Raw genomic sequence first — 112,697 nt, 5'->3', positions numbered from 1 at the left:
GGCATCGTCGTCAGCAGCGCGATGCCCTATGTTTGTCGTCGACTCAGATATCGCGGCAATCCAATCTCCCGCCTGCGGCCGGCGGTGCTGCAAACTACTCCCGGAGGAATTTCGACGTGCGCATCAAGATCTTCATGCTGGTCACGGCTGTCGTTTTGCTCTGTTGTTCGGGTGTGGCCACGGCCGCGCCCAAGACCTACTGCGAGGAGTTGAAAGGCACCGATACCGGCCAGGCGTGCCAGATTCAAATGTCCGACCCGGCCTACAACATCAACATCAGCCTGCCCAGTTACTACCCCGACCAGAAGTCGCTGGAAAATTACATCGCCCAGACGCGCGACAAGTTCCTCAGCGCGGCCACATCGTCCACTCCACGCGAAGCCCCCTACGAATTGAATATCACCTCGGCCACATACCAGTCCGCGATACCGCCGCGTGGTACGCAGGCCGTGGTGCTCAAGGTCTACCAGAACGCCGGCGGCACGCACCCAACGACCACGTACAAGGCCTTCGATTGGGACCAGGCCTATCGCAAGCCAATCACCTATGACACGCTGTGGCAGGCTGACACCGATCCGCTGCCAGTCGTCTTCCCCATTGTGCAAGGTGAACTGAGCAAGCAGACCGGACAACAGGTATCGATAGCGCCGAATGCCGGCTTGGACCCGGTGAATTATCAGAACTTCGCAGTCACGAACGACGGGGTGATTTTCTTCTTCAACCCGGGGGAGTTGCTGCCCGAAGCAGCCGGCCCAACCCAGGTATTGGTCCCACGTTCCGCGATCGACTCGATGCTGGCCTAGACTCGCGAGGACCGCGCGGTGGTCACTGCGCGGATTTGGGGCGGCGGAAGTGAGTGTTCGGTGCGCCCACTGCGGTGACTCACCTGCAGCGCCGGCATCGACAGGCCGGGAGCTCAAGAATCGTCGCTAGAGAATCTATGGTGCGTTAGAGGATTCCCTGCTAGACAGCCTTGGTGCGGTGGTCGGCCCGCGGACGAGAGGATATGCGATCCACAAGCTGGGTTTCTGCAGCGTCGTCATGCTCGGGATCAACTCGATAATCGGCGCCGGTATCTTCCTAACTCCAGGTGAGGTGATCGGGCTCGCAGGACCCTTCGCGCCGATGGCCTATGTTTTAGCTGGCATTTTCGCGGGTGTCGTGGCGATCGTCTTCGCGACGGCGGCAAGGTACGTCAGAACAAACGGTGCCTCCTACGCCTACACAACGGCCGCATTTGGGCGCCGGATCGGCATCTATGTCGGTGTCACCCACGCCATTACCGCGTCCATCGCTTGGGGGGTGTTGGCTTCTTTTTTCGTCTCGACGCTGTTGCGAGTGGCCTTCCCCGACAAGGCCTGGGCCGACGCCGAGCAACTGTTCAGTGTGAAGACGCTGACGTTTCTCGGCTTTATCGGCGTGCTGTTGGCCATCAACCTCTTCGGCAACCGGGCGATCAAGTGGGCCAACGGAACGTCAACGGTAGGCAAGGCATTCGCGCTCTCGGCATTCATTGTCGGCGGGCTGTGGATCATCACCACCCAGCACGTGAACAACTACGCAACGGCGTGGTCGGCATACAGCGCGACCCCGTACTCGTTGCTTGGCGTCGCCGAAATTGGCAAGGGCACGTTCTCGAGTATGGCGCTGGCCACGATTGTCGCGTTGTACGCATTCACCGGTTTCGAATCGATCGCGAACGCCGCCGAAGAAATGGACGCGCCGGACCGGAACCTGCCGAGAGCTATACCGATCGCGATCTTCTCGGTTGGCGCGATCTACTTGCTCACCCTAACGGTAGCGATGCTGCTCGGATCGAACAAGATCGCCGCGTCGGGCGACACCGTGAAACTGGCCGCGGCCATCGGAAACGCTACCTTCCGAACGATCATCGTCGTCGGAGCCCTGATATCGATGTTCGGCATCAATGTCGCGGCCTCGTTCGGTGCACCGCGGCTTTGGACCGCGTTAGCGGACAGCGGGGTTCTGCCGACACGCTTGTCACGCAAGAACCAATACGACGTGCCGATGGTCTCCTTCGCAATTACGGCGTCGTTGGCGCTCGCATTCCCGTTGGCGCTGCGGTTCGACAACCTGCACCTGACCGGCCTGGCGGTGATCGCCCGATTCGTCCAGTTCATCATCGTGCCGATCGCTCTCATCGCATTGGCGAGGTCTCAGGCAGTAGAACATGCTGCTGTGCGGCGAAATGCGTTCACCGACAAGGTGTTACCGCTTGTTGCGATCGTGGTCTCGGTTGGGCTGGCAGTGTCCTACGACTACCGCTGCATCTTTCTAGTGCGGGGTGGTCCGAACTACTTCTCGATTGCTTTGATCGTGATCACGTTCATCGTGGTACCGGCGATGGCTTATCTGCACTACTACCGAATCATTCGCCGGGTTGGCGATCGGCCGAGCACTCGCTAGATTCCGTTGGCGCTGAGCTCGAACGGGAGAACACAACGGCGAGCGATGGCGGGAATAGCCTGGTCGGTGCGGGCAAGATTTCAACCTGCATTCCCGGATCGGCGGCGCGGGCAAGCGTCTGCAACGCCGAGGGACTGTAGGCACGTAGTGCGCTGATAAAGCCGTCGTGCATGCTCGAGCGCATCGACGACCATGGCAGCAGCAGTAGGTGGAGCGGCAGTAGCAGCACCGAAGAGAGCGTGAACGACAGCGGTTTCTGCCGTTTGAGGTCGATGATCAGAAAGCGCTTCCCCACCCGGGTGGCCTCGGCGATCGCTTTGCAGGCGACCGTAGGCGGCAGGTGGTGAAATGCCAGCGCGAAGACCGCCAGGTCATAGCTGTGGTCGTGGCCGTCGATTGCGGTGGCGTCGATCACTTGGGTGCGTGCTCGCGGATGTGTTCCCAGCTCTCCCGCGGCGATGTTGGCCACCGAGGTGGGATCTAGATCGCTGATCGTCACCGTCGCTGTCGGGTGTAGCTCGAGGATTTTCGCTGAGAGCTTGCCATGGCCCGCACCAAGTTCCAGGATTCGCGGGTTGGGAATGTCAGAAACAAGTTTCAGGGCTATCCGGGCGTACTTCTCGTGCAGGTTGGTCAGGGTGCCCACCCGGTCGAGCACCCCGATGATCTTCTGTTTGACCTCATCGGGCACATCGTCGCGGTCGAGGTACTCCAGTGCGTCGGTCTGGAATCGACGATCCAGCCAAGACGCGTCGGGGCCACCCCGTGGCATCGTGGCGATCGCCTGCTCGCGGATGTTCGCCTCACCCATGGCAGCTCTTCCCCTCTCGACGTCCCGTGTTCGCAATGCTATGAGACCGCTGACCGGGCTCCCCAGCCCGCCGGTCGCGCGTGCTTAGCTACGTAGCAGAGGGGCCGTCACTTCGAGGGCTGCCGCCACTCGGTGATCTTGCGGCCCAATGAATCGGCCGCGTTCGAGGCTGCCCGTCCCACGCCCTCGACGATGCCACCGAATCCGTCGCGGATACCTTTGATCAGCGGGTCGTTGGACTGGTCGAAGCCGTCCCGGTAGTACCGGGCGGCCGCGCCAAGGTCGTCTGCAAATTTGGCGTTGCCGTCGTCGGCCCGACGCGGGTACTCGCCGGCTATCACCTTGGCATAGCCGCCGGTGTCCACCCAGTGAGTCAAGGCGGCAGCCCGCAGCACCGAGAACGGATGGGTCTGCAGCTCCAGGTTGAGCAGCTTGAGCACCCCGTCGCGCATATCGCCGGATGTCTCGTATTCCCGGGCCTGAGCCAAGAAGGCCTCCGAGTCCAGCTTGTCCAGCCGGCAGCCGCCAGCGAGCTTCATCTCCACCCTGAGCGCGGTGTCCAAATCCTGCGCGCACAGCAACCCAGCGCGATCGCCGGACAGCTCCGATTTGCGCTGCCATTCCAGCAGCGCAGCCACGATTGCGCGCAGCGCCCAGCCGCCAACCGGCAAGACGCCGAATGACCGGGCCAACCGCAGCAGATGCATCATCATCGTGCGGTACACCGCGTGGCCGGACAGTGCGTGGCCGAGCTCGTGGCCCATCACGAACCGCATCTCGTCGTGTGTCACCAGGTCGTACAGCCCCGAGGTGATCACGGTGAATGGCTTGCCCATGCCGATGGTGAAGGCATCCGCGATTGGTGACTGCATCACGTAGAGTTCGGGTTTCGCCGACGCGTCCAGCACATCCACGCATTCGTCCAGCAGCGCGTCGAGGTCGGCGAACTGCGCGGCCCGACCCGTGCCGCGCTGGCCAGGTACAGCAGCCGGTGCTGCCGTTCCCGCAACATCCCCGACATCAGCTTCAAGATCTGGTCGAAGCCTTTGAGCCGGCGCAGCGCGGAAAGGGCGGTCCGGTCGGCGGGGTGCTCCCACGCTCTTGAGCTGATCTCGGGAAACGTTTTGCGGGTTGTAGCGGGTGTCTGAGACATGGCTCGGTCCCCTCGTTGGTCCGGTCTTCAGAATACGGCGCGCCGACCAGCAGGTTGGTTGGCGAAACCGCAGCCCAGCACCCTGGGAGGCCACACACCAGGAGCCAGTAGGTCGAACCGCTTTTCGCGAAATACCGTCCATCTGCTCGACGAAATCCGTGACCTTTGCCGTCAGATCACTGACATTACGCTCACAACTCGCAGCGTAGTTTGAAAGTGAGTTGGCGGTTAGCGAGCGCACATCTGCCCAGGCGACAACCTGGTCCGGAGGGCCGATCTGAGCACCCGATTTACCAACCTGAGATTGGCCATCGACCCCTGGGGTCAAAGATCCCGCTCAGTTTGGCGAGCAGGCGCCCATATAGGTGCTGTTATCGGCGCACTGCGTAGTTGCGGATACGTTCACGCCGGTGTGTCGGCGCCGGGGCATACCGTCAAGTCTCTGGTGCTGACGGCGACTTCGGCACTTCGTTCGGCAGCGCGTTGCCGACCCAAAAACGCAGGATGGAGGCGCATCTCTTCCTCGAGCTGATGGTCACGCTGCTGAGCTGCAATCCATGCCGGGTGTGACTGAAGAAAAATCACCGTCGCCTCTGATGCATTCGCCACGATTGGCACCGCCTTTCAGATGTACGCAACTCAACTGCACTCGCCGTGCAACACCAAATGCATGGCCGGTGTTTCCACCTTGTTGTCCAGGATTCCGGGCAAAGCTGTGACCCAACCGTGTCTTTAGATGAGAATTGCCCGTGAATTCGCTGGAAATCCGCACCGCTGCGAACACGGGCAGCGTGCGCTGCGTTAAGTGCCGTAGCCGGTATGAAAAGCGCCGACGATCGAATACGGCAGTTAACGAAAATAGTTACCAATTGCATTGATTAACCCCGGGCTTCGCCCCCGCTCCGGGGCCAGACACCGATCGATGAAAAGCATTAGCGACCTGCTCGTTTCGGCACCGAAACGGCTGCCGAGACCATAAGCGGACCAGTGCCCTGGTGCTGGCCTCAGCAAGCACGTGTTGGCGGTACGGTGCGCTCATGGCCGATCGAAACCGCCGCTTTCTCCTTCGCGAACGCCCAACCGGACGCATCGGGCCGGACACCAGCCGGTGCGGTCGGCTCTGTTGCCGGCCAGCTGGCCAAGGCCGACGGCGCACGCGTCGTAGGGATCGCCGGCGGCCCCGAGAAGTGCGCGCTTCTCACCGACTAGCGGGGCTTTGACGCGGCGGTGGACCACCGCGCCGCCGACTGGGCGGCTCAGCTGGTCGGGCGAGTAGCGTTCCGCGCATGTTTCGCATGACGGTCCAAGACGTGTTCTTCATTCGCAATCGCGGGCTTGTGGCTACCGGCCGCGTCGAGCATGGGGAGCTGAGGGTCGGCGACGAGGTCCGGATCAACGAGGGTTCAGCTGTGCGGGTCGACGCTATCGAGGCCTTTCGCAAAAAGCGGGACACGGCAAAGGCCGGCGATAACGTCGGCCTGCTGTTCCACAGGCTCGACAAGGGCGAGCTAGCGCCCGGAGATGTGATCACTTCCGCGGGTGTATTTCTGGCATAAAGCCGGACTGGTTGCGGCGATCCGACATCGGAACGGTCCCGTTTGGCGCCAGTCAGCGCTCGACGATTCGCTGCAGGGTGATGTCGAACAGGGCATCGAGAGCCTGTTGGTGACCGCTGCCGGCCGAACCAGTCAGGATCAACCCTGATGTGCGCCCGTAGGAGTAGTAATCAGTGCGCGTCTCGTCGGCAGGCTCTGCACTGATCGTCGTCGTGAGTGAGTACCGGAAGCGCTGCGGACCGGCGGTCGGCCGAGAATCCTCGAGGATGCGCACCGTGTAAGAACCGGCGACAGCACTACCAAATCGCAAACATCGGGATACCAAGCCGACGAACGCATCGAACCCGCTTCGGTCGAACTCACGGCCAACCGTCAAGAGGATGTCCTTGCCGTCGGCGACCGCGACCTGCGCGGCGGGGTCGTGCCCGAACACTTGGGCCGCGTCGAACGCGCCGGTCGAGGCCACCCCCACCACCCCGAAGCACTCGATGGGATCAAAACCCAGACCTTCATCGAACACGTGATATTTGAAGTATCCGAACGTGTCCGAGAGCTCCGTGGTCTCGTCGACGGTCCACGAGGCCGGGAATTCGCTCTGCTTGGGCAGCAACTGCGCTAGTTCCTGGTCGCTGAGGGCAGCCAGCCTCGGGGCGAGCGGCTGGCGGCCCGACGCGCCGGAGCGTAAGGCGCTGTGCACCGCGGGGGCGGTGATCAGTACGGCGGCGGTCGCGAGGACGCACAGCGCGGCAGCTATCAGCCCTGACCTCTGTGAATCGCGGAGTCGCGCCGAGCCGCTCATAACGCGCGCAACTTCTGCACTGTTCGGGTTGCGAGCTGCCTCACCAGATCCAGGTCGGCGCCCTGAAGATAGCTGGTGCACTCCAGCAGGACGCCCCGCACGGCGTAGTACGCGACATGGTAAGTCGACGACGGGTCACGGCCGTCGGCGGTGGTAAACGTCCTTGTGACCGCGACGGCGGCGTCGGCACCGCCGGCCGAAAGCGCTTCCACCTCGGTGGTGACGGTTCGTTCGTTCTTGACCGTTCCGTCCAAAAAGTGGTTGGTGACCTGGTAAGAACCGCACCGGTTTAGCCAGTCCAGGTAGTTGGCGATCCGCGCCGGGCCGTCGGCAACGGCCCAGAGTGCGAAGCGGGCGTTGGGTCCGCGCTCATCGCTTTCCCCGGTCGCGGCAGCATCCAGGGGCGCATCTTGCCCGAACACCTGCACGTCGCGGTCTATCTGGACATAGGCGGCCAAGTCGGCGCTGGAGTGGTCCAGGATTTTCGGAATGTTTCCGCATCCAGCCGGCGAATAGACGGCTGCTCGGCTCGTGTTAGGCAGCGCGGCCGGCGGCACGGTGCTTGGCGAGACCGCTCGTCGCAACCGCCCGGTCAACGAGTAGCCCCAATCGGCCGGGACGTCCTGACTGGCGGGCAACGCAGTGGCGAGCACCCAGTTCGATCGTGACAGCAGGCTCGCCGCGGCTCGGGCCTGGTTGGCCGGCGGCGCGGTCAGCACCAAGGCCGCACCGCAGGCGCCCAGCACGGCAAGGGAAATAGCACCTATCGCTCTCGGTGACGGTGTACTAGCTGGCCAACGCATCACCGATCGAAAAGGTGACCACGAAGCCGCTCGAGGTTATCCATCAGCACGGCCGAGCTGTGGACGCGCTGAACCGATTGAACCGCAATTCGTGCTCCTCCCCGCGGGCCGGTCTGCGCGGCGTCCGCATCGCCACCGGGGTGTCGCCGTACACATTAGCGTTCAGCGCGGCATTGCGGCCGAAGACACAACGGCGGCTTCCCCGCCCGCGATGGCAGGTGTGACACAGTCGGCCGAGCCCCGGCATGGAATTTGCGTACGCCTTAGCTTTTGTTTGACGCCCAACTTTCATTACGCATGTGAAAGTGTTGCAAATAGCTATTTATTCCGGCAGATCGCATGATTGTTTCGGTGTTTGCCAGACCGAACTCAGGGGTGCGACTGACCGTTTCGTTCGTTGTGTTCGGTCCCACGGGCAGGCAGACCGCGTGCCGCAGTGTGATTTGCGCAATAGGTCGACACTTGCGGCTGGGTGCATCACCTTCGAGCAACGCTGGTTCCGACCTTCGCACAGGGCGATCCGGCGCAAGGTCAGGTGGCTGCAAACGTATTTCTGCGGCTTCGCGGGTCTGCTAACCCGCAGCGGGTCTAGAATTGTCTTATTGTCCGGCGCAGCCGGACCGGGCTTTGCGGCGGTAGTCGCGCCGGCTTTCCGCGGGGATTGCTACGGGGGCGTCACAAGCGTTCGAGTCCGCGCACAAACACACAGGAGCAATAACCAGATGGATTCCTTGTCACACGATCCGGCCGCTGGCGACATCGGATCGCAACTGGTCGAGATCGGTAGCCGTGGCCTGGCGGCCGGCAACGCGGCGACGATGCCGACCATGACCGGGCTGGTACCCGCGGGGGGCGAAGAGGTGTCCGCGCAGGCTGTGATGGCGTTCGCGACGGAGGCCGCTTCAATGATCGCTTCGAACACGGCAGCTCAAGAGGAGCTGATGCGAGCGGGGACAGCGTTGACGGACATCGCTCGGATGTATGGGGATACCGATGACAATGCGGCGGGTGCGTTGACGATCGGAGCCGGCCTGACATCGCGCCACCCGCTCGCGGGTGGGTCGGGCGCAAGCGCAGGTGCGGGACTGATGCGCGCGGGATCGCTGCCCGGCGAAGCCGGATCGGCGGCGCGCACCCCGCTGATGGCTCAGTTGTTGGAGGGGGCATCCTCGCCGATGGCATCGACCGCCGCTAACGCCGGATCGTCGGCGATGAGTGGAGCTGCCCCGGTGGGCAGCGGAATGGGGGCCGGAACGCCAGCCGGCGGCAGCTCCAAAGCAGGGCTGGTCTCGGCCACCGGGCCGGCGGACGAGGATGACAAGGACCCGGAAGACCGGCGCGACCAGCCCAGTGGTGAGCGCTTGGCGTAGCCGCCCGCGACGTTCAACTCGTTACTTTTCGTTGCTTTCGCTGTCACGGCCGTAGCCCCAGACCCATCCGTAGGCCTGGGAGCGGTCTCTTACGCTTGCGCTACTACTCGTTAGCGAAGGAGAGGTGTGGTGACCGACCCCGACATCGCCACCGTCTTGCGGCAGATGAAGATCCCCGAGCGTATGACCAGCAGCCAGGCGCTCCGCGACTTCTTGCTGGCCAACACCGAGGACGGACGGAACGTGCCAACTGGTCCCGAACAAGTCCTTCAGTTGAATGGGCTGCTCCTCCTTTCGCACCTGGAGGTCATTAACGCCCTTGGGGCTTTGGAAGAGCGATTCGCGCTGGAGCATTACCAGAAGTTCCAGCAAGAGCTGAAGAAGCACCGAAAGCGCAGATGGTGGTAGTGCGGCAAACGCATAGCCGGCGTCGACACACGCGGTGAGGTGGCGCCGTCGTACCGTGAGGTGTGCGGTGGATTGTCGACGGTATGAACGTGATCGGAAGTCGTCCGGATGGTTGGTGGCGCGACCGCCATCGCGCGATGGTGATGCTGGTGGAAAGGCTCGAGGGGTGGGCCATCACCAAGGCTCGGGGCGACGACGTGACGGTGGTGTTCGAGCGGCCGCCGTCGACCGCCATCCCGTCATCGGTGGTCGAAGTGGCGCATGCGCCCAAGGCGGCCGCCAACTCGGCCGACGACGAGATCGTCCGGCTGGTCCGATCCGGCGCCCAGCCACAAGAGATTCGTGTGGTGACATCGGACAAAGCGTTGACCGACCGGGTCCGAGACTTGGGTGCGGCAGTCTACCCGGCAGAACGGTTCCGTGACCTTATCGACCCGCGCGGGTCGAACGCGGCCCGCCGCACGCAGTGATTAGGGCTCCGGCGATCGAAGACGCCTCAGATGCGCTGCTGGAACTGCCGGTCTCCCACGCGGTTAATCTCCGGTGCCCGGCCCAGATCTGGCAGCCGCGGAACTCAGCGGTGCGCTAGCGACCGCCTACTGCGGCGGCATTGCGGGCGGCGGGTACACGCCGCGCAGGATCCATGGCAGCCAGTTGATGCCGTATTCGATCTCGTCGCTGGCGTCGTAGTCGGGGCTGGGGTCGATAGGAACGTTCTCTTGCGCGGCCACCGGGGACGGCGGTCCGGTTACCGCTCCCCTGGGCGGCATCGCGGAAGGTCGATCGGGCTGTCCGTAAACGGCCACCACGACGGTGCGATCCGGGGTGTTTTCTGACCACACCCCGATCTGGGTGTTGGCGCAGTCGGACATGATCGCGAAAAACGCGGGGTTGTAGTACCACTGGTTTATCAACTCGATGCCGCTGATCGCTACGGCGGGATTGATCGCCACGGTTTCAGCGACTTTCCCGCGGAAGCCGGCGGCATGCGCGCGGTCTTGCGGTGTGGATCCGTCAGAACCGGTGTCGTCGTTGAGGTGCCGGTTGTTCAGCAGATCGAGGGTGTGCCATTGGGCGGCCAATTGTAGTTGCGGGTTGATCGTGACGTCGTTGGTGCAGCCGGCCTGACGTTGAACGGTGTAGACGTTGGCGACCACGCCGTCGTTGAGCCGCTTGTCGTCGGCCCGTGCGGCGGGAGCAGCCATTATGGCGACGGCGGTGGTCGCGGACAAGGCACACGTGGCCGATGCTCGACGCGACATATCAGTCCCCTTACCTCAGCCCGAGCGCCGATTGTCGACCGCGGAGTTTCGCAACTGCCAGATCAGCGCGGGGCAGAGTTCGTTGACAGCCTGGCTGAGCAGATACGAGGCCTGGTATTGGTCGCGGGTGTCGAAATCAGCCTTGACGTCGGCGATGATCTGTGCGTAAGGGCGGCCCCGAGACACCTTCTCGCAGAGGCCATGTCCGTAACTCAACGCGGCGTCGGCGTTGGCGAAGTTGTAGCCCGGGCGTACCGTCACGTTGACCAGATAGGCGACCACGTCGGCGCGTGCGTGTGGTGGCACCGCCGCCGTCACGACACCGCATAGCAGCGCACCCACGAAAACGCCGGCGGCAAGGGTCTGCTGGGGCATCAATGATTGGCGCTGCACTGGTGCCCCCCGTCAGATCGGTTCGAATTGCGAGATCAGCCAACGCCCGTTGATGTTGTCGAGGGTCACCCGAACGCTGGAAGCGGCGGTGGTCGGCGCGTCCTTGCCGACGGTGATGGTCTGGTTTACGAACAGCAGGACGACGGCGCGGTCGGCGGAAGTCGACACCGACGCCGCGGCCGCGACGGTGGCCACGGCCGAGATCTGCTTCTGCTGTGCGCCGGGGATCACCACGTCGTGGGTCAGCTGTGTGTAGGCGTCGAGGAACGTGCCCGTGAGCCTGCTTCGCGCGCTCTCGAGGTCATGCTGCACGGTGTCGGGCCGGTAAGACAGCAGCGCGGTGGTGCCGTCGGTCGCGGCCCGCACGGATTCCGCACGGGCAACCGCGGCGTCGCGGACGGCGCCGTCCTGCCATTTCAGCAAGCCCGCGCCACACGTCAGCGCCAACGCCAGCCCGGGCAGCAGCCCGTAGGCGATCACCCGCGACCAGCTCACGGCACGAACCCGACGTCGGACACCTTGACCCGGTCGCCGACCCGCTGCACGGTGATGCGCATTCGCCACGCTCGTGGAACCGGGTCGGCTTCGCCGGCATTCGACGTTTGCACGGACACCGCCACCAGCGCCTGGGCCGTGTCGGCGGTCTGCGTCTGCAGCCCGGCCTCGGTGATCGTGCCGACCGTGCTGGCCTTTGCGTGCCTCAGTACTTCGACGAAGGGCTGGGACCGCTGGGCGAAGTCGTTGTAAAACTCGCCTGTGGCGCCGTCCAGAATGCGGCGCACATCCGCCTCGGCGTTGCGCCAGTCGATGGTCGTTAGGTTCAGCGCGCACTGCCGGGCCGCTTGCAGGAAGTGACCACGCTGGTCCTGCGCATGGCGTGCCCGCTGGACGCGAAATCCCCAGCAACACAACAGCACCGCCAAAGCGACGACGACGACCAGGCCGAACAGCAGCATGCGCCGCGGCGCCGACATGGATGGTTTGGCTGGGGCCGGCGACACGCCGGCTGCCTCAGCGATCTCCGATACGGCGTCATCCTCGGCGTCGGAATCCACTGCTACCGACATCGTGTCCTCCCTCCATCACCGTCAGCTGCCCGGCGGCAGCAGCATCGTTTGCCATGTCTGCGGGATGTCCTGGCCGGACCCCAAACCCGGCACCGTGGCGTTGGGGTCGCCCTTCCAGTTGTAGCCGTCGTTCAGCGGCAGGTATGGCTCGTCGCTCTCGCATAACTTCACGGTGGGTGCGCGCTTGCCCGGCACGGTTTCACAGGGGATGTTGCGGGCGCGGCGCACGTTAAACGGCGAATCCTGGGGCACCCGGCAGTACAGATCACCGGCCGGGCGATCCGGGTAGTCCTCGAACGTGGGAATGCGCCGCTGCTGGGCCGGCAGAAAGCCGGTGGTGCACGGCGGCGGCAGGTTCAGGTTGAGGTTGAAGCTCAGATACTGGCCCCGGTAGGCCTGCTTGGTGTTGAGGTTGGCCAGGATGCCGGCCTGTTCGGCGGCGATGGCCATGGGGAACACCACCAGCAGCTGTTCGATGTCGTTGTGATAGGTGAGTGCGACCTGGCCGACGCTGACCAGGTTGGCCAGCAGGATGGGCACGGTGGGTTGTAGCCGCTCGAGCAGTTGGCGCGTCTCCCCCAACGCCGGACCGCCCCGGTCGATGAGATCGCCGACCGCCGAGTCGTGTGTCTGCAATTGGCCGGTGACTGCGGCCAGCTGTGCCGCCCAGGCCGCGATCGCATCCGAGGTGTGGGTCTGCGAATCCAGCACCGGTCCTGCCCGGTCGATCAGCGCCACCAGCGGATCGAGATTCGCGCGAGCATCGATCGCCAGTTCCGCCGAGCCCTTGATCAGCCGGGAAAGTTCGAGCCCTAACCCGGCCACCGCGGTGTACGACTCGTCGATGACGGTCTGCAGGTTCTCGTGAGGTATTGCCTCCAATGCGGTGTTGGCCGCGCTGAGCAGGTCGTTGATGTCGGGCGGCACCGAGGTGTCGGCCAGCGCAATGACATCGCCGTTCTTCAGTGGCGGCGAGGCGGCGTTGCGCGGCAACAACTCGACGTAGGTTTCGCCGATCGCGGTGTGGCTGTGCACCTCGGCCTTGAGGTCCGACGGGATATCGATGCCCGATTTCAGGGCCAGCACCGCTTGCACCCCGGTGTCGGTGAGCCGCACCGCTGCCACCCGGCCCACCTCAAAGCCGCGGTAGGTGACATTGCCGGTGCGATACAGCCCACCGGCTTCGACCAGCTCCATCGTCACCGTGTAGCGGCCGACGCCGAAAAGCATCGCCGGCAGCCTCACGAAATGCAGGAACGTGATGGCCAGCACGCCCACCGCGATCACGGTAAAGACGGCCAGCTGAACGATCACTCGGCGCGGTAGATGCAGCATCTAGGGCCCCTGATCCCAGCGGTAGGCGATCGTCAGCGGATTGCCCGGGGTACCCCGATAGCCCGCGGTACACGGGCTGGGGAACTGCCCAATGGTGCGACCCCACTGCAGCTCGAGCTGGGTCAGATGACACTCCCAGCGGGTGCCGGTCAACAGGCCCTGGTCGATGCGGCTGAGCGTGAGGTCGACGATCGCGGTCAGGTTGGCGTATTCGCCGCGCTGGAAATTTTGGAACGTCTCGTTCGGGAACGGGAACGTGGCCAGCAGGGACAGCGATCGGGTCAGCGCCGGACCGGAATTGGCCAGCGACTCCAACACCGGTCCGAGTTGCCGCAGTTCGGTGACCAGGTTCGCGGTGGTCTTGTTGACCGAGTCGACGGTCAGGGCGCTGAACTTGCTCAGCTGCTCGGCAGCCTCGACGAGCGTGTCCCGCTCATCGGCCAGCACCGCGAGCGCGTCGGGGATGGTGGCCAGGGCCCGATCGAAGACGGGTTGCTGGTCGGCGAACTTGCCGACGAGGCGGTTGAGGCTGTCGGTGGCCGCGATGATGTCACCGGACTGGTTGTTGAGGTATGCGGTGAAGGTGTCCAGCTGCCCAATCAGCCCGCGCAGATCGTGCTCACGGCCGGCAAACGCGGTGCTCAACGCCTCGGTGATGTCTTGAACCTGGCCCAGTCCGCCGCCGTTGAGCACCAGCGACAGCGCTGCCAGCGTCTGCTCGGTGCTTGGGTAGGCGCTACCGTGTGACAGCGCAATGAGTGAACCGTCGCGCAGCTTGCCTTGCCGCGCTTCGCCTTTCGGTGGCGCCAGCTCGATGTGGTAGGAACCCAGCAGGCTGGTGGTGCCGATCTTGGCCGTTGCGTTGGCGGGCAAATCGACGTCGCCATCCAGCCGCATGGTCACCAACGCGTGCCAGCCTTGGCGCTCGATTTTCGTGACGTGGCCGACCGTCACGTCGGCAACCCGCACCCGCGAGTTCGGCTGGATGTTGTTGACATCCGGCAGCTGCGCCTGGACCGCGAAGGACCCCGGGCCGTTGCCCTGCGTGCCGGGCAGCGGCAGCGAATTCAGCCCGCGCCAGCCGCAGCTCGCTACCACGGCCGCGATCATCACCAGGGTCAGGCCGATCCTCACGAGCCACCCCCCGGCGGCATCATCATGCCGCGCAGGCCGGTCGCGGGATCGACGGTCACGGCCGCGGCCGGATCTGGCGGCGTGTCCGCAACTGGTGCAACGTAATCGGGCCGCAGCCAGTCCTCGCTGTAGGTGACCTCGTTAGGCCTGGCCTGCGCCCCGACGAACAGGTTCGCCCCCAGCGGCGGGTAGTTGTACTGGCGGTTCTTCACGATCGGCGCCAGGTATTGCACGCACAATTTGGCCGCTTGCTCGCCGCCCAGCCGGGAGGCAGCCTGGATCGCGCCGCACAGGAAGGCGATTGGGTTGGCCATGTTGTTGCCCGCCAGCGCGCCGGTCAGCGCGCCGTTGGCCGGTTCGAAGATGTTGTTGAAGTTCTGCAACACCGTCGGGCTGATATGCAGCGTCTGCTTGATGTCGTCGAGGCTGTCGACCAGCGCGGTGGTGATTGACGCGAGCTTGTCTGATGCGGTGCCGATCGCCTCGCGGTGCTCGGCGGCGAAGCTGCCGACGTCGGCTACGACCGCGTTGAGGTCCTCGGCTGCCTGACCGATCTTGTCCGGGCCATCGGCCAGCAGCGAGGTCACCGCGGCCAGGTTGTGGTTGAGCCGTTCGAGCAGGTCAGCGCTGTCATGCAGCGCCGTGACCAGCGTCGACAGGTTCGTCACGGTGGAGAAGATGTCTTTGCTGTGGTCACCGAGAGCCGAAATCGCTTGTGACAGTTTGATGATGGTGTCGCGGATGGTGGCGCCTTGCCCGCGCAGGTTGTCGGCGGCAGTATTGATGAGCGCACCCAGCGTGCTGACGCCGCCCGGCCGGGTGGGCTGCAGCAATGCGGTCAGCCGCTGAAGTTGCGCCCGCAAGTCGTCCCACTCCACCGGCACCACGGTGCGCTCTTGCGGGATTACTGTGCCGTCGGCCATGGTCGGCCCGCCGGCATACGGCGGTGTCAGCTGGATGGCCCGGCCGGTCACCAGTTGCGGCGACAGGATCGCCGCGGCGGCATCGGCGGGGACTCGGTATTTGCGGTCGAACCAGAACGAAATCTTGGCGCGCAGCGGTTGCGGTTCGATCTTGACGATCTTGCCCACCGGCACGCCCCGAATGAGCACGTCGTCACCGGCGAACACACCGTTGCTGTTGTCGAAGTAGGCGACCACGGTCGTGCGGGCGGCGGCGTCGGCGGTGCGCATGGCCAGGATCACGCCCGCGACCAGCACCAGGGCGGTCGCCAACACCGAGCGGGCACGTCTGAGTTTCGTTGTCACGGTTGGTCTCCCGGCTGCTGCGCGGGCGGGCCGGGCGGCGGCCCGCCGGGCGGCGGCGCGGGCGGCTCCGGCCGGTACGGATAGCGCGGATCGCCGGGATTGCCGGTGATCGCGTCGGGCAGCGTCAGCCGCGGCTCACCGCCCTGGCCCGTGCGCGGGTAGGGCATCGGCAACGGCGGGGTTCCGGGTTGACCGGTCGGTGGGTCGGTCAGCTGCGACGGCAGCAACGTGGCCGGGTCGAGCCCCAGGTCGGAGAACGCGGCGCTGATGAACGGTTGCACGAACTGACCCGGCAGCAGGTTCACCACGTATGCCTTGAAGAACGGGCCCGACGACAGCGACTCACCCAGCGACATGACATAGGTGTTGATCAGCGGGATGGCCTGCCGCACACGCTCTTTGCGGTTTTCGACGATAGCCAGCACCCCGTTGAGCTTGTCCAGCGCCGGGCGCAGCTGCTGGCGGTTCTCAGCGATGAAGCCCCGCAGTTGTTCGGCCACCGCCGAGATGTTCGCCCAGATCCGGTCCAGGGCGGCGCTTTGGGTGCGCAGCTGCGCCAAGACCACATTCGTGTCGCGCACCAGGCCGACGATCTGGTCGGTGCGGTTGGCCAGCACCCCGGTGGCTTTGGCCGCGTTGGCCAGCAGGCTGCGCAGTTGGTTGTCGCGCTCATCGAGGGTTTGGGCGAGCCGGGCCACCCCGTGTATGGCGTTGCGGAAGTGCGCCGGCGTATCGGCAAAGGTCTGCGCCAGGGTGGCCAGCGATTCGGACAGCCGCTCGGTGTGCAACCCGCTGATCGTGGCGGCCAAATCGCCAAGGGCGTCGGGCAGTTGGTAGGGCGACGTGGTCCGCTCGATCGGGATCGGAGAATCGAGTCGGCCGTCCCCGCGGGGGGTGACGTCGAGGAACTTGCTGCCCAACAAGCCCTTGGTTTTGATTGCCACTTCGGTGCGGTTTCCGAGTCGGACGTCGGTGTCGACCTTGAACTCCACCAGCACGCCCGGTCCGTCGAGCGAGATGCTGGACACCTTTCCCACCGGATAGCCGGAGACCTCGACGGTGTTGCCGGTGCGCAGCCCGCCGGCGTCGGCGAAATAGGCGGAGACCCTGGTGCCCTGGTTGAAAAACGGCAGCCGCTGGTATTGCAGCGCGGCCAGCGCAACGGCGGCGACGACGACGATGCCGACTGTGCCGATGGCCAGACGGTTGCGTTCGGCGAAGGATTTCATTTCGGCGCGCACCGCCCGCTGTCCTGACCGGCCAGCTTGATGTACACCGGCTGGCCGCCCTTGCCGTTGACCTTGAGCACGACGTCGCACAGGTAGAAGGCGAAGAAGTCGCCGTACATACCCTGGCGGACCAGCGCCTGGTATTTGTCCGGCAGCGTGTTGAGCAGATTGTCGAGGTAGTCGTGGTCGGCGGCCGCGATGCCGGCCACCCGATCGGTCTCGCGAACCACCTTCGCCAACGGCGCGCGAGCCTGCGACAGCAGATCGGCGACCGAGCCGGCGGCGGCGTTGGTGTAGGCCACGGCGTTGGAGATGTCGGTCTTGCGTTGCGCGAGCCGGTGAATCAACGCTGATAGCGACGTCACCGCCTGGTCCAACCGATCGGTGTGAGCGCCCAGCGAGCCCAGCACCACGTTGAGGTTGGTGATCACCTGCCCGATCAGCCGATCACGGTCGGCCAGGGTGTTGGTCACGGCCGCGGACTGGGCCAGCAATGACCCGATCGTGGGCCCCTGTCCGGCAAACGCGTGCAGCAACTGTTCGCTCAGCGCGTTGACCTGCTCGGGGTTCAGCGCACGAAACAGCGGCTTGAATCCACCGATCAGGGCATCCAGATCCAACGCCGGTTGGGTGCGCGCCAACGGAATCGTGTGACCGGGACGAAGAACGGCGAGTCCGCCGGCCCCTTCCTCCAGCGCCAAATAGCGGTCACCGAACAGGTTGTCGTAGCGGATCACCGCCCGGGTGCCCCGCGTGAGGGTGACCGAGTTGTCGGCGGTGAACTGCACCCGCACCGTCGCGTCGGGGTTGATGGAGATCCTGGTGACCTTGCCGACCTCGACGCCGGCGATGCGCACCAGCTTGCCCGTTCGCAGATTGGACACGTTGGCGAACTCGGCGTAGTAGGTCTTGCCGTCGCCGAAGCGCACCTCCCCGAAGACGGCAATCAGCAGGAACGCCGTCAGCAGGCATACCGCCAGGAAGACGCCGAGGCGCACCACGACGCCCCCCAGGTTCTCCCTCATGGCTGCTCCCCCGCCGCGGGGTTGGGCCCGATCGCCGGCCCGGGGATGCACTGACGGATCGACGGCGGCTCGGGCACCGCGCGGGTCACCGGGAAGTAGTTGGCCCAGCAGGGATGCCCGATGCCGGGGTTGGGCCGGATGTCCAGCCCGGTTCCCCATCCGGTGTTGGTGACCAGCTGGCGCACCGGGAAGTTGTGGGTGGCATCCGGCAATGGCCCGCATCCCGGCCTTCCGCCGGGACCCCCCTTGGCCGCGACAACCGGCAGGTTGTCCGGATAGACATAGGGGTCGTTGCCGAACAGTAGCGCCACATCGAGTTGTAGCGTGCGCCCGTCGGCCCCGCCCCAGGCCGCATAGCCGCCGTTGTCGAGATACCACTTGGCGCCCTGCAGGAAGCAGGTGTATTCGGGGTTGTACTTGAACAGCAGGCTCGTGGTCGGCGCCAGGATGTCGGCCGCGCCGACGAGATTGTCTCGGCTGCTGCCAAGCAGGTTGGTGCCAGCGTTGGATAGTCCGATGGCGTTGAGTAGCAAGGCATCCAGCTGCGTCGAATGATTCACGACGGTCGCACTGGTGGTGCTGGCGGCGTTCAGGATCGTCAGGATGTCTTGGGCGGCCGCGTCATAGGTGTCGGTGAAGTTCTTGAGCGATCGCCAGTTGCCGCCGATGGTGTCGCCGCGTGCGTTGAGTGCCTCCAGCACCTCGTTGAGGTCGGTGGTGGCCTGGCCTATCCGTTCACCTTGCCCGCGAACGGCGTCGGCGACCGCGGTCAGCACGGCGTTCAGTTTCAGCGGGTCGATCATGTTGAGCAGGTCGACGACGTTTTCGAAGACGGTGTTGATTTCCGTGCTGACGTTCTTCGAATGCAGTACCGCCCCAGCGGACAGCCGTGCACGACTTGGGTTTTGCGGCATCACCAGGTCGACGAACTTGGCACCGAATGCGGTGGTGGCGCTGATCTGTGCCTCGACATTGGCCGGGATGTACCGGATCTGGTCGGGGTCGATCTCCAGTCTGAGGCTCGCCCCGTTCTGGGCCCACTCGATCCGACCGATCTGGGCGACCCGGCCGACCTGCACACCGCGCATCATGACCTTGGCGCCGGAGTCCATCACCAGCCCGGAGCGGTCGGCCGTCAGCGTCACCGGCACAGTCGACCGCAAGCTGCCCGTGAAGGACACCGCCGTCACCAGGACAGCCACCCCGATCACCGCGAACAGGATCAGCGTCCACCACGCGTCGTGCAAACGGTGTCGACCCGGCCCGCGTCTCATGTCACTAGGTCGCCAGGTGAAAGTTGGGCGACTGGCCGTAGATGGCCAGCGTCATGACAAGGATTGCGATCGACGCGACGACCATCGAGGCACGCACGGCCCGGCCGACCGCCTCGCCAACCCCGGCCGGCCCGCCATGTGCGGCGTAGCCGTAATAGGTGCACACCAGCATGATCATCAGAGCGACCACGACGACTTCAACCGACGACCAGAGCACGTCGGTCGGGCGCAGGAACGTGTTGAAGTAGTGGTCGTACACGCCCGACCCCTGGCCATAGATGGCGGTGGTGCCGACGCGCGCGGCCAGGTAGGCCGTCATCAGTCCCACACAGAACAGAGGGACGGCCACGACCACTCCGGCCAGCACCCGGGTGCTCGCCAGGTAGCTGATGCTGCGGATGCCGATCACCTCGAGCGCGTCGATCTCCTCGTTTATCCGCATCGCCCCCAGCGCAGCGGTGGTACCGGCACCGACGGTGGCCGCTAGCGCGACCATCACGGTTCCGGGCTGAATCTCGCGGGTGTTGAAGAAGGCCGACGCGAAGCCGGTCAGCGCCTCCACACCCACCGAAGCGAACTGGTTGTAGCCCTGCACGGCCACGATCGCGCCGGTGGTCATCGCCAAGAACCCGACGATCGCGACCGTTCCACCGATCACCGCAAGAACCCCGGTCCCCAACCCCATTTGCGCGATCACCCGCAGCAGCTCGCCGCGGTAGTGCATGAGGGCGTCGGGAATCCCGGCCAGCGTGCCGACGAAGAACCGCATCTGCGATCCCATCCGATTCCATTCGCTTACAAGGGCTTTCGCTGCCGTCATGGGTTCACCTCAGGACACCATGAATGGGATGCCGACCGCGGTGACGACGATGTTGATCACGAACAAGACGATGAAGGCAAACACCACGGTTTCGTTCACCGCCCGGCCGACTCCGGCCGGGCCGCCACCGACCGACATGCCCTTATAGCAGGCGATCAGTCCGGCCATCAGCCCGAACAACGTCGCCTTGATCATCGAAATGACGACGTCCACGGTGTGGGTCAGCGTGGTAAGCCCGGTCACCCATGCCCCCGCCGAGACGTGCATGAGAAACACCGAGCAAAAGAACGCGCCGATCAGCCCCGTCGCGGTCACCACCGAATTCAGCGCCAACGACACCGTGGTGGCCGCCAGCACGCGCGGAGCCGCTAGCGCTTGGATCGGGTTGATGCCCATCACCCGCAGTGCGTCGAGTTCCTCACGGATGGTGCGCGCACCCAGATCGGCGCACATGGCGGTGGCGCCCGCGCCCGCGACCACCAAGACCGTGACGATCGGGGCGCTTTGGTTCACGGTGAAGATCGCACAGCCGGTGCCGGAAAAGTCCGCGGCACCGATGTCGGTCAGCAAGACGTTGAAGAGAAACCCCGAGATCACCGCCCATGGGATCGTCATCAACACCCCAGGCAGCGTCGACACCCGCGCCACGAACCAGCACTGAAGTAGGTATTCACGCCACGCGAAAGGCGGCTTGAACATGCACACGGACGTGTCGAGCGTCATCGCGAAGAAATCGCCCAGCGCGCCCACCGGCCGCAAGACCGGATCAGCGACCCGACCGGCCGCCTTGTCGGCCACGATTACCATGGCGCGGCGCACCAGCTGGATTCGATGCTGGGCCGTTGGGTGAGGTGGCGCACGCTGGCCCCCCGGACAGGTCGACGATCGGTGACATTGGTGAGCGTACGCGGCAGAGACCGCTGATGTCCATAGCCAATACGCGATTGCTTGGACAACTGATCGGTAAATAGCAATGCAAACTGGCATATATTGGCTATGATGTATCTTGCTAGTATCCTATAGCGCGGGGCGATGTGCTCTGCTGCCTTGGCGGCCGACAGGCGCATCACCGGTCAAGCCGTTGGCTCGAGTCACGCTGGCGAGGCACCACGATCAGGCATCAACAGCGCGCCCGACGGGCGGTGATCGGATGCCGCATCCTGACCGCCTCGATTCGGGCCCGCCGACCAGAGCCTTCGCGACCGGCGAGGTTGCCACCATGGTCGTCGAAGCAACTTGCTGCTAACGAGCCTGTAGTTTTGCCAGCCCCCACTCGCGCTTTGTCTGCAGGTTTTCAGGCTCAGCGACGGCTCATGTCGTTGCGCACGGCGAATTCGTCGACCGCCTCCTGGGGCGCGAGGAGCGCGATATGTCTATTACTGATATGCACTCTAAGAAGGGTGATAAGGATAAATTGCAATGTAATCGCGTATACAGGCGCGATGATGTATTTTGTTAGTCCGATATTGAGGATCGAGCAGGGGTGATAGGGATGCCCGATACCACGGAGGCTAGCGAGTCTCTCGTCCGAGACTTCCTGGGGTCTTGGCAGCAGCACAGCCTCGAAACGTCACCATGAACGACGGCCGGTAAGTGTCGCACCCGGTGACCGGCGCATTCGAGGTGAAGAATGAGCGGGGTGAAGCTGAGGCGATGCTGCTAGCAGGATTTGTGATTCCGGTGCGCAAGAAGGGGGTTCGAGCCGATGGCATCCGTCGCCCAACCCGTTAGGCGCCGCCCAAAGGACCGGAAGAAGCAGATTTTGGATCAGGCCGTTGGACTGTTCATCGAACGTGGCTTCCATTCGGTCAAATTGGAGGACATTGCCGAGGCGGCCGGGGTGACCGCGCGCGCGTTGTATCGCCACTACGACAACAAGCAGGCGTTGCTCGCCGAAGCGATCCGAACCGGCCAGGATCAGTACCAGAGCGCGCGTCGTCTCACCGAGGGCGAGACGGAGCCGACGCCGCGGCCGTTGAACGCCGATCTGGAAGACCTGATCGCCGCGGCGGTCGCCTCTCGGGCGTTGACGGTGCTGTGGCAGCGCGAGGCCCGCTACCTCAACGAGGACGACCGCACGGCGGTCCGGCGCCGCATCAACGCGATCGTCGCCGGCATGCGTGACAGCGTGCTGCTGGAGGTGCCCGATCTGAGTCCACAGCATTCGGAGTTGCGGGCGTGGGCGGTGTCCAGCACTTTGACCAGCCTGGGCCGGCACAGCCTAAGCCTGCCGGGCGAGGAACTGAAAAAGCTTCTCTACCAGGCGTGTATGGCCGCGGCAAGGACGCCTCCCGTCTGCGAATTGCCGCCACTGCCGGCCGGTGATGCCGCACGCGACGAGGCCGACGTGCTGTTCTCCCGCTACGAGACCCTGCTGGCCGCGGGCGCGCGGCTGTTCCGTGCGCAGGGCTATCCGGCCGTCAACACCAGCGAAATCGGCAAGGGAGCCGGCATCGCGGGCCCGGGGCTGTACCGTTCGTTTTCTTCCAAACAGGCCATCCTGGACGCGCTCATCCGCCGCCTCGACGAGTGGCGCTGCCTGGAGTGCATCCGAGCGCTACGAGCGAATCAGCAAGCGGCACAACGGTTGCGCGGCCTTGTCCAAGGGCACGTTCGGATCAGCTTGGACGCTCCGGATCTGGTGGCAGTGTCGGTCACCGAACTGTCGCACGCCTCTGTCGAAGTACGCGACGGCTACCTGCGAAATCAGGGCGACCGCGAGGCCGTGTGGATCGACCTCATCGGCAAGCTGGTACCCGCGACCAGTGTCGCCCAGGGGCGACTGCTGGTCGCGGCGGCGATTAGCTTCATCGAAGACGTCGCTCGCACCTGGCATCTCACGCGCTACGCCGGAGTCGCCGACGAGATCAGTGGCCTGGCGCTGGCGATCCTGACCAGCGGGGCAGGTAACCTCTTGCGCGCATAGCATGTAGAACAAATAGGTAGTACATTATCGGTGTGAATGAGGTGTCCATACGAACGCTCAACCAGGAGACGTCCAAGGTCCTGGCCCGCGTCAAGCGCGGTGAAGAGATCAACCTGACTGAGCGCGGCAAGGTTATCGCCCGAATAATCCCGGCTTCTGCCGGCCCTCTCGACTCACTGATCAGCACCGGCAGTGTGCAACCGGCGAGAGTGCATGGCCCGGCGCCTCGGCCCACAATTCCGATGCGCGGCGGTCTCGACTCGGGAACGCTGTTGGAGCGCATGCGCGCCGAGGAGCGGTACTAGCGCGTGATCTACCTGGAAACCTCGGCGCTGGTCAAGCTAATTCGGATCGAGGTCGAATCTGACGCTTTAGCTGATTGGCTCGATGACCGCACCGAACTACGGTGGATCACATCGGCTTTGACCGAAGTTGAGCTATCCAGAGCCATCCGCGCAGTCTCCCCAGAAGGGCTACCGGCGGTGCCCTCCGTGCTAGCCAGGCTGGACCGTTTCGAAATCGACGCGGTCATACGCTCCACCGCGGCGGCCTACCCCAACCCAGCACTGCGCTCGCTCGACGCGATACACCTAGCCACTGCTCAAACCGCCGGATCCGTTGCACCATTGACCGCGCTGGTTACCTACGACAACCGCCTTAAGGAAGCCGCCGAGGCCCTGTCGTTGGCGGTCGTCGCACCCGGACAAGCGCGATGAAGCCGGGACGAGATCACTGCTATCGCGCTGGCTATCGTACGGCCGGCCTTGGTCACCTCCCGCTCTCGACGGTCTCGTAGGTTATCCATGACGCGGTGATGGTGAACGACACCAGATCGGGTGGCACCTGAAACCGTAAACCCATTGATGCCGGGATCATCAGGCCCTGCTTGGGTGCGCGGTCTTGGGCGTCGTCGTCGGTGTCGGCGTCGTTTCGTCGGCCGCGTAGGCCGGCACGCCACCGCCCTCGGCGAGCGCCTCGGCGTTGGCACGGGCCTGGACCGCGTTGTCGTCGATGAGCGCGGCGCCGGTCAGCTTTACCGGGGCGAGGTGCCCGACCAGGTATTGCGAGCGCGGGCTGAACGGCAACACCTCCTGCGGGCCGCGGATCGGGCCGAGCAGCTCACGCGCCAGGATGTCGACCAGGTTCTCCCGGACGGTGATCGACGTGCCGTCCGGCTGATACGTCAGCCGATATGCCGCTTCGGTGGTGTCGATCATCCAGTGTCGCCTCACCCTCTGACATGTCTGGGCGCGCCGCGCCTGGTGCGGCCATGCCGATCCCCAGGAGATTCTGCCGCTGGGGCTTGGGGTGTCCCAGGGGCTAACACCTACTACCAACAATTGGTATTGTGCGTTCGTGGGTAAGAACACGTCCTTCGTCCTCGACGAGCACTACAGCGCCTTCATCGACGGCGAGATCGCCGCGGGCCGCTACCGGTCGGCCAGTGAAGTCATCCGCTCCGCGTTGCGACTGCTCGAGGACCGTGAAACCCAGCTGCGCGCGCTTCGTGAGGCTCTCGAGGCCGGCGAACGCAGCGGCAGCTCGACACCGTTCGACTTCGACGGATTCCTCGGTCGTAAGCGGGCTGACGCCTCGCGTGGCCGGTGAGTAGCCGATACCTTCTCTCGCCTGCCGCGCAGGCACATCTGGAAGAGATCTGGGACTGCACCTATGACCGTTGGGGTGTCGATCAGGCCGAGCAGTACCTGCGCGAACTTCAACACGCTATCGACCGTGCTGCGGCAAACCCGCGGATCGGACGAGCGTGCGACGAGATTCGCCCCGGCTATCGCAAGCTCTCGGCCGGGTCACACACGTTGTTCTATCGGGTGACTGGCGAAGGCACCATCGACGTCGTGCGAGTCCTGCACCAACGGATGGACGTCGACCGGAACCTCTGACTCGATCTTGAGGAAGAATGGCCGGCCGCATTTCCCGTCAGCCGGGGGATGATCCCGACACCATCCATTGGCGCGGTGATCAACGCGAAGATCTCCCATCGCGCCTGTCGGACATTCCCGAGGCCTACCGACATACACCCCCGCCGATACCTACCTCGGAAACACGGCGGAACGAACCCCCGCCGGTTGTCAATGAACCCCGGCGGTATGCGAATCCGCTGTAGGCGTGGCGACAAGAGCCGTAAACTGCTGTCCCGCAGTCAAGTTCAACCTCTTGTCGGCCGACCCGCCAAGATTCCCTCCCCTGCGGCTAACGCTCCACCTTCCCGGGCTCGAACCGCATCACCCGTGTTCGAGAACCTTGAACTGAGAGCCGCGGCGGGCCTTGCCTTTGGATTTCGCCTTCGCCCCTTCGGTGGCACGGCGGCGGATTCTCCACCAGTAGCGGCCCAGGATCTCGACCCGTGCCGCTGGGCTGACAGTCCAGCGCTGCATCTGGCGGTAGGTGTGGAAACCATGGTCGTCGGGCAGCTTGATTCACCCTCGTTTGGTCAGGGCGTTCCTCTCGTTGCCGGCCATTGGGCGCCGGGAGAAACCGGCATCGGCCGAGACAATATCTCAAGGGTCAACGGTGGCAGTGCGAGACGGCCGGTGAGGTCGTAGACGTATTCGCGGATGTACGGATAAAGCGCGAACCGCCCGGTCGTGGCGGCGTATGCCGTAAGTTCTTCTTCGGTGGGGTCGTCTTCACCTTCTTGCAAGTGGTAGTCGAACAGTGCCGCGAACTCGAAATCAGCGGTGGCTACGTCCTGTGTCTCGTCTTTGGTATCGCCTTCCTTGACGTCGTCGTCTGCCGCCTGGTTTTGAATGCGCAGGTGGCAAGAAATCCGCACCACAAATGCTGAGATAGTGGCCGGATCGGCATCCACAGCGGGTTCGAACTCGAGGTCGTAGGTCAGGCCCTGCGCAGGCTTGGGCGCACGATGGACAGCGGCCTGAGTGCGCAGCAGCCGGATATCGCGGATCTGTGCGCGGGCTGCCAGCCGCGCGCCAACGCGTTGCAGGTCAAGGTCGTCGGCGTCGGTTCGGTCAGTCATGCCACCTCAACCTGCCGAACCGAAATGTGGCGGGCCCAGTTCGTCTGCATCAGGATTTCCTTGTCTGCACCCACCCGGACCTGGTGGTCCCGTGCGGAGCCCCGATAAGAGGAGAGCCGATGCCACGTAGGCACTTCGCGAAGCGTGGGAACTTCGAGCACCAGCCGCAGCCGGGCGTCCAATGCACGGGCATAACGTTGCAGCGTAGACAGTTTGGGGTCGCTGGGTTCCTTCTCGAAACCGCTCACGGTGGGCTGGCGCACCCCCATACGCTTAGCAACCTCAACCTGGCTCAGCTGGCAGTGCTTGCGCAGCGCAATCAGCGCATCGACCAGCCTGCGTGCCTCCTCGGCGTCTTCGAGAGTGCCTTTGAAGCTGGGATCAGCCGCAATCGCCTCGGCAATATAGCCGGCGAGGTCGTCACCCAAAGGGAAGTCAATGCTCATGGTTGTGCTCTCCTAGCCTCGTAACAGTGGTTGGGCGTTGTTCAGATCGGTGGGGTGTCGCCGAAGGCTCTTTTCCAGATTTTCTGCCGGTCCAGGGCCGTCTCGATCTTCGTCTTGGGAGTCTTCTGCTGGTTCTTGTAGAACGCTGTCAGCGCTACGGGATGCTGGCCCCAGCGGAAGAACAGTACCCGGAAGTGGTTGTTCGCCTCATGCCATCGCAACTCCAGAATGTCGCCACGAATCGGTTTGATGCTCCCTGCGGCGAGGTCGCCGACGAGATACCGCTGCATTAGCACGATCAGCGCGGCCCGGGCCTGATCAGGAAGCTTGTCGAACTCCTTCTTGAATACCGGCCGGCCATCCACAGATGCCCGGAAGAACTTCCAGGTACCCATGGCGGCTGGATCAGGGGGCGGCACAGTTGGTCTTGTCCTGCCTCGAGTGGCGTCGTTGTCCGGCTTGGACGGGGCTCCGACGGTACCGGAGGGCAGCGACAAAGCACTTATGCACTTGGGCGACCCGCCGAGACGGTGCGACACCCATCCCGACGGCACAAGCTCAGCCGCGGCCGCTCTTGTTCTTCGTCGGATCGACGTTCACCCACTTCTGACCGGGCTTGGGCGAGGGAGGCAGACGGTGTCCCTTCGGAACGGTCACCTCGTTGCCACCGCCAACCGGGCGATACTGTCCCGACGTCGGAGCCGGCTTACCCGGGGACGTAGCTTTACGAGCCATCTGATCACCTCCTGTCCCAGACTCGATGACCACCAGCACCGGCATCCCACCCGCTGTCGCGCGGAACACGCCGGGTGTACAGTCGCAACCTGCATCCCCAATGCACACGACCCTGCCCCTGGCCATCAGACCCCGAGGTGGGGTCCTTTTCGTCTAAAACCAGCTTATACCAGAATATAGGCTGTAACCTATATGCCCAGCTAGGGGCTGCATGATGAGGTTTGTGCCCCGGCGGGCGAACACGAATATGCGCAGCACCTTGTCGTCGAACCAGCGCCGTAGGTGCTCACTCTGGGTCGGGTCGGTGCGTTCCTTGGCGATCACGCCTCGCTCAATCTCGGCCAGCGTTATCGCCACAACGAACTGTTCGGCGACTTGCACCGAGTCCGCCCACGCCGCCACGGCGGGGTGGCGTCCCGGCACGCGCAAAGCGGACACCACGTTGGTGTCCAGGACGTAGGTCACAGTTGCGGGGTGCGGGCGATCAGGCCGAGACGTTCGGGCTCGAAGTCGATGTCATGGCCACTGTCGGCGGCCAGCAGTACCGGCATGGGGACTTCTTCGCCCAACAATCCCGCGGTGAGGATCGCGCGGGCTTCCGCTTCGACGGAGTGGTGATGACGTGCAGCACGGACCCGTAGTGCCGCCTTGGTCCCCTCGGGAAGGTTGCGGATCACGATCTGCTCCATCGGAGATGACGATATCGCTTAATTGATATCGGATCGAGGTTGTCCGGCGGACGGCGGTTGCCCCGGTTGACTCCCGTGTTCGCGATCAGGCTGGCATACGCCGAGACTGCTTGAGTCAGCCAGCCTCGGTGCTGCCTCAGCACGAGCTGCGGTCACCCGGCCCGGCAGTAGTTGGCTCGACCTGCGATGAGTTGCCACCCTGTAGCTCGCTATTAAACTTTCCGAGGATGAAAGCCGGTGAGCTGCGGGTCAATATCCAACAGGTAGCGGCTACGGCCAGCCAATGGAGCGGGCGAAGCACTGAACTCAGCGTCCTTGCACCACCTCCGCTGGGGCAGCCGTTCCAACCCACCACGGCGGCTGTGGGCGGTGCCCACGCAGCGGTTGGTCTTGCCGTGGCGGCGTTTACCGCCCGGACACACGCCACGGCCAGTGCGGTCGAGGCGGCCGCGGCGGAGTATGCCAACAACGAGGCGGCCGCAGCGGCCGAGATGGCGGCCGTGCCGCAAACGAGGCTGGTGTAATTGCTGCCGACCCTGTCGCATATCCACGCCTGGGACACCGAACATCTCATCGAGGCGGCCTACTACTGGACGAAGGTCGCCGATCAGTGGGAAGACGTGTTCCTAGAGATGCGTAACCGATCCCACTTCATCGCGTGGGAAGGCGCAGGCGGTGATGGCTGCGACAGCGAACCGGCGCTGACCTACAGATAGTCAGTGGCATAGCCGAGCATTTGCGCCAAGCGAGTGGGCTTGCCCGTGAAGGCGCCGGAACCATCGGCGCAGCCCAGCGCAGGGTCATCTATGCCGTTCAAGATGCCCACAACGCGGGCTTCAACGTCGAAGAGGACCTCTCGGTCACCGACACCCGAACCAGCCGCACCTTCGCCGAACAAGCAGCTCGCCAGGCCCAAGCACAAGCATTGGCCGGGGATATCCGCCAACGCGCGACACAACTCATCGGAGTCGAACACGAAGTGGCCGCCAAAATAGCCACCGCTACCGCACCCCTTAACACCGTCGGCTTCCACGAACCCCCAATCGCACCGTCGCTACCGACACCGGTGCCCCACAACGAGAAACCGCAAATCCACGCGGTCGACCGCAGCTGGAAACAAGATCCACCCTCACCGATGCCGGGCGACCCGAAAGACATGACAGCCGTACAGGCACGCGCAGCCTGGGACGCCGTCAACGCTGACATCGCTCGGTACAACGCCCGATGCGGACGCACCTTCGTTCTGCCCAACGAGCAGGCAGCCTACGACGCGTGCATCGCGGACAAGGGTTCTCTCCTTGAAAGACAAGCCGCAATCAGAGCCCGGTTAGGCGAATTGGGCGTGCCGGTCGAAGGCGAACCCCCTCCTGCTCCCGACCCCGCTGGACCACAACCGAACGAAGGCTTACCTCCGCCCGGTGTCAGCCCGCCCGCCGAGAGCAACCTAACGGTTGGACCGCCCAGTCGTCCTATCCAACAGGCTCGCGGCGGCGAAAGCCTCTGGGACGAGAACGGCGGCGAGTGGCGATATTTTCCGGGAGACAATTACCGCTATCCGCATTGGGATTACAACCCCCACGATTCGCCGACCGCCAGGTGGCAGAATATTCCCATCGGGGACCTTCCGACTCACAAGTGATTGGACCAGAATGACCGTTTTCCGTATCAAGCCGGATAACTACTTCGGTGACGTGGTTCTGGCGGCCGCAGACCGGGATGGGCTTCGCATTTTCCAGTACGCCGTGCGATCGGCCCATGAGAGTGGTCAGGCAACTTTCGACATAGATGGTGTACAGCAACGGATAGTTCGAGAAAGCGGAACTGCGGATATGGAACTGGGATCGCAAACCGTTGTATGGCGCTTCGATGACACGAAGTTGGTAGAAATCCTCGATAAGCTATCGCCATTGATCGATGGCGAAGGACCAGGCCACCAGTATATCGATGATTTGAATAGTCCGGCGCCGACATTGATGATATCTGTTGACGAATATGCTTGATTTACGATGTTCGGCCACAGGCAGCGCCCGTTGGCGACGCGCTGTGTCTCAACAGTGCCCGTTGCTCTTGGTCATGGAAACAGTGTTCACTGCACCTCTGACAAGCTTTTACGGTGATCGCGCATCACCTGGTTCATGAACTGGAAGCAGCGCAGCGCTTCCTTTTCGGCCGCAACATGAGCCAGCCTCTCGTCGGCGGTCGGGTGCAGGTGCTCGGGCAGCTCGGCCGCGACAGCCGCCTGACCCTGAAACCAGCTTCCATATCCCGCGACGAACGACGCCAGTCCGCTACGTAACCCCTCCGCGACTGTCCATGGACAACAGCGCGTTCTCCACCGACCGGGCCCGGGTGTGGGGTGTTTCGGCGACCGGCAGCCAGGTGGTCCACACTGCCGACGGGCGCCGCGAGCCGTTCACCGACCAGGCCGCCGAGCAAGTCCGCCCGATCGCATACTCCAACCGGTTGCGGTACTGCAGGTTCAGCTGGCGTACCTCCTCGTCGCGCTCGGCGAGGTCTTGCTCCAGCACGTCGCAGACCGGCAGGAACACGTCAGCGCCGCCGGCGTTGACGTGGAGCTTGGTCTGAAACATCCACAGCCCGATCGGGATTGGCATCGGCGTGGCACGTTCGTTGCACAACCGGATCTCGATGAGCGCTCGCCCGGACGCCTGGTCGTTGTAGCGGTCCACGCGCAGGCAGCTGGAATCCCGCAGCCCGATGGTCGCGGTGCGGCCAGGGGCGAGGTCGGCCAGATGATCAGGGGTTCGGCTGTTTCCGGGTTGCTGATGCCGAGTGTCAACGGTGGTACGGCCGGCTCGGTGGCGTGTGTCCAGTGCCTTTTCCTGCCGAAAGTGGCGGTAGACCTAATCAATCTGTCCGGCATCCAATGCTTCGCCCGCATCGAGCACGTGGCGCACGCTCAGGCGCACCCATTCGTTGTGCTGGTTGGCAAACCGGCCCAGCATGGTGCGCGGATCGGTGCCGTCGCCGGAGCCATCCTGACCGGTGACGTCATCGTCAGCCACGATGGCGAACTCTACCGTGCGGTCACAGCGCTGAGACAGAATGGTCCACGTCCACATGCGAGTCGACGGCTGCACGCACCTGCTCTATGCTCAGCCCGTAGTCGGCGAGGTCATCTGCGTCCTTCATGCTGGCTACCGCCACCGAGATTCGCTGGCCGGCAATCGTTGGTTGCCCGCTGAAACGCTATGGGTGAGCACGATATTGGGATACTCGTCGTCGGCAGGCAGCTCGGCAACGTGCCTCTCTCCGCGCTCGTCTACCCCGAGCCTTGAGCGCGGCTACGGTCGCAGTACTTGGTTGCGACGTGACCGGCAATGCCACGGTCATTGGGTGTCAATGTGGTTCGTCGTCGTCGGGTTCGCACAGGATTTTCTCGGGGTGGTGGTATCGATTGATGCGTGGTTGGCCATGGTCCAAGTGGGCCGGCGGTAGCCATTCAGTGTCGCCTTTGGCGTTCTTGCGGGTTTTCCAGCCTTTTTCGACAAGGCGATTGTCGGGGCCGCAGGCCAGCGTGAGGTCGTTGATGTCGGTACGGTGGGTGGTTGTCCACGGCGTTACGTGGTGGACCTCACTGTGGTAGGCCGGGGCGTCGCAACCCGGCCTGGAGCAGCCACGATCCTTCGCGTACAACATGATTCGCTGCGCCGGGGAAGCTAACCGCTTGGTGTGATACAACGCCAACGGCTTAGCGCCGTCAAACAATGCCAGATAGTGGTGCGCGTTGCTCGCCATCCGGATAAGGTCCGACATCGGCACCCGCGAACCACCACCGGTTACCCCCTTGCCGGTGGCGGCTTCCAGCTCTTTAAGCGTGGTGCTCACCACGACGGTCACCGGCAACCCCCGATGCTGCCCTAGCTCACCGGAGGCCAACAACCCGCGCAGCCCGGCCAGTAAACCGTCATGGTGTCGTTGGGCTTGGCTGCGGGTGTCGCGGCGCACCGCGTCCGCATCCGGTGTGTCATCCACGACCGGGGTCTGGTCATCGGGGTTGCACGCCCCCGGTGCGGCCAGTTTGGCCAACACCGCCTCGATGGTGGCCCGCAACTCCGGGGTCAGCAGACCGCTGATACGTGACATCCCGTCAAATTCCTGCTTACCCATCGTGATGCCGCGCTTGCGGGCACGCTCCTGGTCGGAAAAGTTGCCGTCGGGGTGCAGCCAGTCCATCAGCTGCGTGGCCAGGCCATGCAGGTGATCGGGACGCCGACTGGTGGCCAGTTCGGCCAGCTGGGCCTCGGCGGCCTCGCGGATACCCAGATCCACCGCGGCGGACAACTCCTTGAAGAAGGCCTGGATCTCCTTAATGTGTTCTCGGCCGATCTTGCCCTCACGTTGAGCGGCCGCGGTCGCGGTCAACTGCGCTGGCAGCGGTTCACCGGTCAGGGCGCGGCGCTCACCGAGGTCTTCGGCTTCGGCGATGCGGCGGCTGGCCTCACCGGGGGTGATGTGTAGCCGGTTGGCCAACGCCGTGCGCAGCGTCCCGCCGAGCTCTTCCTCGCAGGCTTGCCCAGCGAGTTGGTTGATCAAGGCGTGCTCGGCGGCGCCCTGGCGGCGCCGTTCGACCTCGAGTCGCTGCAAACAGGCCAGCAATTCCGGGGTGGTCAACGCATCGCACTTGAGATCGAGCACCCGCGACAACGAGGCGTGGTAGGCATCCAACGCCGCGGAGATCTCCTCGCGCGTGTCCGACCTCATGCCTCGGATTCTACGAAGCACCACTGACAAGAACCGGGCCGTCATAGGCTCGGAATGATCAGTGATACAGAAGATTTCGCTCATGGCGATAAGGCCGCACCACCGCGACTGCGAGCATCATATGCCGCGTGCGGTGGTGATGCGGCAGGATGTTGGACCATGAGTGACAACGGAGCCAGCCGGGTGCCTCCCGTCGATGAGACACCCGCGGCGGAATCCGCCGAACCGATCACCGCGGTGTCATTGGCGTGGCTGCCTGCCGGTGACTACGAGCGGGCGCTCGACCTGTGGCCAGACTTCGCCGGCAGCGACCTGGTGACCGGTCCGGACGGGCCGGTGGCGCACCCGCTGTACTGCCGGAGGATGCAGCAAAAGCTGGTCGAATTCGCCGAGGCTGGTTTCCCAGGACTGGCGGTCGCCGCGATCCGCGTGGCACCCTTCGCTGCCTGGTGCGCCGAACAGGGTCAGGAGCCGGACTCGCCGGAGGCCCGCGCCGAGTATGCCGCGTACCTGACAGCACACGGTGACCACGATGTGATGGCCTGGCCACCGGGCCGCAACCAACAGTGCTGGTGCGGCTCGGGGCACAAGTACAAAAAGTGTTGTGCCGCAGCGTCGTTCATCGACACGGAACCCGCACCGTGAAGACGGCCCGGTTGCAGGTGACGTTGCGCTGCGCGGTAGACCTCATCAATTCGTCCAGCGACCAATGTTTCGCCCGTATCGAGCACGTTGCGTCCGATCAGGCGGATCCACGCCCCGGAGTGTGGCATAGTAGTGGCATGAATCGCATACGGCTGAGCACTACTGTCGACGCCGCACTCTTGACAAGTGCGCGCGACATGCGGGCAGGAATCACTGACGCAGCCCTCATCGATGAGGCCCTTGCGGCATTACTGGCTCGTCATCGATCGGCCGAGGTGGATGCCAGCTATGCGGCCTACGACAAGCACCCGGTCGATGAGCCCGACGAGTGGGGCGATCTAGCGTCGTGGCGGCGGGCGGCTGGAGACTCGTGACCGCACTTCCGGCGCGCGGAGAGGTGTGGTGGTGTGAGATGGCTGAGATCGGTCGGCGACCAGTCGTCGTGCTGTCGCGCGATGCCGCGATCCCTCGGCTGCGACGCGCACTTGTCGCGCCCTGCACCACGACCATCCGAGGGCTAGCCAGTGAGGTTGTTCTTGAACCCGGTTCCGACCCGATCCCGCGCCGTTCCGCGGTGAATTTGGACTCAGTCGAAAGTGTCTCGGTCGCGGTATTGGTGAATCGGCTTGGCCGCCTCGCCGACATCCGGATGCGCGCCATCTGCACGGCCCTCGAGGTCGCCGTCGATTGCTCTCGATGACACGTCAGCAAACTAGCGAGAATCCGAGCCGGAGTTCTGACGAACGCATTCGAACGGCCCCGTGGCTCAACGAACAAGACGGCTCGCGGCCAAGCTCATTGTGATCGAAAGCAATGCGCAGAGGCCCGAATACACCGGAATCACATATGTAGCATGCCGTCGCAGGCAATGTCTCGCGTGATCTTTCGAAACCGCCTGACCCGAGGGGATCACCACAGCGCGGCAATCGTCCCGCCGTCGGCGATCTGGGTGGTGCCGGTGATCATCGACGCATCGTCGGACAGCAGGAACACCACGATGCCGGCCATCTCCTCCGGTGCGGCCATGCGGCCCTGCAGCCGGGCAATCATCGAGCGCGCACCCCCCGCGCCCAGGGCCCCGTCGAACATTGCCATGGCGGTCTGCTGCATCGGGGTGTCGACGAATGCGGGCAGCAGCGTGTTGGAGCGGATGCCCGACGAGCGCAGTTCGGCGGCGGTGATGCGGCTGAGCTGGATGATGCCGGCCTTCGACATGCCGTATGCGCCGGTGCCGCCCACCGCTACCTGGCCCGCTAACGACGACAGGTTGACAATGGCTCCCCCGCCGCGCTCGATCATCCGCGGTGCCGCATGCTTGGTGCACAGCCAGGCGCCGCGGAGATTGATCGCGATGACCCGATCGAAGTCCTCGACGGTGGTGTCGATGAGCGAAGCCAGATGAACGACACCGGCGTTGGCGACCAACTTGTCCACCCCGCCGAACGCGGCAACACAGGCGTCGACCATGGCGATGATCTGTTGTTCGTCGCTGACGTCAACCCGGCAGGCCGCTGCGCCACAACCGATTTTGGTGGCCGCGGCATCCGCGGCATCACCATCGATGTCCGCGCACAGCACATGGCAGCCCTCGTCGGCGAGTCGCCGGGCAACCGCCAGACCGATTCCGGCGCCCGCCCCAGTAACGATCGCGACCTTGCCGGCCAGGTCTGGATGGTTCAACCTGCGGCCGCCAACGTGCTGGCTTCTCGGATCGCCCCGAACATGACAAGCCCAAATCCTGGCACATCATCGGAAAGTCGGATCGCATACACCCCAAGATCGCGCAGGATCCATGTCACGGTCTCCGGCATGACATCGGTCGCCGCATCGCCCCGGGCGAACAAGCCGCACGCTTGCGCGGGTCCGGGCGGACGCAGATACAAGACCACGCCGCTGCCCTGAGCCGACATCCTCGCCAGCGCGCCGTTGAGTTCCTCGCCGCAGCGGCACGCCGTCGAGCCGAACACGTCGCCCGTCAGGCACTCGATGTGGACGTGCAGCGGCACGGGCACCCCGGCACCGACCGCACCCACGATGACCGCCAAATGCTCGCCGAGGTCGTAAACGTCACGAAAGCCGATGACACGCGAGGCGCCGGCCCAGGTGGGCAGCGTCGCTGCCGTAAACCGGACCACCTGGGGCTCGATCCGCCGGCGATACGCCACCAGCTCCCCGATCGAGACCATGGCCAGTCCGTGTTCGACGGCGAATTCGACCGACTCGGCGTGGTGCGCCATCTGGACGGGATTATCGGGCGAGACGATCTCGCAGAGCGCGGCGGCCGGCCGCCGTTCCGCCAGGCGGGCCAGGTCGACGGCCGCCTCGGCGGGTCCCCGCCGACCCAGCACACCGTCGGCTTGCGCCTGCACGGGCACCACATGGCCCGGACGTTGGAAATCGGCGGCGACGGAGGTGGCCGAAGCCAGTGCCGCGATGGTCCAGGCGCGATCGCTCGCCGAGATTCCGGTGCCGGTGCCGCGAACGTCGACCGACACGCAATGCGTGGTGTCTCGGTCACACATGGGCGGCAGGTGCAGTCGCTCGCATTCGGCGCCCGGCAGCGCGACGCGCAAATAACCCGAGGTGTGCCGGACCGCAAAGGCAACCAGCCGCGGCGTCGCGGCCTGGGCGGCGAAGACGAGATAGCCATCGCCATTGGGGTCGCCGGTCAGGACCACGGCGTGACCGCCCGCCATCGCCGTGATCGCACGACGTACCCGCACATCGGTCGTCTTCATCGAGACTCCAACCGGCGGAACCGGCTACCGTGAAACACCAGCGGCGGTGTCTCGGGATCGGCGCGCACCGCGCAGATCTCCAGCAGGGCGATCAGGTGATCCCCCGCCGGGATCTCCGCGTACGGGCGGCAATCCAGCCAGGCGCCGGCCCCGGCGATCACCACACCCCCGCTGGACAATTCGCTCCAGAACACCCCGGCGAACCGGTTACCTTCCTTGCGCGACAGGCTCATACAGGCCGCGTCGTGCCCCTCGGCGAGCACGCTCACACCGAGCCGTGGGCGGTCGCGCAACTTCGGCCACGTCGTCGAACAGTTCTGCACACAGATCGATACCAGCGGCGGGTCAACTGAAACCGACGTGAACGAGCTGGCCGCCATGCCGACCGGCTGGTCGTCGACCATCGCGCAGACGGCGATCACGCCGCACGGAAAGCAGCCGAAGACCCGCCGCAGCCCGACCTCGTCGAGATGATCGACGGTCTCCGGGACCATGTCGAAGGTGCAGCTCACGGCCGCAGCCCGCCTAGGAAGTCGAGCAACAGCCGGTTGGTCTCTTCGGGCGCTTCCTGCTGGATCCAGTGTCCGACGTCGGCGATCATGTGGGTGCCGCGGTAGTTCGGCATGACTTCGTGCGCACGCTCGATGGCCTGCGCGCCCCAGATGGTGCCGACGTCATACTGGCCGCCGATGAACAGAGCCGGCGGGGTGAGCGGCTTGCCTTGCTGGTCGGCCAGGTCGTGCCAGTCGTTGTCGATGTTGTGGTAGAAGCTCAGCGGCCCGCCGAACCCGGAACGTTCGAATTCGCCAGTGTAGAAATCGAGATCGGCCTCGGTGAACCAGGCCGGCATGGTCTCCGGGTAGACGAACGCGTCCTTGAGCCGCGCGCCTTCGGCCATACACAGCGGTCCGGCACGGATCACGTCGATCGGGTCCATGGACTCCAGGTCGACGCCCGCGTCGACGGCCGCCTTGGTCGCCGCCATCATCCCCTCACCGGAAACGGTGTAGGTCAACCCGAGCAGCCAGCCCCGCAAGTCTTCCTCGATCTCGGTGATGATGCCGTCCTGCACGGCGAAATAGTCCTGATACCAGACCCTTCCGGGCCCGGCCAGCTCCAGGTGGTAGTCGCTGGGACGGCGCTCGCCGAACGGGCTGCCCGGCAGGCCGATCACGCCGCGACCGGCAAACGGAACGCTGATTCCCACCACGCCGGCGCATCGGTCGGGGTGCAGCCAGGCGAAGGTCCAGGCGACCGGCGCACCCCAGTCGTGGCCCACCACGAAAGCCTGCTCCGCACCATAGGAGTCGAGGACGCCCACGACGTCGCCAACCAATTCCTTGATGCGGTAGGCCTTTTGCACCCGGTATTTCGACGAGCGGCCATACCCGCGCTGGTCGATGGCCACCACGCGGTAGCCCGCGCCGGCAAGCGCGGGAATCTGATGCCGCCACGAGTACCAGGACTCCGGAAACCCGTGCAGCAACACCACCAACGGTCCCTGTTGGTCGGGTGGGCTGTCCGCCACGGCATGGATGCGGGTGCCCCGGCAGTTCAGGATTCGATGGACCTGCGACACGTTGGGCTCTCCTAAGCGTTTACAAGTTGGTCCGCGGGTTCGGCTGGTATCGGATGATTTTCGTAGTTGCGGGCAATCAACGTCTTCTGGCCCGACAATCGGGTTCGTGCCCATTTGCCGAGGACGCGGCTGGCGATCCTGGGTCGCATCAGCGCCGACGGCGGCTTGACCAGATGGACGACGGCCAAGAATTCCCGGTACGCGTCGAGATCGTCATGCACCAGCTCCAGCACGCGGTCCATGTACCAGGTCAGCACACCGAAATAGAACGGGCGCTTCTTGTCGACGTCCTTCATCCAGTCGAAGCGCAGGTTCTGCTCGCGGATCACGAACCAGGCCGTGTCGGCCATCTTGGCGATCGCCCGGTAGTACCGGCGCGGCAGATCCCGGTGACCGGCGCCGTATTTAGCCAGCAGCGCCTGCATCTCCCGAACTTCCTTGAGCGCCAGGCTCATACCCAGACCCGACACCGGGTCGGCGCTGGTGTAGGCATCGCCCACCGCCAGCAAAGCCCGCGGCAGGTTGCGCTTCTTCTCGTAGCGCAGCCGCAGCATGTTGGGATAGCGGAAATTGTAGATGGGCGATGCCGGCTCCAGCCCGTCGATGTTCTCCCCGATGACCGGGGACGGCATCAGGTCGGCGAACGCGCGGAATTCTCGGGCGGTACGCGGCGGCGAATAGCAGTTGTAGGCCACCAGTGAGGTGGACAGGATGGTGCGGGAGCTGTCGGTGTAGTACTGCGCGGCGTAGGTATCCTCGAAAGGGCGGTACGCATAGCAGATCACCATCACCTTGTCCTGCCACCGCCGCTCCGGCGGAACCCGGTGCTGCATCGTGGAGTAGAAGCAGTTGATGATGTCCTGCTCGGCCTCGGGAGCGCCAACACCGAGACGCTCCAAGAACTCCGGCACGCGGGTGTTCTTGCCCGACGCGTCCACGACGAACTCGGCGGGCACCACCTGCAAACCGTCGCCTCCGTCGGCGTCGCCATTGTCCACGGCGACGCCGACGATGGCATTGTTGGCGCGGTCGAAGGCGAGATCGGCCACCTCCGATTCGTAGCGGAAGTCGATGCGCGGTTCGTCGTCGAGCCGGCGGCGCACACACCATTCGAGCAGCGGCCTTCCCGCGCAGACGATCTCGATGTCACTAGTGCCGGGCTTCTTCCAGGTGCCGCCCAGCCGGATACGGTACTGCGCGGCCATGTCGACCTTGAACGCTCCCTCGCGCACCATGTCGTCGACGATGCCAGGGAAGATGCGCTCCAGCTCGATCTGCCCGGCGGTCAGCAGGTGGTGCAGGTGCCAACCCTGTGCCGCGCCCGGCCTGCCCTCGCGGCGACGGTGCGGGCCGTCCTTCTCCAGCACGATGACGCGATCGAAGGTCTCGCTGAGCATTTTCGCCGCCGCGATGCCCGCGATGCTGCCGCCGATGACCACCGCGGTGCCGCGGCCGCGGCGGCACACCTCGGCAATGTCCACGCCCGCGTAATCCAGCCGAGCCGGGGTGCGGCGGCGCGCCGCCCCGCTGGCCACGAACTTCTCGTAGTACAACCCGACACGGTGAAAGCCATTGTGGTCCAGCCAGGTTCGGGCTGCGTCGACCATGGCGACCGGACCGCACAGATACACGTCGGCGTCACCGCTCGCCAGCATCCGCTCGTCGAGCAGGTCGGTGACCAGCCCGGTGCGCCCATCCCAGTCGGGGTCCGGGCGAGCGACGACGACGTGCACCTCCAGGCGGCCAACGCGGCGGCGCAGCTCGGTGAGTTCGTCGAGCTTGCACAGGTCTTCGGTGCGCTCGACCCCGTAGAGCAGGTAGACCGGGTGAGCGACATCGGCATCCAGGCTCTGGGCCATCGCCAGGATCGCTGACAGGCCGGTTCCTCCGGCGACCAGGATCACCGGTCGCACGATCGGGCGCAGATAAAAGCTGCCCTTGCTGCAGCGCAGCGCGATATGGTCACCGGGCTGGGCGCGGTCGCGAAGATAATTCGACATCACGCCGTCCGGCAGCAACCTGATGATGAACTCGCACTCACCGCGGCCGTCGGCCGGATGGGCGTAGGAGTAGTTGCGCCATACGTTGGTACCGGGAACCTGCAATTGGGCGAACTGGCCGGCCCGGTATCTCAGCGCGCCGGCCATGCCAGAGGTGTCCACCCGCAGGATGGCGGTGCTGGGCGACACCAACTCGACCGCGGTCACCACACCGTCACCGGTGACCAGCAGGGCGGCGTTGTCGTCGACCGGATACTGCAGCTCGATCCGGCAATCGGAGGTAACAAACGTCTGGCAGGTGAGGATCTTTCGCGCCGCCCGCTCGACATCGGACAGTCCCTCGGTGCGTCCCATCTGGTAGCGGCCGGCGGTGCAGGTGGCCACGCAGGTGCCACATATCCCGCTTTGGCATTCGTTGACGATGGCCACGCCGTGTTCCTCGGCGGCATCCAGGACCGTCTGGTCGCACCGCACCGGCATCGTCTTGTGCGTGCCGTCCGAATAGCCGACGGTGACCTGACGAACCGCCATGGCTACACCACCGCGGTGGCGGGCTTGGTGGCGAGGCGGGCGTTGAGTCTGGGCATGACCTCGTGGGCCAGCAGCCGCAACGACTCCTTCCACGGGCCCGGGTTATCGCTGTAGTCGAACCCGAGGATCAGCAGGTGGCCGAACCCGCCGACCTGGTCGTAGGTGGCCTCGAGCTTGTCGACCACGGTCTGCACCGAGCCGACCACGAAGGTGTTCTCGGCGAGATACTCCGGTGTCACCTCGTCGTCGGGCACCGACGGATTGTGTTTGTAGAACTTGGTCATGCCGAACATCCGAAACGTCGGCAGCACATACTCACGCATGGCGCGTCCCATCGTGCCGTCCACGGCATACCGGAACGCCTGCTCATCGGTCTCGGCCACCAGCACCTCCCGCACCAGCCGCCAATCGCGGCGATCCGGGGTTCGCCCGCTGCGCAGCGCGCCTTCCTCCACCGCGTCCCAGTGGGTGGCGACGTATTCGGTGTTGAGGTCCAGACTCATGGGGATGTAACCCCGTTCGCCGGCGAGCTTGAGGGTCTCCGAGCCGGCGCTGAACCCGGTGACGCCGATGGGCGGGTGGGGCTTCTGGTACGGCTTGATGTGGCGCCTCATCAGACCCTCGAACATCGGCGCGATTCCGTTGGCGTTCCAGTACTTTCCGCGATGCTCCCAGGGCTCGTCCTCGGTCCAGATGCGCAGCATGATCTCCAGCGCTTCCCGGGTCATTTCGCGATGCTCGCCGTTCTTGCCGTCCACGTCATACAGCGCCCAGTCACCCGGGATGCCGCTGGCGCCCACGCCGAGCATGAACCGACCCTGGGCGAGGTGGTCGAAATAGGCCACCCGGTGGGCCAACTCGACCGGATGATGGTAGGGCAACAAGTGCGCACCCGGGGCGAGCTTGATCTGTTGGGTGCGCAGCAGCGCCTGCGCCAACAGCAGATCGGGGGCGCAGATCGGCTCCCACGGCACGGTGAAGTGTTCGCCGACCCAGGCCTCCACGTAGCCGAGTTGATCGGCCAGCTCGATGACGTCCAGATCCCACCGGGTGGCGTCGTAGAGGGTGCGCTCCGGTGGATGGGCCGGCATGAGGAATATTCCGATCTCCATCGTCAACCCTTCCTGGTTGTACCGGTCGGATGCCCGGCGCGCTGCGGTGGCGCCCTTTGCGTATATCACAGTACTACCAAGATACTTCGTTGTACACAAGTGCTTCTTTGCATGGGAATTTGTCTATATCGATCACTCTCATGTGCGTATTGGCTATGGACATGTTGGCTAAGGGACGGGTAACCTCGCACAGGTCAGCCGTTCACGTCCAGTAAGGAGCGGACATGTTCGTCGGCAGGGTCGGTCCGGTCGATCGCCGGTCGGACGGGGAACGCTCCCGACGGCCCCGGGAGTTCGAATACATCCGCTACGAAACCATCGACGATGGGCGCATCGCCGCGATCACCCTGGACCGCCCGAAACAACGCAACGCCCAGACCCGCGGCATGCTGGTCGAGCTGGGCGCCGCCTTCGAACTTGCCGAGGCGGACGACACCGTCCGGGTGGTGATCCTGCGGGCCGCCGGCCCCGCCTTCTCCGCCGGTCACGACCTCGGATCCGCTGACGATATCCGGGAACGCTCGCCCGGGCCGGACCAGCACCCCAGCTACCGGTGCAACGGGGCGACCTTCGGCGGGGTCGAGTCACGCAACCGCCAGGAGTGGCACTACTACTTCGAAAACACCAAGCGGTGGCGCAACCTGCGCAAGATCACCATCGCCCAGGTGCACGGGGCCGTGCTGTCGGCGGGGTTGATGCTGGCCTGGTGCTGCGATCTGATCGTCGCCAGCGAGGACACCGTGTTCGCCGATGTGGTCGGCACCCGGCTGGGCATGTGCGGGGTCGAGTACTTCGGACATCCGTGGGAGTTCGGGCCGCGCAAGACCAAGGAACTGCTGCTCACCGGCGACTGCATAGGCGCCGACGAGGCCCACGCGCTGGGGATGGTCAGCAAGGTGTTTCCCGCTGACGAACTCGCGACCAGCACAATCGAATTCGCGCGTCGGATCGCGAAGGTGCCGACGATGGCGGCACTGCTGATCAAGGAATCGGTGAACCAAACCGTCGATGCCATGGGGTTTTCCGCCGCGCTGGACGGTTGCTTCAAGATCCACCAGCTCAATCACGCGCACTGGGGCGAAGTCACCGGCGGCAAGCTGTCCTACGGAACGGTCGAGTACGGCCTGGAGGACTGGCGCGCCGCACCGCAGATCCGGCCCGCGATCAAGCAGCGGCCCTGAGGCCGGGGCGCGCAGTGGACGTCAGCTACCCACCCGAAGCGGAAGCGTTCCGCGACCGGATCCGGGAGTTTGTGGCCGAGCACCTGCCGCCCGGGTGGCCCGGACCCGGGGCGCTGCCGCCCCACGAGCGGGAAGAGTTCGCCCGGCACTGGCGGCGGGCCCTGGCCGGCGCTGGCCTGGTCGCGGTGTCCTGGCCGACGGAATACGGGGGTGGTGGCCTGTCCCCGATGGAACAAGTGGTGCTCGCCGAGGAATTCGCCCGCGCCGGCGCGCCCGAACGCGCGGAAAACGACCTGCTCGGAATCGACCTGCTGGGCAACACCCTGATCGCCCTGGGTTCCGAGGCGCAGAAGCGGCATTTCCTGCCGCGCATCCTCAGCGGCGAGCATCGGTGGTGCCAGGGCTTCTCCGAGCCGGAGGCCGGCTCCGACCTGGCCTCGGTGCGCACCAGGGGGGTGCTCGACGGTGACGAATGGGTGATCAACGGCCACAAAATCTGGACGTCGGCCGGCACCACCGCAAACTGGATCTTCCTGCTGGCGCGGACCGATCCCAGCGCTGCGAAACACCGGGGCCTGTCGTTTCTGCTGGTGCCCATGGACCAGCCCGGCGTCGTGGTCCGGCCGATCGTCAACGCGGCCGGGCACTCCTCGTTCAGCGAGGTCTTCCTGACCGATGCCCGCACCAGCGCCGGCAATGTCGTCGGCCGGGTCGGCGACGGCTGGTCGACCGCCATGACGCTGCTCGGCTTCGAACGCGGATCGCACATCGCCACCGCCGCCATCGATTTTGAGCGGGACCTGCAGCGGCTGTGCGAGCTGGCCCGTGACCGCGGATTACACACTGATCCACGGGTACGAGACGGCTTGGCGTGGTGCTATGCCCGGGTTCAGATCATGCGGTATCGGGGCTACCGTGACCTCACCCTGGCCCTGACCGGACGGCCGCCCGGCGCGGAAGCCGCGATCACGAAGGTCATCTGGAGCGAATATTTCCGCCGGTACACCGATCTCGCCGTCGAAATCCTGGGGCTCGAGGCGCTGGGCCCGCGGGGGCCCGGCAACGGCGGTGCGCGGCTGGTCCCGGAGGCGGGTACGCCAAACTCCCCGGCCTGCTGGATGGATGAGCTGCTCTACGCACGGGCCGCGACGATCTATGCCGGCAGCTCGCAGATCCAGCGCAACGTGATCGGCGAGCGGCTGCTCGGCCTCCCCAAGGAGCCGCGGCCCGAAGTGCTCTGCTGACGTGGACTTCCGATACAGCACCGAACAAGACGATTTCCGCGCCTCGCTGCGCGGCTTCCTTGGCCGGGGCGCGCCCGTGCGGGAGATGGCTGCCGCGGACGGATCCGACCGCAGGCTGTGGCAACGGCTTTGCACCGAGCTCGAATTACCCGCGCTGCACGTCCCGCCGGAGCACGGCGGATTGGGTGCCACCTTAGTCGAGACCGCGATCGCGTTTGCCGAACTCGGCCGGGCGCTCACCCCAATTCCCTTTGCGGCCACGGTGTTTGCGATCGAAGCGATTCTGCGCATGGGCGACGACGAGCAGCGCAAGCGCCTGCTCGCCGGTCTGCTTACCGGCGCGCGGATCGGAACGATCGCCGTCAGTGGCCACGACGTCGCGTCGGCTACCACCGTTCGGGCCGTTCGGCGCGACGGTCGGCCCGCACTCACCGGCGAGTGCACCCCGGTGCTGCACGGTCACGTCGCAGACCTGTTCGTGGTGCCCGCGGTGGCCGACGGGTCGATCGTTCTGCACGTCGTGGCCGCCGACGCCCCCGGGGTGACCGTCACACCGTTGCCCTCGTTTGACATCACCCGTCCGGTCGCCACGCTCCGGCTGGCGGGGTCCCCCGCCGAGCCGCTGACCGCCGGGACGCCCGACGATATGGAGCGGGTGCTCGACGTGGCCCGGGTGCTGTTGGCCGCCGAGATGCTGGGCGGCGCCGAGGCCTGCCTCGACCTGGCGGTGCAATACGCCGGGCGGCGAACGCAATTCGATCGACCGATCGGTTCCTTCCAGGCGGTCAAGCACGCCTGCGCCGACATGATGATCGAGATCGACGCCACCCGGGCGACGGTGATGTTCGCCGCGATGAGCGCGGCCAACGGTGACGAACTCCAGACGGTCGCGCCGCTGGCGAAGGCGCAGACCGCGGAAACCTTTGTGTTATGCGCCGGCTCCGCTCTTCAGATCCACGGTGCCATCGCCTTCACGTGGGAGCACGACCTGCACCTGTATTACCGCCGGGCCAAGACCACCGAGGCGCTTTTCGGGAGCAGCGCTCGAAATCGTGCGCTGCTCGCCGAACGCGCGGGGCTTGTGAAAGCCTAGGCGCCCAGCGCGGCCAGCGCCGCTTCGTAGTTGGGTTCTTGCGCGATTTCCGGCACCAATTCCGTGTAGGCGACGTTGCCGTCCGCGCCGATCACCACGATTGCGCGGGCGAGCAGCCCGGCCATCGGCCCGTCGGCGATGGTCACGCCGTAATCCTCGCCGAAGCTGTCCCGGAATGCCGACGCGGGCATGACGTTTTCGGTGCCCTCGGCGCCGCAGAAGCGCTTCTGGGCGAACGGCAGATCCTTCGAGACACACAGCACGGTAGCGCCACTTGCCGCCGCACGCTCGTCGAAGGTTCGCACACTCGTCGCGCACACCGGTGTGTCCACGGATGGAAAGATGTTCAGCAACACGGACTTACCCCGGAACTGGTCGCTGCTGATCACCCCCAGATCGCCCCCGGTCAGGGTGAAGGCCGGGGCCGGGGATCCGACAGCAGGTAGCTCACCGACGGTATTGATCGCGTTTCCTCGCAGGGTTATCTGTGCCATGGGCACAGTCTGCCAAGACCGGTGCACGGTCTTTCGGGCAGGGCTGCGCCGCCGGCGTGTCCTAATCTGTGCGGTGTGTGGCGTGGACGCCAGGCCAGCGCCTGGCCAACACTGGCATTCATGGCGCGAAGAGTGGTTATCGTGGGATTCCCCGGCGACCCCGTCGACACCGTGATCCTGCCCGGTGGCGCCGGAGTCGATGCCGCACGGTCCGAACCGGCCCTCATCGACTGGGTCAAAGCCGTCTCCGGCACCGCCCGCCGCGTCGTCACCGTGTGCACGGGCGCGTTTCTTGCGGCCGAAGCGGGGTTGTTGGGACGGACACCGAGCGACGACGCACTGGGCCTTTGCCGAACATTTCGCCCGCGAATTTCCGGCCGTTCGGGTCGATGCCGACCCGATCTTCATGCGCAGTTCGCAGAAGGTGTGGACCGCGGCTGGAGTCACCGCCGGCATCGACCTCGCGCTGGCACTGGTCGAAGACGACCACGGCACCGAGATTGCCCAGACGGTTGCCCGCTGGCTCGTCCTGTATCTGCGCCGACCCGGTGGGCAGACCCAGTTCGCGGCTCCGGTGTGGATGCCACGCGCCAAACGGACCTCGATCCGCCGGGTGCAGGAGGCCATCGAGGCCGAGCCGGGGGCGCGCACCGCATCGGCGAACTGGCTCAACGTGCGGCCATGAGCCCGCGTCATTTCACTCGGGTGTTCAGCGACGAGGTCGGCGAGGCGCCCGGCCGGTACGTCGAACGCATCCGCACCGAGGCTGCGCGCCGCCAGTTGGAGGAGACCCACGACACCGTGGTGGCAATTGCCGCCCGATGCGGCTTCGGGACCGCGGAAACCATGCGCCGCAGCTTCATTCGCCGCGTCGGGATATCACCCGACCAATACCGCAAAGCCTTCGCCTGACACTAGGGAGAACACCGATGACGCAAATCGCATTCGTGGCCTACCCCGGCGTTACCGCGCTGGACGTGGTCGGCCCGTACGAGGTGCTGCGAAACCTGCCGCACGCCCAGGTGCGGTTCGTGTGGCTCCGGGGCCGGCGCGCGACCTCGCATTGGCTGACGCTTCCCGCGCTCAAGGCATTCGGCGCTATCCCGGTCGCCGACGAGCGGATTGTGCACCAGGACAACATTGTCACGAGCGCGGGCGTGTCCGCCGGGCTCGATCTCGCCCTCTGGCTGGCCGGACAGCTGGGCGGGGAGGCCCGGGCCAAGGCGATTCAGCTGGCGATCGAGTACGACCCGCAGCCGCCGTTCGACTCCGGTCACATGTCGAAGGCGTCGCCGACCACCAAAGCCGCCGCGACCGCGCTGCTGTCCAAGGACAGCGCCAAACCGGCCAATCTGACGGCCGCAACGCTGCTCGCCTGGGAGCGGGCGCTGGCTGCTGTGCAGTCGCGACGGCGCAAGCGGCAGCCCGTTGGCGCGCAGGCACGTCGCCCGTAGACTCCCGCGGCGTGGCTGATGTCCCGTTGGACGCGCAAGAACGCTTGGAGCTCTGTGATCTCCTTGAGGAGCTCGGTCCTGCGGTTGCTACACTGATCGAGGGCTGGACTGCTCACGACCTGGCCGCTCACATCGTGCTGCGTGAACGCGATCTCGTTGCTGGCCTTTGCATCGTTCTACCGGGTCCCTTCCAGCGGTTTGCCGAACGCCGTAGAGCGAGATTGGCTCAGAGTAAAGACTTCACGTGGCTCGTCGCTCGGATTCGGTCCGGTCCACCGATGGGGTTCTTCCGCATCGGATGGGTTCGTACCTTGGCGAACCTCAACGAATTCTTTGTCCATCACGAGGACGTTCGCCGCGCCAGCGGACGAGGGCCCCGAAGCCTCACGCCCGAAATGGATGCTGCCCTATGGCGAAATGTTCGGCGCGGCAGCCACTTCCTGAGTCGGCGGCTGCACGGTTGCGGGCTTGAGATCGAGTGGGTTGGAACCGGTAAGCGGGTGAGGGTCCGGTCAGGCGAGCCGACGGCTCGCCTGACCGGACCGCCCGGCGAGTTGCTGCTGTACGTCTTTGGACGCCGAGCCGTAGCGCGGGTCGAAGTGAGCGGACCACTGGAAGCCATTGCGGCAGTTCATCGAACGCATTTCGGCATGTGATTCCATCAGGTATCGGCCCTGCGTCGCGCGAAAGGGGATCACGAATGAGCGTGTTGGACCTGTTCGACTTGCACGGCAAGAGGGCGCTGATAACCGGGGCATCCACCGGCATCGGCAAGAGAGTTGCCCTGGCATACGTCGAAGCCGGGGCTCAAGTGGCGATCGCCGCACGGCATTTGGATGCCTTAGAGAAGTTGGCGGATGAGATTGGCACATCAGGTGGCAAGGTCGTGCCCGTCTGCTGCGATGTGAGCCAGCACCAGCAGGTGACCAGCATGTTGGATCAGGTGACCGCGGAGCTGGGTGGGATCGACATCGCGGTCTGCAACGCCGGCATCATCACGGTCACTCCGATGCTGGACATGCCGCTGGAAGAGTTCCAGCGCCTCCAAAACACCAATGTGACAGGCGTCTTCCTTACCGCGCAGGCCGCTGCCAAGGCGATGGTCAAACAAGGCCAAGGCGGGGTCATCATCAACACTGCTTCCATGTCAGGCCACATCATCAACGTCCCGCAGCAGGTTTCCCACTACTGCGCCTCCAAGGCGGCGGTCATTCATCTAACCAAAGCCATGGCCGTGGAGTTGGCGCCGCATAAAATCCGGGTGAACAGTGTCAGTCCGGGCTATATCCTGACCGAGCTCGTCGAACCGTACACGGAATACCAGCCGCTATGGGAGCCCAAGATTCCGTTGGGCCGGTTGGGCCGGCCCGAAGAACTCGCTGGCCTCTACCTGTATCTGGCTAGCGAGGCTTCCAGCTATATGACCGGTTCCGACATCGTGATTGATGGTGGATACACCTGCCCCTAAACGTCACTGAACGACACACGGACGGCCGAATCGGGCATGCACACCCGGTGAAAACAGGGCGCGCAACCGATCGCCAGTGGGTTGCACGCCACTTGCGTCGATCAACTCGTCGTTCAACTCGGCGATCTCCGCGGCCCGCAACGGCCACGGCTTATGCTCGTTCGGCACCCACCAAGTCCGGCCAGCCTTGCGGGTATGCGCACCCCACCGTGCGGTAAGCCAGACTTCCAGCGGCGTCGGCTCAACCAGGTCACCGATGGTGATCGTCAATAGGCTGCGCAGTCCGCGCCGTGGCCAGCGGCGGACACTGTGATACGTAATGTGCTTACCAGAGCGCATCATCCGCATCCTCGACCAGGCGTACGGGATGCCGAGTCCTATCCGCGTGAGCGGTACGACAGTCAGTCGAGCTGTTTCCAGCGACCGGAAAAGCACCCCGTGCCGGCCGGCGTTATCAATGGAGTACAACCGGACATTGGTCTCCGGGAAGGTGCCGACATACGGGATCGGCAGTGCGGTGCCGAGTTTGGTGCTGCTCATGCGAAACGGGACCAGACCCACGTAAGTCATCCCATCGGCGAAGACATCGGGGCGAGTCCCGGGCGGGTAGCTGCCTGCCACGCTCTCCGGCAGCACCGGCCAGTGGATGAAGGTCAGGTCAGTCCAGCGCTGGTCGAAGATCACCGGGCGGGGCAGCGCCGGCGGCGTCACCGGGTAACCCGCGAGCGCGCGGCTCTCACCGGGTTCGGCGCCCGACGGGCCGGGTATGGCGGTCACCACACCATCCTGACATGCGGTTTGGCTCCCTTGCGCTGGTCGCCTACGACTCGGCCATCAAGCATTCATGGCCACGCCCGTCGTCGGTGCGCCGGCTACGGATGTGAACGGCATCGTCTGCCCCACGGTTCCTATCGAATCTGGAGTTAGCAGCGGGTCATTTGCGGCTTAAGGTAATGACGTCGGCGAGGTTCGAACCAGGTAATCGCCCCAACAAGTAGTGGAGGTAGGGACCAATGAAGCTCACCACAATGATCAAGACGGCAGTAGCGGTCGTGGCCATGGCGGCCATCGCGACCTTTGCGGCACCGGTCGCGTTGGCTGCCTATCCCATCACCGGAAAACTTGGCAGTGAGCTAACGATGACCGACACCGTTGGCCAAGTCGTGCTCGGCTGGAAGGTCAGTGATCTCAAATCCAGCACGGCAGTCATCCCCGGCTATCCGGTGGCCGGCCAGGTCTGGGAGGCCACTGCCACGGTCAATGCGATTCGCGGCAGCGTCACGCCCGCGGTCTCGCAGTTCAATGCCCGCACCGCCGACGGCATCAACTACCGGGTGCTGTGGCAAGCCGCGGGCCCCGACACCATTAGCGGAGCCACTATCCCCCAAGGCGAACAATCGACCGGCAAAATCTACTTCGATGTCACCGGCCCATCGCCAACCATCGTCGCGATGAACAACGGCATGGAGGATCTGCTGATTTGGGAGCCGTAGATCGTAGCTAATGCACGCCCAGGCGACCGCTGAGGTATTGGGCGCGGCAGGCCTGGCGAGCCAGCTTCCCGCTGGTGGTGCGTGGAATGGCGCCGGCCGGCAGGAAACTCAGGTCCGCAACGGATAACCCGTGGCGGTTGCAAACCGCTGCGCGAATCGCGTCGAGCGCCGGCCGCGGGTCGCTGCGACTGGTGCCTGCCGCACGTTCGGCGATGATCACCAGTCGCTGATTGCGGTCGTCCCCGTCGCTGGCCGGCACCGTGAAAGCGGTTATGTATCCGCGCCGCACCATCGGCGAGGCCTCGGCGGCCGTGGCCTCGATGTCCTGCGGATAGTGGTTGCGGCCGTCGATGGTCAGCAGATCCGCGATTCGACCGGTGATGTAGAGCTCACCGTCGAGGTACACGCCGAGGTCTCCGGTGCGCAGCCAGGTGTCGTCGATCGCGGACCCGTCGGCGTGGCTGCCTTCGGCGAGCGGTGATTGCAAGCGGGCACCGAACGTCATCCGCGTTTCTTCCGGCCGTCCCCAATACCCCCGAGCAACGTTGTCGCCTTGTAACCAAACCTCACCGATCTCACCGTCGGGCAGTTCGGCGCCCGCCTCGGGGCCGGTATCCGGGTCGACGATCACGGCCCACAGGCTGCGGGCCACATGGCCACACGACACGTGCACGACGGCGTTGGGCGCATCCGGCGCGACGCGCGTCGCGTGTCCGGCGCCCAACTGCTCTGGGTCAAGATAAACAACCGTCGGCTCAGCGGCATGGTCGATGGTCGCGACGAGCAGGGTCGCCTCGGCTATGCCGTACGAGGGTTTGAACGCTGTACGCGGTAAACCATAGGGCGCGAACGCTTTGTTGAACGTGGTCACCGCATCGATGCTGACTGGTTCGGAACCGATGATCAGCACGACATTGCTGAGGTCGACGTCGTCGCCTTGCGCGGGTAGTCCACGCTGTGCGGCCCACTCGTAGGCGAAGTTTGGCGCAGCGGTGACCACGCGTCCGGTCCGCGACCCCTCGGACAACGCCTGGATCCATCGCAGTGGCCTGCGGACAAACGCCGTGGGCGACATCAGGGTGGAGTGTCCGCCATAGACCGCCGGAAAGCCGATCATGGATAGGCCCATGTCGTGGTACAGCGGTAACCAACTGACGCCGTGGGTGTTTCGGTTGAGCAGGTCGATCGACAGGATCATTTGCACCAGGTTGGTGCCGACCGCGCGGTGGGTGATCTCGACACCGACCGGGGGTCGCGTCGAGCCCGAGGTGTACTGCAGGTGGGATACGGCGTCGATGTCCAGCTCGACCGGGACGAACAGCTCCCCCTCGCGGTCGGGTATTTGATCGATGACGAGGACTGTCGGCTTTCGCAGGCGCGGAACGTTGTTCAGAAAACCTTCAACGGCGTTTTTCGCCGCCGCCGTCGTGAGTATGACCGCTGGCTCCGAATCGCGAAGTGCCGTATCAAGACGCTCGGCGTGACCCGGCAGTTCGGGTGCGAACAACGGCACCGCGACGGTGCCTGCCTTGATTGCAGCGTAGAACCCGCAAACATAGTCGATGCCCTGTGGTGCGAGGATCGCAACGCGGTCGCCGGGGCCTGCGAACCGTTGCACGTGTGCACCTATGGCCGCTAATCGCATACCGAATTGCGTCCAGGTCACTTCCAGGGCGCATCCGGCGGCCGAACGGGCGTGGTCCAGGTAGCGATACGCCACGAGGTCGCCGACATACTTGATGTTGCGCTCGATGAGCGAGATCAGCGTGGTGCCTGCCGGCAATGCGATGCCGCCGTCAGCATCCAGGCAGTCCTCGATTTGTAGTAGGCCGCTACGAACCCTGAGTTCCTGCCGGGAGCCGTCATTCATAACCGCAGTCTATGCACCCACGCTTATCGTGCGTATGAGGCGCGGCCCCGCATTGGTCGGACCCGAGTGCGCAACCGGGCTCCACTAGAGTCCGAACCAAACCACCCCCGACACAGCCGTCCGCTAGGCGTCGAGGCAGGCACACTAGGAGCAGTCATGGACCCGGCCGACGTCATCAACCCGACTTCCACCCGCGACGCCGCGCTCGCCCGAGTGCTCGCATACCGACAGCGGGTACGGGCCAGGCCGCTACTGATTCGCGCGACACTCGCTGTGGTCGGTGGCGGGCTATTCGTCGTATCCCTGCCGATGATCGTGCTGCTCCCCGAACTCGGCATCCCGGCCCTGCTGGTCGCGTTTCGACTGCTCGCGGTCGAGGCGCAGTGGGCTGTGCGCGCCTACGCCTGGACCGACTGGCGATTCACCCAGCTGCGAGAGTGGTTCCATCGCCAGGTACTGGTTACCCGCGCGGCTATCCTGGTTGGTCTGTTCTTGGCGGCCGTCGCTCTCGTCTGGCTACTCGTTTACGAGTTCTAGCCCGTCGGGCTCGCGCTCGCGGCATAACGGGAGCAGTTATGCACCCGAGGCCGCCTGCTCATGACGCGGTTCGCTATAGGGCGCACCGAAATGCGGCACTTCCAGGGGGTCATCGCGACGTGCTGCCACGACGGCGCTGTTCAGCAGCGCAGCCAGCCCTGCGAACGAGCCAATATCGAACAACAGTAGCGTCAGCAAGCGGTTATGCACATATCCGAATGCGCTGCCGGTCTCCGGGTCGGCCCATCCGATCGTGCCACCGAGCCCGATGTGGCCGTACCCCTCCAGCAGCCCAGGCACCGGAGACGATTGGTAACCCTGGTGGTAGGTAAAAGGAAGACCGAGATTAAGGTCCGGCCATAGCTCGGACTTCCCCGTCAATCCACGTACCGCCTGCGACGACAGCAGTCGGGTGCCGTCGATCACACCGTCATTGGCCAACGCCCCATACGTCTTGGCCAGGGCGCGCGCGGTCACAACGCCGTTGACCGCCGGAACCTCACCGTCGAGGAACGGCATATCGTCTTGCAGCAACGACAGGATGCCCGGGAAGTAGACGGCGCCGAGCAGCCCGGAGAACGACAGCCCCGCAACCTTTGGTGCGATGAAATCGAGCAGTGGGGTGGGGACCTTGGCTTGGGGCAGAAGTGTCTGTGCCGCCTTGGTAGGCGAGTCGGCCGGTGGCCGGCCGAGATGAATACCATCGGTGTTCAGCGGGCGAGCGAGTTCTTCGCGGAACAGTTCACGCATGCCTTTGCCGGTCACTGCACGAGCCAAGCCGGACAGCAGCCATCCGTAAGTCACCGCATGGTAAGCCAACTTCCCGTGCTGGCGGTCTAGCGGCGCAGCCGCCAACTTCTGCTCCATCAGGAGGTGGTCCATGACCTCGTCCTTGTCCACCCCCTTGAGGTGCGCCAGTCCGGACCGATGTCGCAACACATCGCTGACGGTGACCTCAGACTTGCCGTTAGCTCCGAACTCGGGCCAGTACTCCGCGACCGGCGCGTCGTAGGACAAAAGGCCGCGATCGACCAAACGGTGAATCACCGTTGCGGCCAACCCTTTGGTCGCGGAGAACACCATTGCCCCGGTATCGGCCGTCCAGGGTACTTTGCCCTGCCGATCGGACCACCCCGTCCAGACATCGACGACCTGGCGACCGTCGATATAAACCGACAGTGCCCCACCCCCGAACTTGCGGCCGGGGTACAGCCCAGCAAAGGCACGGATGACTCCGGTGAAACGGGAGTCGCAGGCACCTTGCACGCCGAAGGGTAGGCCATTGTCAGTTGTGAGGAGTGACGGTGGTTGCGCCATACCGTGAATGATTGCAGCCTGGGTACCGGCGGCCAACCGCGGTAGCCCCGCTACATCCAAAGGCGCCCCAGCGCATCGGCCATGGCCACCGGGTCCGGCTTGTCGGTGTTGCAGCTGATGGCCACCGAAGTCCGTCGGTCACTGCTGATGTGGAATGCCGTGACGAATCCGGCCCAGGCGCCCGCGTGGTCGAGTGTTCCGTCGGCGCGCGACACGATTCCGGCGCCGTAGCGGTCGCCGCCACCGGGTTCGGTTTCCACCGCACCGGCAAGTTGTGCTTCGAGCAGTTTCAGGCCGCCGACGCTTCCTGTCCGGTAGTTGTCCGCCCACCGGGCCAGTTGGCTAGGCGTGGTCTGGATGCCACCGTCGCCGATCTGCTCCCAGGCCGGATTGCCCACCCGGTACTCGGACCGGTTTCCACCAGTGCCCTTCTCATATGACACGGCTTTGTTGGGAACCTTCCCGACCGGATCCACCACCATGGCCAGACCAAGCGGTTGAAAGATCTCGGCGCTGAGGAACTCAGGCAGCGGTTGTCCCGATGCGCGGTGGACAATCTCGCCGAGCAGCAAGTAGTTGGAGTTGGAGTAATCGAACCTGGTGCCAGGCTTGAATTGCAGCTCGGGGGCGGCCGCTAACGCCTGCCGGGCTTCGGCCTCGATGGTGCGGTCGCTGACCTGATACCCCCTGGCTGCCAGCAATGCGACGTAATCAGGGATGCCGCTGGTTTGATGCATGAGCTGCTCGACGGTGACGGTTTGGGCCCAGTCGGGTAGCTCGGGTACGTATTGGGATATCGGGTCGTCGAGTGTTAGCTTTCCGGCTTCGACGAGCAGCAGGATCGCGGTGGCGGTGAACTGCTTGGACACCGACGCGATGTCGAACACGGTGTCCGTGGTGATCTTGGCGCCGGATGCCAGATCCGCAATGCCGCGAACGCCTGACCAGATAACTTTCCCCTCGACTCCTACCGCGGCCGAACAACCTGGCTCGTCGGCATTGATGGCGCCGTCCAGTACGTCCTGACTGCTGGCCTTGATGTGGGGCGTGTATGTGGTGCTCGCCGCTGTGCGTGTCGTGTGCTGGCCGGTGCAGCCGCCGAGCAGCAATGTGGCGGCGAGCAGTCCCAGCATGCGTCGGATCGAGGCCGTTACAGTCGAATCCATCTGTTCAACAGTATCTTTCGCGCTAGTCCGGGCCGCAAATCCGTGCGCACGAGATTACGCTGCTCACGCGGATCGCCCGGGAGCGCGGGCCGGCGTCGGCAGCATCGCGGTGACTGTCGAATCGCGCACGGGTTGCCGTCGAGAAACAAACCCATAATGTTTCGTCGGCATCGAATTTGCTCAGCGTTCAGTTCAGCAGGCAACCATTCAGTTCCCATCCCCCTTCCATCCGGCGCATGCTGGCACGACCAAGGGCTGACGAAGGGCTTACATGGTGCGACTCATACCGTCGCTGTTGGCAATGGCAACCGTGCTCGGTGGCGTCATCGGCTGCTCGGCCCACCAACCCCCGACCCCAGCGTCCGGCTGTCGTCAGCTCGACGCGTTTCTGAAGTGGCACCACGGAGTTCGTGAATTCCTGCAGTCGGCGATCGATGCCAACAGCAGGTGCACCGGCACCGCGGACGGTTCTGCGCGCAAGGTCGCCATCTTTGACTGGGACAACACCGTCGTCAAGAACGACATCGGCTACGCCACGAACTACTACATGCTGCAGCACAGCCTGGTGCTGCAGCCAGCCAACCAGGATTGGCATGCCGCCAGCCGATACCTGACCGACGCGGCGGCGAACGCGCTGAGCGTGGCATGCGGCAAGGTTGTACCTGCCGGCAAGCCGCTGCCGACCGGCAGCAATGCGTTGTGCGCGAACGAGATCCTTTCCCTTCTCGACGGCGAAACCACCACGGGACAGCCGGCTTTCGTGGGTAACAACGTGCGCCGGTTGGCGGGTCCGTACGCGTGGAGCAACGCACTGTCGGCGGGCTACACCGCTGAGGAGCTCGCCGGATTCGCAGACCAGGCCAAGAAACAGAACCTTGCCGCCGATGTCGGCGCCACCCAGCAGGTCGGAACACAGCAGGTCGATGGTTACATCCGCGTCTATCCACAAATGAAAGACCTCATCGGTACTCTGCAGGCACACGGTATCGACACCTGGGTGGTGTCAGCGTCACCCGAACCGATCGTCAAGGTGTGGGCGGGCGAGGTAGGTCTAGACGATCAGCATGTCGTCGGAGTCCGCAGCGTCGCCGACCAGTCCGGGAAACTCACCGCTCACCTCGTCGGTTGCGGAGGCGTCCGCGACGGCGACGATTCAGTCATGACCTACCTTGATGGCAAACGGTGTTGGGCCAATCAGGTCATCTTCGGGGTGACTGGCCCGCAAGCCTTCAATCAGCTCGCGGCGGATCGTCGTCAAGTCCTCGCCGCCGGCGACTCGAACAGCGACGCCACCTTCGTCGGCGACGCCACCGTGGTGTCACTCGTGATCAACCGCAACCAGGACGACCTCATGTGCCGGGCCTACGACGGCCTGTTCACCAGGGGCGGTAAGTGGGCGATCAACCCGATGTTTATCGACCCGCTGCCCCAGCACGCTCCTTACGTATGCGGGGAGGCATTCATCAACCCCGACGGATCGAAACAACCGGTATTGCGCAACGACGGCACCCCAATCCCCGATCAAGTCGACTCGGTCTTCTGACTTCTGAATCAGGCCCCGGGAACGCCTCAGGGGCGCCTTAGGCGTCCGAGCGCAAGAGCCGTCCGACCAGGGATCGATTTGGATCGGCTGCGCGCTCGGCCAGCATCAGCTCGATGCCGTGTTCGATAGCGGCGGCGGCACGCTCGCGCACCCTGCGTGCGGCGTTATCGTCGGCTTGCTGCCCCATAAACTCTGTGGTGTCGATTGGCTCGCCGAACCAGTAATACTGCCGTTCGGGGCGCGGTACCGGTGTCAGTCCGACACCACGGACCAGCGCCGGACCGTCTTTGGTGCCGAGCAGCTTCTCGGCGAGGAACTGGACCGGTGCCAGCAGTGGGGATTCGTTGTCGAGCACGATGTCGATGCCGTGTTCAGCACCCACCGAAGCGAACGGCACAATCGGATAGCCGTGCTGAATTGCCAAGCGCGCGAACCCCAGCCGATTTTTCCACACCAGCTTGTAGCGCTCGTTCTTGCGCTTGTTGACCTCACGGGCGCCGCCGGGAAAGACCATGACGAGCTCGCCGCGTCGCATCAACTCCGAGGTGATCTCTCTGGTGCCTTCGACGACCCCTGTTCGTGTCAGCGCGTCGCGCCACCCCGGAATCTTGAAATGGGCGTGGTCGCCAAGGGACCGGACGATTCTCCCCCGCTCCCAGAGCTCGGCGGCCAGCAATGGCGCGTCGACCAAGCCAAGCGTGTTGTGGTTGCCAACCAGCAATGCGCGTTCGGTCGGCACATTTTCGATCCCATAGACCTTTGGTTTAATCACCTTGCGCAGCGGCGTCATGATGCGCAGCACTGCGGCGACCTCAGCCTGGGTGGGCGCACGGGGCACTGAGACGGTATCTGCGCGGGACACCTCGTGATTATGCGCCTGCTGCGGCCAGCGCGGGAACACCTTGGCTGGTCCACTACGGCCGGCACGGACGGCTGCGCGGTAGGGTACGCGGCAGCACCATATCGGGCCGCTTCAGTTGTCGTTTCGGGAGTCGCGCATGTCGGGTCGGAAATTTTCGTTCGAGGTCACCAAGACCAGCAGCGCGCCGGCTGCAACCTTGTTTCGGCTCGTGACAGACGGTGGCAACTGGGCGACCTGGGCCAAGCCCATCGTTGCTCAATCGAGTTGGGCGCGACGCGGTGATCCCGCGCCCGGCGGCATCGGGGCCATCCGCAAACTAGGCATGTGGCCGGTGTTCGTGCAGGAAGAGACCGTCGAGTATGAGCAGGACCGTCGCCACGTCTACAAGCTGGTTGGCGCGAGGACACCCGTCCAGGACTACTTCGGCGAGGTGGTCCTTACACCAAATGCGTCGGGCGGTACCGATCTCCGCTGGAGTGGCTCGTTTACCGAAAAGGTTCGTGGGACGGGGCCGGTGATGCGGGCGGCGCTGGGTGGCGCGGTCAGGTTCTTCGCGGGTCAACTGGTGAAGGCGGCCGAGCGGGAGGCGGTGCGCCGGTGATTTCGCTGTAGGGGCAGCGTCGGATTGGTGCCCGCGTGGTGGGCCAGGGCTAAAGCCCGAATGTTTGGCAGGAATAAGCACGCGATCGGAATTCATCCGGGTTGCACATAGGGTGGATTATGGCAGTGATTCAAACTAATAATCGTTCCTATTGAGCACAGTTTTCCGGGGTAATTATTTCACCCAATCACCTTGGTAATAAATGCATTTATATCAGTGCGCCTACGTCGGTGGTTTACATCAGACGGGCACGGATCGTGATTACGCATAGCGTGTAAAAGAACTTTGCATCCGTGCCCGATATGTCTATAACAAATAGATAACGGTTTCATTTGCTCGGATACACAATTCAAGATCTCCGCGTACTCTCATGCGCTACGAACGAGTCAGCGACGACGGGCGTGTGACCTTTCATCAGCACCAGGCTCACCCCGGAAGGTGGGGAGCGATGCATTACTCAGTGTTGCCGCCGGAGATCAACTCGGCCTTGATCTTCGCCGGGGCGGGCTCCGGACCGATGCTGGCGGCGGCGTCGGCCTGGGACGGGCTGGCAACCGAATTAGCCTCGGCTGCTGTCTCTTTCGGCTCGGTGACAGCCGGGCTGGTCGGCGGGTCGTGGCAGGGTCGGTCATCGGTGGCGATGGCAGCGGCGGCAGCCCCGTATGCGGGGTGGCTGGCCGCGGCGGCGACCCAGGCCGAGCAGGCGGCCACCCAGGCCCAGGTGATGGTGGCCGAGTTCGAGGCTGTGCGGCTGGCGATGGTACAACCGGCGCTGGTGGCCGCCAACCGTTCCGGCCTCATATCGCTGGTGATATCGAACCTTTTTGGTCAAAACGCTCCCGCGATCGCGGCCGCCGAAGCCGCATACGAGGAGATGTGGGCTCTGGATGTATCGGCGATGGCGGCCTACCATTCCGGGGCGTCGGCGGTCGCTGTGGCGCTACCGGCATTCGCCCTCCCGCTGCGGCTTCCGGCGGGTCTGGCGGCCGGGCCCGCGGCCGTGGTGACCGCGCTCACCACGGCCGTGGGCATGCCGACTTTTGCCGGCCGGGCGATCGCCGCTAGCCTCGGCTTGGCCAACGTCGGTGGTGGCAACCTCGGCAATGCCAACAATGGGCTCGGCAACATCGGCAACGCCAACCTTGGCAACAACAATCTGGGGTCCGGCAACTTCGGTAGCTTCAATATCGGCTCGGCCAACCTAGGTGGCAACAACATCGGCATAGGAAACGCGGGCGCCAACAACTTCGGACTTGCAAACCTGGGCAATTTGAACACGGGATTCGCCAATGCAGGCATCGGCAACTTCGGAATTGCGAACACCGGCAACAACAATATCGGCAACGGCCTGACTGGAAACAACCAAATCGGCATTGGCGGACTCAATTCCGGCAACGGTAACGTCGGATTATTCAACGCGGGTAGCGCCAATATCGGTTTCTTCAACTCCGGCAATGGCAACTTTGGCATCGGGAACTCCGGTAACTTCAGCACTGGCCTGTTCAACCCCGGACACGGCAACACCGGATTCCTGAATGCGGGCTCTTTCAATACGGGCATGTTCGACGTTGGGAACGCGAACACCGGCAGCTTCAACGTCGGCCACTACAACTTCGGTGCCTTCAACCCGGGCCCGTCGAACACGGGTACCTTCAACACGGGCGGCGCCAACACCGGCTGGTTCAACACAGGAAGCATCAACACCGGCGCCTTCAACATAGGCGACATGAATAACGGCTTGTTCAACACGGGCGACATGAACAATGGTGTCTTTTACCGTGGTGTGGGCCAAGGCAGCCTGCAGTTCGCCATCACCAGCCCTGATTTGACGCTTCCGTCTCTGGAAATACCCGGAATCTCGGTTCCCGCGTTCAGCCTGCCCGCGATAACCTTGCCGTCGTTGACGATTCCGGCGGTGACGACGCCGGCCAACGTTACCGTGGGTGCGTTTGATTTGCCGGGGTTGACGGTGCCGTCGTTGACGATTCCAGCGGCGATGACGCCAGCTAACATCACGGTGGGTGCGTTTGATTTGCCGGGGTTGACGGTGCCGTCGTTGACGATTCCAGCTACAACGACACCAGCCAACATCACGGTAGGTGCGTTTAACTTGCCTCAGTTGAGTATTCCGTCGGTGACGGTTCCGCCGATCACGATTCCGGCTGGCACAGCGCTAGGTGCGTTCAATCTGCCGACGCTGAGTATTCCGTCGGTGACGGTTCCGCCGATCACGATTCCGGCTGGCACCACTGTCGGCGGATTTACGCTACCCACGATACACACCCCGTTAATAAGTACACCCCAAATAAGTATAGGCGGCTTTAGCACTCCCGGCATAGCCACGCAAGCAAATTCTGGTGTCATCAATCTTCCCACCTTTAGCCTTAACGGCATTACGATAACTAATTTGGTGGTGTTCATTCCGAACAACATCACTGCCTTGCAAACCAATATGCCCGGGGTATTCCCGCAGATTGGCGGCTTCGCTAATACACCTCCTGCCTTTATTAATACTGGGACCATTACCGTGGGTGGAGGTCAAATCAACGGCGTCGGCTTCTCGATCGGCGCAATCAACGTCACCCCCTTCACCCTCCCCAACGTCGTCATCCAACCGTGGTCCCTCGGGGGGATCTCGGTCGACGGGTTCACCCTGCCAGAGATCAGCACCCAAGAATTCACCACTCCGGCGTTGACGATCAGTCCGATTGGTGTCGGTGCATTGAGCCTGCCGGATATCACTACTCAACAGTTCACGACCCCGGAGTTGACCATCGACCCGATCACGCTGGGTGGGTTTACGCTGCCGCAGCTCAGCATCCCGGCGATTACCACCCCGGCGTTCACGATCGATCCGATAGCGCTGGGTGGTTTCACGCTTCCTCAGATCATGACGCCCGAGATAACGACTCCACCGTTCGCCATCGACCCGATCGGACTTAGCGGTTTCACCCTCCCCCAGGTCAATATCCCGGAGATCACCACGCCAGAGTTCACCATCCAGCCGGTGGGCTTGGCGGCCTTCACCACACCCGCACTCACCATCGCCAGCATCCACCTGCCGAGCACCACCATGGACGGATTCGCAATCCCAGCGGGGCCGGGATACTTCAACTCGAGCGCAACGCCCTCGTCGGGCTTTTTCAACGCCGGAATCGGTGGGAACTCGGGCTTCGGCAACAGCGGCTCGGGACTGTCGGGTTGGTTCAACACAAGTCCTGTTGGGCTGCTAGCCGGCTCGGGCTACCAGAACTACGGTGGTCTTATCTCCGGCTTCTCCAACCTTGGCAGCGGCATATCGGGCTTCGCCAACACCGGCACCCTGCCGTTTGCCGTGACCAGCTTGGTCTCCGGTTTGGCCAACATCGGCAACAACCTGTCGGGCCTGTTCTTCCAGAGCACCACGCCATAATCCGTGCGGACCCCGCCCCGCGGAGAGGATCACCAGCCGTAATCGCCACGATCAGATCAACGACGCCTGCGACGACCTCCACAACGATGAAATCATCGGGGAATTAATCGATTTCGGCCTTGGCTGAGGCTCGTTCGTTGGGTTTGGCGTCGATTCCTAGAGCGGCTAAAAAGCGCCCGCCGTAAATCAGTTTGACGAGATCTATGAATCATGGCCCTATTCGGGTGATATGCATACGGCCGCGAAGATCGCCGAGTAGCGTCGAGCGACACGGCGCTCGCCGACCGCGGGTTGGTGAGCCGCCATGAATTCGGTGCACCCAGGGAAAGTCGGGGCCATGAATTTTTCAACATTGCCACCAGAGATCAACTCGGCCCTCATATTCGGCGGGGCGGGATCAGAACCCATGTCGGCGGCCGCGGTCGCCTGGGACCAACTGGCGATGGAATTGGCCTCGGCAGCGGCCTCTTTCAACTCCGTGACGTCGGGCCTGGTCGGCGAATCGTGGCTCGGACCGTCATCGGCGGCGATGGCCGCTGCGGTAGCGCCGTACCTAGGATGGCTTGCCGCGGCAGCGGCCCAGGCCCAGCGGTCGGCAACCCAAGCCGCGGCCCTCGTGGCCGAGTTCGAGGCTGTCCGGGCGGCGATGGTGCAACCGGCGCTGGTGGCGGCCAACCGCTCCGACCTGGTGTCATTGGTGTTCTCAAACTTCTTCGGGCAGAATGCTCCGGCGATCGCTGCGATTGAGGCCGCATACGAACAGATGTGGGCCATCGATGTGTCGGTGATGTCGGCCTACCATGCCGGGGCATCGGCGGTGGCGTCGGCCCTGACGCCGTTCACTGCGCCGCCGCAGAATCTGACAGACCTGCCCGCCCAGTTGGCGGCCGCTCCGGCGGCCGTCGTCACCGCGGCGATCACCAGTTCCAAGGGTGTGCTGGCAAATCTTAGCTTAGGCCTGGCAAACTCGGGCTTCGGACAGATGGGCGCCGCTAACCTTGGCATTTTGAACTTGGGCAGCCTAAATCCCGGCGGCAACAACTTCGGCCTTGGAAATGTCGGCAGCAACAACGTTGGCTTGGGCAACACCGGCAACGGAAACATCGGCTTCGGCAACACGGGCAACGGAAACATCGGCTTCGGCCTCACCGGCGACAACCAGCAGGGGTTCGGCGGCTGGAACTCGGGGACCGGCAATATCGGCTTGTTCAACTCAGGCACCGGCAACATCGGCATCGGCAATACGGGCACCGGAAACTTCGGCATCGGGAACTCAGGTACCAGCTACAACACGGGTATCGGCAACACGGGCCAAGCCAACACGGGCTTCTTCAACGCCGGCATCGCCAACACTGGCATCGGCAACACGGGCAACTACAACACGGGCAGCTTCAATCTAGGCAGCTTCAACACGGGCGACTTCAACACGGGCAGCTCCAACACAGGCTTCTTCAACCCCGGCAACCTCAACACCGGCGTGGGAAACACCGGCAACGTCAACACCGGTGGATTCAACTCTGGCAACTACAGCAACGGCTTCTTCTGGCGAGGCGACTACCAGGGCTTGATCGGCTTCTCCGGCACACTGACCATTCCCGCTGCTGGCCTAGACCTCAACGGCCTCGGCTCCGTCGGCCCCATCACCATCCCGTCCATCACCATTCCCGAAATCGGCCTGGGCATTAACAGTTCCGGAGCGTTGGTGGGGCCGATCAATGTTCCGCCTATTACTGTTCCCGCCATCGGTTTGGGTGTGAGTAGTTCGGGGGCGTTGGTGGGGCCGATCAATGTTCCGCCTATTACTGTTCCCGCCATCGGGCTGGGCATCAACAGTACCGGGGCACTCGTTGGCCCCATCAACATCCCGCCGATCACTCTAAATTCTATTGGCCTAGAGCTATCGGCGTTCCAGGTCATTAACGTGGGATCGATTTCGATCCCCGCGTCTCCGCTTGCGATCGGCTTATTCGGCGTAAATCCCACCGTTGGCAGCATAGGCCCGGGTAGCATATCGATACAGCTAGGCACTCCTGAGATTCCCGCGATTCCGCCATTTTTCCCCGGATTCCCTCCAGATTACGTGACAGTGAGTGGTCAAATCGGTCCCATCACCTTCTTATCGGGTGGTTATAGTTTGCCGGCTATTCCGTTGGGTATTGATGTGGGTGGAGGGTTAGGCCCGTTTACGGTGTTCCCGGATGGCTACTCACTTCCGGCTATCCCGTTGGGTATTGATGTGGGCGGAGGGTTAGGCCCGTTTACGGTGTTCCCGGATGGCTACTCACTTCCGGCTATCCCGTTGGGTATTGATGTGGGCGGAGGGTTAGGCCCGTTTACGGTGTTCCCGGATGGCTACTCACTTCCGGCTATCCCGTTGGGTATTGATGTGGGCGGAGGGTTAGGCCCGTTTACGGTGTTCCCGGATGGCTACTCACTTCCGGCAATCCCGTTGGGTATTGATGTGGGCGGAGGGTTAGGCCCGTTTACGGTGTTCCCGGATGGCTACTCACTTCCGGCAATCCCGTTGGGTATTGATGTGGGCGGAGGGTTAGGCCCGTTTACGGTGTTCCCGGATGGCTACTCACTTCCGGCAATCCCGTTGGGTATTGATGTGGGCGGCGCCATCGGCCCCCTCACTACCCCGCCAATCACGATCCCCGCAATCCCGTTGGGCATCGACGTGTCCGGCCGCCTCGGGCCGATCAACATCCCGATCGAAATCGCGGGCACCCCAGGCTTCGGAAACTCGACCACCACCCCGTCATCGGGCTTCTTCAACAGCGGTACGGGCGGCACATCGGGTTTCGGGAACGTCGGTTCGGGCGGATCTGGCTTCTGGAACATTGCTGGGAATCTCGGCAACTCCGGATTCCTTAACGTCGGGCCACTGACATCGGGAATCTTGAACTTCGGCAACACAGTCTCAGGCCTCTACAACACCAGCACGCTGGGCCTAGCGACATCGGCCTTTCACTCCGGCGTCGGTAACACCGACAGCCAACTCGCCGGCTTCATGCGCAACGCCGCAGGTGGGACGTTATTCAACTTCGGCTTCGCCAACGACGGCACACTCAACTTGGGCAACGCAAACCTCGGCGACTACAACGTGGGTAGCGGAAACGTCGGTAGCTACAACTTCGGTAGCGGAAACATCGGCAACGGAAGTTTCGGTTTCGGAAACATCGGAAGCAACAACTTCGGTTTTGGAAACGTCGGCAGCAACAACCTTGGGTTTGCAAACACGGGTCCGGGGTTGACGGAGGCCCTGCACAACATTGGCTTTGGGAACATCGGCGGCAACAACTACGGCTTCGCGAACATCGGTAACGGCAACATCGGCTTCGGCAACACGGGCACTGGAAATATTGGTATCGGGCTCACCGGCGACAATCAGGTCGGATTCGGGGCGCTGAACTCCGGCAGCGGCAACATCGGCTTCTTCAACTCCGGCAACGGCAACATCGGCTTCTTCAACTCAGGCAACGGAAACGTCGGCATCGGCAACTCCGGCAACTACAACACCGGCCTGGGTAACGTGGGCAACGCCAACACGGGCCTGTTCAACACCGGCAACGTCAACACTGGAATCGGCAACGCAGGAAGCTACAACACAGGCAGCTACAACGCCGGCGACACCAACACGGGCGACCTCAACCCGGGCAACGCCAACACGGGGTACCTAAACCTCGGCGACCTCAACACCGGCTGGGGAAACATTGGCGACCTTAACACCGGCGCCCTGATCTCGGGCAGCTACAGCAACGGCATACTGTGGAGGGGCGATTACCAGGGTCTGATTGGCTACTCAGACACACTCAGCATTCCCGCCATCCCACTGAGCGTCGAAGTGAATGGTGGCATCGGTCCGATTGTGGTGCCGGATATTACTATTCCTGGTATTCCGTTGAGCCTGAACGCGCTGGGTGGTGTCGGTCCGATTGTGGTGCCGGATATTACTATTCCTGGTATTCCGTTGAGCCTGAACGCGCTGGGTGGTGTCGGTCCGATTGTGGTGCCGGATATTACTATTCCTGGTATTCCGTTGAGCCTGAACGCGCTGGGTGGTGTCGGTCCGATCACCGTTCCCGGCGTCCCTATTTCCCGCATCCCCCTTACGATTAACATCAGGATACCGGTCAACATCACTCTCAACGAACTTCCGTTTAACGTCGCTGGTATCTTCACGGGCTACATCGGCCCCATCCCGCTTAGCACATTCGTATTAGGCGTCACGCTGGCCGGCGGCACCCTGGAGTCTGGCATCCAGGGATTCAGTGTTAATCCGTTCGGTTTGAATATTCCGCTGAGCGGTGCTACCAACGCTGTCACGATCCCTGGTTTCGCGATTAATCCGTTTGGGTTGGATGTTCCGTTGAGCGGGGGCACGAGCCCGGTTACGATCCCTGGTTTCGCGATTAATCCGTTTGGGTTGGATGTTCCGTTGAGCGGGGGCACCAACGCTGTCACGATCCCTGGTTTCGCGATTAATCCGTTTGGGTTGGATGTTCCGTTGAGCGGGGGCACCAACGCTGTCACGATCCCTGGTTTCGCGATTAATCCGTTTGGGTTGGATGTTCCGTTGAGCGGGGGCACCAACGCTGTCACGATCCCTGGTTTCGCGATTAATCCGTTTGGGTTGGATGTTCCGTTGAGCGGGGGCACCAACGCTGTCACGATCCCTGGTTTCGCGATTAATCCGTTTGGGTTGGATGTTCCGTTGAGCGGGGGCACGAGCCCGGTTACGATCCCTGGTTTCGCGATTAATCCGTTTGGGTTGGATGTTCCGTTGAGCGGGGGCACGAGCCCGGTTACGATCCCTGGTTTCGCGATTAATCCGTTTGGGTTGGATGTTCCGTTGAGCGGGGGCACGAGCCCGGTTACGATTCCTGGTTTCGCGATTAATCCGTTTGGGTTGGATGTTCCGTTGAGCGGGGGCACGAGCCCGGTTACGATCCCTGGTTTCGCGATTAATCCGTTTGGGTTGAATGTTCCGTTGAGCGGGGGCACCAACGCTGTCACGATCCCTGGTTTCGCGATTAATCCGTTTGGGTTGAATGTTCCGTTGAGCGGGGGCACGAGCCCGGTTACGATCCCCGGCTTCGCGATTAATCCGTTTGGGTTGAATGTTCCGTTGAGCGGGGGCACGAGCCCGGTTACGATCCCCGGCTTCACCATTCCCGGATCCCCCCTGAACTTGACCGCCAACGGCGGCTTGGGACCGATCAACATCCCGATCAACATCACGAGCGCCCCGGGCTTCGGAAACTCCACCACCACCCCGTCTTCGGGCTTCTTCAACAGTGGCGATGGAAGCGCATCCGGCTTCGGCAACGTCGGGCCCGGCATTTCGGGCCTCTGGAACCAGGTGCCGAACGCGCTGCAAGGCGGAGTCTCGGGAATCTACAACGTCGGGCAGCTGGCGTCGGGCGTGGCGAACCTAGGCAACACCGTCTCGGGCTTCAACAACACGAGCACCGTTGGTCACCTCACCGCTGCGTTTAACTCGGGCGTCAACAACATCGGCCAAATGCTCCTGGGCTTCTTCTCACCGGGTGCCGGGCCGTAAACGGGGGCGGCGATGGTAGTCGCGACCGCGGGCCGACGCAGGTGAACGCCGGTGCGCTGGATCTTCGACAGGCCACCGCAGACGCCGTCTGACAGCATCCTTCGCGTTTCGCGATGTGCGCCACCTCGACGCACACCCGGTTGGCCCCCAAGACAGTTGGCAGCGCTGGCTACGCCTCCTTCGTGATCAACTTCCGCAGCGCCACCCGATCGGGCGTCAGCAGTTCGGCGATGCGCGGGTGGTTCACCTCGGCGACGATGATCTCGCCCACCTCCTGGTTGACCTCGGTGAAGATTCCATGCGACTTCATCTTCGAGGTCTGGTAGAGGTTGTCGTCGGTGGGCGTGACGTAGTGCACCGCCTGCGCCTTGAAGCGGTGGACGAGCCAGAGGTGGATCAGGGTCATCAGCCGCTTTTGGCGTAGTTCCGCACCGAACGTGTTCTGGTCGCGTACCAACAGGATGGTGCGGCCGCGGCGATCTTGGATCGGTTGGAATATCACGTTGGCGAGCTTGTCATCGCTTTCGCCGTGGATGCCGAGCTCGAGCACCTCCGAGCCGGCCCGCTGCGGCCGAAGCTGTACGCGCAGTTTGTCTTTGAGCTGGTAGTGACCGCTCCACATGGCCAGCCATTCCTCTAGCAGCTTGCGCGGCACCTCAGTTTGCACCAAGTGCTGGTGCTGGGTGGAGCCCTTGCCCATTGCCTTCGTGGTCGCCGTGCGTCCGGAGGAGGCAGCCAATGCGGCGTCACTGCGCGGCCCGCCGACTAGCGTTTGCGGTGTGCGATAGGGAGATTCGACCAAGCGCATCTTGCGCTGCAACCGAGCCAGCGCCAGCATGCCGTCCTGGCGCAGCGCGGTGGCGAATTCCTCGGCCGCGACACCGTCGATCTGGTGCCCGCCATAGGTGATGAAGTTGAAGACGAAGCCCATTTTGCCGAGCTCCTCGGGGAAGCGCCGCATCTCCTCGTCGGTCATGCCGGTGGTGTCCCAGTTGAACGATGGTGAGAGGTTGTACGCCAGCATCTGGTCGGGGAACTCGGCATGGATCGCCTCGGCGAACTGTCGAGCGTCGGCGAGATCGGCGGTCTTGGTCTCCATCCAAAGAATGTCGGCAAACGGTGCCGCGGCCAGCGATTTGGCGATCGCATACGGTATGCCGCCGCGGATCTGGTAGTAGCCCTCCGGGGTCTTGGCCAGCTCGCAGTCCCATGGCGGATCGGCGCCCAGCTCCTTGGCCTTTGCCCGGGCGGCATGCAGCGATGCACGCGCGGCGAACGCCCGCCACTCCTCGGGAGCCATGCCAATGGGTTCGCCCTCGCTCTGACCGAATTCGAGCACGTCCGCCACGGCCTCTCCGTAGGTCATCAGGCCCGCGTCGTCCTCCCAGGCCGCCACGAACCGCGACTCGACCTGGTCGAAAATGCCGTCGATCGACTGCTGGCCGTCCTCCCGCCACGCGTTGACCGCGTCGGAGACCAAGCCGAAAATGCCTTGGCGCTCAAGCCAACCGCCGGCCGCCGCGTACTCGCTGTCGCCAAGCGCATAGAGAAGATGACCATTGAGCTCCTTGACGCCCAGTTCGTAAAAACGCCGCACCATTGCCAGGAAACAGGACTTGTAGGACGGTACGTCGAGCTTGGTCGCGCCGAGAAGGAACGGCTGGTCACGCTCGTCGGCGCGACTGTCGATCAGGTTGGCCGCCTCCGCGTCGGTGCGTGCGACGATGATGCCGGGCACCCGCATGATGTCGAGCTGGAAGCGGGCGGCGTTGAGCCGCTTGATCTGTTCGTCGGACGGCACCAGGACCTTGCCGCCCTGGTGGCCGCACTTCTTGGTGCCGGGTCGTTGGTCCTCGATGTGGTAGCCCGGCACACCGACCTCGACGAAGCGGCGGATCAGGTTGCGTACGTGCGGATCGCCGCCGTGGCCGGTGTCGGCGTCGGCGATGATAAACGGGCGGAAGTCGTAAGCCGGTGTCGCCGCACGCTGTCGCTCGCTCATCTGCAGGCGTAGATAGTGTTGGTTGCGGTCCGCGGTGAGCAAGGCGCGCACCAGCACCGCGGCATCGTCAGGCACCTGGCTCAGCGGGTAGCTGGCGAGGTCGGGCCCCGGATCTTCGGTGCTGGAGCCCTTAGCTGAGGTAGCCCAACCACCGAGGTAGATCGCCTCGATACCCATCCGCTTCATGCTCACCGCCTGCCCCGGCGAGTAGGGGCCAAACGTCGTGATGCTCTTGCGGGCTGCAAAGAGTTCGCGCAGACGCTCGTAGAAGGCGCCCGCCGCCTCTCGCGCCACGATGTGGTCGACGGGGATCGTGCCGCGCTGTTCCACGACTTGGCGGGCGGTGTAGAGCCGAATGATCCCAGCAAAGCGCGAGCTGTCGAAGTATCGCTGAGTGGCGGCTACGTCTTTCTCAAAGTCCTGCTCGAACGGTGTGTGGACCTCGGTGTCCGTTTCGGCGATGGCCATGGCCTTGCGCTCCTCTGCAGCCCCGATTCACCTGACGGACCGAGTGTATCCCCGGACGGGCGACCTAGATCACTGACCGATGACGGCTCGCAAATTCCGCAACGCCACTGGGGCGGTTCGAGACTAACTCCTACATGGTACTGAGCCGCACTAGCACCGGTAGGGTCATCTTGGTGCCGACCCAGTTGCGCTTTGACCGTTGGTTTCTCCCGCTTGCGGTGCCGCTCGGGCTCGGCCCCAAGAACAGCGAGCTATGGGTTGGGGCGGGGAGCCTGCACGTCAAGATGGGATGGGCATTTGCCGCCGACATCCCGTTGACGTCGATCACGAAGGCAGAGGCGACCAACGCAAGGGTCTACGCAGCCGGGGTGCACTTTGGATTCGGCCGCTGGCTGGTCAACGGGTCACGTAAGGGCCTGGTGGCACTGACGATCGATCCGCCCGAACAGGCAAAGATGTGGAAGAAGTCGATGACGGTGCGCGAATTGTGGGTCAGCGTTACCGACCCGGATGCGCTCGTCACCGCTTGCACGGCAAAGTAGCTGGCGTTTCACGAGGCTGGCGGCTCGCACGTGTTCGCAACCAGGCGCGCTGGCGACGGACAAACTGCGCATCGACGACCTTCCCGTGCCCCGGGACGTAGCTGGCGTCAGGGCCGCCGATCGCAAGTACCCGATCAAGCGTTGCCGGCCAGGCCGCCAGGTCGGAATCGGCGTCGATATCAGGATCGGCTGACTCCTCGACAAGATCACCCGTGAAGACCACCGTTGGGCCGTCTGCATGGCCGGTGGCCGGCGCCACCACGACGAGATCTGCTGTGGTGTGGCCGCTGCCGGGGTGAGTGATGGTGACGGTGCGGTCCCCGAGATCGACGGCTGCATCGTAGATCCCGTGCTGAGGTGGTTTCAGGGCCGCGATCGCGCGGTCAACCTCAGCTGTGTCCGCGCCGTAGCTCAGGGCATCTTCGCGGAGCCGGTCGGTAGCCGACCGTAGGTATTCGACGACCTCGGGAGCGCAGAACACCTCCGCTTGGTCGAACACCGAGGAACCCAGCACATGGTCGAAATGCTTGTGTGTCAACACAACATGCGTTACCTGGCAACCAGCGATCTGCTTGACGTCGGCCGCGATTGCTGTTGCTTCGCCGAGGGTGGTCCCGGTGTCGACGAGCAGTATTCCGGTGCGGCCCCGGACCAGCCCAACGGTGACGTCACAGAACGGCAGCCGGCAGCGATGCACGCTGTCGGTCAGGCGCTCCCAGTCGAAGTGCACAACCGCAAAGGTAACGCCCCGCCGAACCTCCTGATAACTCGTGCTATCACAGAGGGGTGTTCGCGGGTGCGACCCGTCAAGCCTGACAAGGAGAACATTATGCGAGCAGTGGTCATCACCAAACATGGCGACCCATCGGTCTTGCAGGTGCGGCAGCGACCGGACCCGCCGCCACCGGGCCCGGGCCAGCTGCGGGTCGCCGTCCGCGCAGCAGGGGTGAACTTCGCTGACCATCTCGCCCGCGTCGGCCTGTACCCAGACGCGCCGAAACTTCCGGCGGTGGTCGGATACGAAGTCGCTGGGACGGTCGAGGCTGTCGGTGATGGGGTCGACCCGAACCGGGTCGGCGAACGAGTCCTGGCCGGTACACGATTTGGTGGCTACTGCGAGATCGTCAACGTTGCGGCCACCGACTCGGTTGTGCTCCCCGATGCGCTGAGCTTCGAACAGGGTGCCGCGGTCCCGGTGAATTACGCGACCGCCTGGGCGGCGCTGCACGGCTACGGATCGTTGCGCGCCGGTGAGCGGGTGCTGATTCACGCCGCGGCCGGTGGAGTCGGCATCGCGGCGGTCCAATTCGCGAAAGCAGCCAAGGCCGAAGTGCACGGCACCGCATCACCCCAAAACATCAGAAGCTGGCCGAGTTCGGTGTGGACCGCGCGATCGACTACCGCCGGGACGGCTGGTGGCAGGGATTGGGCCCGTATGACGTCGTGCTTGACGCGCTCGGCGGCACCTCGCTGCGGCGGTCCTACACTCTGCTGCGCCCGGGTGGAAGGCTGGTTGGCTACGGGATTTCGAATATGCAGCACGGCGAGAAACGATCGATGCGCAGGGTGGCGCCCCACGCGTTGTCAATGCTGCGCGGCTTTAACCTGATGAAACAACTCGAGGAGTCGAAAACCGTGATCGGTCTTAACATGCTGCGGTTGTGGGACGATCGCCGCACCCTTGAACCCTGGATCGCGCCGCTGACCAAGGCGCTCAACGACGGAACGATCCTGCCGATCGTTCATGCAATCGTGCCGTTCGCCGAAGCTCCTGAAGCACATCGGATTCTGGCCGCACGGGAGAACGTCGGCAAGGTGGTGCTGGTACCGTGAGGCGATGGGTGGCCCGGGGCCCGGCTGTCTGGTAAGCGCGGCCGCAAAACAGCTGTACTCTCGAATCCCAGTTAGTAACAATGTGCTATGGAATCTCCAATGACGAGCACACTTCACCGAACCCCATTAGCCACCGCGGGGCTGGCGCTCGTAGTGGCGCTGGGTGGCTGCGGGGGCGGGGGCGGTGACAGTCGAGAGACACCGCCATACGTGCCGAAAGCGACGACCGTCGACGCAACAACGCCGGCGCCGGCCGCCGAGCCACTGACGATCGCCAGTCCCATGTTCGCCGACGGCGCCCCGATCCCGGTGCAATTCAGCTGCAAGGGGGCCAACGTGGCGCCACCGTTGACGTGGTCGTCGCCCGCGGGCGCAGCCGAACTGGCACTCGTCGTCGATGACCCCGACGCGGTCGGCGGACTGTACGTGCACTGGATCGTGACCGGAATCGCCCCTGGCTCTGGCAGCACGGCGGATGGTCAGACTCCTGCTGGTGGGCACAGCGTGCCGAATTCTGGTGGTCGGCAAGGATACTTCGGTCCATGCCCGCCGGCGGGCACCGGGACACACCACTACCGGTTTACCCTCTACCACCTTCCTGTCGCGCTCCAGCTGCCACCGGGAGCCACGGGAGTCCAAGCGGCACAGGCGATAGCACAGGCCGCCAGCGGACAGGCCCGGCTCGTCGGCACATTCGAAGGCTGACGCCGCGGCATCCCTGGCGAGGTGGTCGAAACCCTGGCTTCTCCAATTGCGCCTGGCGACAATGATCAATATGGAATCGACAGTGGCGCACGCATTTCACCGGTTCGCACTGGCCATCTTGGGGCTGGCGCTCCCCGTGGCGCTAGTTGCCTACGGTGGCAACGGTGACAGTCGAAAGGCGGCGCCGCTGGCGCCGAAAGCAGCAGCGCTCGGTCGGAGTATGCCCGAAACGCCTACCGGCGATGTACTGACAATCAGCAGTCCGGCATTCGCCGACGGTGCGCCGATCCCGGAACAGTACACCTGCAAAGGAGCCAATATCGCGCCTCCGTTGACCTGGTCGGCGCCGTTTGGCGGCGCACTCGTTGTCGATGATCCGGACGCACCTCGCGAACCTTACGTCCATTGGATCGTGATCGGGATCGCCCCTGGTGCTGGCAGCACCGCCGATGGTGAGACTCCCGGTGGCGGAATCAGCCTGCCGAACTCCAGCGGTCAGCCCGCATACACCGGACCCTGCCCGCCGGCGGGCACCGGGACACACCACTACCGGTTTACCCTCTACCACCTTCCTGCCGTGCCTCCACTCGCGGGACTGGCTGGGACACAAGCGGCGCGGGTGATCGCGCAGGCCGCCACCATGCAGGCCCGGCTCATCGGAACATACGAAGGCTGATCCACCCGCCATCCCACGATCCAGCGGCCCCGGGGCGATCGGGTCCTAGCAGACGCCTGTCACGCTAGCCAAAGTCTTGACTGATTCCAGAAAAGGGAGTCATATTGTCTAGTGTGTCCTCTATACCGGACTACGCCGAACAGCTCCGGACGGCCGACCTGCGCGTGACCCGACCGCGCGTCGCCGTCCTGGAAGCAGTGAATGCGCATCCACACGCCGACACGGAAACGATTTTCGGTGCCGTGCGTTTTGCGCTGCCCGACGTATCCCGGCAAGCCGTGTACGACGTGCTGCATGCCCTGACCGCCGCGGGCTTGGTGCGAAAGATCCAACCCTCGGGCTCCGTCGCGCGCTACGAGTCCAGGGTCGGCGACAACCACCATCACATCGTCTGCCGGTCTTGCGGGGTTATCGCCGATGTCGACTGTGCTGTTGGCGAGGCACCCTGTCTGACGGCCTCGGACCATAACGGCTTCCTGTTGGACGAGGCGGAGGTCATCTACTGGGGTCTATGTCCTGATTGTTCGATATCCGACACTTCGCGATCACATCCGTGATCACAGCCCGATAACACCAACTCCTGGAAGGAATGCTGTGCCCGAGCAACACCCACCCATTACAGAAACCACCACCGGAGCCGCTAGCAACGGCTGTCCCGTCGTGGGTCATATGAAATACCCCGTCGAGGGCGGCGGAAACCAGGACTGGTGGCCCAACCGGCTCAATCTGAAGGTACTGCACCAAAACCCGGCCGTCGCTGACCCGATGGGTGCGGCGTTCGACTATGCCGCGGAGGTCGCGACCATCGACGTTGACGCCCTGACGCGGGACATCGAGGAAGTGATGACCACCTCGCAGCCGTGGTGGCCCGCCGACTACGGCCACTACGGGCCGCTGTTTATCCGGATGGCGTGGCACGCTGCCGGCACCTACCGCATCCACGACGGCCGCGGCGGCGCCGGGGGCGGCATGCAGCGGTTCGCGCCGCTTAACAGCTGGCCCGACAACGCCAGCTTGGACAAGGCGCGCCGGCTGCTGTGGCCGGTCAAGAAGAAGTACGGCAAGAAGCTCTCATGGGCGGACCTGATTGTTTTCGCCGGCAACTGCGCGCTGGAATCGATGGGCTTCAAGACGTTCGGGTTCGGCTTCGGCCGGGTCGACCAGTGGGAGCCCGATGAGGTCTATTGGGGCAAGGAAGCCACCTGGCTCGGCGATGAGCGTTACAGCGGTAAGCGGGATCTGGAGAACCCGCTGGCCGCGGTGCAGATGGGGCTGATCTACGTGAACCCGGAGGGGCCGAACGGCAACCCGGACCCCATGGCCGCGGCGGTCGACATTCGCGAGACGTTTCGGCGCATGGCCATGAACGACGTCGAAACAGCGGCGCTGATCGTCGGCGGTCACACTTTCGGTAAGACCCATGGCGCCGGCCCGGCCGATCTGGTCGGCCCCGAACCCGAGGCTGCTCCGCTGGAGCAGATGGGCTTGGGCTGGAAGAGCTCGTATGGCACCGGAACCGGTAAGGACGCGATCACCAGCGGCATCGAGGTCGTATGGACGAACACCCCGACGAAATGGGACAACAGTTTCCTCGAGATCCTGTACGGCTACGAGTGGGAGCTGACGAAGAGCCCTGCTGGCGCTTGGCAATACACCGCCAAGGACGGCGCCGGTGCCGGCACCATCCCGGACCCGTTCGGCGGGCCAGGGCGCTCCCCGACGATGCTGGCCACTGACCTCTCGCTGCGGGTGGATCCGATCTATGAGCGGATCACGCGTCGCTGGCTGGAACACCCCGAGGAATTGGCCGACGAGTTCGCCAAGGCCTGGTACAAGCTGATCCACCGAGACATGGGTCCCGTTGCGAGATACCTTGGGCCGCTGGTCCCCAAGCAGACCCTGCTGTGGCAGGATCCGGTCCCTGCGGTCAGCCACGACCTCGTCGGCGAAGCCGAGATTGCCAGCCTTAAGAGCCAGATCCTGGCATCGGGATTGACTGTCTCACAGCTAGTTTCGACCGCATGGGCGGCGGCGTCGTCGTTCCGTGGTAGCGACAAGCGCGGCGGCGCCAACGGTGGTCGCATCCGCCTGCAGCCACAAGTCGGGTGGGAGGTCAACGACCCCGACGGGGATCTGCGCAAGGTCATTCGCACCCTGGAAGAGATCCAGGAGTCATTCAACTCCGCGGCGCCGGGGAACATCAAAGTGTCCTTCGCCGACCTCGTCGTGCTCGGTGGCTGTGCCGCCATAGAGAAAGCAGCAAAGGCGGCTGGCCACAACATCACGGTGCCCTTCACCCCGGGCCGCACGGATGCGTCGCAGGAACAAACCGACGTGGAATCCTTTGCCGTGCTGGAGCCCAAGGCAGATGGCTTCCGAAACTACCTCGGAAAGGGCAACCCGTTGCCGGCCGAGTACATGCTGCTCGACAAGGCGAACCTGCTTACGCTCAGTGCCCCTGAGATGACGGTGCTGGTAGGTGGCCTGCGCGTCCTCGGCGCAAACTACAAGCGCTTACCGCTGGGCGTGTTCACCGAGGCCTCCGAGTCACTGACCAACGACTTCTTCGTGAACCTGCTCGACATGGGTATCACCTGGGAGCCCTCGCCAGCAGATGACGGGACCTACCAGGGCAAGGATGGCAGTGGCAAGGTGAAGTGGACCGGCAGCCGCGTGGACCTGGTCTTCGGGTCCAACTCGGAGTTGCGGGCGCTTGTCGAGGTCTATGGCGCCGATGACGCGCAGCCGAAGTTCGTGCAGGACTTCGTCGCTGCCTGGGACAAGGTGATGAACCTCGACAGGTTCGACGTGCGCTGATTCGGGTTGATCGGCCCTGCCCGCCGATCAACCACAACCCGCCGCAGCACCCCGCGAGCTGACCGGCTCGCGGGGTGCTGGTGTTTGCCCGGCGCGATTTGTCAGACCCCGCGTGCATGGTGGTCGCAGGCACGACGAGACGGGGATGACGAGACGGGGATGAGGAGAAAGGGCGCCGAAATGTGCTGGATGTGCGATCACCCGGAAGCCACCGCCGAGGAGTACCTCGACGAGGTGTACGGGATAATGCTCATGCATGGCTGGGCGGTACAGCACGTGGAGTGCGAGCGACGGCCATTTGCCTACACGGTTGGTCTAACCCGGCGCGGCTTGCCCGAACTGGTGGTGACTGGCCTCTCGCCACGACGTGGGCAGCGGTTGTTGAACATCGCCGCTCGCAGGGCTCTGGTCGGTGACTTGCTGACTCCCGGTATGCAGACCACCCTCCCAGCCGGCCCTCTTGTCGAAACGGTCCAGGTTACACATCCGGACGCGCATTTGTATTGTGCGATCGCCATCTTTGGCGACAAGGTGACGGCCTTGCAGTTGGTGTGGGCCGACCGGCGTGGTCGCTGGCCGTGGGCGGCGGACTTCGACGAAGGTCGCGGTACCCAGCCGGTGCTCGGGATGCGAGCCACCAGGAGGTCAGCCTGACGCGAGCGCTCTAAACGTGTTGCCGGACAACGATTTAGTGACAGCAATGCAGTGACAGCGGTGGTTGCTCGACACGGAGGTGGCCAACGGCTTCCGGACATCCTCCGATACATGCGGTCTGGGCGGTGTGCTGGCGGACAAGGCTGTGACTCGGTGGAAGCGTTGGCGCCGTCCGCGATTTACCGCATCATTGCCGGACACTGCGTCGGTGGCGCGCCGTCCGTGCGCTCGCAGGCGCATATGGGGATCGAACAAGCCCATCGGCGGCGGGAGAACGAGTGATTGCTTCCAGGCCGAGTGAGTTCCGGATACCGGTAGGCCCCAGTAGGCTATTGTGTGATGCGCTTGAAGCCAGCCCCATCTCCTGCTGCAGCCTTTGCCGTCGCCGGCCTGATCCTCGCAGGCTGGGCCGGATCCGTGGGCCTCGCCGGCGCCGATCCGGAGCCGGCACCGACACCGAAGACGGCAATTGATAGCGACGGCACCTATGCGGTGGGGATTGACATCGCTCCCGGCACGTACAGCTCCGCGGGACCCGTCGGCGACGGCACCTGCTATTGGAAGCGGATGGGTAACCCCGATGGCGCGCTCATCGATAACGCACTCAGCAAGAAACCACAGGTAGTGACGATTGAGCCGACCGACAAGGCGTTCAAGACGCACGGCTGCCAACCCTGGCAGAACACGGGCAGCGAAGGCGCTGCCCCTGCCGGAGTTCCTGGACCTGAAGCGGGGGCCCAACTACAAAATCAGCTCGGCATCCTCAACGGCTTACTCGGACCGACTGGAGGGCGAGTGCCTCAGCCCTAACTGACGCTGGCTTCGGCTACGGTCCTGCTGTGGCAATAGGTGAGCAACAGGTCATCGTGATTGGGGCCGGCGTCAGCGGACTGACGTCGGCCATATGCCTGGCCGAGGCGGGGTGGCCGGTGCGGGTATGGGCGGCCGCATTGCCGCAGCAAACGACATCGGCGGTGGCGGGTGCGGTCTGGGGGCCGCGGCCGAAGGAACCCGTTGCCAAGGTACGCGGGTGGATCGAACAGTCATTGCACGTGTTTCGCGACTTGGCCAAGGATCCCGCCACCGGCGTGCGCATGACGCCGGCGCTGAGTGTCGGCGATCGTATCGAGACCGGTGCGATGCCGCCCGGGTTGGAGCTGATCCCCGACGTGCGGCCGGCTGACCCGGCCGACGTGCCCGGGGGCTTCCGTGCTGGGTTTCATGCCACCTTGCCGATGATCGATATGCCCCAGTACCTCGACTGTCTGACCCAGCGATTGGCGGCGACTGGCTGTGAAATCGAAACGCGCCCGCTACGGTCGCTGGCCGAGGCCGCTGAGGCGGCGCCCATAGTGATCAACTGTGCTGGTCTGGGCGCTCGGGAACTGGCCGGCGACGCCACGGTCTGGCCGCGGTTCGGCCAGCACGTCGTCCTCACCAATCCAGGTCTAGAGCAACTGTTTATCGAGCGCACCGGCGGCTCGGAATGGATCTGCTACTTTGCCCACCCGCAGCGTGTAGTCTGCGGCGGCATCAGTATCCCTGGCAGGTGGGACACCACCCCAGAGCCGGAGATAACCGAGCGGATCCTGCAACGGTGTCGCCGCATACAACCACGGCTTGCCGAGGCGGCAGTGATTGAGACGATTACCGGGCTGCGTCCTGATCGGCCGTCCGTGCGGGTGGAAGCTGAACCGATCGGGCGAGCGCTGTGCATCCACAACTATGGCCACGGAGGTGACGGCGTGACCCTGTCATGGGGTTGTGCGCGGGAGGTGGTCAATCTTGTCGGCGGCGGTTAACCCGACACCATGGCGGGTTGGGTGGCACCGGTCGGTTAATGGGTCGGTCAATGCGCGCTGGGAGGCGGCGCCAGTGCGGTCTCGACCGTTGCATACAGCGGAATTAGTCGCCGCAGTCCGCACGCGGCAATGGTGCGGGCCACGATCGGCTGGTTACTCACCAACCGCATATTCACCCCGCGCCGGCGACACCGCACCGACTCCTGGGCCAACACAGCGTATGCACATGATCCCATGAAGTCGAGGTCCCGAATGTCGATGACGAACGGACCCGGCGCGATGGCGATAGCGGCGCTCTTGCTCACCAGACGCTGCCAAGCGACCTCGTTACTGGCGTCGATGTCGCCGCCCACATGAACGACCACCGCTGAGCCGGTGCACTCGGTAACCGCGCGTAGGCCGCTATGCAGGTCACTGGGTTGCGAACTCGGCCGTGTGCTCGAAGGACCGGCACCTGGTCCAATCGCGACAGTGCGCATCATTTGCAGTCCCGTCGTCGTGTGCTGTTAGGTGCTGCCGTCCGGCGTATTGGAGGGCGGGAGGTCAGCGTCATCACGCCGAAGACAGGGTGCCTGTCTTGGACGAGGTTGGCAAGCAGTGTGAGTAAGCATAAGTGGAACATGCCCCGAAAACCTAGGATGTCCCCCCACCAAAATTTGTGGCTCTAGTGTGCGCGAGTGACACGTCGAAAGTCACGAGCCAACAGCGACAGGATCCAGCTGACGATCGACAACAAGATCGCCGCCCAGATCGCGGTCCACCAGAAGTGGTCGATCTGCAGTCCCCAGTGGGTGGTGTGCTCAGTGATCCACGCGGTAAGCCACAGCATCGACGCGTTAACGACTACATGGAAAAGACCGAGAGTCAGGATGTACAACGGGATCGACAAGATCTGCACGATGGGCTTGATGAACGCGTTGACCAGACCGAAGATCACCGCGACGACGAAGATGATGGCGACCCGCTGCAGCGTTGTGTCGCCGCCCGCAAACCGCATGCCCGGGACGAAAAGAGTCACCACCCATAATGCGAATCCGGTCACTGCGGCGCGCATCAGAAAAGGCACCATTGCCCGATCCTGCCACGGACATGCGAGCCGCCGCTGTTCGCCATGTCCCCGGACTCGCGGTGCCGCGCCCGGTACGCCACGATGCAGACGTGGCAGCACCGCGGTTGACCGGCGACCAGCGAAACGCTTTTATGGCATCTTTCTTGGGTTGGACGATGGATGCGTTCGATTACTTTCTCGTGGTGCTGGTCTATGCCGACATCGCAACGACCTTCCACCACACCAAGACCGACGTCGCGTTTCTCACCACCGCCACCCTGGCCATGCGCCCCGTGGGTGCGTTGCTGTTCGGGCTATGGGCCGACCGGGTGGGCCGGCGGGTCCCGCTGATGGTCGACGTGTCGTTCTATTCGGTGATCGGATTTCTGTGCGCATTCGCACCCAACTTCACCGTGCTGGTGATCCTGCGACTGCTCTACGGCATTGGCATGGGCGGAGAGTGGGGGCTGGGTGCCGCGCTGTCCATGGAGAAGGTTCCAGCCGAGCGGCGTGGCGTCTTCTCCGGGCTGCTGCAGGAGGGCTACGCGTTCGGCTATCTGCTGGCCAGTGTGGCAGCGCTGGTGGTGATGAACTGGCTAGGGCTGTCGTGGCGGTGGTTGTTCGGCCTAAGCATCATCCCGGCTCTGATCAGCTTGATCATCCGGTACCGGGTAAAGGAATCCGAAGTCTGGGAAGCCGCGCAGGACCGCATGCGGCTCACCAAGACCCGAATCCGCGATGTCCTGGGTAACCCCGCAATTGTGCGCCGGTTTGTCTACCTAGTGCTGTTGATGACCGCCTTCAACTGGATGAGCCACGGCACCCAGGATGTCTACCCGACCTTCCTGACCGCGACTACCGATCATGGTGCCGGTTTGTCCAGCCTGACCGCCAGGTGGATAGTGGTGATCTACAACATCGGCGCCATCATCGGCGGTCTGGCGTTCGGCACGTTGTCCCAGCGGTTCAGCCGCCGTTACACCATCGTTTTCTGTGCGGCGCTGGGACTGCCGATCGTGCCGCTGTTCGCTTACTCGCGCACTGCGGCGATGTTGTGCCTGGGTTCGTTTTTGATGCAAGTCTTCGTACAGGGTGCCTGGGGTGTGATCCCCGCGCATCTGACCGAGATGTCGCCAGACGCTATCCGGGGCGTCTACCCCGGCGTAACCTACCAGCTCGGTAATCTGCTGGCGGCGTTCAACCTTCCTATTCAAGAGCGTCTGGCCGAATCCCATGGCTACCCCTTCGCCTTGGCCGCGACGATCGTGCCCGTGCTATTGGTCGTAGCGGTGCTGACGGCGATTGGCAAGGATGCCACCGGAATCCGCTTTGGTACTACGGAAACTGCTTTTCTTGTTCGTCATCGAAATCGACATTAGCGCGGTGTCTTCTCGTCGAACTTTGTCGCGCTGCTGTCGATTTCGCCGTCGCTAGGGTGAGCCCGGGATACCGCTCAGGGTGCGCCGCAGCAGGTGCATCGCCACAGTCGTCGAGCGCTCCCTAATGTCTGACCGGTTCCCGGGCAGCCGCACGGTTCGGGTGGTTGTTCGGCCATCGTCCAGCAGGACGGTGAAGCACACTGTTCCCACAGGCTTTTCCGGCGTTCCCCCACTCGGACCCGCAATTCCGGTGATCGCGGTGGCGGTGTCGGCGCCGAAGCCTTGCAGCGCCCCCGCTGCCATTGCCTGGGCGACCGGCTCGGAAACCGCCCCGTGGGCCTCGATCAGCGCCGGATCCACACCGAGAAGCTGTGCCTTCGCCTCGTTAGAGTAGGCCACCACTGCGCCCGCCACGTACTTGGACGACCCGGGCCGGTCGGTGAGCCGTGCCGCCAGCAACCCTGCGGTGCAGGATTCGGCGGTCGCTATCCGGCGGCCAGTTAGCAATTTTGCGACCAGCTCGTCCACGGACGCACCGTCTTCCGAATAGACCTGGTGGCCGTGCCGGTCGCGCAATAACCGTGCCAATTGCGTGTACACTTGCGCGGCGTTCGGTTCAAAGCGAGTGACCATTTCAATCTCGCCGCGCCGCAGGCAGGTGGTGATCTCGACTAAGTCAAAACCCGGGATGGCTGCCTCGGCGTCACGCAGTGTGTCGGCCAGAGAAGACTCCGGCAGGCCGAAGATCCGGATGGTCTCCTGTCGGTAGGTCGTCCGGCCGGCAATCGCATCCTGTACCGGAGCCGTCTGGATGGCCTTGCTCCATATCGGCTGCAGCTCGCGCGGTGGCCCGGGAAGCACCATCACCGCTGGCCGTCCCGGCACAACCAGACCGGGGGCGGTGCCCACCGGATCGATCACTTGCGATCCGGCCGGAATCATGGCCTGTTTGCGGTTGGCGGCGCGTATGGAGTCGAAGTTGGCGGGTTCAATAGCGGGATTTCGCCCCATCAGCTTCTTGAGGATGTTGGCGATCCTGTTCTCCAGCTCGTCGTCCAGCACCAGCTCGCGCCCGCAATAGCGCGCCACCACCTCGACGGTCATATCGTCGGCGGTCGGCCCCAGGCCGCCGCTGGTGACGATCAGGTCCACACCCTGCTCAGCCATGAATCGCAGCTGTGCCTCGATGTCGGCGGGACGGTCGCCGCAGATCGTGATGTGTGCCAACTCGACCCCGAGCTCCAGGAGCCGATCGGCGATCCAGGGGCCGTTGCGGTCTTGGACCCGCCCGGTCAGGACCTCGGTTCCGGTGATCACGATGCCCGCACGTGCGCTCACCGCCATGAGCCTACGCATGAACTAACTACGCATGAACTAACGTAGGACCGTGGCGCAGGCTCCCCACATTCACAGGACCCGCTACGCAAAATGCGGCGACATGGATATCGCCTACCAGGTGCTGGGTGACGGTCCGACGGATCTGCTGGTGTTGCCGGGGCCGTTCGTGCCGATCGACTCGATCGACGACGAGCCATCGCTGTACCGTTTCCATCGCCGTCTTGCGTCATTCAGCAGGGTGATCCGCCTCGACGATCGTGGGGTCGGCCTGTCGTCACGGCTCGCCGCGATAACCACGCTGGGGCCGAAGTTCTGGGCCCAGGACGCGATCGCGGTGATGGACGCGGTCGGATGCGAGCAGGCGACAATTTTCGCGCCCAGTTTCCACGCCATGAACGGACTTGTTCTCGCCGCCGACTACCCCGAGCGGGTGCGCAGCCTGATCGTCGTCAACGGCTCGGCGCGCCCACTATGGGCGCCCGACTACCCGGTAGGCGCCCAGGTTCGTCGAGCTGACCCGTTCCTGACGGTGGCGCTGGAACCGGATGCCGTCGAGCGGGGCTTCGACGTGCTGAGCATCGTGGCTCCTACCGTGGCCGGAGATGACGTGTTTCGAGCCTGGTGGGATCTCGCCGGCAACCGTGCCGGACCGCCGAGCATGGCCCGTGCCGTTTCAAAGGTCATAGCCGAGGCCGACGTACGAGATGTCTTGGGACACATCGAGGCTCCAACACTGATCTTGCACCGTGTCGGATCGACGTACATCCCGGTGGGACATGGTCGCTACCTCGCCGAGCACATCGCTGGATCCCGCTTGGTCGAACTACCCGGCACCGATACCCTGTACTGGGTTGGCGACACCGGGCCGATGCTCGATGAAATCGAGGAATTCATCACCGGCGTGCGCGGCGGCGCTGACGCCGAGCGCATGCTTGCCACCATCATGTTTACCGACATCGTCGGCTCGACCCAGCACGCCGCCGCGCTCGGCGACGACCGATGGCGCGACCTGTTGGACAACCACGACACCATCGTGTGCCACGAAATCCAGCGGTTCGGCGGTCGCGAAGTGAACACGGCCGGTGACGGTTTCGTCGCGACGTTCACCAGTCCGAGTGCCGCGATCGCGTGCGCGGACGACATCGTCGACGCGGTCGCCGCGCTGGGTATTGAGGTCCGGATCGGTATTCATGCGGGCGAGGTCGAGGTGCGCGATGCCTCGCACGGTACCGACGTCGCCGGCGTGGCCGTGCATATCGGTGCGCGCGTCTGCGCGCTGGCCGGACCCAGTGAGGTGCTGGTGTCCTCGACCGTGCGAGACATCGTCGCCGGATCACGGCACCGGTTCGCCGAGCGTGGTGAGCAGGAACTCAAGGGCGTACCGGGCAGATGGCGGCTATGCGTGCTCATGCGCGACGACGCCACCCGCACGCGCTAATGTCCCGGGCTGCCGGGTTGCCCCGGTTGTCCTGGTTTGCCGGGCTGACCTGGTTCGCCGGGGGTTCCACCGGGGCCGGGTGCGCCGCCCACCCCGCCCTGGCCGGGTTGACCGCCGGGGCCCGCTGCCCCGCCTATGCCGCCATCTCCGCCTCTACCGCCCGCCCCGCCGCGACCGCCTTGCCCGCCGTCGCCGCCTCTACCGCCCGCCCCGCCGCGACCGCCGGCACCACCCCGGCCACCGGCGCCTCCGGCTCCGCCCGGCCTACCGACGCCGCGGGCATGGCTGACCTCGCCCGGCCCGGCGTCGTCGCCACTCATGCTGTTCGCACCCTCGGTACAACTGGATCACGAGCCATCGGTCTGTGTCCTTGCCAGCCGCTTGATTGTCCTCGTTCACCTCAAGCTACCCCGAATCTGGGCTCGATGGGCCGGAGTCTCGATGGGCCGCAGTGGCGCCGGGCGAGGGTTCGATTGTGTGGGCGATGGTGGCGACGGTCCAACACAACAAGGGGTGCATCACCGCGGCCGCCGAGTACTTGCAGGGGGGACAATGTGTCGATGATCGAGTTGGAGGTACATCAGGCCGACGTGACCAAGCTCGAGCTCGACGCCATCACCAATGCGGCGAACACCCGACTGCGGCATGCCGGTGGTGTCGCTGCGGCCATCGCCCGCGCCGGCGGCCCCGAGCTGCAGCGCGAGTCCACCGAGAAGGCGCCGATTGGGCTTGGGGAAGCGGTCGAGACCACGGCCGGTGACATGCCGGCGCGCTACGTGATCCACGCGGCGACGATGGAGCTAGGAGGTCCGACCTCGGGCGAGATCATCACCGCAGCCACCGCTGCTACCCTGCGGAAAGCCGACGAGCTCGGTTGCCGCTCGCTGGCGCTGGTGGCTTTCGGCACGGGCGTGGGCGGCTTTCCGCTCGACGACGCTGCGCGGCTGATGGTCGGCGCCGTCCGTCGGCACCGGCCGGGGTCGCTGCAAAGGGTGGTATTTGCGGTCCATGGGGATGCGGCCGAGCGGGCGTTTAGCGCTGCTATTCAGGCCGGAGAAGATACCGCTCGACGGTAGCGACCTTCTGGGTCATCGCGTCGGTGACCCCGGGACGCCAGTCCACCTTGATCACCGCGCTGACTCGCGGTGCCCGAGCGGCCACGGCCTCCACCGCGCGCTGCACGACGGCCATCACTTCCGCCCAGGTATCGCCTTCGATCACGGTGAACATGGCATCTGTCTGGTTCGGCAGGCCGGAATCACGGACCACGCGAATCGCTTCGGTGACGATCTCGCCGACCCCCTCCCCCACGCCCAGCGGGGTGACGGAAAACGCGACCAGCACAGACACACAATGAGCCTACCCAGCCCCAGCGACTGCATAGCCGGCCTGGCAGCATCGAGGCTCGTGCGGGTTCTGGTGCAACGGGTCTCATCGGCTGCGGTGAGGGTCGATGGTCGGGTGGTCGGCGCTATCCGGCCGGACGGGCAGGGCCTGGTCGCGTTCGTCGGTGTCACCCACGGCGACGATCTCGACAAGGCGCGCCGTCTCGCCGAAAAGCTCTGGAATTTGCGGGTTCTCGCCGACGAGAAATCCGCCTCCGACATGCACGCACCGATCCTGGTAATCAGCCAGTTCACCCTCTACGCAGACACCGCGAAGGGTCGGCGACCGTCCTGGAACGCCGCGGCGCCAGGTGCGGTGGCGCAGCCCCTGATAGCAGCGTTCGCGGCAGCGCTGCGCCAGTTGGGAGCGCACGTGGAAGCCGGCGTGTTCGGTGCCCACATGCAGGTCGAACTGGTCAACGACGGTCCGGTGACCGTAATGCTGGAAGGCTGATGAGATGACTACACCTGAGTATGGCTCGCTTCGTTCCGATGACGACCACTGGGACATTGTCAGCAACGTGGGCTACACCGCGCTACTGGTTGCGGGTTGGCGTGCACTGCACACCACGGGCCCTAAACCGCTGGTCCAAGACGAATACGCGAAGCATTTCATCACCGCTTCGGCCGACCCGTATCTGGAGGGTCTGTTAGCAAACCCGAGAACGTCGGAGGACGGCACCGCTTTCCCTCGGCTCTACGGCGTGCAAACCCGGTTTTTCGACGACTTCTTCAACTGCGCTGATGAGGCTGGCATACGACAGGCGGTGATCGTCGCCGCCGGTCTGGACTGCCGCGCTTATCGCCTTGACTGGCAGCCCGGGACAACGGTTTTCGAGATCGATGTGCCGAAGGTCCTGGAATTCAAAGCACGGGTGCTAAGTGAGCGGGGTGCTGTACCCAAAGCTCACCGGGTGGCGGTGCCAGCAGACCTGCGTACGGACTGGCCCACGCCGCTGACAGCGGCCGGGTTCGATCCGCAACGACCCAGCGCCTGGTCGGTCGAGGGACTACTGCCCTACCTGACCGGCGATGCGCAATATGCTCTGTTCGCCCGGATCGATGAGTTGTGTGCGCCTGGCAGCCGAGTTGCCTTGGGCGCCTTAGGGTCCCGGTTGGATCACGAGCAGCTCGCCGCGCTGGAAACCGCACACCCGGGGGTCAATATGTCTGGTGACGTGAATTTCTCCGCGCTCACCTACGACGACAAGACCGATCCCGTGGAGTGGCTAGTTGAGCATGGATGGGCCGTCGACCCCGTCCGCAGCACCCTCGAGCTGCAGGTCGGCTACGGACTGACACCGCCGGACGTGGACGTAAAGATCGACAGTTTCATGCGCTCCCAGTACATCACGGCTGTCAGGGCGTAAGCAGAACCTTAAGCTCCTCACCCGAGCGCGCCCTCGCGGTTGCATAGCCCTTGGCCGCTTCGTCCAACGGCAGGGTGGTAGTGAAGATGCCATCGACATCGAGTCGGCCCGACTGCAGCAACGGGATCAGTTCCGGCCAGGTTCGTTGTACCGGTGCCATGGTCATTCGCAGCGTGATGCTTCGCAACAGGCACGTCAGTGCGGGCAGGGGAAACGGCTGAAGATCGTGCACGCCGACAACCGAGACGGTGCCGCCAGGGCGCACCGCATTGAGCGCGTCGCTCATCGAGGCGTCGGTGCCGACGGCGTCAATCACCGAGTCTGCGCCGCGACCCCGCGTCGCGGCCAGAATCGTCTCGGCCGCCGGTGACGGTATCGGCGTAGCACCCCAGGTGGCCGCGCGTTGCAAGCGTCCCTTTACTCGGTCGACAGCGAAAACCGTTGCGGCACCGTGTATGAAGGCGCTGCGCAGCGCGCAGAGGCCGACGGCTCCCAGGCCGATGACCGCCACGGCGGAGCCGAATGAAATATCGGCTCGTTGGGCTGCCGCCCAACCGGTGGCGAGGTTGTCCGTGAGCAGCAGTGCCTGCTCGGTGGTGATACCTTCGGGGATCTTGAGCACCTGGAAATCGGCGGCCGGCACCGCCAGCAGATCGGCCTGTGCGCCGCCAAGCACGCCGGCGCCGAAGATCATCGGGCCGGAGAAGCACATGACTGGATCATGGGTTTCGCATCCCGGGCAGACGCCGCAGCCGGCCACTGAAGACACCATGACCAGGTCGCCAACTCCGACGGTGCGCACCTGTGGCCCGGCCTCGACGATGGTGCCTACCGCCTCGTGACCGAGGGCCACCGGCTCGGTGAACGGATATTCGCCTTCGTAGAAATGCAGATCGGATCCGCAGATGCCGGCGGCGGTCACGGCGACAACCACTCCGTCAGGCCCGGGCAGTGCCGGGTCGGGCTGGGTGTTGACTCTGACGCTGCCGGCCCCGTCGATGACTACCGCACGCATGCTGGCTTACTCACTTTCTTTGTGGCAGAACGAATTGAGACCCATGAGGTTCGCGTACCTGCCTGGCACCGGTCTCGGGCGTTTGAACGTGGTGAACGGCGGGCCGGCAATTCCGAGACTCGGCATAGCGTAATTCGCAGCACTAGGCTACCGGCGGGGCCCCAGCGGATCAAGGTCCATCGCCCCGGGGCCGATTGAGGGTTGATCAGGGAGTAGGTCTGCTGCACGGTCACGGTTGGGTGATCGATCGCGTGGTGGAACAGAGTGGTCGCCTGGTCGTGGTTGTCGGACACTTTGGCGCCCGCACGGACCTTGGCGACTAGTTTCTGTGGCGGGTAGACGTAGGTGGCCAGTTTGGACTGCAGCTGCCAAGCCTTCGTTGCGTAACAGCAGTTCTGCGGCGGGGTCGTCGCGGTGGTAGCCGACCGCGGTGCACACCATCGCCCAGTACTTCTGCTCGGTGGGACAGCCGTCGTTGTTGCTGGCCGGCCATGCGCGGGTGAAGGTGACCTTAGACCGCCTCGTCAGCTTCGCCGGGGTGCGCGCCGAAACCCGACCGGAACCTGGGCTGTTGGCCACCTTACCAAGACGGGTACTAAACTAGAACACGTTTCAGTTCTATTTGCGTCCGCTAGCATTCCAGGAGCAGGCATGCACACTGCCATTTGCGACGAGCTCGGTATCGAGTTTCCTATTTTTGCCTTCACTCACTGCCGCGATGTGGTGGTCGCCGTCAGCAAAGCTGGTGGTTTTGGTGTGCTCGGAGCAGTTGGGTTCACGCCGGAGCAGCTGGAGATCGAGCTCAACTGGATCGATGAACACATCGGCGACCACCCCTACGGGGTCGACATCGTGATCCCGAACAAGTACGAGGGCATGGACTCCCAGCTGTCGGCGGATGAGCTCGCCAAGACGCTGCGGTCGATGGTCCCGCAGGAGCATCTGGACTTCGCCCGCAAGATCCTCGCCGATCATGGTGTCCCGGTCGAGGACGCCGACGAGGACAGTCTGCAGCTGCTCGGTTGGACCGAGGCGACGGCCACCCCACAGGTCGACGCGGCGCTGAAGCACCCCAAGATGACGATGGTCGCCAACGCGCTTGGCACCCCCCCAGCGGACATGATCAAGCACATCCACGACTCGGGTCGCAAGGTGGCCGCATTGTGCGGCTCACCCTCGCAGGCCCGCAAGCACGCCGATGCGGGCGTCGACATCATCATCGCCCAGGGCGGCGAGGCCGGCGGGCACTGTGGCGAGGTGGGCTCCATTGTGTTGTGGCCTCAGGTCGTCAAGGAGGTAGCGCCGGTTCCGGTGTTGGCGGCGGGTGGCATCGGCAGCGGTCAGCAGATCGCTGCAGCGTTGGCGCTGGGGACCCAAGGGGCATGGACCGGTTCGCAGTGGCTGATGGTCGAGGAAGCCGCAAACACCGCGGTTCAACAGGCCGCATACGTCAAGGCGACCAGCCGCGACACCGTGCGCAGTCGTTCCTTCACGGGTAAGCCGGCCCGGATGCTGCGCAACGACTGGACTGAGGCCTGGGAGCAACCGGAGAGCCCGAAGCCGCTCGGTATGCCGTTGCAATACATGGTCTCCGGCATGGCCGTCAAAGCCACACATAAATACCCGAACGAGACCGTCGACGTCGCGTTCAACCCGGTGGGGCAGGTTGTTGGGCAGTTCACCAAGGTGGAAAAGACGGCTACCGTTATCGAACGCTGGGTGCAGGAGTACCTCGAGGCGACCGCCCGGTTGGACGCACTCAATGCTGCCGCGTCCGTTTGACAACGGACGACAAGCGCGCGCCGACTAGTCTCGACTAACCTTCGTCGTCCGTCTTGCCGGTGAACACTTCTTTCGTTCTGTCGACCGCGTGGGTGGCGATGTCGATGGAGTCCTTGACGATGCCGCTGGCCCCGCCAGCGATGTCGCCGCGGATGATGTGGCCGGCGTTTTCCACGATGTCCGAGGCCTTCTCGACGGCATTGGCCGCAATGTCCCGGACAGCGTCGACCGCATCTTTGGGATTGAAGCTCATCGGAGTCTCCTATTCGTTGGCGGATCGGTAGTCGACCAGCGTGCGCCAGTAGGCTTCCGGTATTTCGGCGCCGGAACGCAACACCCGGGCCAGTCCGACTGCCATCGCGATTCCGAGCAGTCCGAGCCATAGTCCCGCCAGTCCGATGATCCACCACAGCACCGCGGTGATGGTCGGCCATGGCGAAAGCACCGCCAGCACTGGCGCGAAGAAGAAGCCTGCCCCGATATACCATGCCGAGCCGGCACGGTCAGACGTAAGCACGAAGCGCAGCCACCGTGGGATCGGTGATTCGGTGGGCCGGCCTTCGCACATGATCATGAGAAACGCCCACCGGTTATGGCTCCGGAGGGAAGAACCCGGCCCCGGTAAACCATCCCGGCTGCCATCCACGGGCTCCCAGACACAGCATCGGCAACCCATCCGGAGACTGCGCGGCCGCCTGCGGCTTCGGACACGGCGCACCGACCTGCTGGACGCCGTATAGCGGGTAGGAGATCACCCAGTAGCCGGTTTCGGCCGGCGGGAACTGGTTAGGAGGCGGAAAATGACAGGCTTCGGCCTGACCGGAGGGGCCTCGTCCAAAAATGAAGCGCTCCCAGCTGGAGCATGGGGCGCCCAGCGAAGCGTCATAGTTCATCCCCGGCACATCGCCGTCATAACGCTGCGGGTCTGCGCCCGCGACTGGCGCCCCACCGATCGCGGCACCCGTGATCGCAGCGGTGGTGACCAGTTCGCGAATCATGTTGCACCCCTCCAACGGCACCGGCGAGCCTCACCAAGCATAACGATTGTGTCGTGGCCCACAAGACGCGGCGGGAGGGGCGGGCAGGCAGGTCGTCTGAATACAGTCGTGGCGTGAGCGACGCGGTGTGGACTCTTGATGCTTCCGACGGCGAGCTGGTACTTCGCACCGGAGTCGTTGGCAGAGCCGCGCGCTTGGGTCATCGCCTGACCATCGCGATGACACGGTGGCAGGCCCTGGTGAACTGGTCCGGCACCGATCCCGTCGCCGGCGAGCTTGTGGCTGAGGTGGATTCCTTCGAGGTGATGCGCGGTGAGGGTGGCGTGAAGGGGCTGTCCGAGCCTGAGAAAGCTCTGGTGCGGGCGAACGCGCTGAAAACGCTCAACGCCAGCCGCTTCCCCCATATTCGCTTTACCACGGAAGCCATTGCCCAGACCGGGAATGGGTACCGCCTGACCGGGAAACTGCACATCCGGGGAAAGTCGCGAGAACACGTCATCGACTTGCACACAGAGGATCTTGGTGCTGCGTGGCGCATCTCTGCCGACACCACGGTTCGCCAGTCCAACTACGGCGTCAAACCCTACTCGCTGTTGATGGGTTCAATACGGGTCGCCGACGAAGTGAGCGTGGCATTCACCGCGGTTCGGGCAAAGGACGATTGATCCCACAAGCGGTGGACTTCGAAGGCTGTATATCGCTGGCCGAGCCGAAAGGATCCCGATGCCGCGCACCAACAACGACGCGTGGGACCTGGCAACTAGCGTCGGAGCAACGGCGACGATGGTGGCTGCCGCCCGCGCGGTGGCCACCAGGGCCGATAACCCGCTGATCGATGATCCGTTCGCCGAACCACTGGTGAGAGCCGTGGGGATTGACTTCTTCACTCGCTGGGCCGCCGGAAACATCAAGGCGACCGACGTCGACGACCCCGACGGCACGTGGGGACTGCAGCGATTGGCCGACCTGTTGGGCGCCCGGACGCGGTACTTCGATGCGTTTTTCCGTGACGCGACGTCTGCGGGGATTCGGCAGGCTGTCATCCTGGCCTCAGGTCTTGACGCGCGCGCATACCGATGACGACACTTGCTGATCTGGATGCCACTGCAACAGCTGACCTCGCGTGGTTCCCGTCGACCTCAGACGTGACTGGCCGACCCCGTTGCGCCAAGCGGGCTTTGACCCCAACCAACCCAGTGCCTGGCTCGCCGAGGGCCTGCTGGCATTCCTGCCGCCCGACGCTCAGGATCGCTTGCTGGACAACATCACCGCGCTCAGCGCGCCGGGGAGTCGGTAGATGACGATGGCGGACCGGCATCCGACCTCCTTGACACCGCTTCGCAGCGCTGGAGCGTCCACGGGTTCGACATAGAAATCACCCAACCTGCTATACAGCGACGGCGAGCGCAACGACGTTGCCACGTACCTGGATAGCCACGGCTGGCAATCTGTACCGACCCCTCTCAGTAAATTGTTGGCCGACAATGGATTACCAGTGCCGCCGTCATCGCCCGGAAAGCTGCCTACAGCCCAAGGCTATTACTGCACGTCGATCCGGTGTCCGTAGCGCACGACGATGGCTTCGCCCATGCGCGGCAGATGAGAGACAATGGGCCTGGCTCGTGGATCGAGCCGACGCGCATGTAAAGGAGCCGTCGATCATGCAACCTGACGCCTATCCAGTCCGGGTCCGGGGTGACCTCGATCCTGCGTTGTCACGTTGGCAGTGGCTAGTCAAGTGGTTTTTGGCCATCCCGCACTACATTGTCTTGTTCTTCTTGCACGTTGCCGCCGTGGTGGTCACCGTGATCGCGTTCTTTGCCATCCTGTTCACGGGCAGATATCCCCGGACGCTGTTCGACTTCAATGTCGGCGTCATGCGGTGGCGCTGGCGGGTTGCCTTCTATGCGCTGTCGGCGCTGGGAACCGACCGGTACCCGCCCTTCAGCCTGCAGACAAAGGCGGAGTATCCGGCTGACTTGGAGGTTGACTATCCGGAGCGGTTGAGCCGCGGCCTGGTGCTGATTAAGTGGTGGCTACTTGCTATCCCCCACTACCTGATCCTGGCGGTCTTCCTCTCCAGCGGTTGGCGAGTCTTCCTGATCGACCCCCACGACCGCGTCGGCATAATGTGGCCTTCGCTACTGGTGATCCTGCTGCTCGTCGCCGTGGTGGCGCTCCTGTTCACCGGCCGGTACCCCATAGGGCTATACAACCTGGTGATCGGAGTAAACCGGTGGGCGTTGCGGGTCCGCGCATACACCACGCTGATGCGCGACGAGTACCCACCGCTTCGCCTCGACATGGGTCCGCGCGAACAGGTTTCGCAACCGGCTACGGCGGCCTCCGACTACTCAGCTGGGGGTGCCGAGTCACCGTAAGCGCCGGGTATGTGCTCTAGCACTCGAGTGATCGGCTGGCTGTCATTCCGATCCTGTTGCGGCGCAGAAGCATTCGGTTGCTCCTCAGGCGGGTTCGGCTCCGTGAGCGCTTCGCCGGAGGTGACGCGAGCGGGTGGTTCGTGCTGCGCAGCCGGCCGGGGTGCCCGAGCAGGGACTGGTGGCGTGACCGTCGGCGGAGGCGGCACCGCCGGCGCCACGGCCTTTGCGATACGTGGCGTCGGCTTGTGCGCTCCGTGCTTCGCCGTCCCGGTATCGTTGTGCGGAGCCAGCTGGATGCCCACCGCTAGGGACAGCGAAGCCACGAAGGTCACGGCCGCGGCGGCCAACGCTGCCGCCGCCCCGGCGTAGTGCCGGGATCGCCTGGGCGCGACCGTTGGTTGGCTGACGCTGTCGGCCACTAGCTGCGCATCGGTGAACTCGGTGCTCTGGGCCGCCGCCAGGGCCGCACCCCGCGCGACCGTAACCTGCGCCATCGTTTGCGCAAAGACCGGCACCGGCAGGACCCTTTCGAGCTGCCACGAGAATTCGCTGACCTCGCTATCCGAGCCGACCACGACCACGCCGGCCGGGCGCCAGGCATCGCGACCAAACATGCCGGTCAGCCAGGAGGTCAGTCCTGATAATCCGCGGCACACATGCTTGACGGCGATCTGCGTCTTTCCGTCGTGGGTGTCGACCATGACGACGGTCGCCGACTCATGCTCAAGAACGCATACCGCGATTTGCTCGTAGCCGATAACGGGTGCGATAGCCTGCGCCAGTGTCTCGATGGCACGTAGCCGCCGAACCGGCACCACATTGTCGAAACCTGCACCGGTCAGCGACTCTACCAGCAGCGCCGCCTGAGCCGAAGCTTCGGCGTTCCAGGTCACTCCGATGACGCGCAACCGATGATCGCCTGCAGCGGCCACTTCATGGGCGAGCAGAACTTCCGCCGCCAGCTGCTCTGCGGTATGTATGGCCTGCGCGTTACGACCGCTATGTAGCTCCAATTCGTTGCGGTCCAAGATGGCGCCGTCTGCGCCGTGTCCTTCAGCGAGGACCCACCCCAGGGTGGTAGGCGTTATCGAGAGCCCAAGTACCGTGTCCAAATTCTCGCACCTCAATCGTTCCCGGAACCTCCGATGCCCTCAGCCCGCACCATCGCACGCCACAAACCCCAGTGCGGTGTTACGCGGACGCCGGAACAGACCGGGATAGCGTGGTCTTCGTCGGCTTGCTTCGAGCGAGCCTACGCGGTGAACGCAAGTTCGGCCTCCCTGGGGGAGCACAGCCGGTAGCCCCGGGCCGCGATTCTGAGAAATCCGCGATAGATCCATACCGCCATACCGTTTGTGAGCCCCCTAAGCACACTTGCTCTGTCCGCGGCGGTAACCGATACGGAAATGAGACGACTTTGCGCCCGAATCGACATTTGGCCTCCACACACGGTATGTTCTGGCCCGAGCACACGACGACATACAGGACAAAGGGGCACAGGTATGACAGACGTGAGCCGAAAGATTCGAGCTTGGGGACGCCGATTGATGATCGGCACGGCAGCGGCTGTAGTCCTTCCGGGCCTGGTGGGGCTTGCCGGCGGAGCGGCAACCGCGGGCGCGTTCTCCCGGCCGGGGCTGCCGGTCGAGTACCTGCAGGTGCCGTCGCCGTCGATGGGCCGCGACATCAAGGTTCAGTTCCAGAGCGGTGGGAACAACTCACCTGCGGTTTATCTGCTCGACGGCCTGCGCGCCCAAGACGACTACAACGGCTGGGATATCAACACCCCGGCGTTCGAGTGGTACTACCAGTCGGGACTGTCGATAGTCATGCCGGTCGGCGGGCAGTCCAGCTTCTACAGCGACTGGTACAGCCCGGCCTGCGGTAAGGCTGGCTGCCAGACTTACAAGTGGGAAACCTTCCTGACCAGCGAGCTGCCGCAATGGTTGTCCGCCAACAGGGCCGTGAAGCCCACCGGCAGCGCTGCAATCGGCTTGTCGATGGCCGGCTCGTCGGCAATGATCTTGGCCGCCTACCACCCCCAGCAGTTCATCTACGCCGGCTCGCTGTCGGCCCTGCTGGACCCCTCTCAGGGGATGGGGCCTAGCCTGATCGGCCTCGCGATGGGTGACGCCGGCGGTTACAAGGCCGCAGACATGTGGGGTCCCTCGAGTGACCCGGCATGGGAGCGCAACGACCCTACGCAGCAGATCCCCAAGCTGGTCGCAAACAACACCCGGCTATGGGTTTATTGCGGGAACGGCACCCCGAACGAGTTGGGCGGTGCCAACATACCCGCCGAGTTCTTGGAGAACTTCGTTCGTAGCAGCAACCTGAAGTTCCAGGATGCGTACAACGCCGCGGGCGGGCACAACGCCGTGTTCAACTTCCCGCCCAACGGCACGCACAGCTGGGAGTACTGGGGCGCTCAGCTCAACGCCATGAAGGGTGACCTGCAGAGTTCGTTAGGCGCCGGCTGACGGGATCAACCGAAGGGTTGCTTACCCGTCCACGTGAGATATACCTCGCGACCGCCGTCTCGATCGGCATCCTGTTGTCGCTGATTGCACCACTAGGCCCCCCGCTGGCGCGAGCCGACGGCACCAGCCAGTTAGCCGAGTTGGTCGACGCCGCCGCTGAGCGGTTGGAGGTCGCCGACCCGGTGGCAGCCTTCAAGTGGCGTGCTCAGCTGCCCATTGAGGATTCCGGCCGAGTCGAACAGCAACTCGCAAAGTTGGGCGAAGATGCCCGCTCGCAGCACATCGACCCCGACTACGTCACCCGCGTCTTCGACGACCAGATTCGCGCCACCGAGGCAATCGAGTACAGCCGGTTCTCGGACTGGAAGCTCAACCCGGCCAGCGCGCCCCCGGAGCCGCCGGATCTATCGGCATCGCGATCGGCGATCGACTCCCTGAATAATCGGATGCTGTCGCAGATTTGGAGTCACTGGAGTTTGCTGTCCGCGCCGTCCTGCGCCGCCCAACTCGACCGCGCCAAACGCGACATAGTGCGGTCCCGCCACCTCGATAGCCTCTATCAACGGGCCCTGACGACAGCAACACAGTCGTATTGCCAGGCCCTACCGCCGGCCTGATCAATCCGGTTGTGCATCCTTTGCCGGCCGACCACGGCCGGTCGCGGTGCAATAGACACCCGATCTCACCACTCTCTCTAATCGGTAACGCTTCGGCCACTTCCGGCGATATGTCGAGCATGACAAGAATCGCCAAGCCGCTCATCAAGTCCGCCATGGCCGCAGGACTCGTCACGGCATCCATGTCGCTCTCCACCGCCGTTGCCCACGCCGGTCCCAGCCCGAACTGGGACGCCGTCGCGCAGTGCGAATCCGGGGGCAACTGGGCGGCCAACACCGGAAACGGCAAATACGGCGGACTGCAGTTCAAGCCGGCCACCTGGGCCGCATTCGGCGGTGTCGGCAACCCAGCAGCTGCCTCTCGGGAACAACAAATCGCAGTTGCCAATCGGGTTCTCGCCGAACAGGGATTGGACGCGTGGCCGACGTGCGGCGCCGCCTCTGGCCTTCCGATCGCACTGTGGTCGAAACCCGCGCAGGGCATCAAGCAAATCATCAACGAGATCATTTGGGCAGGCATTCAGGCAAGTATTCCGCGCTGACGGTTGGCGGCGTGTGCGGTCTATGACCAGGTCGACGTATGTGTTTGGATCAGGTCATGGAAGGTTCGGCCACAGTTCACATGGCAGCGCCGCCGGACAAGATCTGGACATTGATCGCGGATGTCCGCAATACCGGCCGGTTCTCGCCGGAAACCTTCGAGGCCGAGTGGCTTGACGGTGCCACCGGCCCCGCGCTTGGCGCTCGATTCCGCGGGCATGTCCGGCGCAACGGGATCGGGCCGGTCTACTGGACGGTATGCGAGGTGACGGCATGCGAACCGGGCCGTGAGTTCGGGTTTGCTGTGCTGCTCGGCGACAGACCGGTGAACAATTGGCATTATCGTTTGACGCCCACCGCCGACGGCACCGAGGTCACTGAGTCGTTTCGGCTCCCCCCGTCCGTGTTGACCACCGTGTACTACCGGGTGTTCGGGGGCTGGCTGCGTCAGCGCCGCAACATCCGAGACATGACCAAGACGTTGCAGCGCATCAAAGATCTGGTTGAAGCAGGCTGAGGGCGGTTCGGCTATTCCGGATTCCGCATGAAAGCGATATTCATCACCGGCGCCGGCAGTGGAATGGGCCGCGAGGGTGCAACGCTTTTCCACGCCAACGGCTGGCGAGTAGGTGCGATAGACCGCAATGAGGATGGGCTGGCTGCCCTGCGCGTACAGCTTGGTGCCGAACGGCTGTGGGCCCGCGCCGTCGACGTTACGGACAAGGCGGCCCTTGAGGGTGCGCTCGCTGATTTCTGCGCCGGCAATGTCGGCGGCGGTCTCGACATGATGTGGAACAACGCCGGCATCGGCGAAGGCGGTTGGTTCGAGGACGTGCCGTACGAGGCCGCCGTGCGCGTCGTCGACGTGAACTTCAAGGCGGTGCTCACTGGCGCCTACGCCGCACTGCCTTACCTCAAGAAAGCACCGGGAAGTCTGATGTTCTCGACGTCGTCGTCCTCGGGCACCTATGGCATGCCGCGTATCGCGGTCTACTCGGCGACCAAACACGCCGTCAAGGGGTTGACCGAGGCGTTGAGCGTTGAGTGGCAGCGTCATGGGGTTCGCGTCGCCGACGTGCTGCCCGGTCTGATCGACACCGCTATCCTCACCTCGACGCGCCAGCATTCCGACGAGGGCCCCTACACGATCTCCGCGGAGCAGATCCGCGCTGCCGCGCCCAAGAAGGGCATGTTCCGGCTGATGCCCTCGTCCAGCGTCGCCGAGGCAGCCTGGCGGGCCTACCAGCACCCCACACGGTTGCATTGGTATGTGCCCCGAAGCATTCGCTGGATTGATCGGCTCAAGGGCGTCAGTCCGGAGTTCGTCCGACGTCACATTGCCAAGTCCCTGGCCACGTTGGAGCCAAAACGGAAGTAATGTCCCGAGCACAATGCTCAGGCCCGAATGGAGGTGGCTGGTGTGCAATCGGTTGGTCACAGTGACCGGAGTTGCAATGGTCGTCGCGGCTGGTCTCTCCGCGTGCGGGCAAGCTCAGACGGTACCCCGAAAAGCCGTACGCCTGACTATTGACGGCGTCACTCACACGACACGTCCCGCAACATGCAGCCAGGAGCACTCCTACCGGACCATCGACATCCGCAACCACGACAGCACCGTCCAAGCCGTGGTATTGCTCAGCGGTGACAGGGTAATCCCGCAGTGGGTGAAGATCCGTAACGTCGACCGGTTCAACGGCAGCTTCTGGCACGGCGGGGTGGGCAACGCCCGCGCCGACCGCGCCCGCAACACATACACAGTTGCCGGCAGTGCCTACGGCATCAGCAGCAAAAAACCCAACACGGTGGTGTCAACAGACTTCAACATCCTCGCCGAATGTTGAATTGCGGGTTCTAGTCTTGAAGAAAAGCCACTCGATCGACGGAGGCGCGGTGAAGGACAAGCTGCACTGGTTGGCGATGCACGGGGTGATCCGCGGCATTGCGGCAATCGGGATTCGGCGTGGCGACTTGCAGGCCCGGCTGATCGCGGATCCGGCCGTCGCCACCGATCCGGTGCCCTTTTACGACGAAGTCCGGTCCCACGGCGCCCTGGTGCGCAACCGCGCCAACTACCTGACCGTCGACCATCGGCTCGCCCATGACCTGCTGCGATCGGACGACTTCCGCGTCGTCTCCTTCGGCGAGAATCTGCCACCACCGCTGCGCTGGCTGGAGCGGCGGACCCGCGGCGATCAACTTCACCCCCTACGAGAACCTTCGCTGCTGGCCGTCGAGCCGCCCGATCACACTCGCTACCGCAAAACGGTGTCGGCGGTGTTCACCTCACGGGCGGTCAGCGCGCTACGCGATCTGGTCGAACAGACCGCGATCAATCTCTTGGATCGGTTCGCTGAGCAGCCCGGGATTGTGGACGTCGTAGGACGCTATTGCTCGCAACTGCCGATCGTGGTCATCAGCGAAATTTTGGGCGTGCCCGAGCATGACAGGCCGCGCGTCCTGGAATTTGGTGAGTTGGCAGCGCCGAGTCTAGACATCGGGATTCCGTGGCGGCAGTACCTGCGTGTGCAGCAGGGGATACGAGGATTCGACTGCTGGCTGGAAGGGCATCTGCAGCAGTTGCGGCACGCTCCGGGTGACGACCTGATGAGTCAGTTGATCCAGATCGCCGAAAGCGGGGACAACGAGACACAGCTCGACGAGACCGAACTTCGGGCGATCGCCGGACTGGTTTTGGTCGCCGGATTCGAAACCACAGTGAACCTGTTAGGCAACGGGATTCGCATGTTGTTGGATACCCCCGAACATCTGGCCACACTGCGCCAACATCCGGAGCTGTGGCCGAATACGGTTGAAGAAATCCTGCGGCTGGATTCGCCGGTTCAGCTCACCGCCCGGGTGGCTTGCCGTGACGTCGAGGTGGCTGGTGTGCGAATCAAACGCGGCGAAGTCGTGGTGATCTACCTAGCAGCCGCCAACCGCGATCCCGCTGTGTTCCCGGATCCGCACCGCTTTGACATCGAACGCCCCAATGCCGGACGACATCTTGCGTTCTCTACCGGCCGCCACTTCTGCCTGGGGGCCGCCCTGGCCCGCGCCGAAGGCGAGGTCGGGCTGAGAACGTTCTTCGACCGCTTCCCCGATGTGCGGGCCGCGGGTGCCGGAAGTCGGCGTGACACGCGGGTGCTGCGCGGTTGGTCGACGCTGCCGGTGACACTGGGTCCGGCACGGTCCATGGTTAGCCCGTGACGGGGCCACACCTGCGCCACCTGAAAGCTACCGATCGCCAAGGCGATAGATGCGTGCGGCAGTGCCATGGGCAATTAGGTCGACCACCCGCAGGGCATCGGTCTCGCACCAGTCGTCGCGCTCGACAAAGCCACGCAGAACACGCTGAATTCCACTGCGCCACAACGTTGCACCGAGAAAGTGCAGTTCCGCGGGGCCGAATCCGTCCGACGAGTACACGATCTTGCGGAAGGGGGCAAGCTCCAGTAGTCGGCCGATGAAGGCCGGCGACCGGGCCCCCAGGTAGTGCACACTCAACCCGCCGTCAAGATAGACGTTGTTGAAGGCTTGTGCCAGATAACCGGCTTCTCGTTCGTAGGGATAGCAGTGCAGCAACACGATTGGGGTATTGCCGGACTGCCGCAGGAAGTCGAGCAGATACAGCGGATTGGCCTTGTGCAGATCAGCGTCCCGGTCGCCAAATCCGACGTGGAACTGCAGCGGCTTGCCCAGGCGCAACGCCTGATGCAACCCGAAGCGCAGCAGAACCCGATCCTGTAATCGGACACCGCCACGGTCGCGCCAGCGCTTGGCGGCCTCGGCGACCTGCGCCGCGGGTGGCTCGGTCAGATCACCGTCGAATCCACCTCGATAGGCCAGGATGGACTTGGTTGCCACCGCTGTGGCTGCGCGCCGGCGCAGTATCTCGTTGAACGCCGAGGCGTAGTCGCCGGATGCCTGCACGGCCTGTTCGGCCACCTGTTCAAGACGAACCACCTCGTGAGCGTGGCTGCCCGACAGTTCGCCGAGGCCGGCGACGCTTGCCATTCCGGACACGTCGTAGCCGATTCCGGTCTCCACCAGCCAGTCGGTTACCCCGGCGGCCTGCAGAAATCTGCGAGCCAATTCAGCTTCACTGAATTGACTGCGGCGATCCCAATAAGTCTGCGGATCAACGTGCCTAGGCAATCCAAGGATGGGAGCGCAGTGGTTGCGCACGGCGAACCCGAGTTGTGAGTCGAATCCCGAGTCGAAGTCTGCCAGGGGTTCGGTGTTGGCCTCATTGAGCGCGTTCTCGAACCGCCGCCGGTTCCCCTCGGTCAGCCAGCATCCGTGGACGTGCTGATCGATCAACGGCACTTCGGCCGTGTGCCGCGTCAGGTCCGAACCGGCGGAGTCGGCCATCGTTACACACTCCAAGCCATCCGGAACTTGTCGGCCAGCTGCGCAGGATCGAGGTCACCGTAGCGCTCATGCTCTAACTGGCGTACCGCGACCACTGCATCTACCACGGGATCGCCAAGGATGCACCGAAGCAGTTTCGAACTATCCAGTACAGCAATTGCATCCGCCTGATCGGCAGCAAGTCGCAGAATGCCGGCACGGTCACGATCCACGTCAGACAGCTGTGTCGGGTCTACGGTCGTTTCCGACGGCAACACCGCCTTGGTCTTCATGCCGTCGAGTGCCAGTCCGAGGATCGCCGCCGACGCGAGATACGGGTTGGCCGACGGGTCGACGACCTTCACCTCCACGTTCCCGCCGTACGCGCTGCCAGCCCCGCCCTTGACGAATCGCACCGCCGCTTCCCGGTTTTCGGTACCCCAGCATGCATAGATTCCGGCCCAGTTACCGGGTCGCATTCGCAGACCGGACACGATCGATCCGCACAGGATGCCTTGGGCGTCCGGCAGTCCGCGAAGCACTCCTGCCACCGCGGCCTCCCCGGCCGAGGTCATGCCAGCTGCTCCAGTCCCACCGGAGAACAGCATCCCTTCCGACATAGTCAGCGAGAAGTGTTGGTGGGCACCGGATCCGATACTTCCGGCGAAGGGCGCTGGCGATAGGCTCACGCGTAACCCGTGCCGGCGGGCGGTACGGCCGATGATGAGGCGGGTCAGCACCAGCTGATCGGCGGCCGCGACCGGCGGCTGCGGCGCTAACGAGATCTCGAATTGGTTGGCACCGTATTCGGGATGGAACTGCTCGATAGCGATGCCTGCTGCCGTTGCCGCGGCGTTGACATCGCGGACGAACGCCTCGTGCTCGAGCACCCCGGCGACACCGTACTGCGCCCACAGCGTCGAAGGCAGCCGCTGGCCGTCCGCGTCGACCAAGAGGAATTCGACTTCGTGGCCGATTACCGCGTCGATGCCGGCATCAGCAAGCGCGGCCTCGATCCGGCTCAGCGTTCCTCGGCTGCAGGCGGGGACCGGTGTGCCGTCCTGCTCGAAGAACCCGGCGGGCGCCCACGCCAACCCGTCGCCGATGATGCGCAAGGCGGACAGATCGATGCGGAGACGTTGATCGCCGACCACACTGATGTCTGCGGTGAATGCAATACTGCATTGGTCGATACAGAAGGTATGCCACACCGGACTGGCGCCGAGGCCAGGATTGGCGAATGTGTTGGTCCGGCGTATCGGCACGGTCTTGGCCTGGGTGAGTCCGGCGGGGTTCACGACGGTGCCGATGACGGTGTCGACGCCCTCTGCCTCCAATTGGGCGATCGCGGCCGCGGCAAGCGGTGTGGCTGTCATGGCAGTCATTCTGCAGCGCGGATCAGCTCGCGCGGCTACGCGCGGCAAGCATCGCTACGTTGTAGCCGCGAGTTGGCGTGATTCCGACAGGTCGCCCAGATCTTCATACCAGTCTCGTTGAACGAGCACCGCGTCGGTGACGTGCTGCAGAGCGGCTTCGAATTGGTGGTCTGGCTGTCGCTTCAAGCCGGGCGCCACGGCCAAGTGGTCGAGCAGCCACTGACGGATCAAAACTGCGAGGGAGTCGACCTGACGGTGCCCGGACGGGGTTAGCGTCAAGATGTCGCCGTCGCGTGCCGCGTAGCCGGTCTGGACCAGACGGTCGAAGACGGGTTCAAAGACCTGATAGGGCACGTGCAGGTGTCTACCGATATCGGTCAGCCGTACTGCCTCGAACAGCCGCTGGTATTGATAGATCCGCAGAAGGGCCCACAGCTCGGCGACGCCGAGTCCGCAACCGGGTTGTGTCGCAATATCGCGCAGTCGCACCCCGTTCGGCAGCATACGCCGAACCGCGATTTCCAACACATCCTCCGGCGATTCGGCTCTGGGCACACCGAACCCGTCGCCGAGGTCGTCGGCGTCATCGTGGATGTCGGTGAGCGGTACCTCTCGCAGCAACAGCGCCAGGATGAAACCGACCACCGTGACCGAGACCGCGCAAAGGAACACCTGGGTGAGCGACTCGGCATATGCCCGCACGATCGGGGCGGCCATGCTCTGGGGCAGCTGATGCAAGACAGCCGGAGATGGCACTGCCGGGACAGGCACGGCGCCCGACGTCAGCGCGGAACCGAGTCTTCGGTCCAGGAAGTTTACGAACAACGCACCGAATGTTGCGGTACCAAACGAGGCGCCGACCACCCGGAAGAAGGTCACACCCGATGTTGCGACGCCGAGGTCTTCGAAAGACGACGTGTTCTGCACGATGAGAACGAGCACCTGCATGGACAATCCGATGCCGGCACCTAGGACGACCAGGTACAGCGATTGCAGCAGCGGTGGCGTCCACTCGTCCATCTGCGACATCAGCAGGAACGCAACCGCCATCAGCGCCATCCCCGCGACCGGGAAGATCTTGTAGCGGCCCGTCCGGCCGACCAGGACACCCGTCCCGGTCGAGGCGATCAGCAGGCCGATCACCATCGGCAACGTGCGCAGACCTGACGCGGTCGCCGACGCGCCGTCCACGTACCCCAGATAGATCGGTACGAAGGTCAGTGCACCCAGCATCGCGAATCCGACCACGAAGGACAGGACGCAGCACACGGCAAATACTGGGCTGCCAAACAGCCTGGGCGGCAGGATGGCCGCAGCGGCGCGGCCCTCCAGCCACACGAAGAAACCCAGCGCCACTGCGGCCCCGATCAACAGCCCGACAATGGTCGCTGAGCCCCAGGCGTAGGTGGTTCCGCCCCAACTTGTGGCCATGATCAAAGCGGTCGTGGCCACAGCGATGACCAGGATCCCAAGGTAGTCGATGACCGGTTTGGGCGGTCGGGCCAACGCAGGGACGGCGGTTGCCGCCACTGTCAGCACCGCGATCGAAACCGGCACGTTGATCCAAAACGCCCACCGCCAGCTCAGATAGTCGGTGAGCCAGCCCCCCAGCAGCGGACCGGTGACCGTGTTGACACCGAACACCGCACCTAAGACGCCCTGGTAGCGGCCACGGTCCCGCAGTGGGACCACCTCAGCGGCCAGCGCGTAGGCGGTGACGGAAATCGCACCGGCACCGACGCCCTGCAGTGCGCGAGAGATCGCCAGCATGGTCATCGTCTGCGATAACCCGCACAGCACAGAGCCAACGACGAAGACCACGACGGAGCCTAGCAGCACCCTGTTGCGGCCGAGCAGATCACCGAGCTTGCCAGCCACCACAACCACGACAGTTCCCCCCAGCAGATAGCTGGTGACCGCCCACGACTGGTCAACGGTGCTGCCCAGCTCGGCGACGATCGTCGGCAATGCGGGCACAACGATGGTTTGGCCGGTCGCAGCGACCAGCACCCCGAACACAAGTGCGGTGAAAATAATGTTGCGTCGCACCGGACTGAGCAGCGGGCCACCGGCTCGGATTGCGGTGGGGGCAGTGGTCGGTGCTGTGGGGCCCGCCATATCCGCCCTCCCATCGCTGTTCGAGTCGATGCTAGAGCTTGTCAGCGGCGCCCGGAGTGGTATCGGAGAATCCTCAAGCGGGCATCAGGTCGGTGGGCGAGAGACGCACTGCGCCGAGTAAAGCTCCTCTCCTAGCTTGTCCATCAGCTCCAGCTGCGTTTCCAAGTAGTCGATGTGTTCTTCCTCGTCGGCAACGATTTTCTCCAGCAGTACGGCGCTGGTGGTGTCCTGTTTCTCCCGGCACATGACGATTCCTGGCTTGAGACGATTCAACACGTCGTATTCGATCGCCAGATCGGCCTCAAATTGCTCGCGGAGCGTCTGGCCGATACGCAACGAACCGATGCGCTGGTAGTTCGGCAAACCATCCAGCAACAAGATGCGATCGGTGATTTCCTCGGCGTGCCGCATTTCGTCGAACGACTCCGCGCGGGTGTGGGCCGCCAGCTCGGTAAAACCCCAGTTGTCCTGCATCTTGGAGTGCAGAAAGTATTGGTTGATAGCGGTGAGCTCGCTGGTCAATTGTTCGTTGAGCAGGCGCAGAACATCGGGATCACCTTGCATGACCACTCCTATGGGATATAAGGCTGTCGTGGCGAACCGCGCCAGGTGGGCAGGGCTGGAGCGCACCGGTGTCGGGCTCGTCTTGGGCTGATAACAGCACGTTTGCGTGCCGCGTCTCAATCTAGTGCAGCGAGTACGGGTCGGCGCAGGGTTTGTTGCGGCGTCGGCGCGTCTCGCCGGCGCAAAGTCCAAGCCGCGGGTCATTGTTAGGTTAGACTCCACTAATCAGCTTAGGCTAGACTCCACTAATATGCGGCTTGATCGTTCGCCGACGCAGCATCTGCTGGGGGTTTGCTGATGTACGTGTGCTTGTGCGTCGGCGTCACCAACCAAACCGTGTGTGACGCCGTGGCGCGAGGTGCGTCGACCTCCAAAGAAGTGGCCGCTGTGTGCGGGGCTGGCGGCGACTGCGGACGCTGCCGGCGCACACTGCGAGCTATCATCGCAGCCGCCCGACTCAACCCAACCCAACTCGACCCCGCAGGTCGCACGAGCGACGCCGTTTGCTGAGTCCCTCAGCCGTTGCTGTAGATGCGGGTGGGCGTGATCAGCACCACGGCGCGCTGCTCCTGCGCCATCACCCGGTCGTACTCGTCCCAGTCGTCGTGCGTGCCACCCGCCGCAGTGAAGACCTCGCGGAGTAGCAGCCGCAATCGCTCGCCGTCGACCAGCCACGGCCGCGGATCGTCGGGGCCGACAAGTTGTGCTCGGCCTTCGACGGTCGCCCACTGCCAACCGTTGCGGAACGTGACGGCCAGTTGTGGGCGCGCCCTAAGGTTGCCGAGTTTGACCTTGCCATAGGTGGTGAATCCCAGAGATGGTTCGCCGCTGACAGGATGCGGCAACAGTCCAACGTTGACCAGCGACGCCTGCACGGTGCCGTCGGCACGAACGGTGGAAACCACCGCAAGCCCACGTTCTGCCGCCGCCAGTGCCGCGGCTTCGTTGAGTGTTGTCATCTCACGTTCCTCAATCCTTGAACGGTGTTCTGAACACGTAGCGGCTGGTTGGCACGGTGTCGATGTTCTGGTTGGCACCGAATGCAGATGTGCTCGCGACCATCCGGCTTATCCGATTCCGCAGATCGTTGTCGTCGGCGGCTCCGAAGAAGGCTTTCAGATCGGTTGTCGCCGCCACGGGAAACAACTCTTCGACAATGCCCGCGATTCCCGGTGCCTCTGGGGTGAGGGCTCGTACCACCCAGTTCTGGGTGTAGCCGAATGTCGCCTGTGCCTCGATAGCCACTTGCGTGTGGTCGCGCTGCCAGCGGGTCAGCCAGGTCGCCTGGTCCAGGCCATCGGGCCGGCGCAGGAGCGCGATGTTGGCCAGACCCGGTGTACGAGAACCGGACTCGACGAGCGATGGGAAGGTCAGCGGAACCGACTCGGTCACCAGGTATGCGCCGAGTTCATCACACTCCTGAGCCAGTAGCCTGAGGGCGGCTGCTACCTGCTCGCCATAGCACTGCTGGGTCCACAGGCTGACCACCGCTGCGACCGGTGGGTACAGCGTTGTCAGGGTCATCAGTGAGTCGCGCACGGTACTGTCCCGGACATTGATCGACAGCCCAGCAACGCCCAGTCCCAGCAGGGCGTCGGCGACTTGAGCTCGTTGGCGGGCACACCAGTCGTCGTCTGGCTCGGGCCGCATGAGCACGGCGATCACCTTCTCCATGAGCCCGAACCTACATCCGCTGTCAGGCGTCGACGCCCCGGTGGATCGCGCGGTCTATGTGACCGCCAGTAATGCCACCGTCCGCCGGTCCTCTCCGCCGCCGTAATACTTGGCGAGCAGCGCGACAAAGTCCTGGTTGGCGTCGGTGGCACGGGCGAACAGGGTCATCGACGAGCACAGCTTGAGGTCGTCGGGCGGGCCGAAGATTTCCTCGATTGAGCGGCCTTGCACCTGGTTGACCAACCCGGTGCACTCATGCAAGCGGGGCCCGAGCAGGTCATGCTGCAGATAGGCCTGGGCTTCCTCGAGCGAGGAGATGCCGTAGCGCACTGCCAGTGGGCTACTACCTAGCCCGCGGAGTTGTGGGAAGACGAACCACATCCAATGACCGCGCTTTCGTCCGGCGCGCAGCTCCTCGACGACGCTGCGGTAGACCGGAGCCTGCGCGTACACGAAACGCTTCAGGTCGAACGGGTCGCTTGCTGACTTCATATCACACTGGTTAGATAAACGGATGGCGGTCAACCGGCGAGTGCCCAGAGTGCGCGATCTGGCACCCCTGCTCCAGTTCAACAGGCCGCAGTTCGACACCTCCAAGCGCCGCCTGGGCGCCGCGCTGACCATCCAGGACCTGCGACGCATTGCCAAACGGCGTACCCCTAGGGCGGCGTTCGACTACGCCGACGGGGCTGCCGAGGACGAACTGTCCATCGCGCGTGCTCGACAAGGGTTCCGCGACATCGAGTTTCACCCGACAATCCTGCGTGACGTCACCACCGTGTGCGCCGGCTGGAACGTCCTCGGTCAGCCCACCGTCTTGCCATTCGGGATCGCGCCAATCGGGTTCACCCGCTTGATGCACACCGAGGGCGAGATCGCCGGCGCGCGGGCGGCGGCCGCGGCTGGGATCCCGTTTTCGCTATCCACCCTGGCCACCTGTGCCATCGAAGACCTCGTCATCGCTGTGCCGCAGGGCCGCAAATGGTTCCAGCTGTATATGTGGCGTGATCGAGACCGCTCGATGGCATTGGTGCGGCGCGCCGCCGCCGCGGGATTTGACACCATGCTGGTCACGGTCGACGTCCCGGTCGCCGGTGCCCGGCTACGCGATGTCCGCAACGGGATGTCCATCCCGCCGGCGCTGACGCTGCGAACCGTTCTCGACGCGATGGGACACCCGCGGTGGTGGTTCGACTTGTTGACCACCGAACCGCTGGCCTTCGCTTCACTGGATCGCTGGCCTGGCACCGTCGGCGAGTACTTGAACACCGTGTTCGACCCCAGCCTCACCTTCGACGATTTGGCCTGGATCAAGTCGCAGTGGCCGGGCAAGCTCGTTGTCAAAGGGATCCAAACACTCGACGACGCCCGCGCCGTGGTGGACCGCGGCGTCGACGGCATCGTGTTGTCCAATCACGGCGGCCGCCAGCTTGACCGAGCCCCGGTACCCTTCCACCTGTTGCCCCACGTGGCACGCGAACTGGGCAAACACACCGAAATCCTGGTGGACACCGGCATCATGTCGGGCGCCGATATCGTCGCGGCGATCGCGTTGGGGGCACGGTGCACGCTGATCGGGCGGGCCTACCTTTACGGGCTGATGGCCGGTGGTGAGGCGGGCGTCAACCGCGCGATCGAGATCCTTCAGACAGGTGTGATCCGGACCATGCGGCTACTGGGCGTGACCTGCCTTGAGGAGCTGTCACCTCGGCACGTGACACAACTGCGGCGGCTCGGCCCTATCGGGGCACCAACGTGAGGCCGCGGCCAGATCGGTAGCGTTGAATGCAGCTATGAATCTCAAGCGGGAATTCGTCCATCGCGTGCAACGGTTCGTGGTCAATCCAATCGGCCGGCAACTGCCGATGACCATGCTCGAAACCATCGGCCGCAAAACGGGACAGCCGCGGCGTACCGCGGTGGGCGGGCGCGTCGTAGACAACCAGTTCTGGATGGTGTCCGAGCACGGCGAGCATTCCGATTACGTCTACAACATCAAGGCCAACCCCGCCGTGCGGGTCCGCATCGGCGGCCGATGGCGCAGTGGGACCGCCTACCTGCTACCCGACGACGATCCGAGGCAGCGGCTGCGCGGCCTACCCCGGCTGAACAGTGCCGGCGTACGCGCGATGGGCACCGACTTGCTGACCATCCGGGTGGATTTGGACTGACAGGGGTTGGCCGGAACCGGGGCTTAGGCCGCCGGAGCGCGCTTGCCCGAGCAATAGTCGCGGTTTGCCGCCACGCATTGCGGGTATGCGGTTGCTTGTGATCAAGCCGGAGCCACTGGCACGACGACTGCTTAAACTCGCCGGCACCACTTACGCGGCGGAGGCGGGAATCCGGATCAGGGACAAACCGATGCCGCTGTTTCAGCTGCTGGTGCTGTGCATGCTGGCCAGCAAGCCGATCGGTGCCGCCACGGCAGCACGTGCCGCCCGGGAATTGTTCTGCTCGGGCCTGCGGACACCCAAAGCTGTGCTGTCAGCAGAGCGACAAACGATGATCAGTGCGTTTGGCCGTGCCCACTACGTGCGGTATGACGAGAGCTCAGCCACCCGGCTCACCGCTATCGCTCACCGGGTTCGCGACGAGTACTCCGGTGATTTGCGGGAACTCGCCCAGCGCACACGACCCGACGTTTCGGCCGCCAAACGTATGCTCAAGACTTTCAACGGAATCGGCGACACCGGTGCCGACATTTTCTTACGCCAGGTCCAAGACGTCTGGATCTGGGTACGACCGTATTTCGACGATCGAGCCACCGCCGCGGCGAAGCAGCTCGGCTTGCCCACTGACCCGAAGAAGCTGGCGTCGGTGGCACCCAGCTCCAATGCGCTGCTCGCTGCTGCGTTAGTGCGAGTGGCGTTAGACGACGAGCTGCGCCTGCAGGTGACCGGTTGACCCAGGTACGCGACCGGCTCGTAGGCTGTCAAGCGGCACCGCACACAACAGGACGGAGCAGCAATTATGGCCAGCTCAACCACGTTCGTCATTGTTGGCGGGGGACTTGCCGGGGCTAAAGCCGTAGAGGCGTTGCGCCGCAGCGACTTCGGCGGTCGGATTATCTTGTTCGGCGACGAAGAGCACCTGCCCTACGACCGGCCGCCGCTTTCCAAGGAGTTTCTGGCCGGCAAAAAGTCGCTGAGCGACTTCACCATCCAGACCTCCGATTGGTACCGCGACCATGACGTGGATGTGCGGCTCGGCGTGCGGGTGTCGTCATTGGATCGGTCCGCACACACGGTAGAGCTTCCCGACGGCGCTGCGGTGCGCTACGACAAGCTGCTGTTGGCCACGGGATCGGCCCCACGGCGCCCACCAATACCTGGATCCGATGCCGCCGGCGTCCACTACCTGCGCAGCTACAACGACGCCGTGGCATTGAACTCCGTTCTGGTGCAGGGGTCTTCCCTCGCAGTGGTGGGTGCCGGCTGGATAGGCCTGGAAGTGGCCGCCAGTGCGCGTCAACGTGGCGTCGACGTCACCGTCGTCGAGACCGCCATACAACCGCTGCTGGCCGCGCTCGGGGAAGCGGTTGGCAAAGTGTTTGCCGACCTACATCGAGATCAAGGGGTGGACTTACGGTTGCAGACCCAGCTCGAAGAGATCACTGCAGCCGACGGCAAGGCGACCGGGCTCAAGATGCGTGACGGGTCGACGGTTGCCGCCGACGCCGTGCTAGTCGCTGTGGGCGCGAAGCCCAACGTAGAACTCGCCCAACAGGCCGGGCTGGCGATGGGCGAGGGCGGTGTGTTGGTTGATGCATCGCTGCGCACCAGCGATCCCGACATCTACGCAGTCGGCGACATTGCCGCCGCTGAACACCCGCTATTGGGTACCCGCGTCCGTACCGAACACTGGGCCAACGCGCTCAAACAACCCGCGGTGGCGGCTGCCGGCATGCTGGGCCGGCCGGGCGAATACGCTGAACTGCCCTATTTGTTCACCGATCAATACGACCTCGGCATGGAGTACGTCGGCCACGCCCCCAGCTGTGATCGGGTGGTGTTCCGTGGCAACGTTGCCGGCCGCGAGTTCCTCTCCTTCTGGCTCGACGGCGACAGCCGGGTGCTAGCCGGGATGAATGTCAACGTCTGGGACGTGGTGGACGACGTCAAGGGCCTGATCCGGTCCGGGAACCCGGTCGACGTTGACAGGCTGGTTGATCCGCAGTGGCCGTTGGCGGACCTGACGACGAATTGACGTGTGTTGACCGCTACTCCACGGGTACCCAGGCATGATCGATAACGTCTGGCGGGCGCTGTGCCTGCAGGCGTTCTCGTTCGGCGCGCCGACGTTTGATTCGCAGCCGAGCGTCGGCCGGCGTGGTAATCAGTTCGTCGCAGGTCAGGTAGAACACGTCGTCAACGACGTCTATCACATCCGCCGCGACTCGTCGAGATCCCAACTCCCGCAATGTCATCCGGAGCTCATGGGTGAATCGGATGGTGGTGTCGTGCGCCAGCTCCCGGGCACTGCGCGTGCCGGCAGCCAGTCGCTGGATCAACGTCGCTGGGTGAGCTGGCCCGGCGGGCCGCGCGGCGATTTCGGCGGCTGTCTTCAGCAGTAGCGCCGGATCGTCGGCAAACGTCAGGTTAGCCAGCTCGGCTTCGCCTAACCCGCGGTGCCCTATCCGGGCAATGACCGCGTCAACTGCGGCGGCGGCGGGAGCAGACAGCGCGCGGATGCTGGCGAGGTTGCCGTCGTTGGCCAGCGCGCACAGCGGCGGGTCGGCGCGCAGCACCGCAGCCAGCGGAGCAATCTCGGCGCCGATTCTGCCACTTTCCATGATCATGCCCCCTCCGGACACCGCGGAGCCTGCGCGGGTGTGCTCTAACGTCGCCGCTGTGACGCCCGTGTCGATCACCCACAGCACCGTAAGAATCCAGCCTTGGTGGATGCGATCACGCAACAGCCGAATCCGGACCTCCAAGCCGGCGTCCGGTAGCGAGGCAAGCTGCCCGGCAGCGAGGTGCTCGGCATCTGCGGCGGCAACATAGTGGTGTGTGTCGCTCCGGAGATGGCGCAGCAGGGCCAGCGACCGCGCCGTCACGACCACCTTCGCGACCGAGCCGAGCGGTCCGCCCGCAAGTTGCGGTCGACCAAACGGAAGCAGCTCAGTGACCTGCGGTTGCTCGCCCAGTGCCCGCCGGGCTACGGCCTGCGCGTCCCACCCCGGCAGTTGGGCGGCGGCCACAATATTGGCCGACACTCCGATATACGGGCGGTGACCGAACACCGCGATGGCTCTTCTCTCCCACTCATCGGCAACGACACCGCCAAGCGCCAGTACCCGACCCATCGCCCGACCGGCCGCGCGCAGTCCACTCAACTGGACATCCAGCGTCATCGGGGTCAGCGGACCCGGCAGCGCTTCGGCGAGACTGGCCGAGCTGAAGACCGGGAACCGCTCGTCGATACGGTCGTCGAACTCTCCCTCCAACCCTTCTGGAGCCGCGCTGCCCAAGGGTTCCCCGTGGGAAGGCACAGACCGCGGGGGCGCCTCCACCGGCAGTGCTAGTTGACCCGATCCGTTGGTCGCGCCTGCCGGGTGCAGTCTGCGGCCGACGAGGCCCCGCCCGGTGTCGACAATTGCTTCGGTCGCTTGCCAGCCGAACTCGAAGTTCCAATCCTCCTGCACGGCAGCGATATCCACCTCGGGAATCAATTGCTCCCAGCTGCGGACCCGACGTGTTCGCAAGTGCGGGTCCACGGATCGGAGCAGCCGCCACGCGGTGACCACATTGGTGGTGTCAGGGGTGGCCAGGTCAACGACACCGTTGCGGTCGGTATTCAGCGCCAAAACCAGGAAGCGGACCAAGTCGTCGAGATGTAGCACTCGTATCGGCCGTGCCGAGACTTTGCTCCGCAGCAGCGTGGCCACTGTCCGGCACACCATCCAATCGAGTTGGCGGCCGACCGGTGGCGCAATACGGATGACCAAGCTGGGTGCCCAACCGGTGGACACCAGCGTCTCAGCCTGCCGATATAGTTCGGGTCGCCCAGCGGCCTGAGAAACGAACAGCAGCCGGGCACCGGCGCGGGCGGCCGCGTTGGCCACATGTGCCAGTCCGGTGATGCCAACACCGCCCGGGGCGCTGGTGTCGACCGGGGCGAGATGGATCACCGCGTCGGCTTCGCCGGCTAACTCTTGCAGCACTGGGTTGCGCAACGACGCGCAAACATAGTCGACGCGGGGGTCCAGAGCATCGTGCGGGTGCTGGGCTATACCGCTCACCGTGTGTCCGGCAGCGATCAACTGCCGAGTGACCGACCGCCCGACGGCACCCGTGGCGTCGGTAACCAGGATCTGCACCCGGCCTCACCTCCCCCAACGTCTCCTCATGACAATAGGCACGTCAGTGTCGCTTGCGCGACCATTGCTTCTGGAACGTGACTCGTGCTGCCCGCCGGCTATCGCAGGGTCGCGGTGCCGTCGGGGGCGACGGCAACCTTGACGCCGGCGATGTCCTCGCGCACCGTTGCTTGCACCGATGCGGGATCGGTGATCACGGCCAAGCTGCGCGACCCGTCGGGCGTGCGCACCGCCAGGAACGCCTTCTCGGGTTGTCCGTCCCGGTTGACTGGTGTGGTCCACGCTTCGACGGTGCCGATGCCTTCCCACTCGACCAACCCATCTCCGGTGGGCTCCCTATCGACCGCGGGTTGCATGTCCTCCCAGCGGAATTCCGACGGCGGCTCGGTGCCGTAGACCCCGAAACTGTGTTTGGTCAGGTAACCGCCGTTGGCGGTGATCAGACCTCGGCGCCCGGGATTGGCCGC

At 64.2% G+C, this 112,697-nt stretch carries 121 protein-coding genes and 3 pseudogenes (1 of these 124 cut by a window edge); 67 read left to right on the top strand and 57 right to left on the bottom strand.

Annotation, left to right across the window (positions count from 1 at the left end; genetic code table 11):
• Window positions 1-116 precede the first annotated feature (116 nt).
• On the top strand, window positions 117-803 hold the full coding sequence (mpt64, locus tag FF952_RS10480) for an immunoprotective protein Mpt64 (RefSeq protein WP_003409954.1): 687 nt from the start codon (window positions 117-119) through the stop codon (window positions 801-803).
• A 178-nt stretch (window positions 804-981) separates the two neighbouring features.
• Complete coding sequence (locus FF952_RS10475) at window positions 982-2,427, top strand: APC family permease (RefSeq protein WP_003409946.1); 1,446 nt, start codon at window positions 982-984, stop codon at window positions 2,425-2,427.
• Here FF952_RS10475 and FF952_RS10470 read toward each other — a convergent pair.
• Window positions 2,390-3,238 (bottom strand): class I SAM-dependent methyltransferase, encoded by an 849-nt coding sequence (locus FF952_RS10470; protein ID WP_003409942.1) that lies wholly within the window; start codon window positions 3,236-3,238, stop codon window positions 2,390-2,392. The genes FF952_RS10475 and FF952_RS10470 overlap by 38 nt on opposite strands.
• A gap of 107 nt (window positions 3,239-3,345) precedes the next feature.
• Window positions 3,346-4,391: pseudogene (locus tag FF952_RS10465) on the bottom strand (M48 family metallopeptidase).
• Window positions 4,392-5,420: 1,029 nt separating this feature from the next.
• Between FF952_RS10465 and FF952_RS10460 the strand changes: the two are divergent.
• Window positions 5,421-5,600, top strand: coding sequence for a dehydrogenase (locus tag FF952_RS10460; RefSeq protein WP_003907830.1), 180 nt, complete (start codon window positions 5,421-5,423; stop codon window positions 5,598-5,600).
• A gap of 77 nt (window positions 5,601-5,677) precedes the next feature.
• Complete coding sequence (locus tag FF952_RS10455; protein ID WP_003901305.1) at window positions 5,678-5,947, top strand: EF-Tu/IF-2/RF-3 family GTPase; 270 nt, start codon at window positions 5,678-5,680, stop codon at window positions 5,945-5,947.
• A gap of 52 nt (window positions 5,948-5,999) precedes the next feature.
• Here FF952_RS10455 and FF952_RS10450 read toward each other — a convergent pair whose 3' ends face one another.
• Both FF952_RS10450 and FF952_RS10445 read right to left on the bottom strand, forming a co-directional pair.
• Complete coding sequence (locus FF952_RS10450) at window positions 6,000-6,746, bottom strand: hypothetical protein (RefSeq protein ID WP_003904751.1); 747 nt, start codon at window positions 6,744-6,746, stop codon at window positions 6,000-6,002.
• Window positions 6,743-7,492 carry a hypothetical protein gene (locus tag FF952_RS10445; RefSeq protein WP_003908776.1) on the bottom strand — a complete coding sequence of 250 codons (750 nt, stop codon included), beginning with the start codon at window positions 7,490-7,492 and terminating at the stop codon, window positions 6,743-6,745. Before FF952_RS10445 ends, FF952_RS10450 begins: the two co-directional genes overlap by 4 nt.
• Before the next feature lie 779 nt (window positions 7,493-8,271).
• Between FF952_RS10445 and FF952_RS10440 the strand changes: the two genes are divergently transcribed.
• From FF952_RS10440 to FF952_RS10430, 3 genes are all read left to right on the top strand, one after another.
• Complete coding sequence (locus FF952_RS10440; protein WP_003909553.1) at window positions 8,272-8,919, top strand: PE family protein; 648 nt, start codon at window positions 8,272-8,274, stop codon at window positions 8,917-8,919.
• Window positions 8,920-9,045: 126 nt separating this feature from the next.
• A complete protein-coding gene (locus FF952_RS10435; protein ID WP_009940633.1) occupies window positions 9,046-9,327 on the top strand; it encodes a hypothetical protein in 282 nt (93 codons plus the stop codon).
• Window positions 9,328-9,389: 62 nt separating this feature from the next.
• Window positions 9,390-9,797, top strand: a complete 408-nt coding sequence (locus FF952_RS10430; RefSeq protein WP_003899113.1) for an NYN domain-containing protein — start codon at window positions 9,390-9,392, stop codon at window positions 9,795-9,797.
• 126 nt (window positions 9,798-9,923) lie between these two features.
• On the opposite strand, the gene FF952_RS10425 is transcribed toward FF952_RS10430, so the two are convergent.
• The 12 genes from FF952_RS10425 to FF952_RS10370 are packed head-to-tail and all read right to left on the bottom strand — an operon-like array spanning window position 9,924 to window position 20,941.
• Window positions 9,924-10,589, bottom strand: a complete 666-nt coding sequence (locus tag FF952_RS10425) for a CAP domain-containing protein (protein WP_003904748.1) — start codon at window positions 10,587-10,589, stop codon at window positions 9,924-9,926.
• Between the two features lie 15 nt (window positions 10,590-10,604).
• Window positions 10,605-10,982: a DUF732 domain-containing protein gene (locus FF952_RS10420; protein WP_003899111.1), complete on the bottom strand. Its 378-nt coding sequence runs from the start codon at window positions 10,980-10,982 to the stop codon at window positions 10,605-10,607.
• Between the two features lie 12 nt (window positions 10,983-10,994).
• Window positions 10,995-11,477 (bottom strand): Rv1363c family protein, encoded by a 483-nt coding sequence (locus FF952_RS10415; protein ID WP_003899110.1) that lies wholly within the window; start codon window positions 11,475-11,477, stop codon window positions 10,995-10,997.
• Window positions 11,474-12,049 carry an Mce associated membrane protein gene (locus FF952_RS10410; protein WP_003899109.1) on the bottom strand — a complete coding sequence of 192 codons (576 nt, stop codon included), beginning with the start codon at window positions 12,047-12,049 and terminating at the stop codon, window positions 11,474-11,476. Before FF952_RS10410 ends, FF952_RS10415 begins: the two co-directional genes overlap by 4 nt.
• 21 nt (window positions 12,050-12,070) lie before the next feature.
• Window positions 12,071-13,384: an MCE family protein gene (locus FF952_RS10405; protein WP_003904747.1), complete on the bottom strand. Its 1,314-nt coding sequence runs from the start codon at window positions 13,382-13,384 to the stop codon at window positions 12,071-12,073.
• Window positions 13,385-14,518 (bottom strand): Mce family lipoprotein LprM, encoded by a 1,134-nt coding sequence (gene lprM / locus FF952_RS10400; RefSeq protein ID WP_003899107.1) that lies wholly within the window; start codon window positions 14,516-14,518, stop codon window positions 13,385-13,387.
• Window positions 14,515-15,786: a virulence factor Mce family protein gene (locus FF952_RS10395; RefSeq protein ID WP_003899106.1), complete on the bottom strand. Its 1,272-nt coding sequence runs from the start codon at window positions 15,784-15,786 to the stop codon at window positions 14,515-14,517. Before FF952_RS10395 ends, lprM begins: the two co-directional genes overlap by 4 nt.
• Window positions 15,783-17,015 carry a virulence factor Mce family protein gene (locus FF952_RS10390; RefSeq protein WP_003904746.1) on the bottom strand — a complete coding sequence of 411 codons (1,233 nt, stop codon included), beginning with the start codon at window positions 17,013-17,015 and terminating at the stop codon, window positions 15,783-15,785. Before FF952_RS10390 ends, FF952_RS10395 begins: the two co-directional genes overlap by 4 nt.
• Window positions 17,012-18,040, bottom strand: coding sequence for a virulence factor Mce family protein (locus tag FF952_RS10385; protein WP_003899104.1), 1,029 nt, complete (start codon window positions 18,038-18,040; stop codon window positions 17,012-17,014). Before FF952_RS10385 ends, FF952_RS10390 begins: the two co-directional genes overlap by 4 nt.
• Entirely contained in the window at window positions 18,037-19,314 is a 1,278-nt protein-coding gene (locus FF952_RS10380; RefSeq protein ID WP_003901299.1) for an MCE family protein, read from the bottom strand. The genes FF952_RS10385 and FF952_RS10380 overlap by 4 nt, the downstream gene beginning before the upstream one ends.
• A gap of 4 nt (window positions 19,315-19,318) precedes the next feature.
• Window positions 19,319-20,134 (bottom strand): ABC transporter permease, encoded by an 816-nt coding sequence (locus FF952_RS10375; protein WP_003899102.1) that lies wholly within the window; start codon window positions 20,132-20,134, stop codon window positions 19,319-19,321.
• Between the two features lie 9 nt (window positions 20,135-20,143).
• On the bottom strand, window positions 20,144-20,941 hold the full coding sequence (locus tag FF952_RS10370; protein WP_003899101.1) for an MlaE family ABC transporter permease: 798 nt from the start codon (window positions 20,939-20,941) through the stop codon (window positions 20,144-20,146).
• Window positions 20,942-21,839: 898 nt separating this feature from the next.
• On the opposite strand from FF952_RS10370, the gene mce3R reads away from it, so the two are divergent.
• The 3 genes from mce3R to FF952_RS10355 are packed head-to-tail and all read left to right on the top strand — an operon-like array spanning window position 21,840 to window position 23,776.
• Complete coding sequence (mce3R, locus tag FF952_RS10365) at window positions 21,840-23,060, top strand: TetR family transcriptional regulator Mce3R (RefSeq protein WP_003409919.1); 1,221 nt, start codon at window positions 21,840-21,842, stop codon at window positions 23,058-23,060.
• Between the two features lie 32 nt (window positions 23,061-23,092).
• Window positions 23,093-23,365, top strand: coding sequence for a type II toxin-antitoxin system Phd/YefM family antitoxin (locus FF952_RS10360; protein WP_003899100.1), 273 nt, complete (start codon window positions 23,093-23,095; stop codon window positions 23,363-23,365).
• Window positions 23,366-23,368: 3 nt separating this feature from the next.
• Complete coding sequence (locus FF952_RS10355; protein ID WP_003409913.1) at window positions 23,369-23,776, top strand: type II toxin-antitoxin system VapC family toxin; 408 nt, start codon at window positions 23,369-23,371, stop codon at window positions 23,774-23,776.
• Between the two features lie 159 nt (window positions 23,777-23,935).
• On the opposite strand, the gene FF952_RS10350 is transcribed toward FF952_RS10355, so the two are convergent.
• Window positions 23,936-24,430 carry a hypothetical protein gene (locus FF952_RS10350; protein ID WP_003899099.1) on the bottom strand — a complete coding sequence of 165 codons (495 nt, stop codon included), beginning with the start codon at window positions 24,428-24,430 and terminating at the stop codon, window positions 23,936-23,938.
• Here FF952_RS10350 and FF952_RS10345 point away from each other — a divergent pair.
• The 3 genes from FF952_RS10345 to FF952_RS10335 are packed head-to-tail and all read left to right on the top strand — an operon-like array spanning window position 24,417 to window position 25,624.
• The gene (locus FF952_RS10345) at window positions 24,417-24,668 is read left to right on the top strand and encodes a type II toxin-antitoxin system ParD family antitoxin (protein WP_003409899.1); all 252 of its coding nucleotides are present in this window, start codon (window positions 24,417-24,419) and stop codon (window positions 24,666-24,668) included. The genes FF952_RS10350 and FF952_RS10345 overlap by 14 nt on opposite strands.
• A complete protein-coding gene (locus FF952_RS10340; protein ID WP_003409896.1) occupies window positions 24,665-24,961 on the top strand; it encodes a type II toxin-antitoxin system RelE/ParE family toxin in 297 nt (98 codons plus the stop codon). Before FF952_RS10345 ends, FF952_RS10340 begins: the two co-directional genes overlap by 4 nt.
• Before the next feature lie 48 nt (window positions 24,962-25,009).
• Complete coding sequence (locus FF952_RS10335) at window positions 25,010-25,624, top strand: hypothetical protein (protein ID WP_003901296.1); 615 nt, start codon at window positions 25,010-25,012, stop codon at window positions 25,622-25,624.
• On the opposite strand, the gene secBL is transcribed toward FF952_RS10335, so the two are convergent.
• The 3 genes from secBL to higB are packed head-to-tail and all read right to left on the bottom strand — an operon-like array spanning window position 25,513 to window position 26,923.
• Entirely contained in the window at window positions 25,513-26,058 is a 546-nt protein-coding gene (gene secBL, locus FF952_RS10330; RefSeq protein WP_003409891.1) for a SecB-like chaperone SecBL, read from the bottom strand. The two genes, FF952_RS10335 and secBL, sit on opposite strands and share 112 nt — an antisense overlap.
• Window positions 26,055-26,504, bottom strand: a complete 450-nt coding sequence (higA, locus tag FF952_RS10325) for a type II toxin-antitoxin system antitoxin HigA (RefSeq protein ID WP_003409886.1) — start codon at window positions 26,502-26,504, stop codon at window positions 26,055-26,057. Before higA ends, secBL begins: the two co-directional genes overlap by 4 nt.
• A gap of 41 nt (window positions 26,505-26,545) precedes the next feature.
• Window positions 26,546-26,923, bottom strand: a complete 378-nt coding sequence (gene higB / locus FF952_RS10320) for a type II toxin-antitoxin system toxin HigB (protein ID WP_010886136.1) — start codon at window positions 26,921-26,923, stop codon at window positions 26,546-26,548.
• Between higB and FF952_RS10315 the strand changes: the two genes are divergently transcribed.
• The gene (locus FF952_RS10315; protein ID WP_003904745.1) at window positions 26,898-27,419 is read left to right on the top strand and encodes a hypothetical protein; all 522 of its coding nucleotides are present in this window, start codon (window positions 26,898-26,900) and stop codon (window positions 27,417-27,419) included. The genes higB and FF952_RS10315 overlap by 26 nt on opposite strands.
• Here FF952_RS10315 and FF952_RS10310 read toward each other — a convergent pair.
• Window positions 27,393-27,704 carry a PIN domain-containing protein gene (locus tag FF952_RS10310; protein WP_003409881.1) on the bottom strand — a complete coding sequence of 104 codons (312 nt, stop codon included), beginning with the start codon at window positions 27,702-27,704 and terminating at the stop codon, window positions 27,393-27,395. The genes FF952_RS10315 and FF952_RS10310 overlap by 27 nt on opposite strands.
• Window positions 27,701-27,916, bottom strand: a complete 216-nt coding sequence (locus tag FF952_RS10305; protein WP_003409878.1) for a FitA-like ribbon-helix-helix domain-containing protein — start codon at window positions 27,914-27,916, stop codon at window positions 27,701-27,703. The genes FF952_RS10310 and FF952_RS10305 overlap by 4 nt, the downstream gene beginning before the upstream one ends.
• A 239-nt stretch (window positions 27,917-28,155) precedes the next feature.
• On the opposite strand from FF952_RS10305, the gene FF952_RS10300 reads away from it, so the two are divergent.
• The 5 genes from FF952_RS10300 to FF952_RS10280 all read left to right on the top strand — a co-directional run bounded on the left by FF952_RS10300 (window position 28,156) and on the right by FF952_RS10280 (window position 30,224).
• Window positions 28,156-28,452, top strand: a complete 297-nt coding sequence (locus tag FF952_RS10300) for a hypothetical protein (RefSeq protein WP_003409877.1) — start codon at window positions 28,156-28,158, stop codon at window positions 28,450-28,452.
• Window positions 28,453-28,644 (top strand): hypothetical protein, encoded by a 192-nt coding sequence (locus tag FF952_RS10295; protein WP_003409876.1) that lies wholly within the window; start codon window positions 28,453-28,455, stop codon window positions 28,642-28,644. It begins immediately after the preceding gene.
• Window positions 28,645-28,664: 20 nt separating this feature from the next.
• Window positions 28,665-29,567, top strand: a complete 903-nt coding sequence (locus FF952_RS10290) for a hypothetical protein (RefSeq protein ID WP_003409874.1) — start codon at window positions 28,665-28,667, stop codon at window positions 29,565-29,567.
• Between the two features lie 10 nt (window positions 29,568-29,577).
• Window positions 29,578-29,928, top strand: coding sequence for a hypothetical protein (locus tag FF952_RS10285; protein WP_003409871.1), 351 nt, complete (start codon window positions 29,578-29,580; stop codon window positions 29,926-29,928).
• A 113-nt stretch (window positions 29,929-30,041) separates the two neighbouring features.
• Window positions 30,042-30,224, top strand: coding sequence for a hypothetical protein (locus FF952_RS10280; RefSeq protein WP_003409870.1), 183 nt, complete (start codon window positions 30,042-30,044; stop codon window positions 30,222-30,224).
• Here the strand turns inward: FF952_RS10280 and FF952_RS10275 are convergent.
• A complete protein-coding gene (locus FF952_RS10275) occupies window positions 30,217-30,618 on the bottom strand; it encodes a hypothetical protein (protein WP_003409869.1) in 402 nt (133 codons plus the stop codon). The two genes, FF952_RS10280 and FF952_RS10275, sit on opposite strands and share 8 nt — an antisense overlap.
• Window positions 30,619-30,681: 63 nt before the next feature.
• On the opposite strand from FF952_RS10275, the gene FF952_RS10270 reads away from it, so the two are divergent.
• Window positions 30,682-31,134 carry a lipoprotein gene (locus tag FF952_RS10270; protein WP_003899095.1) on the top strand — a complete coding sequence of 151 codons (453 nt, stop codon included), beginning with the start codon at window positions 30,682-30,684 and terminating at the stop codon, window positions 31,132-31,134.
• Window positions 31,135-31,288: 154 nt separating this feature from the next.
• Here FF952_RS10270 and FF952_RS10265 read toward each other — a convergent pair whose 3' ends face one another.
• On the bottom strand, window positions 31,289-32,653 hold the full coding sequence (locus FF952_RS10265) for an HNH endonuclease signature motif containing protein (protein WP_003903691.1): 1,365 nt from the start codon (window positions 32,651-32,653) through the stop codon (window positions 31,289-31,291).
• 54 nt (window positions 32,654-32,707) lie between these two features.
• On the opposite strand from FF952_RS10265, the gene FF952_RS10260 reads away from it, so the two are divergent.
• From FF952_RS10260 to FF952_RS10250, 3 genes are read left to right on the top strand one after another with little or no spacing between them, the layout of a single operon-like run.
• Window positions 32,708-33,298: an SEC-C domain-containing protein gene (locus FF952_RS10260; protein ID WP_003409784.1), complete on the top strand. Its 591-nt coding sequence runs from the start codon at window positions 32,708-32,710 to the stop codon at window positions 33,296-33,298.
• Window positions 33,295-33,672, top strand: coding sequence for a type II toxin-antitoxin system antitoxin MazE5 (gene mazE5 / locus FF952_RS10255; RefSeq protein ID WP_003409780.1), 378 nt, complete (start codon window positions 33,295-33,297; stop codon window positions 33,670-33,672). The genes FF952_RS10260 and mazE5 overlap by 4 nt, the downstream gene beginning before the upstream one ends.
• On the top strand, window positions 33,669-33,998 hold the full coding sequence (locus FF952_RS10250; protein WP_003409778.1) for a type II toxin-antitoxin system PemK/MazF family toxin: 330 nt from the start codon (window positions 33,669-33,671) through the stop codon (window positions 33,996-33,998). Before mazE5 ends, FF952_RS10250 begins: the two co-directional genes overlap by 4 nt.
• Before the next feature lie 209 nt (window positions 33,999-34,207).
• Here FF952_RS10250 and FF952_RS10245 read toward each other — a convergent pair whose 3' ends face one another.
• Genes FF952_RS10245 through FF952_RS10220 form a run of 6 tightly spaced genes read right to left on the bottom strand, consistent with a single transcriptional unit; the run spans window position 34,208 to window position 41,258 of the window.
• Window positions 34,208-34,978 (bottom strand): SDR family oxidoreductase, encoded by a 771-nt coding sequence (locus FF952_RS10245; protein WP_003409775.1) that lies wholly within the window; start codon window positions 34,976-34,978, stop codon window positions 34,208-34,210.
• Window positions 34,975-36,036 carry a 3,4-dihydroxy-2-butanone-4-phosphate synthase gene (locus FF952_RS10240; protein WP_003899092.1) on the bottom strand — a complete coding sequence of 354 codons (1,062 nt, stop codon included), beginning with the start codon at window positions 36,034-36,036 and terminating at the stop codon, window positions 34,975-34,977. Before FF952_RS10240 ends, FF952_RS10245 begins: the two co-directional genes overlap by 4 nt.
• Window positions 36,033-36,548, bottom strand: a complete 516-nt coding sequence (locus FF952_RS10235; RefSeq protein WP_003409718.1) for a flavin reductase family protein — start codon at window positions 36,546-36,548, stop codon at window positions 36,033-36,035. The genes FF952_RS10240 and FF952_RS10235 overlap by 4 nt, the downstream gene beginning before the upstream one ends.
• Window positions 36,545-37,615 carry an epoxide hydrolase EphB gene (ephB, locus tag FF952_RS10230; RefSeq protein WP_003899091.1) on the bottom strand — a complete coding sequence of 357 codons (1,071 nt, stop codon included), beginning with the start codon at window positions 37,613-37,615 and terminating at the stop codon, window positions 36,545-36,547. Before ephB ends, FF952_RS10235 begins: the two co-directional genes overlap by 4 nt.
• Before the next feature lie 11 nt (window positions 37,616-37,626).
• Window positions 37,627-40,146 (bottom strand): FAD-binding oxidoreductase, encoded by a 2,520-nt coding sequence (locus FF952_RS10225; protein ID WP_003409714.1) that lies wholly within the window; start codon window positions 40,144-40,146, stop codon window positions 37,627-37,629.
• Between the two features lie 2 nt (window positions 40,147-40,148).
• On the bottom strand, window positions 40,149-41,258 hold the full coding sequence (locus FF952_RS10220; protein WP_003904740.1) for an LLM class flavin-dependent oxidoreductase: 1,110 nt from the start codon (window positions 41,256-41,258) through the stop codon (window positions 40,149-40,151).
• Window positions 41,259-41,482: 224 nt separating this feature from the next.
• On the opposite strand from FF952_RS10220, the gene FF952_RS10215 reads away from it, so the two are divergent.
• The 3 genes from FF952_RS10215 to FF952_RS10205 are packed head-to-tail and all read left to right on the top strand — an operon-like array spanning window position 41,483 to window position 44,776.
• Window positions 41,483-42,439 carry an enoyl-CoA hydratase gene (locus FF952_RS10215; protein WP_003409707.1) on the top strand — a complete coding sequence of 319 codons (957 nt, stop codon included), beginning with the start codon at window positions 41,483-41,485 and terminating at the stop codon, window positions 42,437-42,439.
• Between the two features lie 14 nt (window positions 42,440-42,453).
• Window positions 42,454-43,683, top strand: a complete 1,230-nt coding sequence (locus FF952_RS10210; protein WP_003900438.1) for an acyl-CoA dehydrogenase — start codon at window positions 42,454-42,456, stop codon at window positions 43,681-43,683.
• A 1-nt stretch (window position 43,684) separates the two neighbouring features.
• Window positions 43,685-44,776: an acyl-CoA dehydrogenase family protein gene (locus tag FF952_RS10205; RefSeq protein WP_003900437.1), complete on the top strand. Its 1,092-nt coding sequence runs from the start codon at window positions 43,685-43,687 to the stop codon at window positions 44,774-44,776.
• Here FF952_RS10205 and tpx read toward each other — a convergent pair.
• Window positions 44,773-45,270, bottom strand: coding sequence for a thiol peroxidase (gene tpx / locus FF952_RS10200; RefSeq protein ID WP_003409700.1), 498 nt, complete (start codon window positions 45,268-45,270; stop codon window positions 44,773-44,775). The genes FF952_RS10205 and tpx overlap by 4 nt on opposite strands.
• Window positions 45,271-45,402: 132 nt before the next feature.
• Here tpx and FF952_RS10195 point away from each other — a divergent pair, with 132 nt between their 5' ends.
• From FF952_RS10195 to FF952_RS10180, 4 genes are read left to right on the top strand one after another with little or no spacing between them, the layout of a single operon-like run.
• A complete protein-coding gene (locus tag FF952_RS10195) occupies window positions 45,403-46,182 on the top strand; it encodes an HTH-type transcriptional regulator (RefSeq protein ID WP_003899087.1) in 780 nt (259 codons plus the stop codon).
• A 17-nt stretch (window positions 46,183-46,199) separates the two neighbouring features.
• Window positions 46,200-46,724: a type 1 glutamine amidotransferase family protein gene (locus tag FF952_RS10190; protein WP_003409694.1), complete on the top strand. Its 525-nt coding sequence runs from the start codon at window positions 46,200-46,202 to the stop codon at window positions 46,722-46,724.
• Window positions 46,725-46,735: 11 nt separating this feature from the next.
• Complete coding sequence (locus FF952_RS10185) at window positions 46,736-47,380, top strand: TIGR03085 family metal-binding protein (RefSeq protein ID WP_003409689.1); 645 nt, start codon at window positions 46,736-46,738, stop codon at window positions 47,378-47,380.
• 44 nt (window positions 47,381-47,424) lie between these two features.
• Window positions 47,425-48,192, top strand: a complete 768-nt coding sequence (locus FF952_RS10180) for an SDR family oxidoreductase (RefSeq protein ID WP_003409686.1) — start codon at window positions 47,425-47,427, stop codon at window positions 48,190-48,192.
• Between the two features lie 3 nt (window positions 48,193-48,195).
• Here the strand turns inward: FF952_RS10180 and FF952_RS10175 are convergent, their stop codons facing one another.
• Window positions 48,196-48,969 (bottom strand): YqjF family protein, encoded by a 774-nt coding sequence (locus FF952_RS10175; RefSeq protein WP_003409685.1) that lies wholly within the window; start codon window positions 48,967-48,969, stop codon window positions 48,196-48,198.
• 236 nt (window positions 48,970-49,205) lie between these two features.
• Between FF952_RS10175 and mpt63 the strand changes: the two genes are divergently transcribed.
• Window positions 49,206-49,685 carry an immunoprotective protein Mpt63 gene (gene mpt63, locus FF952_RS10170; protein ID WP_003409684.1) on the top strand — a complete coding sequence of 160 codons (480 nt, stop codon included), beginning with the start codon at window positions 49,206-49,208 and terminating at the stop codon, window positions 49,683-49,685.
• 7 nt (window positions 49,686-49,692) lie between these two features.
• Here the strand turns inward: mpt63 and fadD31 are convergent, their stop codons facing one another.
• Window positions 49,693-51,555 carry a fatty-acid--AMP ligase FAAL31/FadD31 gene (gene fadD31, locus FF952_RS10165; RefSeq protein ID WP_003409680.1) on the bottom strand — a complete coding sequence of 621 codons (1,863 nt, stop codon included), beginning with the start codon at window positions 51,553-51,555 and terminating at the stop codon, window positions 49,693-49,695.
• Window positions 51,556-51,711: 156 nt separating this feature from the next.
• Here fadD31 and FF952_RS10160 point away from each other — a divergent pair, with 156 nt between their 5' ends.
• Window positions 51,712-52,092, top strand: coding sequence for a hypothetical protein (locus FF952_RS10160; RefSeq protein ID WP_003900434.1), 381 nt, complete (start codon window positions 51,712-51,714; stop codon window positions 52,090-52,092).
• Window positions 52,093-52,128: 36 nt separating this feature from the next.
• On the opposite strand, the gene lipD is transcribed toward FF952_RS10160, so the two are convergent.
• On the bottom strand, window positions 52,129-53,409 hold the full coding sequence (lipD, locus tag FF952_RS10155; RefSeq protein WP_003911710.1) for a lipase LipD: 1,281 nt from the start codon (window positions 53,407-53,409) through the stop codon (window positions 52,129-52,131).
• Window positions 53,410-53,459: 50 nt separating this feature from the next.
• Complete coding sequence (locus FF952_RS10150; protein WP_003409667.1) at window positions 53,460-54,575, bottom strand: serine hydrolase domain-containing protein; 1,116 nt, start codon at window positions 54,573-54,575, stop codon at window positions 53,460-53,462.
• Window positions 54,576-54,846: 271 nt separating this feature from the next.
• On the opposite strand from FF952_RS10150, the gene FF952_RS10145 reads away from it, so the two are divergent.
• Complete coding sequence (locus tag FF952_RS10145) at window positions 54,847-56,118, top strand: haloacid dehalogenase-like hydrolase (RefSeq protein ID WP_003409666.1); 1,272 nt, start codon at window positions 54,847-54,849, stop codon at window positions 56,116-56,118.
• A gap of 37 nt (window positions 56,119-56,155) precedes the next feature.
• Here FF952_RS10145 and FF952_RS10140 read toward each other — a convergent pair whose 3' ends face one another.
• Window positions 56,156-57,019 carry a lysophospholipid acyltransferase family protein gene (locus tag FF952_RS10140; RefSeq protein WP_003900432.1) on the bottom strand — a complete coding sequence of 288 codons (864 nt, stop codon included), beginning with the start codon at window positions 57,017-57,019 and terminating at the stop codon, window positions 56,156-56,158.
• A 97-nt stretch (window positions 57,020-57,116) separates the two neighbouring features.
• Between FF952_RS10140 and FF952_RS10135 the strand changes: the two genes are divergently transcribed.
• From FF952_RS10135 to FF952_RS10125, 3 genes are all read left to right on the top strand, one after another.
• Window positions 57,117-57,581, top strand: coding sequence for an SRPBCC family protein (locus FF952_RS10135; RefSeq protein WP_003899082.1), 465 nt, complete (start codon window positions 57,117-57,119; stop codon window positions 57,579-57,581).
• Between the two features lie 448 nt (window positions 57,582-58,029).
• Window positions 58,030-60,993: a PPE family protein gene (locus FF952_RS10130; RefSeq protein WP_003904735.1), complete on the top strand. Its 2,964-nt coding sequence runs from the start codon at window positions 58,030-58,032 to the stop codon at window positions 60,991-60,993.
• Between the two features lie 337 nt (window positions 60,994-61,330).
• Window positions 61,331-66,559 (top strand): PPE family protein, encoded by a 5,229-nt coding sequence (locus tag FF952_RS10125; protein ID WP_244736173.1) that lies wholly within the window; start codon window positions 61,331-61,333, stop codon window positions 66,557-66,559.
• A 169-nt stretch (window positions 66,560-66,728) separates the two neighbouring features.
• On the opposite strand, the gene aceA is transcribed toward FF952_RS10125, so the two are convergent.
• A complete protein-coding gene (gene aceA, locus FF952_RS10120) occupies window positions 66,729-69,029 on the bottom strand; it encodes an isocitrate lyase ICL2 (protein ID WP_003409584.1) in 2,301 nt (766 codons plus the stop codon).
• A 134-nt stretch (window positions 69,030-69,163) separates the two neighbouring features.
• On the opposite strand from aceA, the gene FF952_RS10115 reads away from it, so the two are divergent.
• Window positions 69,164-69,571, top strand: coding sequence for a hypothetical protein (locus tag FF952_RS10115; RefSeq protein ID WP_003409577.1), 408 nt, complete (start codon window positions 69,164-69,166; stop codon window positions 69,569-69,571).
• On the opposite strand, the gene FF952_RS10110 is transcribed toward FF952_RS10115, so the two are convergent.
• Window positions 69,549-70,301 (bottom strand): MBL fold metallo-hydrolase, encoded by a 753-nt coding sequence (locus FF952_RS10110; protein WP_003409574.1) that lies wholly within the window; start codon window positions 70,299-70,301, stop codon window positions 69,549-69,551. The genes FF952_RS10115 and FF952_RS10110 overlap by 23 nt on opposite strands.
• A 99-nt stretch (window positions 70,302-70,400) precedes the next feature.
• On the opposite strand from FF952_RS10110, the pseudogene FF952_RS10105 reads away from it, so the two are divergent.
• The 8 genes and pseudogenes from FF952_RS10105 (at window position 70,401) to FF952_RS10070 (ending at window position 78,058) form a co-directional block, all read left to right on the top strand.
• Window positions 70,401-71,404: pseudogene (locus FF952_RS10105) on the top strand (synaptic vesicle VAT-1 family membrane protein).
• Between the two features lie 99 nt (window positions 71,405-71,503).
• Window positions 71,504-72,109: a YbhB/YbcL family Raf kinase inhibitor-like protein gene (locus tag FF952_RS10100; protein WP_003409568.1), complete on the top strand. Its 606-nt coding sequence runs from the start codon at window positions 71,504-71,506 to the stop codon at window positions 72,107-72,109.
• A gap of 82 nt (window positions 72,110-72,191) precedes the next feature.
• Window positions 72,192-72,785, top strand: a complete 594-nt coding sequence (locus FF952_RS10095; protein WP_003409566.1) for a YbhB/YbcL family Raf kinase inhibitor-like protein — start codon at window positions 72,192-72,194, stop codon at window positions 72,783-72,785.
• A gap of 113 nt (window positions 72,786-72,898) precedes the next feature.
• Complete coding sequence (locus FF952_RS10090; protein ID WP_003899076.1) at window positions 72,899-73,342, top strand: Fur family transcriptional regulator; 444 nt, start codon at window positions 72,899-72,901, stop codon at window positions 73,340-73,342.
• Between the two features lie 37 nt (window positions 73,343-73,379).
• Complete coding sequence (gene katG / locus FF952_RS10085) at window positions 73,380-75,602, top strand: catalase/peroxidase HPI (RefSeq protein WP_003901285.1); 2,223 nt, start codon at window positions 73,380-73,382, stop codon at window positions 75,600-75,602.
• A 189-nt stretch (window positions 75,603-75,791) separates the two neighbouring features.
• A complete protein-coding gene (locus tag FF952_RS10080; RefSeq protein ID WP_014585239.1) occupies window positions 75,792-76,256 on the top strand; it encodes a DUF4262 domain-containing protein in 465 nt (154 codons plus the stop codon).
• Between the two features lie 339 nt (window positions 76,257-76,595).
• Entirely contained in the window at window positions 76,596-77,066 is a 471-nt protein-coding gene (locus FF952_RS10075) for an Rv1352/Rv1906c domain-containing protein (protein WP_003900428.1), read from the top strand.
• A gap of 29 nt (window positions 77,067-77,095) precedes the next feature.
• Entirely contained in the window at window positions 77,096-78,058 is a 963-nt protein-coding gene (locus FF952_RS10070) for an FAD-dependent oxidoreductase (RefSeq protein WP_003409545.1), read from the top strand.
• A 47-nt stretch (window positions 78,059-78,105) separates the two neighbouring features.
• Here FF952_RS10070 and FF952_RS10065 read toward each other — a convergent pair whose 3' ends face one another.
• Window positions 78,106-78,537: an anti-sigma factor antagonist gene (locus FF952_RS10065; RefSeq protein ID WP_003409543.1), complete on the bottom strand. Its 432-nt coding sequence runs from the start codon at window positions 78,535-78,537 to the stop codon at window positions 78,106-78,108.
• Between the two features lie 185 nt (window positions 78,538-78,722).
• Window positions 78,723-79,127, bottom strand: a complete 405-nt coding sequence (locus tag FF952_RS10060) for a phage holin family protein (RefSeq protein WP_003409542.1) — start codon at window positions 79,125-79,127, stop codon at window positions 78,723-78,725.
• Between the two features lie 89 nt (window positions 79,128-79,216).
• Here FF952_RS10060 and FF952_RS10055 point away from each other — a divergent pair, with 89 nt between their 5' ends.
• On the top strand, window positions 79,217-80,485 hold the full coding sequence (locus FF952_RS10055) for a sialate:H+ symport family MFS transporter (protein ID WP_003900427.1): 1,269 nt from the start codon (window positions 79,217-79,219) through the stop codon (window positions 80,483-80,485).
• Between the two features lie 51 nt (window positions 80,486-80,536).
• Here the strand turns inward: FF952_RS10055 and FF952_RS10050 are convergent, their stop codons facing one another.
• Window positions 80,537-81,823: a competence/damage-inducible protein A gene (locus FF952_RS10050; RefSeq protein ID WP_014584787.1), complete on the bottom strand. Its 1,287-nt coding sequence runs from the start codon at window positions 81,821-81,823 to the stop codon at window positions 80,537-80,539.
• A gap of 49 nt (window positions 81,824-81,872) precedes the next feature.
• Between FF952_RS10050 and lipJ the strand changes: the two genes are divergently transcribed.
• Window positions 81,873-83,261, top strand: a complete 1,389-nt coding sequence (gene lipJ, locus FF952_RS10045; protein ID WP_015631370.1) for a bifunctional lipase/adenylate cyclase LipJ — start codon at window positions 81,873-81,875, stop codon at window positions 83,259-83,261.
• Here the strand turns inward: lipJ and FF952_RS10040 are convergent.
• Window positions 83,258-83,581 carry a hypothetical protein gene (locus FF952_RS10040; protein ID WP_179140969.1) on the bottom strand — a complete coding sequence of 108 codons (324 nt, stop codon included), beginning with the start codon at window positions 83,579-83,581 and terminating at the stop codon, window positions 83,258-83,260. The genes lipJ and FF952_RS10040 overlap by 4 nt on opposite strands.
• A 240-nt stretch (window positions 83,582-83,821) precedes the next feature.
• Here FF952_RS10040 and FF952_RS10035 point away from each other — a divergent pair, with 240 nt between their 5' ends.
• The gene (locus tag FF952_RS10035; RefSeq protein WP_003409537.1) at window positions 83,822-84,337 is read left to right on the top strand and encodes a macro domain-containing protein; all 516 of its coding nucleotides are present in this window, start codon (window positions 83,822-83,824) and stop codon (window positions 84,335-84,337) included.
• Here FF952_RS10035 and FF952_RS10030 read toward each other — a convergent pair.
• Window positions 84,303-84,611, bottom strand: coding sequence for an MTH1187 family thiamine-binding protein (locus FF952_RS10030; protein ID WP_003409536.1), 309 nt, complete (start codon window positions 84,609-84,611; stop codon window positions 84,303-84,305). The two genes, FF952_RS10035 and FF952_RS10030, sit on opposite strands and share 35 nt — an antisense overlap.
• Before the next feature lie 57 nt (window positions 84,612-84,668).
• Between FF952_RS10030 and dtd the strand changes: the two genes are divergently transcribed.
• Complete coding sequence (gene dtd, locus FF952_RS10025; RefSeq protein ID WP_003409533.1) at window positions 84,669-85,100, top strand: D-aminoacyl-tRNA deacylase; 432 nt, start codon at window positions 84,669-84,671, stop codon at window positions 85,098-85,100.
• A gap of 4 nt (window positions 85,101-85,104) precedes the next feature.
• A complete protein-coding gene (locus FF952_RS10020; RefSeq protein WP_003409526.1) occupies window positions 85,105-86,016 on the top strand; it encodes a class I SAM-dependent methyltransferase in 912 nt (303 codons plus the stop codon).
• On the opposite strand, the gene FF952_RS10015 is transcribed toward FF952_RS10020, so the two are convergent.
• The gene (locus FF952_RS10015; RefSeq protein WP_003409522.1) at window positions 86,006-87,031 is read right to left on the bottom strand and encodes an alcohol dehydrogenase family protein; all 1,026 of its coding nucleotides are present in this window, start codon (window positions 87,029-87,031) and stop codon (window positions 86,006-86,008) included. The genes FF952_RS10020 and FF952_RS10015 overlap by 11 nt on opposite strands.
• A 430-nt stretch (window positions 87,032-87,461) precedes the next feature.
• Here FF952_RS10015 and FF952_RS10010 point away from each other — a divergent pair, with 430 nt between their 5' ends.
• Window positions 87,462-87,635, top strand: a complete 174-nt coding sequence (locus FF952_RS10010) for a hypothetical protein (RefSeq protein ID WP_015456321.1) — start codon at window positions 87,462-87,464, stop codon at window positions 87,633-87,635.
• A 47-nt stretch (window positions 87,636-87,682) separates the two neighbouring features.
• Window positions 87,683-88,813: a nitronate monooxygenase gene (locus FF952_RS10005; protein WP_003409518.1), complete on the top strand. Its 1,131-nt coding sequence runs from the start codon at window positions 87,683-87,685 to the stop codon at window positions 88,811-88,813.
• A 34-nt stretch (window positions 88,814-88,847) separates the two neighbouring features.
• Here FF952_RS10005 and FF952_RS10000 read toward each other — a convergent pair whose 3' ends face one another.
• The 3 genes from FF952_RS10000 to FF952_RS09990 are packed head-to-tail and all read right to left on the bottom strand — an operon-like array spanning window position 88,848 to window position 89,811.
• Window positions 88,848-89,066 carry an Rv1893 family protein gene (locus tag FF952_RS10000; protein ID WP_003409515.1) on the bottom strand — a complete coding sequence of 73 codons (219 nt, stop codon included), beginning with the start codon at window positions 89,064-89,066 and terminating at the stop codon, window positions 88,848-88,850.
• 9 nt (window positions 89,067-89,075) lie between these two features.
• Window positions 89,076-89,387 carry a hypothetical protein gene (locus tag FF952_RS09995; RefSeq protein ID WP_003409512.1) on the bottom strand — a complete coding sequence of 104 codons (312 nt, stop codon included), beginning with the start codon at window positions 89,385-89,387 and terminating at the stop codon, window positions 89,076-89,078.
• 16 nt (window positions 89,388-89,403) lie between these two features.
• On the bottom strand, window positions 89,404-89,811 hold the full coding sequence (locus FF952_RS09990; RefSeq protein ID WP_003409509.1) for a hypothetical protein: 408 nt from the start codon (window positions 89,809-89,811) through the stop codon (window positions 89,404-89,406).
• Between the two features lie 113 nt (window positions 89,812-89,924).
• Between FF952_RS09990 and FF952_RS09985 the strand changes: the two genes are divergently transcribed.
• From FF952_RS09985 to FF952_RS09975, 3 genes and pseudogenes are all read left to right on the top strand, one after another.
• Window positions 89,925-90,476, top strand: coding sequence for a YceI family protein (locus FF952_RS09985; protein ID WP_003911699.1), 552 nt, complete (start codon window positions 89,925-89,927; stop codon window positions 90,474-90,476).
• Between the two features lie 58 nt (window positions 90,477-90,534).
• A pseudogene (locus tag FF952_RS09980) lies at window positions 90,535-91,378 on the top strand (class I SAM-dependent methyltransferase).
• A 94-nt stretch (window positions 91,379-91,472) separates the two neighbouring features.
• Complete coding sequence (locus tag FF952_RS09975; protein ID WP_003409492.1) at window positions 91,473-92,192, top strand: DUF4389 domain-containing protein; 720 nt, start codon at window positions 91,473-91,475, stop codon at window positions 92,190-92,192.
• Here FF952_RS09975 and FF952_RS09970 read toward each other — a convergent pair.
• Window positions 92,162-93,304, bottom strand: a complete 1,143-nt coding sequence (locus FF952_RS09970) for a DUF7159 family protein (protein ID WP_003899065.1) — start codon at window positions 93,302-93,304, stop codon at window positions 92,162-92,164. The two genes, FF952_RS09975 and FF952_RS09970, sit on opposite strands and share 31 nt — an antisense overlap.
• A gap of 390 nt (window positions 93,305-93,694) precedes the next feature.
• Here FF952_RS09970 and ag85B point away from each other — a divergent pair, with 390 nt between their 5' ends.
• The 7 genes from ag85B to FF952_RS09935 are packed head-to-tail and all read left to right on the top strand — an operon-like array spanning window position 93,695 to window position 99,036.
• On the top strand, window positions 93,695-94,672 hold the full coding sequence (ag85B, locus tag FF952_RS09965) for a diacylglycerol acyltransferase/mycolyltransferase Ag85B (protein WP_003409456.1): 978 nt from the start codon (window positions 93,695-93,697) through the stop codon (window positions 94,670-94,672).
• A 17-nt stretch (window positions 94,673-94,689) separates the two neighbouring features.
• Window positions 94,690-95,289 carry a chorismate mutase gene (locus tag FF952_RS09960; protein ID WP_003899064.1) on the top strand — a complete coding sequence of 200 codons (600 nt, stop codon included), beginning with the start codon at window positions 94,690-94,692 and terminating at the stop codon, window positions 95,287-95,289.
• Window positions 95,290-95,300: 11 nt separating this feature from the next.
• On the top strand, window positions 95,301-95,831 hold the full coding sequence (gene rpfC, locus FF952_RS09955) for a resuscitation-promoting factor RpfC (protein WP_003409420.1): 531 nt from the start codon (window positions 95,301-95,303) through the stop codon (window positions 95,829-95,831).
• 38 nt (window positions 95,832-95,869) lie between these two features.
• Window positions 95,870-96,346, top strand: a complete 477-nt coding sequence (locus tag FF952_RS09950) for an SRPBCC family protein (RefSeq protein WP_003409417.1) — start codon at window positions 95,870-95,872, stop codon at window positions 96,344-96,346.
• A 27-nt stretch (window positions 96,347-96,373) separates the two neighbouring features.
• Window positions 96,374-97,207, top strand: coding sequence for an SDR family oxidoreductase (locus tag FF952_RS09945; RefSeq protein ID WP_003409413.1), 834 nt, complete (start codon window positions 96,374-96,376; stop codon window positions 97,205-97,207).
• A gap of 40 nt (window positions 97,208-97,247) precedes the next feature.
• Window positions 97,248-97,670 carry a lipoprotein LpqH gene (locus FF952_RS09940; protein ID WP_031656812.1) on the top strand — a complete coding sequence of 141 codons (423 nt, stop codon included), beginning with the start codon at window positions 97,248-97,250 and terminating at the stop codon, window positions 97,668-97,670.
• 49 nt (window positions 97,671-97,719) lie between these two features.
• Window positions 97,720-99,036 carry a cytochrome P450 gene (locus tag FF952_RS09935; RefSeq protein WP_003409406.1) on the top strand — a complete coding sequence of 439 codons (1,317 nt, stop codon included), beginning with the start codon at window positions 97,720-97,722 and terminating at the stop codon, window positions 99,034-99,036.
• A 27-nt stretch (window positions 99,037-99,063) separates the two neighbouring features.
• Here FF952_RS09935 and FF952_RS09930 read toward each other — a convergent pair whose 3' ends face one another.
• From FF952_RS09930 to bfrA, 4 genes are all read right to left on the bottom strand, one after another.
• The gene (locus FF952_RS09930; RefSeq protein WP_003899061.1) at window positions 99,064-100,200 is read right to left on the bottom strand and encodes an amidohydrolase family protein; all 1,137 of its coding nucleotides are present in this window, start codon (window positions 100,198-100,200) and stop codon (window positions 99,064-99,066) included.
• 2 nt (window positions 100,201-100,202) lie between these two features.
• Window positions 100,203-101,555 carry a type I glutamate--ammonia ligase gene (locus tag FF952_RS09925; RefSeq protein ID WP_003409401.1) on the bottom strand — a complete coding sequence of 451 codons (1,353 nt, stop codon included), beginning with the start codon at window positions 101,553-101,555 and terminating at the stop codon, window positions 100,203-100,205.
• Between the two features lie 54 nt (window positions 101,556-101,609).
• Window positions 101,610-103,673, bottom strand: a complete 2,064-nt coding sequence (mdt, locus tag FF952_RS09920) for an Rv1877 family multidrug efflux MFS transporter (RefSeq protein WP_003899060.1) — start codon at window positions 103,671-103,673, stop codon at window positions 101,610-101,612.
• Between the two features lie 84 nt (window positions 103,674-103,757).
• A complete protein-coding gene (bfrA, locus tag FF952_RS09915) occupies window positions 103,758-104,237 on the bottom strand; it encodes a bacterioferritin BfrA (protein WP_003409398.1) in 480 nt (159 codons plus the stop codon).
• Between the two features lie 297 nt (window positions 104,238-104,534).
• On the opposite strand from bfrA, the gene FF952_RS09910 reads away from it, so the two are divergent.
• Entirely contained in the window at window positions 104,535-104,747 is a 213-nt protein-coding gene (locus FF952_RS09910) for a (2Fe-2S)-binding protein (RefSeq protein WP_003910872.1), read from the top strand.
• Window positions 104,748-104,752: 5 nt separating this feature from the next.
• Here FF952_RS09910 and FF952_RS09905 read toward each other — a convergent pair whose 3' ends face one another.
• From FF952_RS09905 to FF952_RS09895, 3 genes are read right to left on the bottom strand one after another with little or no spacing between them, the layout of a single operon-like run.
• On the bottom strand, window positions 104,753-105,196 hold the full coding sequence (locus FF952_RS09905) for a PPOX class F420-dependent oxidoreductase (protein ID WP_003899059.1): 444 nt from the start codon (window positions 105,194-105,196) through the stop codon (window positions 104,753-104,755).
• 10 nt (window positions 105,197-105,206) lie between these two features.
• Window positions 105,207-105,911, bottom strand: a complete 705-nt coding sequence (locus FF952_RS09900; RefSeq protein ID WP_003899058.1) for an EthD domain-containing protein — start codon at window positions 105,909-105,911, stop codon at window positions 105,207-105,209.
• 54 nt (window positions 105,912-105,965) lie between these two features.
• Window positions 105,966-106,403, bottom strand: a complete 438-nt coding sequence (locus FF952_RS09895) for a DUF1810 domain-containing protein (protein ID WP_003409385.1) — start codon at window positions 106,401-106,403, stop codon at window positions 105,966-105,968.
• A gap of 22 nt (window positions 106,404-106,425) precedes the next feature.
• Between FF952_RS09895 and lldD the strand changes: the two genes are divergently transcribed.
• The 4 genes from lldD (at window position 106,426) to FF952_RS09875 (ending at window position 110,117) form a co-directional block, all read left to right on the top strand.
• On the top strand, window positions 106,426-107,670 hold the full coding sequence (lldD, locus tag FF952_RS09890) for a quinone-dependent L-lactate dehydrogenase (protein WP_020824526.1): 1,245 nt from the start codon (window positions 106,426-106,428) through the stop codon (window positions 107,668-107,670).
• 22 nt (window positions 107,671-107,692) lie between these two features.
• On the top strand, window positions 107,693-108,082 hold the full coding sequence (locus FF952_RS09885) for a nitroreductase family deazaflavin-dependent oxidoreductase (RefSeq protein WP_003409380.1): 390 nt from the start codon (window positions 107,693-107,695) through the stop codon (window positions 108,080-108,082).
• An 85-nt stretch (window positions 108,083-108,167) separates the two neighbouring features.
• The gene (locus FF952_RS09880) at window positions 108,168-108,815 is read left to right on the top strand and encodes a hypothetical protein (RefSeq protein ID WP_003904720.1); all 648 of its coding nucleotides are present in this window, start codon (window positions 108,168-108,170) and stop codon (window positions 108,813-108,815) included.
• A 66-nt stretch (window positions 108,816-108,881) separates the two neighbouring features.
• Window positions 108,882-110,117, top strand: a complete 1,236-nt coding sequence (locus FF952_RS09875) for an NAD(P)/FAD-dependent oxidoreductase (protein ID WP_003899055.1) — start codon at window positions 108,882-108,884, stop codon at window positions 110,115-110,117.
• A 13-nt stretch (window positions 110,118-110,130) separates the two neighbouring features.
• On the opposite strand, the gene FF952_RS09870 is transcribed toward FF952_RS09875, so the two are convergent.
• Window positions 110,131-112,230: an NAD(P)H-binding protein gene (locus FF952_RS09870; RefSeq protein WP_003409374.1), complete on the bottom strand. Its 2,100-nt coding sequence runs from the start codon at window positions 112,228-112,230 to the stop codon at window positions 110,131-110,133.
• 98 nt (window positions 112,231-112,328) lie between these two features.
• Window positions 112,329-112,697: the 3' end of an acetyl-CoA acetyltransferase gene (locus FF952_RS09865; RefSeq protein ID WP_003409362.1), read on the bottom strand. It continues 1,116 nt past the right edge of the window; the window shows 369 of its 1,485 coding nt (coding positions 1,117-1,485); its start codon lies off the right edge, out of view — the gene reads right to left on this strand; it ends in the stop codon at window positions 112,329-112,331.

The organism is Mycobacterium tuberculosis complex sp. N0072, assembly GCF_030323725.1.
Lineage (GTDB): Bacteria > Actinomycetota > Actinomycetes > Mycobacteriales > Mycobacteriaceae > Mycobacterium > Mycobacterium tuberculosis.
This window is presented reverse-complemented; position numbering and strand designations above follow the sequence as displayed.

Coding starts and splice junctions, on each gene's coding strand:
- FF952_RS10130 (WP_003904735.1), top strand. CDS start 58,030: ATGCATTACTCAGTGTTGCCGCCGGAGATCAACTCGGCCTTGATCTTC.
- FF952_RS10455 (WP_003901305.1), top strand. CDS start 5,678: ATGTTTCGCATGACGGTCCAAGACGTGTTCTTCATTCGCAATCGCGGG.
- FF952_RS10180 (WP_003409686.1), top strand. CDS start 47,425: ATGAGCGTGTTGGACCTGTTCGACTTGCACGGCAAGAGGGCGCTGATA.
- FF952_RS09905 (WP_003899059.1), bottom strand. CDS start 105,196: ATGACAACACTCAACGAAGCCGCGGCACTGGCGGCGGCAGAACGTGGG.
- FF952_RS10470 (WP_003409942.1), bottom strand. CDS start 3,238: ATGGGTGAGGCGAACATCCGCGAGCAGGCGATCGCCACGATGCCACGG.
- FF952_RS09950 (WP_003409417.1), top strand. CDS start 95,870: ATGTGTTTGGATCAGGTCATGGAAGGTTCGGCCACAGTTCACATGGCA.
- FF952_RS09895 (WP_003409385.1), bottom strand. CDS start 106,403: ATGAAGTCAGCAAGCGACCCGTTCGACCTGAAGCGTTTCGTGTACGCG.
- FF952_RS10040 (WP_179140969.1), bottom strand. CDS start 83,581: ATGAGTGGCGACGACGCCGGGCCGGGCGAGGTCAGCCATGCCCGCGGC.
- FF952_RS10080 (WP_014585239.1), top strand. CDS start 75,792: ATGTGCGATCACCCGGAAGCCACCGCCGAGGAGTACCTCGACGAGGTG.
- FF952_RS09875 (WP_003899055.1), top strand. CDS start 108,882: ATGGCCAGCTCAACCACGTTCGTCATTGTTGGCGGGGGACTTGCCGGG.
- FF952_RS10115 (WP_003409577.1), top strand. CDS start 69,164: ATGGTACTGAGCCGCACTAGCACCGGTAGGGTCATCTTGGTGCCGACC.
- lldD (WP_020824526.1), top strand. CDS start 106,426: ATGGCGGTCAACCGGCGAGTGCCCAGAGTGCGCGATCTGGCACCCCTG.
- FF952_RS10075 (WP_003900428.1), top strand. CDS start 76,596: ATGCGCTTGAAGCCAGCCCCATCTCCTGCTGCAGCCTTTGCCGTCGCC.
- FF952_RS10385 (WP_003899104.1), bottom strand. CDS start 18,040: ATGAGGGAGAACCTGGGGGGCGTCGTGGTGCGCCTCGGCGTCTTCCTG.
- FF952_RS10390 (WP_003904746.1), bottom strand. CDS start 17,015: ATGAAATCCTTCGCCGAACGCAACCGTCTGGCCATCGGCACAGTCGGC.
- FF952_RS10405 (WP_003904747.1), bottom strand. CDS start 13,384: ATGCTGCATCTACCGCGCCGAGTGATCGTTCAGCTGGCCGTCTTTACC.
- FF952_RS10150 (WP_003409667.1), bottom strand. CDS start 54,575: ATGGATTCGACTGTAACGGCCTCGATCCGACGCATGCTGGGACTGCTC.
- FF952_RS10240 (WP_003899092.1), bottom strand. CDS start 36,036: ATGAAGACGACCGATGTGCGGGTACGTCGTGCGATCACGGCGATGGCG.
- FF952_RS09930 (WP_003899061.1), bottom strand. CDS start 100,200: ATGGCCGACTCCGCCGGTTCGGACCTGACGCGGCACACGGCCGAAGTG.
- FF952_RS10190 (WP_003409694.1), top strand. CDS start 46,200: ATGACGCAAATCGCATTCGTGGCCTACCCCGGCGTTACCGCGCTGGAC.
- FF952_RS10160 (WP_003900434.1), top strand. CDS start 51,712: ATGGACCCGGCCGACGTCATCAACCCGACTTCCACCCGCGACGCCGCG.
- FF952_RS10000 (WP_003409515.1), bottom strand. CDS start 89,066: ATGAGCTTCAATCCCAAAGATGCGGTCGACGCTGTCCGGGACATTGCG.
- FF952_RS10300 (WP_003409877.1), top strand. CDS start 28,156: ATGAAAGCCGGTGAGCTGCGGGTCAATATCCAACAGGTAGCGGCTACG.
- FF952_RS10315 (WP_003904745.1), top strand. CDS start 26,898: ATGGCGGCTGGATCAGGGGGCGGCACAGTTGGTCTTGTCCTGCCTCGA.
- FF952_RS10005 (WP_003409518.1), top strand. CDS start 87,683: ATGCACACTGCCATTTGCGACGAGCTCGGTATCGAGTTTCCTATTTTT.
- fadD31 (WP_003409680.1), bottom strand. CDS start 51,555: ATGAATGACGGCTCCCGGCAGGAACTCAGGGTTCGTAGCGGCCTACTA.
- higA (WP_003409886.1), bottom strand. CDS start 26,504: ATGAGCATTGACTTCCCTTTGGGTGACGACCTCGCCGGCTATATTGCC.
- FF952_RS10380 (WP_003901299.1), bottom strand. CDS start 19,314: ATGAGACGCGGGCCGGGTCGACACCGTTTGCACGACGCGTGGTGGACG.
- FF952_RS10020 (WP_003409526.1), top strand. CDS start 85,105: ATGACTACACCTGAGTATGGCTCGCTTCGTTCCGATGACGACCACTGG.
- FF952_RS10375 (WP_003899102.1), bottom strand. CDS start 20,134: ATGACGGCAGCGAAAGCCCTTGTAAGCGAATGGAATCGGATGGGATCG.
- FF952_RS09900 (WP_003899058.1), bottom strand. CDS start 105,911: ATGGAGAAGGTGATCGCCGTGCTCATGCGGCCCGAGCCAGACGACGAC.
- secBL (WP_003409891.1), bottom strand. CDS start 26,058: ATGACTGACCGAACCGACGCCGACGACCTTGACCTGCAACGCGTTGGC.
- aceA (WP_003409584.1), bottom strand. CDS start 69,029: ATGGCCATCGCCGAAACGGACACCGAGGTCCACACACCGTTCGAGCAG.
- FF952_RS10225 (WP_003409714.1), bottom strand. CDS start 40,146: ATGGCGGTTCGTCAGGTCACCGTCGGCTATTCGGACGGCACGCACAAG.
- mpt63 (WP_003409684.1), top strand. CDS start 49,206: ATGAAGCTCACCACAATGATCAAGACGGCAGTAGCGGTCGTGGCCATG.
- FF952_RS10410 (WP_003899109.1), bottom strand. CDS start 12,049: ATGTCGGTAGCAGTGGATTCCGACGCCGAGGATGACGCCGTATCGGAG.
- FF952_RS10125 (WP_244736173.1), top strand. CDS start 61,331: ATGAATTTTTCAACATTGCCACCAGAGATCAACTCGGCCCTCATATTC.
- FF952_RS10060 (WP_003409542.1), bottom strand. CDS start 79,127: ATGGTGCCTTTTCTGATGCGCGCCGCAGTGACCGGATTCGCATTATGG.
- FF952_RS10100 (WP_003409568.1), top strand. CDS start 71,504: ATGACGAGCACACTTCACCGAACCCCATTAGCCACCGCGGGGCTGGCG.
- FF952_RS10260 (WP_003409784.1), top strand. CDS start 32,708: ATGATCAGTGATACAGAAGATTTCGCTCATGGCGATAAGGCCGCACCA.
- FF952_RS09880 (WP_003904720.1), top strand. CDS start 108,168: ATGCGGTTGCTTGTGATCAAGCCGGAGCCACTGGCACGACGACTGCTT.
- FF952_RS10370 (WP_003899101.1), bottom strand. CDS start 20,941: ATGGTAATCGTGGCCGACAAGGCGGCCGGTCGGGTCGCTGATCCGGTC.
- mdt (WP_003899060.1), bottom strand. CDS start 103,673: ATGGCGGGCCCCACAGCACCGACCACTGCCCCCACCGCAATCCGAGCC.
- FF952_RS09990 (WP_003409509.1), bottom strand. CDS start 89,811: ATGATTCGCGAACTGGTCACCACCGCTGCGATCACGGGTGCCGCGATC.
- FF952_RS09925 (WP_003409401.1), bottom strand. CDS start 101,555: ATGACAGCCACACCGCTTGCCGCGGCCGCGATCGCCCAATTGGAGGCA.
- FF952_RS10285 (WP_003409871.1), top strand. CDS start 29,578: ATGACCGTTTTCCGTATCAAGCCGGATAACTACTTCGGTGACGTGGTT.
- FF952_RS10145 (WP_003409666.1), top strand. CDS start 54,847: ATGGTGCGACTCATACCGTCGCTGTTGGCAATGGCAACCGTGCTCGGT.
- FF952_RS09975 (WP_003409492.1), top strand. CDS start 91,473: ATGCAACCTGACGCCTATCCAGTCCGGGTCCGGGGTGACCTCGATCCT.
- bfrA (WP_003409398.1), bottom strand. CDS start 104,237: ATGCAAGGTGATCCCGATGTTCTGCGCCTGCTCAACGAACAATTGACC.
- lipD (WP_003911710.1), bottom strand. CDS start 53,409: ATGGCGCAACCACCGTCACTCCTCACAACTGACAATGGCCTACCCTTC.
- ag85B (WP_003409456.1), top strand. CDS start 93,695: ATGACAGACGTGAGCCGAAAGATTCGAGCTTGGGGACGCCGATTGATG.
- FF952_RS09910 (WP_003910872.1), top strand. CDS start 104,535: ATGTACGTGTGCTTGTGCGTCGGCGTCACCAACCAAACCGTGTGTGAC.
- FF952_RS10425 (WP_003904748.1), bottom strand. CDS start 10,589: ATGTCGCGTCGAGCATCGGCCACGTGTGCCTTGTCCGCGACCACCGCC.
- FF952_RS10335 (WP_003901296.1), top strand. CDS start 25,010: ATGATCCCGACACCATCCATTGGCGCGGTGATCAACGCGAAGATCTCC.
- FF952_RS09995 (WP_003409512.1), bottom strand. CDS start 89,387: ATGATCATGTGCGAAGGCCGGCCCACCGAATCACCGATCCCACGGTGG.
- tpx (WP_003409700.1), bottom strand. CDS start 45,270: ATGGCACAGATAACCCTGCGAGGAAACGCGATCAATACCGTCGGTGAG.
- FF952_RS10215 (WP_003409707.1), top strand. CDS start 41,483: ATGTTCGTCGGCAGGGTCGGTCCGGTCGATCGCCGGTCGGACGGGGAA.
- FF952_RS10065 (WP_003409543.1), bottom strand. CDS start 78,537: ATGCGCACTGTCGCGATTGGACCAGGTGCCGGTCCTTCGAGCACACGG.
- mce3R (WP_003409919.1), top strand. CDS start 21,840: ATGGCATCCGTCGCCCAACCCGTTAGGCGCCGCCCAAAGGACCGGAAG.
- FF952_RS10015 (WP_003409522.1), bottom strand. CDS start 87,031: ATGCGTGCGGTAGTCATCGACGGGGCCGGCAGCGTCAGAGTCAACACC.
- FF952_RS09945 (WP_003409413.1), top strand. CDS start 96,374: ATGAAAGCGATATTCATCACCGGCGCCGGCAGTGGAATGGGCCGCGAG.
- FF952_RS10440 (WP_003909553.1), top strand. CDS start 8,272: ATGGATTCCTTGTCACACGATCCGGCCGCTGGCGACATCGGATCGCAA.
- FF952_RS10265 (WP_003903691.1), bottom strand. CDS start 32,653: ATGAGGTCGGACACGCGCGAGGAGATCTCCGCGGCGTTGGATGCCTAC.
- FF952_RS10035 (WP_003409537.1), top strand. CDS start 83,822: ATGATCGAGTTGGAGGTACATCAGGCCGACGTGACCAAGCTCGAGCTC.
- FF952_RS10220 (WP_003904740.1), bottom strand. CDS start 41,258: ATGGAGATCGGAATATTCCTCATGCCGGCCCATCCACCGGAGCGCACC.
- FF952_RS10270 (WP_003899095.1), top strand. CDS start 30,682: ATGATCAGGGGTTCGGCTGTTTCCGGGTTGCTGATGCCGAGTGTCAAC.
- FF952_RS10450 (WP_003904751.1), bottom strand. CDS start 6,746: ATGAGCGGCTCGGCGCGACTCCGCGATTCACAGAGGTCAGGGCTGATA.
- FF952_RS10135 (WP_003899082.1), top strand. CDS start 57,117: ATGTCGGGTCGGAAATTTTCGTTCGAGGTCACCAAGACCAGCAGCGCG.